The organism is Paraburkholderia panacisoli (assembly GCF_008369935.1).
Lineage (GTDB): Bacteria > Pseudomonadota > Gammaproteobacteria > Burkholderiales > Burkholderiaceae > Paraburkholderia > Paraburkholderia panacisoli.
Genome location: NZ_VTUZ01000029.1, coordinates 1 through 115343 on the forward strand (window position 1 = coordinate 1; position 115343 = coordinate 115343).

Below are 115343 nucleotides of genomic sequence, written 5' to 3' on the forward strand. Positions count from 1 at the left end.
CCACGCTTCCTCCCCACACTCGGTCACCCTCGTGCAGTTGCGCTTCGCTTCGCTCGCTGTGATCAACTCGCGGCGGGACTTGCACCCACAAGAGTGCGCCCATGCTGGGCGCACACGAAAAAACGCCGGGTGCGCTGTCGCGCGACCCGGCGTTCATGACGGTGTCGATGAGCTGAGCCAGTCGGTTACCGCTTCGCCACCTGCTGCGGCGCGGGCGAAGCCGCCGCGGCACCCGAAGCCGCATCCGGCGCGAGCGCTCCGACCGCCGTGTCCGGCGTCTTCGCATCACCCCAGCCGCCGCCCAGCGCGCGAATCAGATTCACCGTCGCGACCGCCTGCGTGCCCGACAGATGACTCGCCTGCAATTGCGAAGTCAGCACCTGCCGCTCGCCGTCGATCACATCCAGATAGCTGACCGCACCCTCCGTGTATTGCGTGCGCGACAGATGCGCCGCCCGTTGCGAGGCCTCGACCGCGTTGTTCTGCTCACGCATCTGATCGTCGAGCAGACGCAGATCGGCCAGGTTGTCCTCGACTTCGCGGAACGCCACCAGCACCTGCTGACGATACTGCGCCACGTCCTCGTCATACTTCGAGCGCGCTTGCGCGAGGTTCGCCTTGCGACGGCCGCCGTCGAACAGAGGAACCGTCAGCGCGGTGCCGGCCAGCGGACCGAGAATGAACGCGCGGCTCGACCACATGAACAGATCGCCGAGCGTCGCCGATTCAAAGCCGAAAGCACCGGTGATATCGAGCTTCGGGAAGAACGCCGACTTCGCGAGACCCACGCGGGCATTCGCGGCCGCCATCGCGCGCTCCGCCGCCGACACATCCGGCCGCCGTTCGAGCAACGCCGAAGGCAGACCGGGCGGCACGCGCACCGTCACCGGGACGAGCGGCGCTTGCGCGAACGAGAAGTCCGCCGGCGGCTTGCCGAGCAGAATCGCGAGACTATGCTCTGAGGCCGCGCGCTGACGCGCGACGCCGACCGCATCGGCCCGCGCGCTCGCGAGTTCGTTGCGTGAGCGCGAAACATCCAGCTCGCCGATATCGCCTTCCCTGAAACGCCGCTCGACCAGCTTCAGCGTGTCTTCGCGCAATTCGACGGTACGGCGGTACAGTTCCTGATCCGTATCGAGTTCGCGCAGCTGGAAGTAGTTCTGCGCGACGTCGGCCTGCAGCGACAGTTGCACCGAACGGAACAGCGCTTCGCTTTGCTGCTCGTCCGCGGTCGACGCGTTCACGTTCGAGCTGACCCGCCCGAACAGATCCGCCTCATACGACGCCCCGACCTGCGCGCGCCAGATCGTGCCGGTCGTGCCGCCCGCGCTGTCCGGCAGGAATTGCGAGGCCGCCGACGCACGTTCGCGTGTCGGGCCGAAGCCCGCGTCGAGTTTCGGGAACCAGTCGGACTTCGCCGCCCGGGTCACCGCGCGCGCTTGCTGCACGCGCGCCGCCGCTGCCTTCAGGTCCTGATTTGCGGCGGCGGCCTGCTCTTCGAGCGCGTTGAGTTGCGCGTCGCCGAAGATCGTCCACCATTCGCCGCGATGCGCGTCGTCGGCGGGCTGGGCCTCCTTCCACGTGCCGGTGTCCTGCGCGGAAGGCGCAGACGTAGCCGACGTTACGGGTGCTTCCTTGAACGCGGCCGGCGTATCCACTTCTGGCCGGTTATACGTGGGCTCGACCGAGCACGCGGCGAGCAGCGCAACCAGCAACCCGCTGACGGCCGCGCGGCCCCACCCGCTCAAAGAGTCAAACCGAGATTCAAAGCGTTTCATTATTGTTTTCTCCTCAGGCGTCCGTCACCGGCGCGCCATAGTGCGGCGAATCCTTCTGCGCGACGTGAATCGTTCCGCCCGCCATCGTGCGCAGCACCACATAGAACACCGGCGTGAGCATCAGACCGAACAGCGTGACGCCGAGCATCCCGAAGAACACTGCGATACCCATCGCGTGACGCATTTCCGACCCGGCACCGCTCGACAGCACCAGCGGCACCACACCCATGATGAACGCAATCGACGTCATCAGAATCGGCCGCAACCGCAGGCGGCTCGCCTCGATCGCCGCCGACAGCGGCGAATGTCCGTCGTGCTCCAGCTCGCGAGCGAACTCGACGATCAGAATCGCGTTCTTCGCCGACAACCCCACCAGCACCATCAACCCGATCTGCGTGAAGATGTTGTTGTCGCCGCCCGTGAGCCACACGCCGGTCAGCGCGGACAGCACGCTCATCGGCACGATCAGGATCACCGCGAGCGGCAGCGTCAGGCTTTCATACAGCGCGGCAAGCACGAGGAACACCAGCAGCACGCTGATCGGGAACACCCACATGCCCGCATTGCCGGCCAGAATCTGCTGATACGTGAGATCGGTCCATTCGAGCTTCACGCCGTGCGGCAACACTTCGGCGGCCACGCGTTCGGCCGCGGCCTGCGCCTGGCCCGACGAGAAGCCCGGCGCCGGTCCGCCGTTTATGTCGGCTGCCGTGTAGCCGTTGTAACGCACCACCATTTCCGGACCATACGTCGGCGTCACCGTCACCAGCGACGACAACGGCACCATGTCGCCCGCCGCATTGCGCGTCTTCAGTTGCAGGATGTCGTCGGCGCGTTGACGGAACGGCGCGTCCGCCTGCACCCGCACCTGATACACGCGGCCGAAGCGGTTGAAGTCGTTCACATACAGCGAGCCCAGATAGATCTGCATCGTGTTGAACACATCCGTGACCGGCACGCCGAGTTGCTTGGCCTTCACGCGATCCAGGTCGACGTTCAGTTGCGGCACGTTGATCTGATAGCTGGAGAAGGTCGGGCCGAGTTCAGGCGTTTGCGCCGCGCGCTTCACGAAAGCTTGCGCCGCCTTGTTCAACTCCGCGTAACCGAGCGCGCCGTGATCTTCCAGTTGCATCTTGAAGCCGCCGAGCGTACCGAGGCCGAGCACGGGTGGCGGCGGAAACACCGCGACGAACGAATCCTTGATCGCGCCGTACTGCTGGTTCAGCGAACCGGCAATCGCACCGGCCGAAAGCTTCCTGTCGCCACGCGCCTTAAAGGGCTTGAGCGTCACGAACACAATGCCCGCGCTCGAACTATTCGTGAAGCCGTTCACCGACAAACCGGGGAACGCCACCGCGCTTTCCACGCCGGGCTGCTTCAACGCAATCGCGCTCATGTCGCGAATGACTTTTTCCGTGCGATCCAGCGACGCGCCGTTCGGCAATTGCGCGAACGCAATCAGATACTCCTTGTCCTGCGCCGGCACGAAGCCGCCCGGCACCACGCGCGAGACCAGTACGGTTGCGCCCAGCAGGATCGCGTACACCGCGAGCATCGCGCCCTTACGGCGCAGCACGCCCTTCACGCCGCGGCCATAAGCGGTCGAGCCACGATGAAAGACCTTGTTGAAGCGCTTGAAGAAGCCGCCCAGCAGACGGTTCATCACACGCGTCAGAAAATCTTCCTTCGCGCCGTGGCTGCGCAACAGCAGCGCGGACAATGCCGGCGACAAAGTCAGCGAGTTGAACGCCGAGATCACCGTCGAGATCGCGATGGTCATCGCGAACTGTTTGTAGAACTGGCCCGTCAGGCCGGTCATGAACGCGAGCGGCACGAACACGGCGACCAGTGTCAGCGCAATCGCGATGATCGGCCCGCTCACTTCCTGCATCGCCTTATACGTCGCATCGCGCGCACTCAGCCCGTTCTCGATGTTCCGTTCGACGTTCTCCACCACCACGATTGCATCATCGACCACGATCCCGATGGCGAGCACCATGCCGAACAACGACAACGCGTTGATCGAAAAGCCGAATGCAAGCAGCAGCGAGAAGGTCCCGACGATCGACACCGGCACCGCGATCAACGGAATGATCGACGCGCGCCACGTCTGCAGGAACACGATCACGACGAGCACCACCAGCGCGATCGCTTCGAGCAGCGTATGCACGACCGCTTCGATACTCGCGCGCACGAACTGCGTCGGGTCGTAGACGATCCGGTACTCGACGCCCGCCGGCATGTCTTCGGCCAGCTCCTTCATCGCCGCCCGAACCTGCTCGGAAATCGCCAGCGAGTTCGCACCCGGCGCCTGATTGATTGCGAGCGCGACGGCCGGCTTGTTGTCGAGCAGCGAACGCAAGCCGTATTCCGACGCCGCCAGTTCGACACGCGCGATGTCACGCAGATAGGTCACGCCGCCATCCGGCGCGGTCTTGACGATGATGTCGCCGAATTCGCCCTCGGTCTTCAAACGGCCACGCGCATTCACCGACAACTGCAACTGCGTGCCCGGCACCGAAGGCGATGCGCCGATCACACCGGCTGCCACCTGGATGTTCTGCTCACGGATCGCGTTGACCACTTCGGTCGCCGTCAAACCGCGCTGCGCGACTTTCTGCGGATCGAGCCACACGCGCATCGCATAGTCGCCCGAACCCCACAACTGCACTTCGCCGACGCCCTGAATCCGCGCGAGCCGGTCCTTGACGTTCAGCAGCGCGTAATTGCGCAGATACGTCATGTCGTAGCGATTGTTCGGCGAGATCAGGTGGACCACCATCGTCAGCGTGGGCGAACTCTTGATGGTCGTGACGCCGAGCCGTTGCACATCTTCCGGCAAACGCGGCAGCGCCTGGTTCACGCGGTTCTGCACCAGTTGTGTCGCGAGGTCCGGATTGGTGCCGAGCTTGAAGGTCACCGTGAGCGTGAGGTTGCCGTCGCTATTGGCTTGCGACTGCATGTACAGCATGTTCTCGACGCCGTTGATCTGCTCTTCGAGCGGCGAAGCGACCGCTTCGGCGATCACCTTCGGATTCGCGCCCGGATATTGCGCGTGCACCACCACCGACGGCGGCACGACTTCCGGGTACTCCGAGATCGGCAGCTTGAAGAGCGAAATGATGCCCCCCAGCAGGATCAATACCGATAGCACGCCGGCAAAGATCGGCCGATCGATGAAGAATTTGGATATGTTCATGGGAAGCTCTTAACGTTGGAGCAAGCGCCGCGCAAATGTGCCGCGGCGCATGGGGCTCACGAATTCTTATCGGCCTTCGCGCGGGCTTGCGCGAGCGGCGTGCTGTTCGGGTCCTGGTCGGTCGTCATCGGCACTACGTGGGCGCGCACCGTGTCGCCGGGACGCACGCGCTGAATGCCGTTGACGACGATGCGGTCGCCCGGCTTCAGCCCGTCCCTGACGACGCGCAGGTTGCCTTGCATGCCGCCCACCGACACTTCGCGATAGACGACGTGATTGCTCTGATCGACCACCAGCACGAACTTCTTGTCCTGGTCGGTGCCGACCGCGGCGTCGTCGATCAGCAGCGCCGGATGCGGCGCGCCGCCGCCCACCTTCACGCGTGCATACAAACCGGGAATCAACGCACCATCCTCGTTATCGAAACGCGCGCGCACGCGGATCGTGCCCGACGACGTGTCGAGCCGGTTGTCGACCGATTCGATCGTGCCGCTGCGCGAGTAGCCGCTTTCGTCCGCGAGACCCAGCTCCACCGGCACCTTGCTGCCGTCTTTCGCGCGGTTCAGGTATTGCAGGTAGGTCTGTTCGTCCGCGTCGAACGATGCGTAGATCGGCGACACCGACACGAGCGTGGTCAACGGCGCCGAGCTTGCGCCCGCCGACACCACGTTGCCCACCGTGATTTCCGCGCGCGACACGCGGCCCGCCACCGGCGCCACGATCTTCGTGTAGCCGAGATTGATGCGCGCGGTTTCGAGCGCGGCTTGCGCGGCCTTCAGGTTGGCGCTGGCTTCGCGCGCGGCGTTCTGCTTCTCGTCGTAGTCGCGCTTGGCGATCGCGTTGTCGCCGATCAGGCGCTGCGCGCGCTCCCAGTCGCTTTGCGTGTAACCGGTGCGCGCCTGCGCGGCGGCGAGCTGCGCTTCGGCGCGATCCACTTCCGCCGCATACGGACGCGGATCGATCACGAACAGCGTGTCGCCCTTCTTCACGAGCGCGCCGTCCTTGAAGTTGACCGACACGATGGTGCCCGGCACCTGCGAACGTACGTCGACTTTTTCGACCGCTTCGAGGCGGCCAGAATAGCTCTGCCAGTCCGTGATCGTTTTTTGCACCACGTTGGCGACATCGACTTCCGGCACGATGGTGGGCGCGGCGGGCGAGCTTGCATCCACGCGAATCGCGCCGAAGGTGCCGAGCCCAGCCACCACGATGACGACTGATGCGGCGATCGCCAGACGGCGACGGGAAAGAGGAAGGATGGTCATGTGAAGCTCCCGGTATCGTTGATTAAATTTCTGTTTATCGATGAGCACGCGCATCGAAGCGCCACTGAAAAAATCGCACCGCTTCCTGCAAAGCGGGCGGATGATCGGCCAGCGCGGCGTGCGAGACGCTCGGATAGCGGACCACCTGGGTCCGCACCCCCGCGTCGATCAGACTGCTCGCGTACTTCTCCGCTTCCACATGCAGCACGTCGTTTTGTGCGGTCGCGATCAGCGTGGCCGGCAGGCCCGCGAGCCGCGACGATTCGAGCGGCGCCGCATACGGATGCATGCGTTGCGACGCTTGCGGCAGATACGCGCGATAACACGCCGCGCACTCTCTTGCCGTGATGTCCGAACCCAAACGCTTTTCGTCGCCCAGACGCGTGAGGCTCGGGTCGAGCATCGGCCCGAACAGCGCCTGCGCCGCGATCTGCACGTCACCGCGGTCCCGCGCGATGAACGCGAGGCAGTTGGCCAACTGCCCGCCCGCATCGTGGCCGGCCACGCCGACCTTTCTGCTATTGCCGCCAAATGCACGCGCCCGCGTCCGCACCCAAAGTGCCGCGCGATGTGCGTCTTCGGGCGCCGCGGGAAACGGAAACCGGGGCGCCAGCGAATAACCCACCGATACGACGAGCGCCGGTAAGTGTTCTGCGAAATAACGCGCGGCGAACTCGGCCTGTTCGATCGAGCCCTTGGTAAAGCCGCCGCCGTGGAAATAAAGCAGTACTGGCAATGCGGTCTTTTTCGATTGCCGGTACAAACGCAACGTGATGTCCTGAGCGTGCCCTTCGATCTGCACGTCAGTGACTTCGAGTGCCGTGCTGTCTGCCTCTGGCGGCCCGCTGTCAAGGGCAAAAAAGGAGTACGGCGGTTTAAATGCATCCATGTCGAGCCGCGCAATGCGCATAGAACTTCAATGGTGCGAATTGTGGGTTCGGCAGAGTCGTAAATAAATGCCTATAATCCGGCAACACAATTCGGCGCCCCTGAACAATCGAATGCGATTGCTCTGCGGATTCGATCCCCGCCTGGTGCGCCCGCCCCTTTCTGGAGGTTTGCAATGGACCGGCTTCAGGCCATGCAAGTGTTCACGCGTGTCGTCGACACCAACAGCTTTACCCGCGCAGCGGAAACGCTCGATCTGCCGCGCGCATCCGTCACCACGATTATTCAGAACCTCGAAGCGTTCCTCGGCACGCGTCTGATGCACCGGACCACGCGGCGCCTGTCGCTCACGCCGGACGGCGCGGCGTACTACGAACGCTGCGTGCGCATTCTCGCGGACGTCGAGGAGACCGAGGCGAGTTTCCAGAGCGGCAACAAGAAGCCGCACGGCAAGCTGCGCATCGACATGCCGGGCTCGATCGGCCGCTTGCTGGTGATTCCTTCGCTGTGTGAATTCCACACGCGCTATCCGGACATCGATCTGCAACTCGGCCTGTCGGACCGGCCTGTCGATCTGCTGCAGGAAGGCGTGGACTGCGTGGTGCGGGTCGGCGCGCTGCAGGACTCATCGCTGGTCGCGCGGCGCATCGGCCTGTTCGAGGGCGTGACCTGCGCGTCCCCGGACTACATCGAGCGGGCAGGCATGCCGGCCTCGCTCGAAGATCTCGACAATCACAAAGCGGTCAACTACTTCTCCAGCCGCACGGGCCGCACACTCGATTGGGCGTTCCTCGTGGAGGGCAAAGAAGTCGAAGTGAAGATGAAGAGCATCGTGTCGGTGAACGACGCGGACGCCTACGTGACCTGCGGACTCGAAGGCTTCGGGCTGATCCAGCCGGCGCTCTTCATGGTGCTGCCGCAATTGCGTTCGGGCCAACTCGTGGAAGTGTTACCGGAGCTGAAACCATTGCCGATGCCGATTTCCGCAGTCTATCCGCACAGTCGTCATCTGTCGCCCAAAGTCCGTGTTTTCGTAGACTGGATTGCGGAGCTGTTCGACCGCTGCCCGTTGCTGAGCGGACGCGGCAGTCTCGACGCAACATGCACGAAGCGCACGCTCGAAGAACGCGAGTCGGCTCCGGCGCTCGAAACACCTGTGATTACCGAATGGGTCGCGTGATCCAGCGCGTGAAATGCGGAAGTTGAAGTACAAAATCTGGAACAGTGAATTCCAACCGCGGCGCTAATGCCGCGGTTGGCTGAGCCAACCCCGCGCTAGCCATGAGTTAGCCACGAGTCAGCCCCCCTCAACGCGATTGTTCTAGTTTCCCGACAATTCATTTCACGAAAGCGCGATTTATCCGCACGGCCTCGAAGACTACATTTCACCCTGTCGCAGCGCCCCTCGTGCTGCAAACGAATCGACAGGAGTGAATCATGAAACGCAATCTGTTGGCAGGTCTGGCTCTTTCGCTGCTCGCAAGCGCGCCGGTGTTTGCGCAAGGCAACGGCGGTGGCGGCATCGGCCGCGCGGGTACTTATCAAACGCAACCCACGCCGACCACGAGCGCGAAGACGCGCGAGGAAGTCAAGGCCGAACTGGTCGCCGCTTATCGTGACGGTTCCCTGCCTGAACTCAATCGCACCAGCTATCCGAACAAAGGCCTGATCGGCCAGACGCAGGCTGCTCGTATCGCGTTGCAGGAAGGCGCGAACGGCGATGCGACACGCGTCGCAAGCGGCCAGTAACTCAGGCGAAGACGCCACGATGATTCGGCTTCCAAAATAAATGATCATCGCGGCGCGACACATGCACTCTTCAAAAATGAGCACATCATGACACCATCCGAACTGGACCAATGGGACACCGATACCCCCGTGTGGACGCCATATCGCGCGCCCCAGCGATAAGCGCCGCGGGCAGTTTTCAGCGGCGGTAGTACCTGTGCCCGCGGCATTCAATGCGCGGGCACACTTCTTTGAACACGATCAGGCGTTACCGCTTCGGCACGCCTTCACGCCACTCGCCCCAATGCGTGGCGATCTCCTGCACCAGCGGATTACCCGTGCGGAACAGGTTCTCGATAGCAATCGTAAAGCCGCCTTGAGCCGCATAGTTGAGCAGGTTGTCCGCGCTTGTCTGCCCATCGTAGGGCCGGTCGAAATCGGAACCCGCGCGCAGTACCGCGACGCGATTCAGATCGACCTTATGCACGGACGCCGCGCGCTTGAGCGCTTCATACGTCGCGTTGTCTTCCTGCTGCGTCGTGCAGTACACGCCCTGGCCGTCCGTCAGAATCTTCGTCCAGTCACGCGCCCGCTGACCGAGCAGCGTGCCTGACCACCACGTGTCCCCAGCCAGCGTATCGCACTGAATCACTGTGGGCGGACGATTAGCGGGCGCATACGCATACTTCGCGCGGGCGGCCTGAGCCTGCGCGTTATCGGACAGCGCAACGTTGCGCGACAATGCAAATGCCGTATCGGCGAGTTGCGTGTTCAACTGGAACACCTCGGTGCGGTAGTCGAGCGGCGGCTTGTCCGCGGGACTCCTCGTGTTGATTCCCAGATAGCCGGTATTCCAGCCAGACGGAATTTCGCGCCCGTCGATCTCCCACTGAATGCCGAAGTCGACCAGATACTTCGCCCACGCGGCCGAGCCGACCGTGCCTTGTTGCGGGTCGATGCCGGCGATCCCGGCGACCATGAAGTAGGTGTGCCGCAGATTGAAGCGCGGCGAGAAAGTCAGCGCCATGATCGATGCCGCGGCGTTGCTGTGCCCCATGCCGGTCGTCATCACGCACACGTCCTGCCGGTTGCAGTGAACGTTCGGGTAATCGGGCGACAAGCCGTCCACCGGGATGTCGCGCCACGGGCCGAGCCGGTCGAGCCACACCTGGCCTTCGGGGCCGAACATCGAGATGATCATCACCTTGACGGGCTGCCGATGCGATCCGCCGTCGCCTTGCGAGAAGCCATCGTTGTCGTCCGCGCTGGCCGGTCCGGCCGACATGGCCGCGCACGCCGCGAGTGCACAGGCGCAGAACGCGCCGAGAGAACGAGTCAGCATCATGACTTTCCTTTTTGCTTACGATGCAGGTTGGGAGAGAGTGCTGCTTTCAGGCCGAAAGAAGTATAGGTGTGAAGAAATTATTTGCCACTCCGTGATGCGTAAATTCTCCTCGGGCTGTGAAAGTAGCGGTGCGGCAGCGTGATTCGGCTCGCCACGTGATCGGCGTCATTTCCCTATAATCGAAAGCCCGGCGCACCGCCTTTGTGCACTTCACAACAGGAGCACCACGATGGATTATGTGAAACTCGGCCGCACCGGCCTCGATGTATCGCGTCTTTGTCTCGGTTGCATGAGCTATGGCGTGCCCTCGCGCGGCACGCATCCGTGGTCGCTCGACGACGAAGCCGCGCGGCCCTTCATCAAGCAGGCGCTCGACCACGGCATCAATTTCTTCGACACCGCCAATGTCTATTCGGACGGCACCAGCGAGGAAATCGTCGGCCGCGCGCTCAAGGACTTTGCGAAGCGCGACGAGATCGTGCTGGCTACCAAGGTGAACAGCCGCATGCATCAGGGCCCGAATGGCGCGGGTCTGTCGCGCAAGGCGATCATGTCGGAAATCGATCACAGCCTGCGGCGCCTCGGCACGGATTACGTCGACCTGTACCAGATCCATCGTTGGGACTACGGCACGCCGATCGAGGAAACCATGGAAGCGCTGCACGACGTCGTGAAGGCCGGCAAGGCCCGCTATATCGGCGCGTCGTCGATGTACGCGTGGCAGTTCGCGAAGGCGCTGCACGTCGCCGAACGCAATGGCTGGACGCGTTTCGTGACGATGCAGAACTACGTGAATCTGCTGTATCGCGAGGAAGAGCGCGAGATGCTGCCGCTGTGCGAAAACGAAGGCATCGGCGTGATTCCATGGAGCCCGCTCGCGCGCGGACGTCTGACGCGCGACTGGAACACCGAAAGCGCGCGCTCCGAGACCGATGAATTCGGCCGCACGCTCTATGCGCAGACGGAAGATGCGGACCGGCGCATCGTCGAACGGGTCAGCAAGATCGCCGCCGAACGCGGCGTGCCGCGCGCGCAGGTCGCGCTAGCGTGGGTATTGCAGAAGAAGCCGATTACCGCGCCGATCGTCGGGGCGACCAAACTGCATCATCTGGATGATGCAGTGGCGGCGCTGTCGTTGAACCTCAGCGCGGACGAAATACAGCAGCTCGAAGAGCTGTATGTGCCGCATGCCGTGACCGGGTTCAAATAACCGGGCGCATTGACGAGGTCGAGGCGGACACCGCAATGATGTCCGCCAGCCTCGCCTCAAGTGCCGCCAGACACGCGCGGCACTTCCGGCTCGAAAAACACCCAGCGCACTTGCGGAAACGTTGCCTGCAAATCGGCTTCGATCACGTTGATCGCATCGACCATCGCGCGGCCGCTCGCGTAGTCGATCATTTCCGCCTGCACCGCAACCACCACGTGGCGTCCCCATTGCAGCGTAATCAGGTTGACGATGCCGCGAATCTCGGCGCGCGCGCGCAGATGCGCCTCGATCGCGCGGCGCACTTCCGGGCTCGCCGATTCGCCGACGATCATCGACTTCACTTCGCGCGCCACCAGCCACGCGATCGCCATCAGCAGGAAGCCGACGCCGACGGAACCCAGCGCGTCATACACCGGATTGCCGGTCACCATCGTGAGCAGCACGGCGACGAACGCTATCGCGAGCCCCGCCAACGCGGCGATATCCTCTCCCGCGACGACCAGCAGTTCGGACTCGCGTGTCTCACGGAACCAGCGCCACATGCTTTTGTCCGGATGCGTCTTGCGAATCTCCTTGACGGCGCCCCACAACGACAGCGCTTCGAGCACCACCGACACACCGAGCACGACCAACGCGACATACGCATGCTGCAGCGGCTCGCGCGCGATCAGACGATGCGCGCCCTCATACACCGAAAACGCGCCACCGACAAAGAACAGCAGCAACGCGACCAGCAGCGAATAGAAATTGATTTCGCGTCCGCCGCCCATCGGGTGCAATGGGCTCGCCGGCCTGCGCGCCTGGCGCAGCCCGAACAGCAGCAGCAGTTGATTGCCGCAGTCGGCGGTCGAGTGAATCGCTTCAGCGAACATCGACCCGGAGCCAGTGAACGACGCAGCGGCGAACTTGCAGATGGCGATGCCCAGGTTGGCGGCGAGCGCATAGAAAATGGCTTTCGGCGATTCTTCTTTCATCGTCGGCAGGACGTCCGTGAGATTGCAGTGAGCTTGCACGCGGCAAGAAGCCGTATTATGGGCATGCCGGGCGGCGTGCGTCCAACGCCGGTGTTGTTCGCACCGCGCTCCTGTTCATCTTCACGGCGTCCCTCTGCGCTCGCGCCGCGTCTCGCTAGACCCTTTCGAGCGCCGCCATCTCACGCACGATCACCAGCAGCATCGACAGACTCGCGCCGCCGGTCGCGCGCAGATCGGCCAGCAGCCGAGCGTAGCGTTCGAGTTGCGCGGCGCGCTTGTCGCGCCATGCCTGCACCAGCGCATCCGGTGTCGATGCTTCGTCCGCACCGGCCAGCGCGCTCGTGGTCAGCGCGCGTTTGAGGCGGGTCAGTTCGGCGAGCGCCGTGGCGCGCGCGAGCATGTCCCAGTGCGTGGGCGCCGCCAACGCGACCGCGCGCTCGCTGATCCAGCCGTAGTTCAGCAGCGTGCCGAGCGCGAAGTACACGCCCGCCACCAGTTCGAGGCTGCGTCCGCAAGTCGATGCCACTTCGGCGATGTCGAGCAGCGATGCCGATATTTCGCCGCTCGCGATCCGCACCGCCAGTTCGCTATCCACACCCGCATCGGTGAGCACGCGCCGCCGCTCGGACAGCGCTTCGAGATCGGCAGCCGGCAACAGCGCGGGCCATTGTGGCGCGAGACGCCCGGCCGCTTCGCGGCACCGCGCGAGCAGGCCGGTCACGTCGGCGTTGCCGCCCGCCTGCAGGTGCCGCAGAAACCATAGCGCCGAATGTTCGACGAGCCTTGCGACTTCGACGAACATACGCGCCTGCACATCGTCGGCGACGCGGTTGTCGAGCGCGTCGATGCTGCGCCACACGTCGTCGAGATCGAATACGTCGCGCGCCATGATGCAGGCGCGCACGATCTCGCCGGGCTGCGCGTCGGTTTCTTCTATCAGCCGATGCACGAACTCGCAGCCGACGCGGTTCACCAACGCATTGGTCAAATGGGTCGCGAGAATTTCGCGGCGCAACGGATGGCGCTGCATCGGCACGCTGAAGCGCTGGCGCAGCGGCTTCGGAAAATATTCGACCAGCATGTCGGCGACGAGCGGGTCTTCCGGCATCGACGATTCGAGCAGCGCGTCGTACAGCCACATCTTGCTATAGGCGAGCAGCACCGCGCGCTCGGGCGTGGTGAGGCCTTGCTTCGCGGCGAGCCGTTCGGCGACTTCCTCGTCGGTCGGCAGGAACTCGATCACGCGATTCAGGCGTCCTGCGCGTTCGAGGTAGCGCATCAGACGCGCCTCGGCGTCGAACAATTCGACGCCATAGCGGCCGGCAATCGACAACGCCTGGGTCTGGTAGTAGTTGTCCCGCAACACCAGCAGCCCGACTTCGTCGGTCATTTCCGCGAGCAGCGCATTGCGCTGCTTGTCGGTCATCTCGCCATCGGCGACGACGAGGCCCAGCAGAATCTTGATGTTGACCTCGTGGTCCGAGCAGTCGACGCCCGCGGAATTATCGATCGCATCGGTATTGAGGCGGCCGCCGCGCTGCGCGAATTCGATGCGCCCGAGTTGCGTCAAACCTAGATTGCCGCCTTCGGCCACGACCTTGCAACGCAGGTCCGCGCCGTTGACGCGGATCGCGTCGTTCGCGCGGTCGCCCACTTGCAGATGCGTTTCGCGGCTCGCCTTCACATAGGTGCCGATGCCGCCGTTATAAAGCAGATCGACCGGCGCCTGCAGAATCGCACGCATCAGTTCAGCCGGCGCGAGCGCCGTCGCGCTGATGCCGAGCACCGACTGCACCGCCGGCGACAACGGAATCGTCTTGGCGGTGCGGGCAAACACGCCGCCGCCCGCCGAGATCAAGGACGGATCGTAATCGGCCCAGCTCGAGCGGTCGAGCGTGAAAAGCCGTGCACGTTCGGCAAGGCTCACAGCCGGATCGGGATTCGGGTCGAGAAAGACATGCCGGTGATCGAACGCGGCCACCAGTTTGATATGCGGCGACAACAGCATGCCGTTGCCGAACACGTCGCCCGACATATCGCCGACGCCGACCACGGTGAAGTCCATTGTCTGCGTATCCACGCCCATTTCGCGGAAGTGCCGTTTGACCGACTCCCATGCGCCACGCGCGGTGATCGCCATCTTCTTGTGGTCGTAGCCGACCGAGCCGCCCGACGCAAACGCGTCGTCGAGCCAGAAGCCGTATTCCTGCGAGATCGCGTTCGCGTAGTCGGAGAACGTGGCCGTGCCCTTGTCGGCGGCGACCACCAGATAGGGATCGTTGGGATCGTGGCGCACCACGTCGGGCGGCGGCACCACGTCCGTGCCGGAAAGGTTATCGGTCAGATCGAGCAGGCCGCGCAAGAACGTCTGATAGCATGCGACGCCTTCGCGCATCCACGCATCGCGCTCGCTCTGCGGCGGCGGATTCTTCACGACGAAGCCGCCCTTCGAGCCGACCGGCACGATCACCACGTTCTTCACCATCTGCGCCTTCATCAGGCCGAGCACTTCCGTGCGGAAGTCCTCGCGCCGGTCCGACCAGCGCAGGCCGCCGCGCGCCACGCGCCCGCCGCGCAGATGCACGCCTTCCACCCGCGGCGAATAGACCCAGATCTCGAACATCGGCTTGGGCTCGGGCAAGCCGGGCACCTGCGCGGGATCGAACTTGAACGACAGATACGGCTTGGGACGGCCCTCTGCATCGAAGCGATAGTAGTTGGTGCGCTTGGTCGCCTTGATGACGCCGAGAAACTGCCGCAGGATCCGGTCTTCGTCGAGATTCGGCACCTGGTCGAGCGCACTGTCGATCTTGCTCAGCCAGCCGTCCACGCGCGCCTCGCGCGTGTCGCCGAACACGGGATTGAAGCGTGCGATGAACAGCTCGACCAGCATTCGCGCGATCGCCGGATTGCCGGTCACCGCGCGCTCGATATACGCGTCGCTGAAGGTCGAACCGACCTGGCGCAAGTACTTCGCATACGCGCGCAGAATCGTCACCTCACGTGCATTCAATTGCGCGCGCAACACGAGGCGGTTGAAGTCATCGCTTTCGATCGCGCCGGTCCACACCTGCTCGAACGCTTCCTCGAAAAGATCCTTCACGCGTTCGATGTCGAACTCCGCGTCGTCCGCGAGTTCGAGCCCGAAGTCGTGAATCCACGCGGGCGTGGCGCCTAGCGCCTCGATCAGATAGGGCCGCTCTTCATCGACGCGCACGCCCAGATGTTCGAGCATCGGCAAGCTGCGCGACAGCGCGATCGGCTGACCCGCGCGATAGACCTTGAAGCGGAAGCTGCGCGGCCCGGCTTCGATCGGACGGTATAGATTCATCGCGAGCCGCTCGCTGCCCTGCACGCGTTCGATCAGTTCGATATCGCGCACCGCCGTACGCGCCGGATAGTCGTCGCGGTAGCCAGCCGGAAACGAATCCGCGTAATGCTGCAGCAGGCGGTTGCCGTGCTCTTCGCCGAATGCGTCGAGCAAGGCGTCGGCAAGATCGTCCTGCCAGCGGCGTGCGACCTGTACGAGCCGCGCCTCCAGTTCGCGCGTGTCGACGTTGGGCATGCCGCCCGGCTTCGCATGCACGACGAAGTGGATGCGCGCGAGCGTGGACTCCGAAAGCAGCGGCGTGAATTCGACGCTCTCGCCGTTGAACGCGGCGGCCAGAAGATTTGCGATGCGCTGCCGCAGATCGGTGTTGTACTTGTCGCGCGGCACGAACACGAGGCACGACACGAAGCGGTCGAAGCGATCGCGCCGCACGAACAGGCGCGTACGCTGATGCTCCTGCAAACGCAGCACGCCGAGCGCGATGTCGTAGAGCTGATCTTCGTCGGCCTGGAACAGTTCGTCGCGCGGATAGGTCTCGAGCACGGTCACCAGCGATTTCGCCAGATGACCTTTTGGCAGGAAACCAGCCCGCCTGACGATATTCGCGCTTTTGCGCCGCACGATCGGAATGTCCGCGGCCGACAGAAAATACGCGGTGGACGTATAGAGGCCGATGAAGCGCCGCTCGCCGGTCACCTTGCCGTCCGCGCCGGTCAGCTTGATGCCGACATAGTCGAGATAGCCCGGCCGGTGCACGGTGGCTCGCGAGTTGGCCTTGGTCAGAAAGATCGGCGACGCGCTCGCGATGATCTCGGCGGCCGCCGGCGGCAACGCCGTCACTTCGGCCGAGCCCGCGGGCCGCAGCGCATCGCGCAGAATGCCGAGCCCCGAGCCGGGCACCGCACGCAGGCCGTAGCCGTTCTCGTGCTGCAGCAGTTCGTAGTCGCGCTGACCGAGGAAGGTGAAATGATCGGCCACCATCCATTCGAGAAACGCGCGCGTTTCGACACCTTCCGGGCCGCCCTCGCCCGGCTTCATACCTTTGATCGTCGCGCGCGCGAGTTCGACGATCTTCGGCCAGTCCTCGACCGCGGCGCGCACGTCGCGCAACACGTGCGCGATGTCGTCGCGCAACGCGTCGAGCTTTGCGGCATCGCCGCAACGGTCGACTTCGAAGTGGATGAACGAGGTCAAATGCGAGCGCGTGTCGGCGGCTTCCTCGGCGCCCTGGCTGACCCGCGCGATGCCGCCGTCCGGACCGCGCCAGATCCGAAACACCGGATGCACGACCGAATGCAGCGCGAGCCCCTGGCGGTTGACCGCCATCGAAACGGAATCGACGAGGAACGGCATGTCGTCGTTGACGATTTCGACCACGGTGTGATCCGAGTGCCAGCCGTGCTGTTCGAGGATCGGGTTGTAGACACGCAGCCGTTCAGCGCCAGGCACGAAGCGCTGCGCGGTTTGCCAGTGCGCGAGCGCCGCGCCGTACAGATCGGCGATCGAGCGGCTTTGCAGATCGTCGGCGTCGACAAAGTCGTAGTAGTGCCGCAGAAAGGGCTCGACGACGTTGAAGGTTGGCTCCGGCAGGCGTCCACGCGCGAATTCGACGACATCGTTCAGCAAGTGCGTGACGGCTTCTTCGTTCTTTGCTTGCATGATCAACTCCCCCGGCTAGCGGCAATGGCGAGTACGGCTTGATTCACATGCATCGTCTGAGGAGGAATTATGCGCCTGCGGACCCGCATCCGATCGACGACCGTTGCCAGGTTATACCCGCTGACGATTGTCATGCTGCAACCGCACAGCCGGTTGTCTAGAGCGCGGGCTTCGGCGCGGCCTGCGCGGCCGCCTGTGGGTGCGCCTGTGTTTGCGCGGGCGACTGCTGCTGTTCGAGCCATGCGCGGACCTGTTCGGCGGTCCATGCGGGATCATCGTGCGGCAGGTCATGGCCGGCCCACGGATGCTCCCGGTGCGGCGCCCCCCATGCCGCCGCGAGCTTCGCCGAACACCGCGGGTCGACCAGCCGGTCGTCGCGCGACGACAGGATCAGCAGCGGACAATGCGGCGCAGCAATCGCGGCGGTAAAGCGCGCGGCGGCCCACAGTTGCCGCAGCGCATTGCCGCGGCTCACCGGCGCGCTGCGGCGAATCGCGCTCCACGCGTCGAGATCCGCGTCCAGCGTGTCGGCGCGATTGCACGTCAGCCGGTGAATGCCGCGCTCGGCGCGTGGCGCATCGCTCCAGTGCGCGGCGACGCCCAGCAAGCCCGGCCATGCCGGCGGCCGCAGCCGCTCGTGCATGCGGCTGAACGGCCGCATGCTGGTATTGATCAGCACGAGCCGCTCGAGTTCGGCGGGATGGCGTTGCGCCCAGGCCGTCGCCACCATGCCGCCGAGCGACATCGCCAGCACGGAATATGGCCCGGGCTCGCCGGTTTGCAAAGCGGCATGCCGGATGAAATCGACCATGCCGGCGACTGCGTTCGGCGCACGCAGGTGCGTGAACTCGCCGTTGCCCGGCAGATCGATCAGCAGCAGGCGGTCAAAGCCGCGCGCGGCGCGCAGCGCGTCGGGCAGACCGCCCCAGTGACGCGTTTCGCGCGTGAGTCCGCGCAGCAGTATCCACGCGCTCATGCAGTTCCCGCTTTGTACCAATGGTCGATTGCGCTTTGCAGCAGTTGCTCGCGACGGCCGCCTTGCGGCAACCAGCGCTGCGCCGAAAACGCGGCGCGCGCGAGGAAGTCGAGCAGGTTCGCATGACGCCGCAACACGCGCTCGGTGCGATGCGCCATCACGGGGTTGAACATCCCCTGACGCGAAAACAGCTGCCGCGGGTTCTTCTTGATCCATAGCCACGAGCCGAGTTCGAGCGTCATCGGCAAGAAGATGTGCGGTGCCGGCGCGCGGTCGTAAGCGTAGTCCCACAGATCGCCATGCAGCAGATACTGGTGGCTCTGCGGTTCGAACGCGTAGCCATGATGCGGATGCGCGCGCTCGAACATCGTTTTCAGCACGTACATCTCCGGCAAATGCGGCATCAGCTTGCGGGTTCGCGCGTAGGGAAACCAGATGCTGTCGCTCCAGCCGTAACCCGAGTGGCAATCCAGCGCGATGCTCAACGGCCGCGTGACCAGTTGCGTTTCGACCACCTGCAACAGCGCGGCGGCCTCCGGCTCCATCGGCGCGCCTTCGCGCCCGCGATACCACGGCAGCCATGCGCCCAGACGCTGACCGCCGGCAAGCAGCGGCACGCGTTCGTCCGCGTTCTGCGGCGCATTGCGCATCAGATCGACGCCGTTCGGATTCGCGCGCGTGGACGCCCACATCCCGCCCGGGTTGACGATCGGCATGAAGATCAGACGAATCGACTGCAATTGCCGCACCAGCAGTTCATCCCATTCGAGCCGTGCGAGCAGCGCGCGCATGTAGTCGAGCACGAGTTGCGAGCCGATCCGTTCGAGCCCATGAATGCCGCCGAAAAACCCGATTGCCGGCGCGAGCGGATCGGTCGAACCGATGCTCGCGGTGTGCACGGCAAACTGCCGCCCGCGCACCGCGGTGTCGCAGACCGTGCGGATTTCGAAGCTGGCGCTGCCCTGGTCGAGGATCGACATGAGGTCTTCGTACTCCGCGAAACTGTCGGGAAGGAAGCTCAAGAAAGGCTGCATGGCGACGTCGCAAGGAATGGCTCGGTTTTTGGGGACGGCACATGGATGACGCAATATAGCCTGGCCGCGCGCCCTCATGCGTGAGCGGCATGCTGGGGTGTGCGAAGCCTGTCATCCGGACGTCATGATTCGGTCAAGTTAGTGACTTCAATCTGCCTTCATAACGACGTAAAAGGGACACGTAAAGATATAGTCGTCTAGACGTTGCAACGCCTTCACTCAACCGTCACAGACGCTTCCTAGAATGAGGCCCACACATGCCGGCAACGCCCGGATGCATCGAGGGGTACTTATGGAAGCAATTCGGGAAGCAATTCGTATCGAACGGCTGAGCAAGACGTTCGGCAACGGCCGCAAAGCGCTCGACGAAATCGATCTGCGCGTCGAGGCCGGCGAAATGGTCGCGCTGATCGGCGCGTCAGGGTCGGGCAAGTCGACGTTGCTGCGGCACATCGCGGGCTTCACGGCGTCCGACCCGCAGCCGTCGCAGATCGCCATTCTCGGCCGGCCGATCCAGCAGAACGGCCGCATTGTCAGGGAAGTGCGCAGCATTCGCCGCGACATCGGCTTTGTGTTCCAGCAATTCAATCTGGTGAACCGGCTCTCCGTCGAAACCAACGTGCTGATCGGCGCGCTCGCGCGCCTGCCGTGGTGGCGCCGCCTGACCGGCCGCTTTCCGGCCGCCGAGCGCGCGTCGTCGCTCGCCGCGCTCAACGAAGTCGGCATCGGCGAACATGCGTACGAGCGCGCCGCCAACCTTTCCGGCGGCCAGCAGCAACGCGCGGCATTGGCGCGGACGCTGGTGCAGCGCGCGCGCATCGTGCTCGCCGACGAGCCGATCGCGTCGCTCGATCCCGAATCGTCACGCCGCGTGATGGACATGCTGCGCGCGCTGAACGTCGAGCATCAGCTGACGGTACTGGTGTCGCTGCATCAGGTGGACATCGCGATGCAATATTGCCCGCGCACGATTGCACTGCGTCGCGGCAAGGTGGTCTATGACGGGCCGTCCGCCGCGCTCACGCCGGTGCTGCTGAAAAAGCTCTACGGCGACGACGCCCGCGAACTGCTCGACGACGCCACTGCGCGCATGGAACACGCTGACGCAGCGCATCGCACTACCGCCGGCGCGCCGGCGCAAGACGAGACTACGCCCGCTGCCACCCGCTACCCATTCGCCCTCAAGCCGGCGCACTCGAACTGAGCGCGCGGCCCCACTCCGCCAATCAACCGGATCTCAATCGATGAAATTCCTGCGTTCACTGATCACGCTGACCATCGGTGCAGCCGCCTTCGCCTGCGCCGCCACCGCCTACGCCGAGGACATCAACCTCGGCATCATTTCGACCGATTCGTCGTCGGTGCTGAAACAGCGCTGGCAACCGCTGATCGACGACATGAACAAAGAGACCGGCCTGAACGTCAAGGCGTTCTTCGCGACCGACTACGCCGGCATTATCGAAGGGATGCGCTTCAACAAGGTTCAGGTCGGCTATTTCGGCAATGCGTCCGCAATCGAAGCGGTAGATCGTTCGGATGGCGAAGTATTCGCGAAGATCCAGTATGCGAACGGCGACGCGGGTTACTACTCGGTGCTGATCACCAACGTGAACAGCCGCTTCAAGACGCTCGACGACGTGTTCAAGAACACGAAAGACGTGACGCTCGGCTTCGGCGATCCGAATTCGACGTCGGGCACGCTGATTCCCGGCTACTACCTGTTCGCGAAGCACAACACGCCGGTGAACACGGCGTTCAAGACCGTGCTGCCGTCGAGTCACGAAGCGAATCTGCTGGCCGTCGTGAACAACAAGATCGACATTGCGACCAACAACACCGAAATGCTCGACACGCTGAAAAAGCAGCATCCGGACAAGTTCGCGCAAGTGCGTGTGCTGTGGACCTCGCCGCTGATTCCGTCGGACCCGCTGGTGTGGCGCAAGGATCTGCCCGAAGCGACCAAGGACAAGCTGCGTAAATTCTTCCTGAACTACGCGAAGACCGATCCGCACGAGAAGGCGGTAATGGCGGCGATCACCGGCTACAGCGGCTTCGCCGCATCGTCGGATGCGCAGTTGCTGCCGATTCGCCAGGTCGCGCTGTTCCAGCAGAAGCAGAAGATCGAGAGCGACGCGCATCTTTCCGCTGACGACCGCAAGACCCAGCTGGCCGCGCTCGACGCGAAGCTGAGCGCGCTCAACGCCACGCAAGCGAAGCAATGAATAGCGCCGACCTGATCGCGCCGCCCAAGCGCGCGAGCGAAGCGGCCGCCAACCAGACGGGCCCGCGTTCAGCACCGGCGGCAGGGCAAGCCGGGGCCGCGGCGGGCAAACGCAGCTGGTGGTCGCTGCTCGGCTGGATTGCGGTGCTGGCGGTGCTGGGCGGCACATGGCATGGCGCCGACATGCGTCCGATGGATCTGCTGAGCGACTCCGGCAACATGGGTCAGTTCGCGAAAGACTTCTTCCCGCCTGACTTCACTGAGTGGCGCAGCTATCTGCACGAGATGGCGGTGACGCTGTCGGTGGCGGTGTGGGGCACGGCGCTGTCGCTCGTGTGCGCGGTGCCGTGCGGACTGATGTCGGCGCACAACATGGCGCCGATGTGGATCGTGCAGCCGATGCGCCGCGTCATGGACGCCTGCCGCGCGATCAACGAAATGGTCTTCGCGATGCTGTTCATTGTCGCGGTCGGGCTCGGTCCGTTCGCCGGCGTGCTGGCGCTGTGGGTGCACACGACTGGCGTGCTCGCCAAGCTCTTCGCCGAAGCGGTCGAGGCCATCGATCCGCGTCCGGCCGAAGGCGTGCGCGCCACCGGCGCAAGCCCCCTCGACGAAATCGTCTATGCGGTGCTGCCGCAAGTGCTGCCGCTGTGGATCTCCTATGCGTTGTATCGCTTCGAATCCAACGTGCGCTCGGCGATGGTGGTCGGCATGGTGGGCGCGGGCGGGATCGGCGTGGTGCTGTACGAGGCGATCCGCTCGTTCGACTACGCGCAGACCGCGGCGGTCATGATCATGGTGGTGGTCGTGGTGACGGTGATCGACCTGGCGTCCGCGTGGTTGCGCGAGCGCGTGACCTGAGCCTGAGGCGCGCTGGGGTTGGCGGCTCGGTCAAGGGCGGTGGCGAAGCACGGCGTTGCGTCGCCACCGCCGTCAATCGAAACCGCGCGCCAGCGTCACGTCAACGCCTCCATCAGCCCCATCATCTCAACCTCACCATCGCCATAAATCACCGCTTTTCTCCACATAAAGCCCCTTCGCTTTAGTCGTCCACTCCTCCATTCCGGCGTTCTGCTGGAATAATCACGGGCTTGCGGCCCGCCCCCCCCGGCCTTTCCCCCTCCTCTTGCTGGTAGTCGATGGAAACCTTTGTCGTCCTGCTGGTGCTGCTCTCCGCACTGCTGCACGCCACCTGGAACGCGTTTCTGCATCTTTCCGAAGACCGCGTCTGGCTGCTCGGCATGATGGCGATTCCGTATATCGCCGTCAGCGCGGTCGGCGTGCTGGTGCTGCCCATGCCCGCGCCCGCGGCCTGGCCGTACATTTTCGCGTCGGTGGTGCTGGAGTTCGGCTACCTGGTCGCGCTGATCCGCGCATATAAAAGCGGCGACTTCGGCCAGATCTATCCGATTGCCCGCGGTCTTTCGCCGATGCTCGTGTTCGCCGGCGCGCTGGTGTTCGCAGGCGAAGCGCTCAAGCCGCTGGCGGCGCTCGGCGTCGCGCTGGTGTCGCTCGGTATCGTGTCGCTCGCGTTTCGGCGCGGCATGCGCTTTTCCGGCGAGAGCGTGCCGTTTGCGCTATTGACCGGCCTGTTCATCTCCGCGTATTCGGTGGTGGACGGGATCGGCGCGCGCGTCGCGGGCAGTGGACTGAGCTACATCATGTGGGTCTATCTGATCTGGAACATCCCGCAGTTTCTGCTCGCCTGGCATTGGCGCGGCGGCGCCAAGGGGCTGTTCATCGGCCGCACGGTGGTGTGCAAGGGCATCGCGTCGGGCGTGCTCGCGCTCGGCGCCTATTGCCTGATCATCGAGGCCTACCGGTATCTGCCGATCGCGATGGTCTCGGCGCTGCGTGAGCTGAGTTCGATCTTCGCCGTGTTGATCGGCTGGCTGTTCATGCGCGAGAAACTCACACCGCGACGCATCGTGGCGTGCGCACTCGTGACGCTGGGCGCTGTGCTGATCCGGATATAGCGCGTCGCGGCGCTGTGCTGGCAAGGGGGAAATTCTGGGGCATGGCGAAGTCGACTGAAGAGGCTACCCCGGAGGCCGCCCCGCCCCGCGCTCACGCAAATTGCGGCAATGTCGCGTCGATCGCATCGGAGAGCGTATTGAACGCCGGTGCGATCGCCTCGTCCGGCACGCACGCATAGCCGATCAACAAGCCCGACGGCGCCAGCGACGGCTGCGCGTAATACCCCGACAACGGCCGCACGATGATATTGCGCTCCAGCGCGGCGGCCGCCACCAGACGGTCGTCGCTGCCTTCGGGCAACTGCATCACCAGATGCAGGCCGGCGTCGCCGCCCACCGCCGGCAGCGCATCGCCGTAACGTTGCGACGCGGCGTCGAGCAAGGTCTGCCGGCGCTGCCCGTAAAGCGTGCGCATTTTGCGGATATGCGACGTGAAGTGCCCCTCGGCGATGAACTCGGCGAGCATCGCCTGTTGCAGCAGTTGGCCTTCGCGATACAACTCGGCGCTCGCGGTGGCGAAGCTCTCCGCCAGTGCTTCCGGCACGACCAGATAGCCGATGCGCAGCCCCGGAAACAGCGTCTTGCCGAAGCTGCCCACGTAAATCACCTGGCCCGACGTATCCAGCCCTTGCAGCGACGCCAGCGGCCGGCTGCCGTAGCGGAATTCGCTGTCGTAGTCGTCCTCGATGATCCAGCACTGGTGCTGACGCGCGTACTCGAGCAACATGCGGCGCCGCGCGAGGCTCATCACCATGCCGAGCGGATACTGATGCGACGGCGTGACGAGCATCAGCTTGGGCGGCTGCGCGAGATCATCGGGCGAGGGGTTGATGCCTTCGGCGTCGACGGCAATCGGCCGCGATTGCAGGCCGGACACGTGCAGCACGCTGCGCACGCCCCAATAACAGGGGTCTTCGGTCCAGATCACATCGCCCGGATCGGATAGCAGACGCACGGCAAGGTCGACCGACTGGTGAATCCCGGTCGTGACGATGATCTGCTCAGGCGTGCAGCGCACCGAGCGCGAGGTGCGCAGGTAGTCGGCCAGCGCGTGGCGCAACGCGGCGAGCCCGCCGCCCGGCGCATACGTGAGCAGGTCCGGGCGCAACCGCCGCCAATACTTGTTGTGCAGGCGGCTCCACACGCGCGCCGGAAACTTCGTGACGTCCGGCACGCCCGGCATGAACGCACCCCATTGACGCTTCGACACGCCCGCACCGGCGATCAACCGCGCGCCGCGCGTGGAGAGCGCGCGCGCCGCCTGCTGCGGTAATGGCGATGATGATGACGGTGACGCCGCCGCTTGCGCCGCCCCTGCGTTGCGCGTGCGCGCCGCATCGGCTGCTTCGGCATCCGGCGCGCCGACAATCTCGTCGGGAGCGCTGTCGGCGACGAACGTGCCGCGCCCGGTCGCCGAACTCACGTAGCCTTCGAGCACCAGCTGCTCGTACACCTGCGTGACGGTATTGCGCCCGATCCCCAACTCCTGCGCGAGCAGGCGCGACGACGGCACCTTGCTGCCCGCGGGCAATTCGCGCGACAGGATCGCCTGCTGCAACAGCCGATGCAGCTGGCGATAGATCGGCTGGCCGTTGCCCCGGTCGAGACGCTGCGCCAGCCAGTCGGACAATACGCTCGCGCGCATGATTGGCTCCTACATTTTTACCAAAATGGCTCTAAAATTAAGAGCCAAATCTCATTATAGTCGCTGCATGTGCCGCGCCGTGGGCGCGGCGTCCGTCAAAAAATCAGGAGCGAAGGCCATGTCGATGAAAAATGCCGAACTGCAGAGCCGCAAGAACGCCGCCACGCCGCGCGGCGTCGGGGTGATGTGCGATTTCTACGCAGAGCGCGCCGAGAACGCGGAGCTGTGGGACATCGAAGGCCGCCGTTTCATCGACTTCGCCGCGGGCATCGCGGTGTGCAATACGGGGCATCGCCATCCGAAGATCGTGGCCGCGATTCGCGACCAGCTCGATCATTTCACCCACACCGCGTATCAGATCGTGCCGTACGCGTCGTACGTCGAGTTGGCCGAGAAGATCAACCAGCGTGCGCCGGGCGACTATCCGAAGAAGACCGCGTTCTTCACGACCGGCGCCGAAGCCGTCGAAAACGCGATCAAGATTGCGCGCGCCGCCACCGGCCGGCCGGGCGTGATCGCGTTCACCGGCGCATTCCACGGCCGCACGCTGATGGGCATGGCGCTGACCGGCAAGGTCGCGCCGTACAAGACCGGCTTCGGCCCGTTCCCGTCGGACGTGTTCCATGCGCCGTTCCCGAATCCGCTGCACGGCGTAAGCACCGCCGATTCGCTGAAGGCGATCGAATTCCTGTTCAAGGCCGACATCGATCCGAAGCGCGTGGCCGCGATCATTTTCGAACCGGTGCAAGGCGAAGGCGGCTTCTATCCGGCGCCGGCCGAGTTCGTGCGCGGGTTGCGCAAGCTGTGCGACGAGCACGGCATCCTGCTGATCGCCGATGAAGTGCAGACGGGCTTCGCGCGCACCGGCAAACTGTTCGCGATGCATCACTACGACGTGGCGCCCGACCTGATGACGATGGCCAAGAGCCTCGCGGGCGGCATGCCGCTGTCGGGGGTGGTCGGCCGCGCCGACGTCATGGATGCCGCCGCGCCGGGCGGCCTCGGAGGCACCTACGCCGGCAATCCGCTCGCGCTCGCCGCCGCCCATGCGGTGCTCGACATCATCGATGAAGAAGGGCTTTGCGAGCGCGCCACCGTGCTCGGCGAGCGCGTCAAGGCGAAGCTGTCCGCGCTGCGACGCGACGTGCCGCAGATCGCGGACGTGCGCGGCCCGGGCGGGATGGTGGCGGTCGAGTTCTGCAAGCCGGGCGGCACGCAAGCCGACGCGGAATTCACGAAGCGCGTGCAGGCGCGCGCCCTCGAACGCGGCTTGCTGCTGCTGGTGTGCGGCGTCTATTCGAACGTGGTGCGCTTCCTGTTCCCGCTGACGATTCAGGACACCGTGTTCGACGAAGCGATGGCGATTCTCGAAGACGTGTTGAAGGAAAGCGTCGCGGTGTCGGTTTAAGGCCTACGCCTTCGCCACCGCCCCACGCGCCGCATGCCTGACCGCTTGCGGCGCGCGCGGGAACGCATGAGCGCATGACCGGATTCGACGACCTCACGGCAAAAACCTGATGACCTCACTGACCCTGAAAGACCCGACCCTTCTGCAAACGCGCGCGTATATCGCGGGCGAATGGCAAGGCGCCGATCACGGCGCGACGTTCCAAGTCACCAACCCGGCCACCGGCGCAAGCATCGCGACGGTGCCGCTGATGGGCGCGGCGGAAACCCGTCGCGCGATCGACGCCGCCAACGCCGCATGGCCCGCCTGGCGAGCCCTCACCGCCAAACAACGCGCGACGATCCTGCGCAAATGGCACGACCTGATGCTGGACAACGCCGACGATCTCGCGCTGATCCTGACCACCGAACAAGGCAAGCCGCTCGCCGAAGCCAAAGGCGAGATCCAGTACGCCGCATCGTTCCTCGAATGGTTCGCGGAAGAAGGCAAACGCGTGAACGGCGACACCATTCCCACGCCCGCCAGCGACAAGCGCATTGTCGTGACCAAGGAACCGGTCGGCGTCTGCGCGGCCATCACGCCGTGGAACTTTCCCGCCGCGATGATCACCCGCAAGGTCGGCCCGGCGCTGGCGGCGGGCTGTCCGATCATCGTCAAACCGGCTGAGGCCACGCCGCTTTCCGCACTCGCGCTCGCCGTGCTGGCCGAACGCGCGGGCGTGCCGCGCGGCGTGTTCAACGTCGTGACCGGCGAGCCGAAAGCGATCGGCGCGGAACTGACCGGCAATCCGGTCGTGCGCAAGCTGTCGTTCACCGGCTCGACGCCGGTCGGCCGTCTGCTGATGGCGCAGTGCGCGCCGACGGTCAAGAAGGTCTCGCTCGAACTGGGCGGCAACGCGCCGTTCATCGTGTTCGACGACGCCGATCTGGACGCCGCGGTGGCCGGCGCGATCGCCTCGAAGTATCGCAACAGCGGTCAGACCTGCGTGTGCACGAACCGCTTCTATGTGCACGATAAGGTCTACGACGCGTTCGCTGAAAAATTGCGCGTCGCGGTCGAGCAGTTGAAGGTGGGCCTCGGCACCGAAGACGGCGTCACGCAAGGTCCGCTGATCAACGAAGCCGCGGTGCTCAAGGTCGAGTCGCATATCGAAGACGCGCTCGCGCAAGGCGCGCGCATCGTCACCGGGGGCCGGCGTCATGCGCTCGGCCACGGCTTCTTCGAGCCGACCGTGCTCACCGGTGTCACGCCGGCCATGAAGGTTTCGCGCGACGAGACCTTCGGCCCCCTCGCGGCGCTCGTGCGCTTCTCGTCGGACGACGAAGTGATCCGCCTCGCCAACGACACCGAGTTCGGCCTCGCGTCGTACTTCTACAGCCGCGATATCGGCCGCGTGTGGCGCGTCGCGGAAGCGCTCGAATACGGGATGGTCGGTATCAACACCGGACTGATCTCGAACGAAGTCGCGCCGTTCGGCGGCGTCAAGCAATCGGGCCTGGGCCGCGAAGGCTCGCACTACGGCATCGACGATTATGTGGTGATCAAGTATCTGTGCGTCGGCGGGATCTGAGCCTTTGCTGTAAAGGCCCGAATTCAGGACTTACGCCGGAAGCTACGCCGATGGAAGTCCTGCTGCGCACAGTCTTGGCGAAATGCCCGTATCGCGCTGATGCACGGGCCAGGTTGCTCGACGCCATCTACGGTGTGATCTGACATTCGCGGAAGCCGGGGTGTGAATGTCGGGAAAGCCAGCAGGAGTTGCCCCACAAACCTGATGCCCGAATGTCTATAAAGGCCAGGATGCTTCCACAAAGCAGCCGACAGGTTTCGGAGGACGGAGCCGCCGTTCGAATGACGGATGTGTGAGATGAGCGCGGCAACCATTGGCCGAACTCTGCCGGGTCATGGACCGATGTCTTGAGCCGCCGCGCCATCCGGCGACTCAGGCGTATCGTCAATTCACGCTGAATGGCGACAGCACCATCATCTTCGTCGCACTGGCCCCGGTCGCGGTCGCGGTCGACGCAGGCGGCGTCCAGCGATACACCACAAGGCTCGAGTCGTTGTAGTTGTCTTTCGTCACCTCATATTCGCCGGTCGAACGCCGATACGCCCGAAGTCCATACATCGAGTCCACGTCGTTGCCCACGTCGACCTTGTTCGGATTGCTATTGACGAGCGTGGTGTCGAGCCGTCCGGTCGTGAGGTTGAAGGCATCGATATTCGGCACGGTATGCACGTAGCCCACAAACAGGTAATTGCCGGCGGCCACGATCGACTTGGGATTCGCGCTAGTGAGATTGATCACCGGGTTCGGCGTGCTCCTGTTGCCCGCCAGCCAGCCGTGATACACCTCGACACGCGATCCGACCGCGGTCCAGTCCGTGCTGCCCGTTGTCCCTTGCGTGAGAATCATCGTGTCGCTTTCCGGCAGGTAGATGATCCGCGTCAGTTGCGAGATGGTGGGCGGGATCGGCATCGTGATCGCGGCACCCCAGACCGGTTTGCCGCTCGCATCGAAACCGGTCAGCGGATAGTGAGAAATGACGTTGGTCTTGTCGAGACCCGCCCAGATATCGCCCTTGCTATCCAGGCAGAAACCATTGCGGACCCTCGCCGTCGTACCGAAGGACGTTCCCGGCAACGTGCTATCGGGAATCGCAATGTAACCGCTCGCCGGGTTGAAGTGGAAAAAGTAGAAGGTGTCGGGGTTCTGGCTCGCAGCGACGAGTATCCGGTGGCCGCCCACGCTGGCGAGCTGAGCGAAATGTTCGCCGCGTTCGTGGTCGGCGAGATTGATCCGCGGATCGGACGGATAGGTGATCGGATCGATTGTGTTGGCTATGAAGGTGCCTCCCACGGTGCCCGAATAGATGTTCGTCCCGCCGTAGAAGATCGCCCCGTCGGTGGCTGGATCCGGTGCCGCATTGCCCTCGAAGTTCACCGACTGGAGTTGCCAGCGCAGTACCCCGCTCCCGTCGTACGCGTGGATGTCGGTGCCGCCGTTGCGGCCGAGGTCCCATGACCCGCCCCATGGGTTGTTCAGGACATAGAGGTTGCGCGCGGAATCCCTGCCGATGCCGGTGACGCGCGTAAAGCGCCGGTCGCCCACCTGCCCCTTGATACCAGTGACCGTATTGAGGAAGCCGCCCTGAACACCAAACGTACCCGCGACATAAGGTGCGCCGGACACGTCATAGATCTTGATGTTCATGTCCGGACCCTCGTCGCCGATCCATAACTGCCCGCTGAACGAATCAAAATACAGCGAAGAAGGTTGCGCTTTGTCCGGCAACTGGATGGTGTTTCGCAGCTCACCGGTCGGGCTGAACTGGATGACAGCGCCCACGCTTTGTTGCGCGACCCAGATGTCGCCGCCCGCGTCCACCGCGAGCGCGCCCGGCCCTGCCACGCTGATATCGCGCAGCCAGACACCGGACGTCGTGAACACGCGCACGCGGTTACCTGGGAAATCACTTGCGTAGAGCAGCGAGCCGGACGTCGCGAGCCCGGTGACGACATCCGCGAGGCGTTCGGTGGTCGTCGCGCTTACCGTGATGAGCAGGTCGCGCGTGCGGCTGGTCCGGTTGTATCGGCCAACCTTGCCGCTTCCATATGTGTCGTTGAACTGTAACGCAGCGAACAGCGAGGTCGAGTTGCCCGTGATAGCGCCCCCCTGAAACTCGTCGTGCGCCCCGATCGAACCCATGTTCTGTCCGTTCTGATAGATCGCGATCCCGCCTTCGCCTTCGTCCCACATCGACGCGGTATAAATCACGCCTTCGGATGCCACCCACATCGAGCGGGCCACGTTGCCCACGCGAGTCGTGTCCGTGCCATGCGTGTTCGCCACCCAGCCGGTGGAGTATTGGGCTTCGCAAACGGACGCAGCCGCTGCGCTGAGCATGACCGCGACGAACGCGGTACAAATTCCTTTGAATAACATAAGGGGTGTTTCTTCGATCGCACGCCGTGCAAAACAGGCGTCCATAGTGCGGTGCTGCCAACCCTGGCAAACTTGCAGTCCGAGCCCTCACGATCCGAACCCGTGCGTCGCGAAGCGTGCGACGTGACACGTCGAATTGGTGTGGAGATGTCGTCCGGGCTAACGGCGGTGCGCCGCGCGAATTGAGCGATTTTTCTACGTGACGTGATTTCGTCAGATTACAATTGACTTCGTTTGCCATCGTCAGGATGTACCCATGGTGCGTCGTGCGGATCATGAGACGCACACGCAGGCTCATCCGATGGTGCCCGATCCGGCAAATGATCAACAGGGCATGGGAAGCGCCGCCGCGGCGCAAAGGATGAACATGCAGATTCCAGCGATGGTTCCAGCGCAAACCGCGCTAGTGGTCATGCACTATCAGACGGACATCCTCGAGTTATTTCCATCCGTCGCGCCCACTTTGCTCGCCAATACCCGCAAGCTGTGTGACGCTGCGCGGGCCAAAAGTGTCAGCGTCTATTTCGCCAAGATCCACTTCAGTGCAGGTTATCCGGAAGTCAGTCCGTTGAACAGGAACGGACAGGGAATCAAGCAACTCGGTCTTTTCGTCGACGACAGGATCGCGCCGGAACTCAGCCGGCAGGCCACTGAACCGCTCATCATCGCGCATCGTGCCAGCGTGTTCTTTGGTACCGACCTGCAGGCGCGACTTTCCGCGCGGGGTATCGATACGCTGCTCATGGTGGGCATAGCGTCGACCGGTGTCGTGCTGTCGTCGGTTGCGTACGCGAGCGATGCGGACTTCCGCCTGTTCACGGTCAAGGATTGCTGCTACGACCCGGATCAGGTCGTGCACGATCATCTTTTTTCAACGGCATTCGATTCGCGCACAACGGTGCTCTCGCTCGCTGATGCCTTGTTGTTGCTTGCATAGCAGAGGCGGCCATTTTGACAGCTTTCGGCGCATAGCAGCCGCTCCACTGCGCGCCGCGCGAGTTGATCATTGACGGCCTCACAATGCCAAAGCAACAGGATCGACCGAAGCATCTGAAATCCTTAGTCTCCGCCAGAATAACGATGGAAGAATTCGTTAGTGGTCTCGATTGAAAGCCCATTCGACAATGCGAGATTCGGCCAGGCGCTATCGCGCCTTCCTTGCTGGCCGCTCCCGCATTCGAAAAGACCATGAGATCCAATCCCCCGCGCCAGCTGCATCTGAACGTCAACATCCTTCACTCGGGTTTTGTCCCGTCAGCATGGCGCACCCCGCATGCCGATCCGAGCGCTTTCGTCGATATCGCCCACTACGTTCGCGTTGCGCAAATCGCCGAGGCGGCAAAGTTCGACGCCGTGTTTCTCGCGGACAACGCGTCGATCGCCGATCAGATCGACTTCCGCCCGATCACCGCGCTGGAACCGACCGTGTTGCTAGCCGGCATTGCGTCGGCTACGACGCATATCGGCGTGATCGGCACGGCATCGACGAGTTACAACGAGCCGTACAACATCGCGCGGCGCTTCGCCACGCTCGATCATCTCAGCGCGGGACGCGCCGGCTGGAACATCGTGACGACCGCCGATCTCGGCTCGGCGCGCAATTTCGGCCGCGACGCGGTGCCGAATCACGCCGAACGCTACGAGCGCGCGGCCGAATTCACAGAAGTGGTCAAAGCGCTTTGGGATAGCTGGGAAGACGACGCTTTCATCGGCGACAAGGCGAGCGGTCGTTTCGTCGATCCGGCGAAGGTGCATCGCATCGACTATCGCGGCAAATACTTCGACGTGGACGGTCCCTTCAATCTGCCGCGCAGCGCCCAGGGTCATCCCGTGCTGATCCAGGCCGGCGGCTCCGCCGACGGTCGCGAGCTGGCTTCGCGGCACGCGGAAGCCGTGTTCTCCGCATCGCAATCGTTCGACGAGGCGGCAGCCTACGCGCGCGAACTCAAATCACGCGCGGCGGCGTTGGGCCGCGGCGACGATGCGATCCGTGTGCTGCCCGGTCTCACCACGATTATCGGCGCGACCGAGAGCGAGGCGTTGCGCCGTCGTGATGAACTGGTCGATCTGATTCCGTGGACCTACAGCCTCACGCGGCTAGCGGGCACACTGGGCGTGAGCGTCGACCGCCTGAAACTGGACGAGCGTCTTCCGGACGATCTCTCTTTGCCCGCCGGCGGCAATGGCAATCACACGTTCTTCAACGCAACGCTCGCGCAAGCGCGAACGAACGGATACACGGCCCGTCAACTGATCCGCGCGCTGGCGGGCGGCGGTGGGCACCGCGTCATCGTCGGCACGCCGGAACAGATCGCCGACGATATCGAACACTGGTTCAAGGGCGGCGCCGCCGACGGCTTCAACCTGATGCCGGACGTTTTGCCGGACGGCTTGCAGGACTTCGCCGATGGCGTGGTCCCGCTTCTGCAAAAGCGCGGCATCTTTCGCACCGGCTACGAAGGGCGCACGCTGCGCGAACACTTCGGATTGCAACGGCCGGTGAGCCGCCATCTCACGACACGGGAAACGGAAACGACCGTGTGAACGGCGGGCTGCAACTCAATATGAACCCGGGCGAACGCGGTGGGCGTCACAGCGACAGCAAAGCCGCCATCAGTTCACGCGTAGAGACATCGCGCGGAGCGCCGAAAAAACGCGTTCGGTTACGACGCGCGATGCGGCTGAGGCTGCGAATCGAAGCAGGCCCGCTCTGTGGTCACGTCCCTCGCGAGTGCGCCGCCGGTCGTGGTTTTCGACGTCCGCGCCGGCAGTTCGGTTTGCGCCGCAACGATCTTGTCACCGCCGCTCAGAATCGAAACGGAGGTCAGCGCCACGAGCCCGGCAAAGGAAAAATGGAGTTCCTTCATCTAACGGCCGACCTCGGCGAGCACAGCCTGGGCGGACCTTGCGGCTGCGCGTTGCGACGGCACGCCAGCGGCGATGCCCTGCCCTTCGGCGTGCGGCAGGCTGAAGCGTTCTTCTGACGGCGTCCCGTTCAGGTAGTAACGCCCGATCGACGCCTCCCTTTGCGCGGCCGGATTGTGCGACGCGATGGTTCGGGCGTTGCGCCAATGCCGGTCGAAGCGCCGCGTTTCGCTCGTGGCCGAGGCGCCGCACACTTCGAACAGCAACGTCGCCGCTTCGAGTGTCTGCTCGATCACGATCTGCTGCGCCTGATACGCTTCGATATCGACCGCGATGTAATCGTCGGCGGTCGAGATTCCCAGCTCGCGCTTCCGATGCACCGCTTCGAGCGAATGGGCGAGCGAATCGACGATGCTGCGCGTCGAGTAGCGAAGACTCGCAAGCCGGCCGACCACGCGCTGCACCAACGGGTTATCGCGCGGACTCGATTGTCCGGCGACTCCGAAGGTGCGCGTACGGCCTTGCGTGAACGCCACGCTGTCGTGCACGATCGCCTCGACGATTCCGGCGAGCGTCGCGAGATGCACAGCCTGGAAGTACGCGGTGAGGAACGAATTGCGGCGCGGCTCGGAAGCCCGGTAGCGCGACAACACCCACTCCTCGGCCACCGCGACGGCGTCCAAACGCGTCGTGCCGCTCGCCGTCAGACGCTGGCCGAAGCCATCCCAGTCGTCGATGCGGGTGACGCCCGGCGCCGTCGCGGGAATCACCACGTTGATGTCGGTGTCGTCGTCGTGCGCGGCCACGCTGATCCAGTCGGCGTACAGCGTGCCGGTGCTGTAGTACTTCTCGCCGTTCAGGCGCAGAACGCCGCTCGCGGCGTCGCGCGTCAAGGTCACTGAATTGTGTGTCGAGCCCGTGCGCTCGGACGTTGCCGCACCCACGGTCTCGCCGTTCGCGACGCGCTCGAGCCAAACGCGGCGTTGGGTTTCGTCCGTGCTTTCCAGGCGGTACTCGATGAAACCGAAATGCGCGCGCAGGATCTGCGGCAGATTCGAATCAGCCGCGCCGAGTCGGCTCAATTGACGAAAGAACTGTGGCAGCGTAATGCCCGCGCCGCCATATGCGCGCGGCACGCGCAGCGCAGTGAAGCCGGACTCCTTGAGCCATTTCACCGCGTCGTGCGCGAGTTCGCGATTCTGTTCGCGTTCGATACTGTCGTCCGCGATGCGTTCGAAGATCGGCGCGTAACGCTCGTCGAGTTGCGCGTCAGTCAAAATATGCCCGGTCATAGGTACGGCATCCTGAAGAGATAATCGTCGAGAATATGTTTCACCTGCCGCGCGAAGCAACGAAGCAAAGTTGCTTTGTATATCTCGACGCGTATGCGGAGAATTCGAAAGCCAGCGGGCTCGCCGCTCGGAACTGCAACTGCGTACAGATGGTGTGCGGCATTCGTCGATTGTCTCGCACGCGATCACACCTTAGCCCTGTGCAGCCGTGCGCGATTCGCGACGCTTTTCGCACGCATCGACGTTTTACTGCTGAATGTACAGATCCGCGAAATTGCCGCGCAGACCTTCGCCGGTCGGTGCGTAGTCCTTCACCTTCTTCGAAACGATGGTGATGTTGGGGTTCGCGCCGAACTCGATCGACGGCACGTCGTCGTGAACGATCTGCTGGAACTGGATGAACAGCTGACGGCGCTTCGCTTCGTCGGTCTCCACCGAAGCCGCTTCGAGCAGACGATCGACCTCCGGATTTGAATAGTGCGCCGCGTTGGAGAACGGCAGGCCGATCTTGAAGTTCTTCGACCAGAACACGCGCTGCACGCCCACCGTCGGATCGAACGCGTTCGAGAGCGCTTCGAGCGTGATGTCGAAAGCGCGATCCGTGTACGCTTTTTTCACATAGGTCGCGAAATCGTAGGTCTCGATCTCGCCGTCGATGCCGATGCGCGCCAGCGACTGCCGCACGAAATCGGCGGCGCGAGCGTCCTGAAACGGATTGAAGAGCAGGCGCAGCGTGAAGCGCTTTCCGTCCGCGCCGCGCTTGAGACCGGCGGCGTCGAGCGCGGCATTGGCCTGCGCGACGTCGTACGGAAAGTAACGAATGCCGGCATCGTGATACTTCGTGTTCGCGGTGCCGATGGCGGCGGCGGAGACCTGACCGTAGCCATACCAGACGATCCGGTTCAAGGCGTTGACGTCGATAGCCTGGGAAATCGCCTTGCGTACTGCCTTGTCCTTGAGGACCGGCGTGTCCAGATTGAAGATCAGTTGCTGGTGGTTGCTGACATACGGCCAGTTGGTCGTATCCACGCTGAAATCCGGCAGCGTCGTGAACCGTTTGACATCCGCGAGAGGAATCGCCTGATCGCCCAGACTGGCCGCGCCCGATTCGAGCGCCGCCGCGCGGGCCGCGCCGTCGGGCAGAAAACGCACGATGATCTTGTCGACATACGGCTTGGGCTTGTCCCAGTAGTCCGGATTGCGCTCGAGCAGAATATAGCTGCCGTGCACGAACGATTTATAAACGAACGGCCCCGTGCCAACCGGCGCACTGTTATACGGATTGGAAACGATGTCCGTGCCTTCGTACAGGTGCTTCGGGATAATCGGCGACTCGGTACCGGCAAGCGCCGTCAGCAGAAAAGGCGCCGGCTTCGACAGTTCGATGATCGCGGTATAGGGGTCCGGCGTCTTCACGTCGGTCACGTTTGCGAACGTGCTGCGCCCACGCGGATGCACCTGTTTGAGCGTCAGAATCGAATAGGCTACGTCGGCGGACGTGAACGGCTTGCCGTCGTGCCATTTCACACCGCGCCGCAACGTGAAGCGATACTGCAGGCCGTCCTTGCTGACTGACCATGCGGTGGCCAGCAGCGGTGCGGGATTGAGGTTCTTGTCGTAAGTCAGCAAGCCTTCGACCACCTTCGGCCCGATCTCCGCATTGCCGCCAGCGGTTGTGGTCAACGGAACGATCGAAGCCGGCTCAGGGGTGACGAGCCATGTGAGCGTTCCACCCTGGGTGGGCGCCGCCCGAGCCGGAAGCGTACCGGTGAAGATCAGCGTGGAGGCGAACAACGCACCGATCATGGTTCCGCGCAACCCGTTGTGCAAGCTCATACGTATCCTCTTTTTCTAAGGGTGGTTGTCGTCATAGTGTCGATTCCGCCAGGAAGTTGGACGGTGAGCGAACAGCTGCATTTGAGTATCGAGGCGCCCCAGCGTCATCCCAAACCAACGAATTTCGCTTTGCTTATTCGCTTTCAGTGTCTGATCCCTTGCCTGGAATCTGATTCGAACTACTGCAGATTTTCTTATCAGCATTCGTTGGTTGGATTCGAGTGCGTACAAATCTAACGTGTAGTGCCGGCTCCTTGCCTTCGAGCACTGACGCTCCGTTGCTCGTTACTCAATCGTTACTCCCTACCGACTGGTATTGCCGCATGCGCTATTTCCGTCTGCTGAAATCTTTCGTTGCCGTCGCGACCCTTTCGCTCGCCGCGGTTCACGCCTACGCCGATAAGCCCGCGGTGATCCGCATCGGCGTCGCGCAGCAGGGCACCGGCGACCCGCCCACCTTTGGCGGCTCACCTGCTGCGACGGTGCAATTGCAGCAGTCGCTGGAAAAAGAATTCGCCGCCAACGGCATCAAGGTCGAATGGATTTTCTTCAAGGGCGCCGGCCCCGCTGTCAATGAAGCGATCGCCGACAAGTCGCTCGACTTCGCCTTTCAGGGCGATCTGCCCTCCGTTCTGGCCCGCGCCAACGGCCTGAAGACGCACCTGTTGCTCATCTCGGGCGCACGCGTCGGCATCAAGGTCGCGGTGCCCGCGGATTCCGACGTACGCTCGCTCAAAGATCTCAAGGGCCGGCGCGTTTCGATCTTTCGCGGCACCAATCTGCAACTGGTCGCCGACAACGCGCTCGCCGCCAATCAGCTCGACGAGCGCGATCTGCACGTGATCAATCTCGACTTCGCCAGCTCGCTCGCCGCGCTCGCGTCCAAGGGGATCGACGCGTCGGTCAACGACTACCACGTGTACAAACTGCGCGACCAGGGGTTAGCGAAAGTCGTGTACGAATCGCAGAACGACGGACCGCAATTCACGCGCCAATCACATCTGCTGGTGATCGACGATTTCGACCAGGCGCATCCGGATATCGTGCAACGCGTCGTCAACGTGTTCGTGCAGGGCGCGCAATGGTCGTCCGACGAGGCGAACCGCGACGCGCTTTTCAAACTATGGGCGAAGAGCGGTGTGCCCTATTCCTCGTGGCAAGCCGAGTTCGCCAATCAAACCCTGAAAAATCGCAACTCGCCGCTGATCGATCCGTTCATCGTCGCGCGCTATAAGGCCGTCGCGGCGGATGCGCTAAAGCTCAAGCTGATCCGCCAGCCGGTTCAGGTCGACGGCTGGTTCGAAACGAAATATCTGGACAACGCGCTGCGCGCACAGCAACTCGACCACTACTGGACGCGCTACGACGCGGCCGGCAAACCGCTCAGCTAAACGGGAGCGATCACGATGAGCGAAACCGCAATCACGGTCGACAGCGATCGGCTCGGTCCCATCGCCACGGCGCCTCGCGCGCCGCTCCATCGCAATGCGCGATTGCGCGCGCTCGCCTGGCGGCTCGCGCCGTGGCTGTTGCCCGCCGTATTGCTCGCCTTGTGGGCGGCCGGCTGCGAGCGCGGCTGGATCGCACCGCAGATCCTGCCGCCGCCCGAGCGCGTGTTCGACACCTTCGTCGAACTGGCGAAGAGCGGCGACCTCCTGCGCAATACGCTGATCAGCCTGCAACGCGTGCTGCTCGGCTTCGGCGCGGGCACGCTGCTCGGCTTCGCGCTCGGCGCGGCACTCGGTCTGTCGCGCACGCTCGAAGCGTATGTGCTGCCGAGCTTCAATGCGCTCGTGCAGATTCCGGTGCTCGGCTGGCTGCCGTTTCTGCTACTGCTCGTCGGCGTCGGCGAGCCGCTCAAATACATTCTGATCGCACATGCCGCGCTCGTTCCCGTGACCTTGAGCACCTTGCAGGGATTTCGTCAGACGCCCGCCGCACTCGATGAAGTCGCGCGCGTCTTCGAATACAGCGGCTGGCAACGGATCTGTTATCTCGTGCTGCCCGCTGCCGTGCCGACACTCGCCACCGGCGTACGGCTCGCGTTCACCAAGGCCTGGCTCGCGCTGGTGGTCGTCGAACTGGTCGCGTCCTCCGAAGGGCTCGGCTATCTGATCGTCTACGGCCGGCAGCTGTTTCAGCTCGATCTGGTGATGGCTTCGGTGGTCGTCGTCGGCGCCATCGGCTATGCGATGAACCGTTCGCTCGATGCGCTCGAAGCGCGTTTGAGACGCGGTCAACCGTCGGCCTTCCGCGAGTGATGGCAGCGGCTGTTGACGCACATTGCCTATGAGGTATCCACGATGAGTTCAGGTCTTCTCAAGCGTTCCAGCGGATCGAAGCAGTCCGCCCACGCGTCCTGCGATTGCGGCAACGTGCCTGCCGCTTTCCAGCGCGCGGCGCGGCCGCGACGGCCGTGGCTCACCCGCATTGACTGGCGCGGCGCTGTCCTGCCCATTGCCGCCATTGCGCTGTGGTGGGCGGTCTCGGAAGCGCACATGATCAAAAGCGGTCTGCTGGTGAGCCCCGCGCAAGTGCTCGCCACGGCCTGGCAGCAGATCGTCAGCGGCGCGCTGTTCAAGGCGCTTTTCGCGTCGCTTGCGCGCGAAGCAAGCGGCTTCATGATCGGCACGCTCGGCGGCCTGCTGCTCGGCAGCGTGCTCGGCTTTTCGCGGCTCGCCGCGCGGACGATCGGCCCGAGCTTCGACACCTTCAAGCAGATCTCGCTGTTCGCGTGGATTCCGCTGATCTCCGTGTGGTTCGGTCTCGGCGATGCGGCGAAAGTCGTGTTCCTGTCTCTCGCCGCGTTGCTGCCGGTCGCCGCCCACACGTGCGACGGCATCCATGCGGTGCCGCGCGCCTATATCGAAGTCGCGCGCGCCTTTCGCTATTCGCGCTGGCAGTTGATCCGCGCCGTGATTCTGCCCGCCGCGCTGCCGTCAATTTTCACGGGCATCTATCTCGCGCTGATCTATTCGTGGCTCGCCACGCTCGGCGCCGAATATCTGCTGGTGGCGGGCAGCGGAATCGGCAATACGCTGATCGACGGCAGCGAGCAGTTCCGCATGGACCTCGTGCTATTCGGCGTGATCGTGGTCGGCTTGACCGGCTGGGCGCTGAATGCGCTCGCGCGGGCAGTGGAACGGGCGGTCTTTGCGCGCCGTTCGCAGGGGGCCGCGCGATGAATCCGCAGACATTCTTCGCTTGCTACACAGCGAACCCGCAGTGACCCCGCAGCGAACCCGCACTGAATCCGCATTGAGTTCGCACCGACCACAGATCAAGGCCCGTTCATGACTTCTTCCACGCTTTCCGAAAGCATCGACATTCTTCACGTCAGCAAGCGCTACGCGCAGCAAGACGGCGCGCCGCTCGCGGTGCTCGACGACATCAGCCTGCGCGTGCGTCCAGGCGAATTCGTCAGCGTGCTCGGTGCGAGCGGTTGCGGCAAGTCGACCCTGCTGCGCTTGATCGCGGGACTGGATAACGACTACAGCGGCGATATCGTCGTCGCGGGAGAAAAGGTCCGCGATACCTCGCTCGAACGCGGCATCGTGTTTCAGGACCACCGCCTGTTTCCGTGGCTCACGGCAGCGCAAAACATTCTCGCCGCGCTGCGCAACGCGCCGCTGTCGGCGCGCGAAAAGCGCGATGCGGTCGCGCAGCACATTGCGCTCGTCGGTTTGAGCGGTTTTGAAAATGCGTATCCGCATCAGCTTTCAGGCGGGATGGCGCAACGCGTGGCGATTGCACGCGGACTCGTGAACCGTCCGCGCGTGCTGCTGCTCGACGAACCGTTCGGCGCGCTCGACGCGTTGACGCGCGGCCGTTTGCAAAACGAACTGCAACGCATCTGGGAACACGAGCGCATCACGATGATCCTGGTCACGCACGATGTCGACGAGGCGCTCTATCTCGGCGACCGCGTCGTCACGATGGCGCCGCGGCCGGGCCGTATCAAACGGATTGTCGATGTTGCGCTGCCGCGTCCACGCGAGCGCAACCATCCCCGCTTCATCCGTTTGCGCGAAGAAGTGCTGGCCGATTTCGCCGAGCAGCACGGCGAGCCGCGCGCACCGCGCGATGGCGGCACGCGCATTCCGGTGACCAGCCCGCCGATCACCGAATGGCGGCTCGCGTGGTGAACCGCGCGACGTCCCCACGCATACCCACAACCCTTACATGGAGCAAACGATGAGCGGTGAAAATCGGCACAAGCGGCAGATCAGGCTGGGCGCTTTCCTGATGGAGACGGGCCACCATATCGCCGCATGGCGGCACCCGGACGCGCACGCGGGCGGCGGCCTCGACTTCGCGCACTACGCGGAGTTGGCGCAGATCGCCGAGCGCGCCAAATTCGACGCGGTGTTTTTCGCCGACAGCGTGAGCGTACGCGACACGAATCTGCCCTCGCTGTCGCGCACCGCGCGCGCCGATCATTTCGAGCCGTTGACGTTGCTCGCGGCGCTGTCCGTCGTGACGAAGCACGTCGGTCTGATCGCGACGGTTTCCACCACCTTTAACGAGCCGTACAACCTCGCGCGCAAATTCGCGTCGCTCGATCATCTGAGCGGCGGACGCTCGGGCTGGAATCTCGTCACGTCGAGCACGGAGTCCGAAGCGCTCAATTTCAGCTTCGAGAGTCATCCGGATCACGCAGTGCGCTATGAGCGCGCACGCGAGTTCTACGACGTGGTGGCCGGCCTGTGGGACAGCTGGGAAGACGACGCGTTCATCCGCGACAAGACGAGCGGTATCTATTTCGACCCCGACAAGCTCCACGTGCTCGGCCACGCCGGCAAGCACTTCAAGGTGCGCGGACCGCTGAACGTCGCACGCTCGCCGCAGGGTTGGCCGGTGGTCGTGCAGGCCGGTGCGTCCGAAGCGGGACGGGAACTCGCCGCGCAAACTGCCGAGGTAATCTTCGTCGCGCATCAAACGCTCGATGAAGCTCGCGCGTTCTATCGCGACGTCAAAGGGCGTCTCGCGAAATACGGACGCGCGCCGGATCATCTGAAGATCATGCCGGGCATCTTTCCGGTGGTCGGCCGCACGCAGGAAGAAGCCGAAGCGAAATTCGCCGCGCTCCAGGATCTGATTCATCCGACCGTCGGACTGTCGCTGCTGTCGAACATGTCGGGCGGCGTGGACCTGTCCCAGTACCCTGTCGACGGACCGCTGCCCGAGCTGCCGGAAACCAACGGCGGCAAGAGCCGGCAGCGCCTGCTGTTCGATCTCGCGCGGCGCGAGAATCTGACGATCCGCGATCTGTATCTGCGCATTGCGGGCGCACGCGGCCATCAGCAGGTGGTCGGCACGCCGCAGAGCATCGCGGACCAGTTGCAGCAGTGGTTCGAGGAAGAAGGCGCGGACGGCTTCAATATCATGTCGCCGTGGCTGCCGGGCGGCCTGACGGAATTCGCCGATCTGGTGGTGCCGGAGCTGCAGCGGCGCGGCCTCTTTCGCACCGAATATGAGGGCAACACGCTGCGCGAGAACCTCGGGCTGCCGCGGCCGGCCAATCGCCATGCCGTTGCGTCGAAGCAGGTGGCCGCCGTAGCCGGACAGTGAGGCGGCAGGAGACGGGCTCGCGAGCCGCTGTCGGATCGAACCAACGAACGACTCGCGGCTCGCGACGCGCGCGCGCGCGTTCGATCCGCGCGCCGTTTCCAACTTCCGCTGCTTTTCTTATGGGCAATGATTGGTTGGTTTCACGCGCCGGCGAATTTAACGTGAGCATCGCCGGCCTTCGAGCCGATCGCCTACGTTCTCTTCGCCAGGAGCTTCGCATGAGCGCAGCCGCATTGCAGGAAGTACAGTCGATTCAGGTCACCCCGCTTTCCGCGCATATCGGCGCCGAAATTCACGGCGTCGATCTCACCCGGAAACTGGACCCGCGTCAGGTCGCGGAGATTCGCGCAGCGCTTCTGAAGTGGCGCGTGGTTTTCTTTCGCGAGCAGTTCCTGACGCACGAGCAGCACATCGCCTTCTCGGCGCAGTTCGGCGAACTCACGCTGGGCCATCCGGTGTTCGGTCACGTAGACGGGCACCCGGAGATCTATTCGATCTCCAAGTACCGCAAGGCCACGCGTTTCGAAGGTCAGGCGCTGCTGCGTCCGTGGACCGGCTGGCATACCGACGTGACGGCCGCGGTCAATCCGCCGTGGGCGTCGATCCTGCGTGGCGTGACGATTCCGCCATACGGCGGCGATACGCAATGGACCAGCCTCGTCGCCGCTTATCAGAAGCTCTCCGAGCCGCTGCGCGCTTTCGTCGACAGCCTGCGCGGACTGCATCGCTTCACGCCGCCGGCCGGCGCGAGCGGCACCGAAGCGTTCGTCAAAGCCGTCGAACAGCGCATTCTCGTTACCGAGCATCCGCTCGTGCGCGTGCATCCGGAAACCGGAGAGCGGGCGCTTTACGTGAGCCCGAGCTTTTTGAAGTCGATCGTCGGTGTGACGCCGCGTGAAAGCCAGGTGCTGCTCGAACTGCTCTGGGAACACGTAACGCGGCCTGAGTTCACGGTGCGCTTCAAATGGGAGGCCGGCAGTGTCGCGTTCTGGGACAACCGCGCGACGGCTCACCTCGCGCCCACCGATATTTTCGATCTCGACTTCGACCGGCAGCTGTATCGCACCACGCTGGTGGGCGATGTGCCCGTCGGGCCGGACGGCAGGCAATCCGTGGCGATCGAGGGCTCGCCCGTGAGCGCCGCCGCAGCGGTCGCATTGAACTGAGCGACAGCCGCTGCTTCTTCGAACCCACCCTCTCGCACGCCTTTGGGCACGGAACCGCACTGTGACTCACTCCGCTCTGGCCGTACCTGCGCCGAAGGCCTCCGCACCACCACCACGTGATGCCTCCGCTTTCGTCCCCGTTCGCTCGCCGGCTTCGTTCGCGGACAGCCCCGTATCGCGCGCGCTGGAGCAGCCTCTTCTGCTCGGTCTGTTCCTGCCGGTCCAGGCGGGCGGCTGGAGCGCGTCGACGCTGCCACGCACCACCGACTGGTCGTTCGACTACAACCTCGCGCTAGTGCAAAAAGCCGAGGCATTAGGCTTCGATCTCGTCTTCGCCCTGTCGCAATGGTTGCCGAAGGGCGGTTACGGCGGCGTGTTCAACGGCGAGGCGCTCGACTCCTTCATGTCGCTCGCGGCGATGACCGCGCGCACCGAACGCATCATCCTGGTGGCGACCAGCCACGTGCTCTATGGTCCATGGCATCCGCTTCATTTCGCCAAATTCAGCGCGACACTCGATCACATCTCGAAGGGCCGCTGGGGTATCAACGTCGTCACCGGTCATCGCGCTGTCGAGCACGAGATGTTCGGCTGGCAGCGCATCGAACATGACCGGCGCTATGAACTGGCCGCCGAGTTTCTCGATGCCGTTCAGCAGCTATGGGCGCAAACAGAGAACTTCAGCTTCGCGCCCGGGTTGTCGTCGTGGAAACTCGACAAGGCGTTCGTGACGCCGAAGCCGCGCTATGGACGCCCATTGCTCGTGAATGCGACCGGCTCCGACGCCGGTATCGACTTCGCCGCGCGCTACTCCGATATCGTGTTCATCACCAGTCCGGCCGGCTCCGAGATCGAAGGCGCGCTGGCCGCGTTGCCGGCACACACGGCGCGCGTCAAAGCGGCGGCAGCGAAGCATGGCCGCAAGATTCGCACGCTGATCAACCCGATGGTGATTTGCCGCGAGACGGCCGCCGAAGCGCGTGCCTATCACGACGCGATTGTCGCGCACGGCGACGAAGGCAGTTTCCATCGCTTCGAAAGCGACGCGCACGCATGGCGGGGCAACGCGCAACAGTGTAACCAGGCCGCGTCACGCGCGGTGGGCGGCAACATCGCTATCACGGGATCGCCGCAACAGATCGCCGACTACATCGTGCGTCTGCATCAGGCCGGGGTCGACGGCGTGCAGTTGAGCTTCTTCGATTTCCAGCCCGACCTCGATTTCTTCGGCGAGCGCGTGTTGCCTTTGTTGCGCGAAGCCGGTTTGCGTTACTGAGTTCGCGTCGCCGAGCGGGACGTGATCGCCATTCCGGCCGGCATCAGGATTGTGCCGCTCGAATCGGCGCAGGCGCCGCGCGTCCTCGCCCGCTGCCATGAACGGAACGGCTGGCTACGCGGCCTGCGCGTCGAAAGTCCGGCCAGGAATCGCATCGAGCAGCATGCGCGTGTACGGGTGCTGCGGCGCGCGCCAGATGTCGCGTTGATGCCCGCTCTCGACAATGCGCCCGGCCTGCATCACGTGCACGCGGTCGGCGATATAGCGCACCACCGAGAGATCGTGCGAGATGAACAGATACGCAAGGCCGAGATCGCGTTTCAGATCGACGAGCAGATTGAGAATCTGCGCCTGAATCGATACGTCGAGCGCGGACACCGGCTCATCGCAGATCAGCAGATCCGGTTCGAGCACCAGCGCGCGCGCAATGCCGATGCGTTGCCGCTGCCCACCCGAAAACTCGTGCGGAAAGCGACCCAGCGCCGAGCTCGGCAGGCCGACCCGGTCGAGCATGGCGGCGATCCGCGAGCGGCGCTGCTGCGCGTTGCCGATGCCGTTGACCACCAGCACCGTATCGAGAATCTCCGCCACCGTGCGGCGCGGATTGAGCGATGCGTACGGGTCCTGGAACACCATCTGCACGTGACGCCGCAGCGGCCGCAGTTCGCGCTCGCGAAGCGGCACGAGGTCGGTGCCGCGCAAACGGATGGCGCCGCCGGCGGTGGGCACGAGCCGCAGAATCGCCTTGGACAGCGTCGATTTTCCGCAGCCGGATTCGCCCACGAGCCCGACCGTCTCGCCGCGCGCGATGCGCAACGAGACGCCGTCCACGGCGCGCAGCGTGCTCTTGCCGTGGCGCTGCGGGTAGTCGATGCGCACGTCCTGCAGTTCGAGCAGCGGCGCATCGCCGGCCGCCTCGTCGCGTGGCGAGGAAGCCGCATCCGCAACGTATTGCCCGGTCCGCACCGAACGCGGCACCACGGCGAAGCTCGCCTTGCCGTCTTCGCCGATACCGTGACGGATTTCCGGCAGCTTCCAGCCGCGATAATGCAGATCGTCCGGGAGATTCAGCGACGCGCCGAGCAGCCCCCGCGTGTACGGATGCTGCGCTTGCGTGAAGAGCCGTGCGACCGGCGCCTCCTCCACCTTCTCGCCCGCCAGCATCACCGCGACGCGATCCGCGTGCTGGGCGACGATGCCGAGGTCGTGCGTGATCAGCAGCAAGGACATCGACAACTCGCGCCGCAAGCCGTCGAGCAGTTCGAGAATATGCGCCTGGATCGTGACGTCGAGCGCGGTGGTCGGTTCGTCCGCGATCAACAGACGCGGCCGGCAAGCCACCGCCATCGCGATCATCACCCGTTGCCGCTGACCGCCGGATAGCTCGTGCGGAAAGTCGAACACGCGCCGCTGCGGCTCGGGAATCTGCACCAGTTCGAGCAGTTCGACCGCGCGTTTGCCTGCCGCCGCTTTGGACAGACTCTCATGCTGCCGCAACGTCTCGACGATCTGCGCGCCGATCGACAGCACGGGATTGAGCGACGTCATCGGCTCCTGAAAGATCATCGAGATCTGTTGCCCGCGAATCTCGCGGATCTCGCGCGCCGATAGATCGAGCAGCTCGCGGCCGTCAAAACGCAGGCTTCCCGTCACGCGTCCCGGCGTGGGCACGAGGCGCATCAGCGAAAGGGCGGTCGCCGATTTTCCGCAACCCGATTCGCCGACCAGCGCCAGCGTCTCGCCTTGCGCGATATCGAAACTGAGGCCGCGCACGGCCTCGTGCGCGCCGAAACTCACGCGCAGGTCGCGTACTTCAAGCAGGTTTGCCACGGTGCATCCTTCGATTCGTTGTCGGCCTGGTTGTCGACCTGGTTGTGCGCCCCGTTGTGGGCCTCGTTATCGGCCTATTCATCGGCTACGCAGAGGTCATGCCCGTTCGCGCAGGCGCGGGTTAAGCGCGTCGTTCAGGCCGTCGCCGAGCAGATTCAGTGCGAGCACCGCGAGCACGATCGCCGCGCCGGGAACGGCGGTCAGATACCAGGCGGTGCGCAGCGAGTCGCGCCCCGCGCCGATCATGCCGCCCCAGCTGACCACGTTGGGGTCGCCCATGCCGAGAAACGACAGCGACGATTCGATCAAAATAGCGCTCGCCACCATCACCGACGCGGTCACGATCACCGGCGGCAACGCGTTCGGCAGAATTTCTCCGACGATGATGCGTGCGTTGCTGAAACCCTGGCTGCGCGCCGCGAGCACGAAGTCGGACTGGCGCAGCGTGCGGAACTCCGCCCGCACGATCCGCGCGACGGTTGGCCATGACGCGATGCCGATCGCGAGCGCGATGATCGTCACGCTCGGCCGGCCGATCGCGACGATCACGATCACCAGCAAAAACGAAGGCACGGTCTGAAAGAGTTCGGTCACGCGCACCAGCAGATCGTCGATCGCGCCACCGAAGAAGCCGCCCGTCGCGCCGACCAGCGTGCCGATCACGAGCCCGATTCCCGCCGACGCCGCGCCGATCAGCAGCGACACGCGCGTGCCGTGCGCGACGCCGGCGGCCACGTCGCGTCCGAGCGAGTCGGTGCCGAGCCGGTATTGCGGGTCCGCGCCCGGCCACTCGAAGGGCGCCGCCACCATGTCGAGCGGATCGCCCGGAAACAGATGCCCCGCGCTCAACGCGAGCGCGATGAAGGCGGCGAGCAGCACGAGCCCGGCAAGCGCGGACGGATTGCGCAGCAGCGCGCGCCAGACTCCGCGCCCCGCTGCACGCGTGCCGGGCGACGCGGCCGGATCGCCGCGACGCAGACCGAGCAGCGCACCGGCCAGCTGACGCCGCCAGGGCGATGCTGCGGGCTCGGGCGTCGTGGAAATCAGATTGGAAGAGTCGGAAGCCATGTCATCCCTCTGGGAAAAAACGGGTGGCGTCGGCGTGATCCGTCACGCGACGCGGGGGTCGAGCCAGGCCTGCAGCAGATCGACCAGAACATTGGCGAGAATCACGAGCAGCGACGACAGCAGCAGCACACCGAGCAGCACGCTGAAATCTCGCGCCATCACGGCGTCGAGCGCGAGACGGCCGAGGCCGGGCCAGCTGAACACCGTCTCCGTGACCGCGGCGCCGCCCAGCAAAGTGCCGAAATGAATCCCGACGATGGTCGTGAGCGGCATCAACGCATTGCGCAGGACATGCCGCACCGTCACGCGCCATGGATGCAAACCCTTCGCCTGCGCGGTGCGCACGAAGTCCTGACGCTGCACTTCCAGCATCGCGGCGCGCGTGAGCCGCGCATAGATCGCGACGAAGAAAGTCGCCAGCGTGGCGGCCGGCAGCACCACGTGTTTCGCCGCATCGGCGAACCAGGCCAGGCCGTGCAGCTGGACGCCGAGCGTGATGTTGCCGCCGCTCGGCAGCCACCCCAGATGCACGGAGAACAGCACGATGGCAAGCAGGCCGATCCAGAAGCCCGGCGTCGAGTAGAACAGCAAGGCCAGAACCGACAGCATGCGGTCCGGCCATTGGCCGGCCCAATGTGCCATCACCGCACCGAGCACGACGCCCGCCACGAGTGCGAACGACAACGCCACGCCCATCAGCAGCAGCGTATTGGGCAGACGCGACAGGATCAGTTGCATCACCGGCATGTCGTAGCGCGGCGAATAGCCGAGGCTGAAATGCGACAGATGCGCGAGGTACGACCCCAACTGATGCAGCACCGGCTGGTCGAGCCCGAACTTCGCGCGCAGCACCTGCATCGTTTCCACGGTTGCCGAACCGGATTCGCCGGCCAGCACGTCGGCGGCGTCGCCCGGCATCAGCTTCAGCAGGAAGAAGTTCAAAATCACGATGCCGATCATCGTCGGCAATGCCTGCCATGCGGTCCGTCGGACAATCGCGGCAAAACGCGAACCTCGGCTCATCGTGTCGCTCCCGTCATGCGCTCAGATAAACATCCGCGAGATTGCCTTCGAGGCCCTGCGCGGACACGGTGTGGTTGTGAACGCGCCGGTTCGCCAGCGTGATCATGCGCGGCGCGACCAGGTTCAGAATCGGCAGCTCGCGATAGACGATCTGCTGAAACTGCTGATACAGCGCGATGCGTTTGCTCTCGTCGGTTTCGACCGCGGCGTTTTCGAGCAGGCTGTCGACCGTGGGATTGCTGTAGTGCGGCGCGTTCGAAAACGGCACGCCAGCGCGGATATTCTTCGACCAGTAGAGCCGCTGAACGCCCACGCTCGGATCGAATAGCGTGTTGACGCCGATGCTCGTGAAATCGAACTGGCGGTCCGCATAGACGCGTTTCAGGAACGCCGGCAGGTCCTGCGAGCGCACCGTGACGTCGATACCGACACGCGCGAGCGCCGATTTGACGTAGTCGGCCTGACGGCGGTACATGTCGCCGTAAGGCAGGAAGTCATGCGTGAGACGAAAACGCACGCCGCCGTCCTTGCGCGGATAGCCAGCCGCGTCGAGCAGCTTTTCCGCGTTGGCGATATCGAACACGTATGGGGTGAGCTGGGCGTCGTGGTATGGCGAGCCCGGCGTGATCGGCGTCGGCGACAGATCGGCGTAGCCGTAGGCCACCGTGCGCTGCACGACCTGCGGATTGATCGCGTGCGCGATCGCCTGGCGCACGCGCAGATCCTTGAGGATCGGGTGTTCGAGATTGAAGTCGATCTCGGAGAGCGGCTCCAGAAAGCGATAGCCGCGCGTTTCCACAGCCAGTTGCGGCAGTTGCGCGAGGCGCGGCAGATCGGTGAGCGGCACCGGATTCTCGCCGCCCAGATCGAGCGCGCCGGTTTCGAAGGCGGCCGAACGCGCTGCGGCGTCGGGAATCACCTTGAATACCAGACCGTCGATGTACGGCTTGCCGGCGTCCCAGTAGTCCGGGTTGCGTTCGTAGACGATATTCGCGCCGCGCGTCCACGACTTGAAACGGAACGGGCCCGTGCCGACCGGCGCGTTGTTGTGCGGATTCGACAGCGGATCGCCGGACGCGTACAGGTGCTTCGGCACGATCGGCGATTCGCCGGCCGACAGCGCCTTCAACAGGTAGGGCGCCGGCTTCGACAATTCGATCACGGCGGTGCGCGCGTCCGGCGTCGCCACCCGAGTGACATTGGCGAACGTGCTGCGGCCGCGTGGATGCACCGCTTTCAGCAGGTCGATCGAAAACGCCACATCGGCCGATGTGAACGGCTGACCGTCGTGCCATCTGACGTTCTGGCGCAGCGTGAACGTGTACCTCAAGCCGTCCGGACTGACTGCCCAGGCGGTGGCCAATTGCGGCTTCGGACGCAAGTCGAAGTCGTAGGCGAGCAGGCCTTCGAGTACCTTGGAACTTGCGACGAGCGCGGGCCCGGTAGTCTGGAAGATCGACACGAGTACCGGTGGCTCCGGATTGATCAGCATGTTCAGCGTGCCGCCGCGCTTTGGTGCGCTCGCCTCGCCTTGTGCACACGCCAGCGCCGGCATGCCGGCGGCCGCGAGCGCTGCGCCCGATGAAATCAGAAAATCGCGTCGATTCAGCCCTGCCATGTGGTTCAGATCCTTTTTGCCGATGGTTCGGCCCGTTCGGGCCGAATGGAATGTCGTCGTGGTGATGTCGGCAATGCCGCTGCCGCAGCGCTCACGATAGAGCGGCTACGGCAGCAAAAGAACCAATCGTTATGTATATGCAAAGCACAGTCGGGACGAAAAGCTTCGCCGCGCTCGGCGTGTTCACGTTCGCTCACTTCAGTCGAGGACGAGGTCGGCCGGTATCAAGCCTCTGTTCTAACGCACGCGCGCCCGATCAGGCTGCAGTTCAGGCGCACGTCGTGAATGCCTCAATGCACTTTCGGAAAACCGTGACGCTGCGCGAGCAGATCCAGAATGCGGCGCGTATCCGTCACGAAGCGCTTTTCGCCTAGCGTCTGAGCGTCGGCGGGCGCCGGCTGCTCGTCGCCGAGAATCAGCACGGGCAGACTCTGATGCTCGGCATCGAGCGCTTCGATCTCCGCGGCGCGCGGTCGCGGGAACGGCAGCCGGCGGACATCGAGGCGCGCGTTGAGCGCGGGATCGCTCGCCAGCAAGCCTTCGATGGGCGCCCCGTCCGGGCAGATGAAGCACTCACCGGGATGCGTCAGATCGGTAAAGCAGGCTCCAGCAGCAATAGCAAATCTCGGCTCATGGTGAGCGATGCTCGAATAAGGTGTGAGTGGATGACTGCGCTGCTTCAGAACACGCGTCCTTCAGTCAGATGCGTGGTCACGCCGTTCAGTTCGTAGTCGCCGATCACGCGCGCTTTGTGCAGCAGCGGGTTGTGGCTGAAGATGGTGCGCAGATTGCGCCAGTGACGATCGAAATTGTGCGCGCGCCCCGTGGCCGAAGCGCCGCCGATTTCGAACAAGCGCTCGCCGGCGAAGAGCGCGAGCTTGCTCACCACGAGTTGGGTCTTGGCCGTGGTCAGCGCCCCTTCCAATACGAGTTCCTCCGCATCGGGCGCGCCGCTGTGAATCGCATTCGCTGAACGGTCGAGCGTGCGCGCATTGTTTGCGACCAGTGCATCGATCGACAGACTATGCGCGGCCAGATCGCCCACCACCTGCTGCACGAAGCCGTCTTCGCGCGCCGAGGGCGCCGGACTATGCAGCACCGGCCGCCCGTATTGCGTCACATAGCGCCGTGCATCCGCGACGATGTTGCGCACGATGCCCGCCGCGACGCTCACCAGATGCAACTGCCGCACCGCGCTGCCATGACGGCCGGCAAGACTCGTATAGCCGCGCGTCGCGATCTCGTCGGCAAAGACCTGCACGTTGTCGAGCACGAGGCTGCCACTCGCCGTCATGCGTTGACCCATGCCGTCCCAGTCGTCGATAACCTGTAGCCCCTCACGGGACACCGGAATGACGATCGACACCTTCTCGTCGTTCTCGTCCTGCACGTTGATGCGTGCGTAGTCGGAGAACGCCGTGCCGGTCGAATAGTATTTCTTGCCCGACACGCGAAAATGCGCGCCGTCTCGCACCAGCTTCGTGACGATTTCGCCCGGTCTCGACGTGCCGAGTTCCGTCGACGCGCCGCCAAAAATCGCCCCTTGCCGCACGCGTTCGATCTGCGTGTCGTTGAACGCGGAGCGCGGCGACAACAACAATTGCTCGGTCAGATCGAAGTGAATCCGCAATGCGTGCGCGACATTCGATTCATGCGCGGCCAGCGTGGCGATCACGTGAAAGAGATCTTCCAGCGAGCCGCCGAGTCCGCCCCATTCGGCCGGAAAGCGGAGCACGCTCAGACCGGATTCGCGAAACAGAGCGAAGCGATCGAACGGCAGCTCGCGCCGCACTTCACGTTGCGCGGCGTCTTCGCCGATCGCCTGCGCCAGCCCCGGCAAAGCGGCGAGCGCAGCCTGGAGCTTCGCGCGCGCGGCGCTGTCCTGAGAAACCTGCATGCGTTGAATCCTTGTAAAAGCGCTCGGATCGGACTGGATCCGACTGTGTGTCGTTGGAGCGTGAATCGGCGCCCGCGTGGCGCGCGTCGATATGACGGACCAGTATAGGGACGCGGCTTCGCCTGCAAAACCAGCGAATCGAGCTATAGATATGCGGGATTCTGAAATGCCAATCGCCGAAAAGGATCGACGAATCCGTTATTGGAGCAATGCAGAGGCTGTTTCTATACTCGATCCCGGTCAGCACTCACCAACGACGAGTGCCATATTTCAATCGCGGAAAGTCGAACATGAGCCTACGGCGAGTATGGCGACCTCGTCGAATCGGGCGTGCTCGATCCGACCAAGGTCACGCGCACGGCGCTGCAGAACGCAGCATCGGTCGCGGGTCTGCTCTTGACGACCGATGCCACCGTGCACGAAGCACCGAAAGATGCGCCGGCAGCGGGTCAGCCGAGCGGTCCGAGCGCGGGCGCGCCGGGACTCGATTTCTGAGCATCCACGTCGAGTCGCAATCACGCACGCGGGCATGCGGTAACGAGCGTGCCTGTGTGCGTTGCTTTCACTCCGCACCTCGCAGCAACGGAACGAACGGTCTGCATCAGCTGGGAAAAAACCGGTTCGCGGGCCGTGGCAAACCTAGATTCTCGCGTAACGTCACACCTTCATACTCGCGTCGGAACAGCCCCCGCCTCTGCAATTCCGGAATCACTTTATCGACGAAATCGTCGAGGCCCACGGGCAGATGCGAGAACATCACGTTGAAACCGTCCGAGCCCTCTTCCAGCAGCCATTGCTCCATCTGATCCGCGATCATCCCGGCCGTGCCGATCATTTCCAGCCCCGAATAGCCGCCGATGCGCTGGGCGAGTTGACGGATCGTCAACCCGTCGCGCTGCGCCCACTCGACCACCCGTTGCCGCGCCGTGCGGCTCGCGTTGGTCTCGGGAATGTCCGGCAGCGGCCCGTCCGGATCGAGACCGGACACGTCGTGCCCCAATGCAATCGACAACGACGCAAGGCCGCTTTCGTAATGAACGAACGTGTCGAGCCGCGCCCGCGTTTCCTGCGCCTGCTCCAGCGTATCGCCCACCACGACGAACGCGGCGGGCAGGATCTTCATGTGATCGTGCTGCCGGCCGAGCCGCTCCATGCGGCTTTTCACATCGGTGTAGAAGCGCTTTCCGTCGGCCAGGCTGCTTTGCGCGGTGAACACCACCTCGGCGGTTTCGGCGGCGATCTGCCGCCCCGCTTCCGACGACCCCGCCTGCACGATAACCGGCCACCCCTGAATGGGACGCGCGATATTCAACGGCCCACGAACCGAAAAATTCTCGCTCCTGTAGTTCAGCGTATGCAGCTTTTGCGGATCGAAGAAGGTGCCGGTCGCCGTATCGCGGATGAATGCGTCGTCGGCCCAGCTATCCCACAGTCCTGTGACCACATCGAAGAACTCGCGGGCGCGCCGATAGCGCTCGTCGTGTACGACGTGCTCGTCCAGACCGAAATTGAGCGCGGCATCCGGATTCGACGTCGTCACGAGATTCCATCCGGCGCGGCCGCCGCTGATGTGATCGAGCGACGCGAATCGCCTCGCCACGTGATAAGGCGCGTCGAACGTGGTGGACGCGGTCGCGACGAGCCCTAGCCGTTCAGTGACCGCGGCGAGCGCGGGGAGCAACGTGAGCGGTTCGAACGACGTGACCGTGTGGCTGTGCTTGAGCGCGTCGAGTGGCATGTTGAGCACCGCAAGGTGGTCGGCCATGAAGAACGCGTCGAAGCGGCCGCGTTCGAGCGTTTGCGCGAAACGCTTGAGATGCGCGAAATTGAAGTTGGCGTCCGGATAGGCGCCGGGATAGCGCCATGCGCCGGTATGAATCGTCGCGGGCCGCATGAAGGCGCCGAGGCGTAGCTGACGTGACATCTGCCGATCTCCGTTGCGAACAGGGTCGCGCCAGTTTAATCCTGCTGTATCGCGGCTGCTTGCAGGCTCGCAGCGCCGCGGATGCACTCACCTCACGCGATGCGCCGGCCGCCGCAACCCCAGGTTCTCGCGCAGCGTACGTCCTTCGTATTCCTCGCGGAACAGGCCGCGCCGCCGCAGTTCCGGCAGCACGAGATCGACGAAATCGTTCAGGCCGTGCGGCAGCACCGGCGGCATCACGTTGAAGCCGTCGGCGCCATGATTCACAAAGCGTTCTTCGAGTTGATCGACGATCTGCGCCGGCGTACCCACGAGCTGCCAGTGACCGCGCGCACCCGCGACCCGCAAATAGAGCTGGCGGATGGTCAGATTTTCGCGGCGGGCCAGTTCGATCGTGAGCACTTGCCGGCTCTTGCTCGCATTCGTTTCCGGCAGCTCGGGAATCGGTCCGTCGAGCGGATACTCCGACAGATCGAAACCGCCGGTCAGCCCGGACACCAGCGCGAGACCCACCTTCGGATCGACGAGCGACTGCAATTGTTCGAACTTCTCCGTCGCCTCGCTCTCGCTGCGGCCGACAATCGGCAACACGCCGGGCATGATCTTGAGATCGTCGGGATGACGGCCATACGCCCGCATGCGGCCCTTCACGTCTGCGTAAAAGTCGATCGCGTCTTGCAGTGTCTGCTGCGCGGTGAAAATCACCTCGGCGGTCTTCGCGGCCAGCTCGCGCCCCGCTTCCGACGACCCCGCCTGCACGACGACCGGATGCCCCTGCGGCGAACGCGCGACATTGAGCGGCCCCTTCACCTGAAAGAAGCGCCCCTTGTGATCCAGCACGTGCCGTTTGCCCGGCTCGAAGAAACGCCCCTGCGCCTTGTCGCGCACGAAGGCGTCGTCCTCCCAGCTGTCCCACAGGGCCGCCGTGACTTCGGCGAATTCGGCGGCACGCTCATAGCGCTCGGCGTGGTCGAAATGTTTGTCGCGATTAAAGTTCTTCGCTTCGTGCTCATTCGACGACGTGACCAGATTCCAGCCCGCGCGGCCGCCGCTGATGTGATCGAGCGACGCGAATTTACGCGCAATGTGATACGGCTCGTTGAAGCTCGTCGACGCTGTGCCTACGAGGCCGATGCGTTCGGTCACCGCTGCCAGCGCCGACAGCAGCGTGATCGGCTCGAACTGCGCCACGTAACTATGCGCGGTGCGGCTCAGAAAGTCGACGTCGTCGCCGCGCGTGCCCACACCGTCGGCGAGAAAGACGAGGTCGAACTTCGCGGCTTCGGCTGTTTGCGCAAGTTGCACGTAGTGGCGGAAATTCACGCCCGCGTCCGCCTGCGCCTCGGGATGACGCCACGCCGCGATGTGATGCCCGGAAGGATAGAGAAAAGCGCCGAGGCGCAGGTGTCCGCTACGTCTGCTCATGGAAGTCCGGGTTTGGGGATTGAAGGCGTGCTCTCGCGCCGGGCAAACGACGCGCGCGATTCATTGGATTCTCGTTGCCTGGGTCCATTCTCGCCACCAACAAATCAGCAGATCCATATTCCGCAATGAACTAACGAAAACCGCTTGAAAGGCGGGTCGGCTTTTCTGGTTTGCTGGTGGTCGCGCGTTGACCGATCCGGCAAGCGATCTTTCTAGTGGCAATACAAATCGTTCTCGGCGTTGAACATATCGAACGCGAGCCTGCTCGCCTGCTCCTGACGCACCGTCGACAACCAGCGCTGACGGCGCCAGTCGCTCACGGTTCGTTCGACGAACGCCGCACTCGCGAGGTCGCCTGCGCGCAACGCAACGAATGCGGGCTTGGGCGCGACCGTGCCCGGCAATTCGCGGTAATAGGCCCAGTCCGGCTGTTTCAGCAACGCACGGATCACGTACTCGTCATCGATGAGCGCCGCGCATTCGCCCGCCTGAAAAGCGAGCAACGCATCGAGCGGACGATCGAAACTGTGCAACGCGGCCCGCAACCGTTGCGCGGCGCGCGCCGCGAATGGGCTTTCTCGCGACGCGCAGATCGCGCGCGTTTGCAGGTCGCGCCAGTCCCGAACGTCGCCGTGGCGCAAAACCAGCGCCGCGCCACGTCCGGACGAGTAGGCAGTCGGCGAGAAGGCAACCGACGCATCGGGAGCAAACGCGAGTCCGGCGATTGCAACATCCGCCTTACCCGATTGCACGGCCGAACGCGCCTCCTGAGGCTGCGCGAGCAGCAGTTCCACTGGAAGTCCGACGCGCCGGCCGAGATCAGCCGCCAGCGCTGCGGAGAAAGCATCGGGTGCGCGCGCCGATCGGTCGACCTTGCCGACGTTCAGCGTCGGCATCGGTTGCGACGGCACCGCGACGATCAGAGAGCCGCGCGCGATGGCGGCGGCGAAAGGCCGTTGCTCGCCGAAAAGGCCCCGCAGCGCACCGCTTACCGGCGCGCCAAGCAACGCTACTGACAGCGCGAGCGCGGCCACGATCGCAAACGGCACCCATCGCGGTCGTCGGTCGACTTGTAGCGCAACCGCATGCCCCGCTCTAGCCATTTTGCGCGAGTCCCACCCGCCAGCGCAGCAAGCGCCGTTCAAGCAGCGAAAGACTCTTGTTGATCAAAAGGCCGAATAACGCCAGCAGCACGATGCCGGCGTACATGTCGGGAATCTGGAACGTCTCCTGCGAATTGAGCGTGTAGAAGCCGAGTCCCGAGCGGGCGCCGATCATCTCCGCCGCGACCAGCGCCGTGATGCTGTACGCGCCCGCGAGCCGGAGACCTGTGAGTATTTCAGGCAGCGCGGCAGGCAACACCACCTTCGCGAAGATGAATCCCTGCGACGCGCCCATCGAACGCGCGCAGTCGATGAAAACACGTTCGACCTGCTTGACGCCCGAAATGGTATTGAGCAACACCGGCCAGAAAGCAGCCCACACGATGATGGCGATCTTCGACGACTCGCCGATCCCGAGGAACAGGATGAACACGGGAAACAGCGCGAAAGCGGACACCTGCCGAAGCAATTGATAGAGCGGATCGACAATGCGTTCGGCGCGGCGAAACCAGCCGAGCGCAAAGCCGCACACCACTCCACCGACGACCGCCAGCAACAGACCGCTGAGCGAGCGGAACGCGCTCGCGCCGAGATGCTTCCACACTTCGCCGTTGTCGAAGAGCCGCACGATCGCGACGGCCACCTGCGACGGCGGGCTCAGATAAGCCGGGCTGACGACGCCAACGCGCGGCAACAATTCCCACAGCAGCACGAAAGCGATGAGCGCGACTGAGCGCTCGAACGCCACCGAAAAGCGCACGCTGCGGCGAGCAACACGCGGGCTGCGCGTTTTGGGTGCGATCAGAACCGGCAGATCGCGGACACTGTTTTGCTCGGCCACTCGATGCCCCTATGCGTCGTTCAGTTCGGTGATGCGCACCGCGGGCGAGCGCTGTTCGCCGAGTTCCTGGCTCAGACTCGTCCATGCACGCTCGCGCAACGCGACGAAGGCGCCGGAGTGGCGAATCGAAGCATGACGCGGGCGCGGCAAATCGATCTCCATGATCTCTTTCACGCGCCCCGGCCCGCGCCCCATGATCGCAACGCGATCCGCGAGAAAAATCGCCTCGTCGATGCTATGCGTGACGAACACGACCGTCTTCGCGCTGTGCTCCCAGATGCCGAGCAATTCCTGCTGCAGCGATTCGCGCGTTTGCGCGTCGAGCGCGCCGAAGGGTTCATCCATCAGCAGGATCTCGGGGCCGTAAGCCAGCACGCGGGCAATCGCCACGCGCTGGCGCATGCCGCCGGAAAGCTGATGCGGATAGTGATCGGCGAAATCGAGCAGGCCGACGAGCCGCAGAAAACGCTCCGCCTCGCTGCGCCGCTGCGCGCCTTTCACGCCGCGAATCTCCAGTCCGGTTTCCACGTTCTTGCGCACCGTGCGCCACGGGAACAACGCATAGCCCTGAAACACGAGGCCGAGCTTCTGACGCGCGGCGCTGACAGGTTCGCCGTCCACGGTGATCTCGCCCGATGTTTGCGGCACCAGTCCGGCCAGCACGCTCAGGAAGGTCGATTTGCCGCAGCCGCTCGGACCCAGCACCGCGAGGAACTCGCCCCCGCGAACGCTCAGATCGAATCCGTCGAGCACGGTATGGCTGGAACCGGTAGCCTCGTTGGTATAGCTAAGCGAGAGGTCGCGCGCGACGATCTTGTCGCGCGGCCGGGTGCCGCCGCTCATGACGACTCCCTGCTTGCGGACGTGGCCGCGTTCGCCTGCGACTGCTTCGTCGCGAACGGGTTGTACTCGTTGGTATAGACATCCTTGACCGAAACCTTGCCCTTCGGAATCTTGCCGGCCTGTTCGAGAATGTCGATGTAGTACTGGATCGGCGGCTCCGTGACGACGAGATCCTTCACATAGGCGTATCGTTCGACCAGCTTCACATCGATGCCGAGCCGTTCGGCCGTGAGCTGACGCGCTTCGTCCGGATGCGCATTGACCCAGTTGCCCGCCTTCGCAATCGCGGCGACGAAATCCTTCACCGCCTGCGGATGCGCGCGCGCAAACGCGCCGTTCGCGCTATACGGCGCCATCCCGCCCAAGCCCCCGTCTTCATCCCAGTCGCTCCACAGCTTGTGCAGTTGCGGATCGGCTTCGGCCGCGCCGGAGAACGGCGGATGAATGATCGCGATATCGACGTTCTTCGTCACCAGCGCCTGCTGCGACTGATTGTCGGGCACCACGATCCAGTTCACCTTCGACACGTCCACGCCGTGCTGCGATAGATACTTCTTCGTCACGAATTCGGCGCAAGCGCCGAAACTGTTGAATGCGACCGTCTTGCCTTCGAAGTCCTTCGGGCCGCGAATGCCCGAATCCGCGCGGGTGAAGTATTTCATGTGCGGCGCGTCGCGCAGCGTCTCGCCGCCGGCCGACACTACCTTGATGTCCGCGCCGCTGGCGATCGCCGAGATGACGAGCGGCACCATGCGGGAGCCGAAGTCGATTTCCCCGGTTCCGACCAGCGGAATGATTTGCGGCGCGGATATCTTGCCCACGTATTTCGGGCGCGTGCTGGTGTTCTCGAAGTAGCCGAGCTTGTCGGCGAGGTAGACGAGATCGAACGCCGGATTATCCGGATATTTGAAGTACGTGATCTCCTGCTTCACCGGTTTCTCAGCCGATGCCGGCGAGGAAGCCGCGGACGTTTGCGCGCGATCTTCCTGCGGTTTGCAGCCGCTCTGCAGGATGAGTGCCGCAGCCGCGCAAGCCGCAACGAGCCATTTTCCGGCGAAAGGTGGCCGAGGATGCGAAAAAGACGCCTTCATGAGATCAACCCGGGAGAGCAGCGTGAAGTGGGAGCGGCAATCGACAATTGCCGTTACGGTGCGCGAAAATTATCGCCGGGAGGGTGCGGCAATCAAACCAACAAAACGTGCTTAGGTTAGCTTGCGGTGTTCGATTGGCATTGCCGGAATGTTTGCTGAAACAGACGGTTTGCGGGGTGCCGTCTGAACGAACACCGTCTTGACGGCGTGCGACAACCTGGACGCCGGAAACGGAGAGACTTCACCCACCTTCCCAAAGCTTTCATAGCCAAACATCTCGCGCCCTGACAGGTATTGTCTGTTGAGTCGTCGCATTGACGGCGTTCGAATAGGGACTGGAAGATGAAATCTGGACTCATAGCGCTCACGCTGGCCGGCTGGGCAGTCAGCCTGTCTCTGACGGCGCACGCGCAAGCGAATTCCGTCTACACCGACGATCGGCCACCTCCGCCATGCCACGATCATCCGCCCGGGCCGCCTCCCTCAAACTCGGACGGCCCTCCTGTGCCGCCTCCGCACGACAACGGCGATGGAAGCCCTCCCAAAGGGCCTGCGCCTGATTGCAGCCGACCGCCTAACTGAGCGAAGCACGACTGCAACGGGGCGCGCCTGATCCCAGAGAACTGGTGCGTGAATGCGAGCGGACATGGCCGGACGGCGCAGCACAAGCGCGCCGAAGGGGTCCGCCTGGCGCCCGTCGACCGGCAGCCAGGCCTGATTGACCAGTAGCTCCTGCGGCACCGAGATCCCGGTGTGCGGAGTCACGACCAGGACGGGAGAGTCACCCCGGACAAGCCGGCCGTAAGGCAGGTTCTGCATGTTAGTACCCTCAGGTTCGCATCGACGCGCATTGCGTGCGCGTTGTTCGCGCGCGTGCTTATCTGGACCGCAAGCGGGACGTGACGCGCGCTCACTGACGGTACCCGAACAGAAATCGGTGGGAGTCTCCGTAAGCCGTGGTTTATCTGTTTATAAGCGGCTCTTACGAAGATTTCTTTGCTCTCGGGCTACATCGTGTGCAGGCAAGCTCCAGCTGCCGTGGTCACCGCAGCAGAGCTGCAGGATGGCTCAGGCGCGCATACCCAGACAACGAGGACTACCACGTGTCCCCCTGCAGCTAGTCTCCGACTTTCAGAAGAACTTTTCCACCTCGCTCCTGATGGGAGATTGCGGCGCCGATTTCCTCCAGCCGATAGGTCGCGGCTACTGGAATTGCAACTTCGCCCGCGGCCACCATCTTTGACGCCTGCATGATGGCGCCGGGAATCTGTCCGGCAAAGTCAGGATTGCCTAAAGAAAAGCCACGAATGGTCAGGTCATTGAAGATGACCTCGAAAGGGCTCACTGCGATGGCCGCAAAGCTCGGGGCAGCGTACGACACGAGTGTGCCACGAGGACCCAGCAGCTTGGCCAGACGGCCAGCAGCCTCGCCGCTGACAGCATCCAGCGCAAGCTGCACGCGCTTTGCGCCCAGCGCCTCTGTCATCTTCGTCGGCGCGTCATCATCGTCCAGCAAGACCAGATCGCATCCCGCTTCTCGCGCGGCATTCATCGCCTCGGCGCGGCGCACCAGTCCGAGCGTCTTGACACCTTTTTGCCTGGCGAAGCCGACTATCCAGCGCGCTATGGCCGAGTTGGCCGCGTTGATTGCAATCCAGTCATCCGGCTGAAGGTGCACGTATGTCTCGAGCAGCAGATGCGCGGTGGGCGGATTGATAGTCAGCATCGCCAACTGATCAGGGTCCGCATGGGCGGGAAGCACGACTATGCCGTCTACGTCGGCGACCATCCGCTCGCGCCAGATAAAGCTGCCAATCGGGAGAGTGACGCGATCGCCGACCCTGACGTTATCGACTCCTGTACCGACCTCCAGCACACGCCCCATACCCTCGTTGCCGATAACGGATGGCAATTCGGGATGCAGCGGGTACATGCCGCGCGCGACGAGAATGTCGCTGAAGTTGATTGGGGCATACTCGGCAGCGACCCTCACCTGGCCCGCGCCCGGACCGGCGAGTTCGGGCAACTCACGGAATTCAACTCCCGTTGCAGGGTCGCCATATGCCGTGAGCACGATACCTTTCATGATGCAACTCCTCTTCGATGGATTCCCAAGTAGACACGGCGTCCGGGCATGCCTTATGGGGCATCGGGTTGGGGAATGTCGTGTATTGCCACTGCATGCCGGGACCCGCCAGATGCGGAAACTCGACAACGCTATCTTCAGCGAACAAGGCAGCAGCGTGCTTCGTAGCGAATCGATTGACGGTCAGATCTGCGCTCTGCCCCCGTCCACGAAGAGTTCAATGCCCGTGACGAAACTCGAATCATCCGATGCGAGAAACAGGGCAGCTTTGGCAACTTCGTCGGCTTCCCCCATGCGTCCCATCGGGATGGTAGATAAAACCCTCGCAATAGCATCCTGAGGCTGCTGACCAATGATCGGGGTATCAATTGGGCCCGGGCTGAGGACGTTTGAACGGATGCGACGGTCCTTCAACTCCACAGTCCATCCACGTACGAAATTGCGGATGGCGGCCTTGGTCGCGCCGTACACCCAGAAGGCGGGTGTCCCTTTGGCGCTCGCGACGGAGCCCGTGAGAATGATCGATCCGCCGTCATTCAAGAGCGGCAGAGCCTTCTGGACGGTGAAGAGCACTCCCTTCACGTTGGTATTGAACAGTTTGTCGAAATGCGCTTCCGTAATATCGCCCAAGGCGGCGAACTCAGCGATGCCAGCGTTGGCGAAGACGATGTCGATTCTTCGCCCTGTCGCGTCGACGTTCTCATAGAGACGATCAAGATCATCCAGATTGGCGACGTCTCCATGAATGCCAGTCACATTGCCCCCGATGGCCCTCACGGCTTCGTCGAGCTCCTTCTGGCGACGGCCGGTGATAAAGACGTAGGCGCCCTCGGCCACGAAGAGCTTCGCGGCGGCGAGGCCTATCCCCGACGAGCCGCCGGTGATGACGGCCACCTTTCCCTGCAACTTATCCATAGCGACGACTCCGTTGATTGCTAATCCCGATTGGCAGCGCCTCTGGTAGCGCCCATGCCCGGCTGCATTCGAGGGTGGATTGCGCGTACCAACTAACGCCGGCCGGTCAGTCGATCATCTCGTTGGCCGTCCGGCGGCTAGACCTCGAACCGGAACGCCGCCCCGTCGCGCCTCACATGTCCAGCTGTCGGCGCGGCATAGTGAGTGCCGATGACGAGGATCGGCTGGTCGGCCCATTCGGCGAACATCTTCGCGCGGGTGATCGTCGCGGCGCGGGTGTCGCTGTCGAGGCTTGTGGCCCAATCGGGGTGCGCCATCTGGCAGGGATGGTGCGCAATGTCGCCGGTGATCACCGCGCTCTGCCCTTCCGATTCGATCACCACGCTGACATGGCCCGGCGTGTGGCCAGGGGTTGGCCTCAGGCGCACCTCAGGCGAGACGCGGTGGTCCATCTCCACCAGTTCGGCCAGGCCGGCGTCGAAGATCGGCCGCACGCTGTCGCCCATGATCGCCTGCTGCTCCTCGTCGCCCCCGTTGCTCCAATGCTCGAATTCGCGCTTGCCAATCAGGTAGCGTGCCGTGGGGAAGGTCGGGACCCACTTGCCGTCCACCAGCATGGTGTTCCAGCCCACATGGTCTACATGCAGGTGAGTGCAGACCACGGCGTCGACACTGTCGCGGCTCCAGCCGGCATCCGCCAGGTGTTGCAGGAACGGCGTCGCGAGCGGGTTTCCGCCCACCAGATGGCGTGGCTTGTCGTTGCCGATGCACGTGTCGACCATCAGCCTCAGCCCCGGCGCCTCCACTAGCAGGGCGTGGACGGACACGTTGAGCGAACCATCCTCGTTGACGAAGTGCGGATAGAGCCAGGGGCTGGTCTTCAGCGCCTCCGGCGTCGCGTCCCGCAGGAAGAAGCCGTCCGGATCGTGGGGCAAGGAAAACAGCATCTCGACCACGCATGTGATATTCACCGAGCCCACCTGCCAATTCAACATAACGGCCTCCTTATGGTTGCAGCGCGTCGAGGAAACCTCGTCCGCTCGCCTAAACTGCTTCGGCCAGGGCACAGGATGGAACAGGCGCGCGTGGGCGCTGTGAAGATCCGCTTGTCATGTCGGTCACATCGTCAAAATGACTTTGCCAAACGGCCGATCCTCTATCAGGTGACGCAGGGCTTCGCCTGCTTCGGCAAGGGGGTAGATGCTCTCGACGATCGGCTTGACTGATCCGCTTACGATTAACGGAATGATGTCCTGCCACGCAGTGGCGATCGTGGCCGGTGACTGGGCGAACAGGGAGAAGCCAGCCATCCGCGCGCGCTTCCAGATCAGGTCGGTGACATCGATGGTGGTTCTGCGGCCAGCGGAGTAGCCCAACGTGATCAGGACACCGCCGTGACCCAGGCTGCTCAACGCCTCACTCGTGACAGCGTTGCCGATGCTCTCGATGACGATATCGACGCCCTTGCCATCCGTGATTCGACGAACGCCGTCGGCGAGACCTTCCGCGGTGAGGTCGATCACGTCTTCGAAGCCAAGTTCGCGCGCTCTCGCGGCTTTCGCCGCGCTGCCAGCGGTAGAGATCACCTTGCCGGCGCCCTGCGCCCGCGCGAGCTGATAGGTCGCGTTGCCGACCGACCCGCCGATTCCCGGCGCCAGCACCGTCATGCCCGGCTTGAACCCGGCGTCGGTGAGGCTGATCTGTGCCGTCAGATAGGCCACCGGAATGCTGGCCGCGACGACGTCCCCGATCGCGTCGGGCGACACCAGATGTTCCGGCCTCACCAGCAGCCATTCCTGCCACGTTCCGTTCTCACCAACGCCGTAGGGTCCGGTGAACATCACGCGGCTTCCCACCGCGAGCCCGGAGTCGCCTGCGTCCTCGACGACACCGACACCCTCATTGCCGGGCACCAGCGGCGCCCTGGCTCGAGGATGTCCACCCGACAGGACCGTGTATTCGAGCGGCGTGACGCCGGCCGCCGTCACGCGAACCAGCACCCGGTCCTTCGCCCGTTGCGGCTTGGGTAATTCGATCTGCCGCAAGCCGTCATAGCCCGAAAAGGTTTCCGCTTCGATTGCACGCATGGGTATATCCTGTAAAGTAACAGACCTGTACGTCACTTTCATAGTAGGTACTGGTCTGTTACTTTGTCAACCATAAAATTCGAATCAAAGGAGTTTGCGCATATGAAGACAGGAGCCCGACCCCGACGGGGAGCGCCGCCCAAGGGCGAAGTGAGCGCGCGCGAACGTATCCTCGCGACGGCAAGCGACCTGTTCTACCGCGAGGGCATCCGTGCCATTGGCGTCGACACGGTCGTCGAGCAATCCGGGGTGTCGAAGACGAGTCTCTATCGCGTATTCGATTCCAAGGACGCGTTGATCTCTGCTTTCGTCGCCGAGAAAAACCGGTTGTTCTGGGCGTGGTGGGATGACATTGAAGAGAAGCATGCTGAGGACCCGCGCGCTTTGCTGGACGCGCTGCTATCTGGAATCGCGAAGCGGATCGCGCACCCCGCCTTTCGTGGCTGCCCCTTTCTCAACCTGATGACGGAGTTTCCCGACGACAACCATCCTGGCCGGGTGATCGCCCGAGACAACAAGGAGGAAATGCGGGCGAGGCTCGCAACGATCGTTGCCAGGCTCGGCGTCGGTGATCCCAACCGTACCGCGTCTCAGATAGCGCTGCTCATCAACGGCGCGTATGTCACCGGCCTGATGGCAGAATCGGCCGATCTGAAGGACGAGCTCGTCGATGCCGCCATGAAATTGTTGGCTTAGTGGTTCGGCGAAACACCGCGCCAACGTGAAAGTGCCGAGCGCTGGTGGCGCGGAGTTGAAAGATTGCGCACCAGGCAGGTCGATTGGCTCATCGGGTATCAGGCTTAGGAGCACTGCCGCCCAGCCCGGCGCTGTCATGGCAAATATCAAGGAGTACGAACGCGATCATCTGCCGGAATCGGTTCTTGCCTCGAGTGCCTGGACGACAGCCGCGATGTCGGACTGTCCATGCCCCAACGCCTGCGCCTCATCGAAAAGCGCATAGCAGACGTCCAATAGCGGCGACGCGACCCCGGCTTCCCTGGCCGCTTCCGCAATCAATCGATTGACCTTCAGCACATTGGTGATCGACCCCTGGACATCGAAGTCACGCATCACCAGTTTGAGAATTTTCACGCGTGAGATGTCGCTTGCCATCTGACCGGCGTCCACGATGGCGCGGAACTGCTGCATGTCCAGACCATGCCGCTCGGCAAAATGGGCCGCTTCCGCGAGGCCCGTGACCGTGGTCATCAGAAACAGGTTCACCGCGAGCTTCATGAGAAGCCCACGCGGAACCGGGCCGCACACAATCGTCTGATGGCACATTGGCGCGAGCAGAGGGCGGACGCTTTCGACGGCCGCGTCTTCGCCCGCCAGCATCGCCACGAGCTGGCCGGCCTCGGCGGGCTTGCGCGAGCCCGAGACGGGCGCTTCCACGTAGCCGCCACCGGCGTTGCGGATGTCGGCTTCGAGTCCCCGCGAGTAGTCGGGCGAGGTCGTCCCCATGTGGACGATCGTGTGATGCGCAACGTTCGCGCTGAATTGCGATGTGCCGCGGCCGAGAACGGCGTCGACTGCGTCGCCATCGACCAGCATCAGGAATACCACGCGGGTCCGTTTAAATATCTCGGCAGGATTCGTCGCGACGGTTGCACCCGCCGCTCGCAAAGACTCACTCCTGTCAGCGGAGCGATTCCAGACAATGAGCTGTGTACCCGTGCGGGCCAGATTGAGCGCCATGGGTTGTCCCATGACACCTAAGCCGATGAAACCGATGTCCATACTGACCTCCATCCCAAGGCGGTTGGCGCTTGTAGCGACACGCTCGGATAAGTTGCCGCGAATACCAGGAGCGGGTTTCGAATGCGGAGCATGCGGACATGAAGACATGTATATGATTGGCTTTTCCTGCGGGACCGCGCCCTGGATGACATCCCGTTGCTCGCCTGCTGCGGCGAGTAGATGACATTGCAGGGCGACCAGCGCGCTTTCGCCGCGTCCCGCGCGACGAAGGCACGTAGCGCGCCCGAAATCCTTTCGGGGTCCGTAATTTCCATCATGAGCATGCTTCACCTGCAATCCCGCTTTGCGGAGTCAACACGAATGTTGCTGCCGGCGCGGCACGACCATGTTCACGACATGCACCAGCACGGCCTCATCGTCCTGGTTCAGCGTCGTCGTTCGGAGCTTGATCAGGCCCTGCTCCGGACGGGACTTTGACGGCCGCACCTCGATCACCTCGCACTCGACGCGCAACTCATCACCGGGCCGCACTGGCCGGGGCCAGCGGCACTCGTCGAGCCCGGCGCCGACGAAGCCGCCAGCCGGCTTGAGTTCGGTCTCGATCATCAACCGCATCGTCACGGCAGCGGTGTGCCAGCCGCTGGCGGCCAGTCCACCGAAAATCGAGCGGCGCGCCGCCGCCTCATCGAGATGAAAGGGCTGTGGATCGAACTCGGCAGCGAACGCAAGGACCCGCTCCTTGTCGATGCGCAGCCGCCGTGAGCCGAACGTCTGCCCCACTGCAAAATCTTCCAGATAGCGCTCGTTCAATTGATTCATGATCCCGTCCCAGCCTTATGCAATGGTTTGGAGCACGAGCCCAATGACTTCCCCGCCGCCGATGCACAAGGTGACGAGGCTCCGTTCGAAACCATCACGGCGCTTCGAATGAATAAGGCGGGCGGTGAGCACGGTCTCTGTTGCCCCGATCGGGTGGCCACGGGCGATGGCGCCGCCTTCGACCATGACGATGGCTTGCGACGACCTGAGAAAGCCTCTGCTTCTGTCACCGCATGGCGTGCCGATCATAAAGTGACTAACCTGTAACTAATTTTAATAGTACGGACAGGTCTGTTACTTTGTCAAGCGAGAAATCGGAACGGGAGAAGCAGGCTCCTGGTGGCTAGCTTGCCACTGGTCTTCGGGATAAACGCTCTTCTGATAGGGTCCAGCCGGTAGCTCTCCTGCCTGAGCGCAAGCGCCAACTCGCCGAGCCACTTCTGTGCCCCAAATGCTTCGACTTCCGCGAAGTCCTCCTTCGGCTGCTCCTGTTGCGGTGCGGAATCCGAAGGAGTCGATCAGGTGCCGGGTCCCGCCGCGCTACATGGCCGGAAGACCCAGCATTGAGCGCGCTTTAGCGGCACTTGCCACCGGTCGGCCATATTCGCCGCACAATGAGGCCACCCGCGCAACCAGTTGCGCATTGCTCTTTGCCAGTGTGTCCTTGTCCCAGCGCACGTTGTCCTCCAGACCGGTGCGACAGTGCCCGCCCAGTTGGAGCGTCCAGTGATTGACCTCCAACTGATGCCGTCCGATACCAGCGGCCGTCCACGTCGCATCCGGCAGCAGCGCCTTGAGTTGTTGGACCTCGAACTCGAGAATCTCGCGACGCGCCGGCAGCGCGTTTTTTACACCCATCACGAACTGAACGTGCACAGGAGATTTCAGCAGCCCTTGCTGCACGAGATCCCCTGTGCTGTACAACATCGCCAGATCAAAGATCTCGATTTCTGGTTTGACGTCGTGGTCGAGCATCATTTGCGCAAGCGCACGCACGAAGTCCGGCGGGTTCTCATAGACGGTAGTCGGAAAATTGACAGAACCCGTTGCGAGCGATGCCATATCGGGGCGCAAATCCAGCATCGCGCCGCGTTGCTCGAACGAACGGCCACGACCGCCTGTCGAGAACTGAATGATGATGTCAGGGCAGTGCTTGCGGATGCCCTCCTGGAGAGCGGCGAAACTCGACCGGTCAGAACTGGAGTTCTCCTGTTCGTCACGCACGTGCAAGTGAACCAGCGATGCCCCGGCTTCGTACGCTTCGTGCGTGCTATCAATCTGCTCGGAGATCGTGATCGGCACAGCCGGGTTGTCCTTCTTGCGCGGAACTGAGCCAGTGATGGCAACGGAGATAATGCACGGTTCACTCATGGCTAATGCTCCAGTTCGAGGTTTCCGTCCCGCCTATATGGCGAGCGATCATGAACGTGTGCCCGGCGCAACGCCCGCACACCACGTTGTCCAAGTCTAGTTCAACCGCGCGCGATGAGCATCGCTCGATCTAGCCGCCGCTCACAGCCGCACGCCGGCGGCGCTCGACTGATCCGCCGTCGGCAGTTCGAAGCAGAAGGTCGTACCCGCTCCCGCGCGATCGACCAGACGTATCTGACTGTGATGCAATTGCAGCATGCGCTGCACGATCAGCAAGCCGAGTCCGCCGCCACGATGCGGCCCACTCGGGTTGAACGGGCGCTCGAACAGACCCGCTCTTTGTTCAGGGGGAATGCCGGGGCCGGTATCGCTCACCGTCACCGACACCTTGCCGCCCTGATACGCGAGGTCCACGTCGATCGCCCCTTCCGCGGGCGTGTGGCGGATCGCGTTGTCGAGCAGATTCGTCAGCACACGCTCGATCATCCCCAGATCGGCGCACACGTTCGGCAGGCGCGGCGGAATGCCCGCCCGCAAGCGGATGTGCCGCGCCTCGGCCGGCAACTCGAATTTCTGAAAGACGTCCTGCACCAGATCGACCAGCGAGAACGGTTCGAGCATCGGCTGCACGTTGCCGTGTTCGAGCCGCGCCAGTTCGAATAGCGACTGCGCGAGCCGCCCCACCTTGACGCTTTGCGCGAGCGCGATGGCCAGATAGCGGGCGCGCTCCACTTCGCCGATGCTGTCGGCCTTCAGCGAAAGCGTCTCCAGATAGCCGTGCAGCGAGGTCAACGGCGTGCGCAGGTCGTGCGAGATGTTGGCGATCAACTCGCGCCGTTGCTGGTCCTGCCGTGTCAGCGCGCGCCACTGGTCGCCGATGCGCTTGGCCATCTGCGCGAACGTCGCTTCGAGTACGGCGATTTCGTCGCGCTGTCCGGCGGGCGCCGAGCGCGGCACGCTGGGTTGCGTGTCCGGTTCGCCTTCCGCGTCGAAACGGCGCATCGCGTCGGTGAGACGGCGCAGCGGCCGCGTGATCAGCCCGAATGCCATCAAACCCGCAAGCAAGCCCAGCAGCGCAACCAGCGCCATCGACCACAACGTGGTGCGCAGCACCGAGCTGGCCGCCACGCGCGCGGCGAGCGCGTCGTGCTCTTCGCCGAGCAGCACCACGTAGATATAGCCGGACGGCGGCTGGCCGTTCAGTTGCAACGGCGCGGCGCTGAACACCTTTTCGCCGGCGACGCTGCGCGGGTCGTCGCCGAGGATCGGCAACGCGTCGCCCGCGATGAAGCGCCGGATCGGCGCGAGGTCCACCTGTTGGCGCTTGACGTGACCCGCCGGGGCATCGTCGCCCTGGATGCGCCCCTGGTTGTCGAGCAGGTAGACCTCGACGCTCGGATTCACCATCATCAACTGCCCGAACAGCTGGCGTACCGCGTCGGGGCGCAAGCCGTTCGCGTCCATCAGCGTGGTGCGGTGCGCGATATGGTCGGCGAGGTTCTTCGACAGGCTCTGCACCACTTCCTTTTCGTGCAGATCACTCGAACGGATTTGCAGCCACGCCGACGCGCCGCAACACGCGAGCAATAGCGCGGAGAAAACGAGCGAGAGCCGCTGGGTGAGCGTCAGATTCACGGCGCGTCCTTATGAGTGCCGCCCGTGGGCGGCGCCTCGCCGCTGGCCACGGCCAGCTTGTAGCCGCGTCCCCAGACGGTGAGGATGCGCTCGGGCTGGGCCGGATCGGCTTCGATCTTCGCGCGCAGCCGGTTGATGTGGGTGTTGACGGTGTGCTCGTAGCCCTCGTGCTGATAGCCCCACACGGCATTGAGCAGGTCCATCCGCGAGAACACCTTGCCGGGATGCTGCGCGAAGAAATACAGCAGGTCGAATTCGCGCGGCGTCAGTTCGATCGGCGTGCCGTCGACGGCGGCCTCGCGTGTCAGCGGGTCGATCGTCAGTCCGGCGATACGCAGGCTGCCCGCGTCGATGCGCGAGTCCTTCGCCAGCGCCTCGACGCGCCGCAGCAGCGCCTTCACGCGCGCCACCAGTTCGAGCACCGAGAACGGCTTGGCCAGATAGTCGTCGGCGCCCAGTTCGAGGCCGAGAATGCGGTGCACTTCGCTCGACCGCGCGCTGGTGATGATGATCGGCGTATAGCGCGTCATCGCCCGCGCGCGCCGGCAGATTTCCAGCCCGTCGACGCCGGGCAGCATCAGATCGAGGATCAGCGCGTCCCAGCCGCCTTGCTCCAGCAGGCGCAGCCCTTCGTTGCCGTCGGCGCTGTGCACGACTTCGTAACGTTCATCGCGCAGATGAAGGCTCAGCACGTTGGCGATGTCGACGTCGTCTTCGACGATCAGGATGCGCTTCGGTTGGTCCATGGAGGGCTTCGGGTGCCTGAAGGAACGTGAAGGGAACGTGATTCGGCGCGCTGGCGGACGACCCCTCAGCCGACGCGGGCCGTGGCGTCATTGTGCAAAATTTTCGGGCGGCGAGTTATCACATTTAATTTAACTTTTCGTGAGGACTTCGACATCGGCGGTGTCCTACGATGACGCCACTTTTCGTCACTTCGCGCAACTACGCACGAACACTCATCAAGGGGCTCATCATGCAATGCAGAAGGCGCTTCCTTTTTTCAGGCGCGGCGGCGCTCGCCGCGCTGGCCGCCGCAAGCCGCTGGCGGCCGGTGACCGCCGCCGCGGCACAGTCCGGCGCGCCATCCGAAAGCTTCGAAGTCACCCGCACGGACGCGCAATGGCGCCAGTCGCTGACGCCGGCTCAGTATGCCGTACTCCGCCACGAAGGCACCGAGCGGCCATACAGCAGTCCGCTGAACGACGAGCATCGCGCGGGCGTATTTGCCTGCGCGGGATGCCGGCTCGATCTGTTCGCGTCGCACACGAAATTCGACAGCCATACCGGCTGGCCGAGTTTCTGGGCGCCGCTCGATCATGCCGTGGCGACCCGCGAGGACCGCTCGTTCGGCGTATCGCGCACGGAAGTGCATTGCCGGCGCTGCGGCGGCCATCTCGGTCACGTGTTCGACGACGGCCCGCCGCCGACCGGCCTGCGCTACTGCATGAACGGCGTCGCACTGATGTTTACCCCGGCTGCCGCCTGAGCCGGCCCACTCCCGCTGAACGACCCGCACTCCCACGCCCGGAATCGCCATGCTACTCATCGTTCTCGCCTATCTCGGCGGCGCCCTCACGATCCTCAGCCCCTGCATCCTGCCAGTGCTGCCGTTCGTTTTCGCGCGCGCCGATCAACCGTTCGTCCGCAGCGGCCTGCCCTTGCTCGCCGGCATGGCGCTGACGTTCGCTCTCGTCGCGACGCTGGCCGCCGTCGGCGGCGGCTGGGTCACGCAGGCCAACCAGTATGGCCGCTGGCTCGCGATCGCGTTGCTCGCCATCTTTGGCCTGACGCTGCTGCTGCCGCGTTTCGCCGATCATCTGATGCGCCCGTTCGTGAGCGCCGGCAACCGGCTGTCGAACTTCGCGCAAGCCGACGGTCAGCAGGCTCGCGCGGGCTCGTCGTTTCTGCTGGGCATCGCGACCGGCCTGCTGTGGGCGCCGTGCGCCGGCCCGATTCTCGGGCTGGTGCTGACCGGCGCGGCGCTGCGCGGCGCGAGCGTCGGCACCACGCTGTTGCTCGCGGCCTATGCGGCCGGCGCCGCGACTTCGCTCGCGGTGGCGCTGCTGATCGGCGGCCGGGTGTTCACGGCGATGAAGCGCTCGCTCGGCGCGGGTGAATGGATTCGCCGTGGAATCGGCGCGGCGATGCTGCTCGGCGTCGTGGCGATCTCGCTCGGTCTCGACACCGGCGTGCTGGCGCGCGTGTCGACGATCGCCACCGGCGGTCTCGAACAGAAGCTGGTCGATAGGCTCTCGCCCGCCGCGCAGCCGGTGAAGCCGGCCGTGGCGGACAACGGCGGCGCGATGACGGCCGGCAACACGCCGGCCATCGCGGCTGCCGATGCCAAAGCCAACGGCAATGCCGATGCCAACGCGAGCACACCCACCGCCGGCGCATCCGCTTCGATGATGCGCGCGACGCACGCCATTTCTGGCGACGCTGCGCCGCTGCCCGTCGAAGGCGTGCTGCCGTCGCTGGACGGCGCGGTTCAGTGGCTGAATTCGCCGCCGCTGACCACTCGGGACTTACGCGGCAAGGTCGTGCTGGTCGACTTCTGGACTTACTCGTGCATCAACTGCCTGCGTTCGCTGCCATATGTGAAAGCGTGGGCGCAGAAGTACAAGGACCAGGGGCTCGTCGTGATCGGCGTGCACGCGCCGGAGTTCGCGTTCGAACGCAATATCGACAACGTGAAGAAGGCCACGCACGACCTCGGCGTCGACTACCCCGTGGCGATCGACAATAACTACGCGATCTGGCGCGCGCTGAACAACCAGTACTGGCCGGCGCACTATTTCGTCGACGCGCAAGGTCAGATCCGCTACCACCATTTCGGTGAAGGCGACTACGCGGAATCGGAGAAGGTGATCCAGCAACTGCTCGCCGAAGCAGGGCATACGAGTGCGACGAAGGTCTCGCTCGGCATCGCGGGCACGAGCGCGCAAGGCGTGCAGGCAGCGGCCGATAACGCCGATCTGCAATCGACCGAAACCTACATCGGCTATCAGCGCGCGGAGAACTTCGCGTCGCCCGGCGGCCAGGCGCAGGACAAGGTGCGCACGTACACAGCGCCGTCGCAGCCCGGCGTCAACGATTGGGGATTGGCCGGCGCATGGAAGGTCGGCGCCGAGCAAGCAAGCCTCGCGGCGGCGAACGGGCGCATCGTGTATCGCTTTCATGCGCGCGATCTGCATCTGGTGCTCGGCCCGGGCAAGGACGGCAAGCCGGTGCGCTTCCGCGTGAGCGTGGATGGCGCGGCGCCCGGCGCAGCACACGGCGCCGACAGCGCCGCCGACGGCAGCGGCACGGTGACCGAACAGCGCCTCTACCAGCTCGTGCGGCAAAGCGGAGATGTGACGGACCACACGTTCTCGATCGAGTTTCTCGATCCGGGCGTGCAGGCGTATGCATTCACGTTCGGCTGATCTGAACCGGACGGCATCAATCAACCACGATCTATGACTATTTGAGGAACCGACATCATGAACACGACATCTGCCATCAAGGCTTCCTTGCGCAAGCGCTCGACCCTCGCCCGGGTCGCGGGTTGTGTCGCGATTGCGGCAAGCGTGCTGGCCGCGCAACGCATCGCCAATTCAGCCGAAGCGGCGACGAAGATTCCACCGCCCGTTCAGGACGAACAGGTCGGCGCCACGCATAGCGAAACCGCGGTGCTGGCGGGCGGCTGCTTCTGGGGCGTGCAAGGCGTATTCGAACACGTGCGGGGCGTAAAGCAGGTTGCATCGGGCTATTCCGGCGGCGCGGCCGGCACCGCGCAATATGAAACCGTCAGTGGAGGCGATACCGGACACGCGGAGTCGGTGCAGATCACATACGACCCGACGCAGATTACCTATGGGCGTCTGCTGCAAATCTTCTTCTCGGTCGCGCACGACCCGACGGAGTTGAACTACCAAGGTCCCGACCACGGCACGCAATACCGGTCGGCGATTTTCCCCGCCAATGCGGAGCAGCGCAGCGTCGCGAAGTCGTATATCGCGCAGCTCGATAACGCGCATGTGTTCTCCCGGCCGATCGTCACGCGCGTGGAGGAGTTCAAGGGCTTTTATCCGGCGGAGAGCTACCACCAGAACTTCCTCGCGCTTCATCCGGACTACCCGTATATCGCCATCAACGATCTGCCGAAGGTGAGCGGATTGAAGCGGATGTTTCCCGAGTTGCATCGCAACGATCCGGTGTTGCTGAAAACGGGTGCTTCATCGTGAGCGGTTGGGCGCTGCCTCGCGTAGGGATTTTCTCCTTGTGACGGCGCAGCGCCCCCTTTCCGGATCGACATAGGTGTGTCGCCGGTACGATCGTCGAGTCTGATCTCGACGACGACCGGCGACACGAACGTCCATCAGAAACGATGCCGGATACCCGCCTGAACCAGCGTCTGCGAATGGCTGCTCGACGCCGTGGTGGTGTAGATCTGCGCAAACGCACCAGGGCCGCTCGCGCGCTGGTAAATGCCCGTGAGGAACAGATCGGTGCGCTTCGACAGCAGATAGTCCGTGGCCAGCGTCACCTGGTTGTAGTGCGGTGAACGGCCGCCGGAGTAATCGCCCGCCGTGTACACATACGACACGCCGACGAGCCATGCAGGCGTAAAGCGCTTATACACGCCCAGTTCGCCGTTTTGCAGCCTGAGCCCCGACGAATCCGAGTAGTTGAACAGCACGTTCGTATAGCTCGCGAGCACGTTGACGAAGCCGAAGTCATAGTTCGCGCCCACGCCGAAGAAGCGCTGCTGGTCGGTGCCCGCGCCCGTCGGGCTCGTCACGAACGGCGAGCTGAAACCCCAGCCCGTGAAAGGCGGCGACATGTACCCCGAACCGAGTTGTTGAACCGGTTGGTGAAGAACATGTTGTCGTTGTCGCCGATGTGCGCGCCGAAGCCTGCGAAGAGATTGGCGGTTCGGCCCGCCGCATTCGGACGATTGGCGGCGGTGCCGACCAGCATCAATTTTTTCATAAGGTCTCCAAATGAATTATTCGTCGAGGGCCGGTGCACGACTCAGATCGGATCAACGGCATGACCCGCTGGACCTCGGTAGCGACCGGCTCTCAACAGGAGTTCGGAATGCAGTGTAAGTGCCGCCGGCTACGCTTTGTTATTCAAAATCTGCGGGGGCAATAGAAATTTGCTGAGTCGCTGGAAAGGCCGTCCACACGGGCCGAAAAGCGCGCGATCAACGTGCTCGGGAGCTAGTGATTACCCGGAGAGAAGGTGTTTCAGGGGGGAATGAACGGACAGGCGCAGGCCGATGGCCTGCTGTTCGGACTGCATGAACGCGCCATGAGCGACGATGCGCTAGCGCGCAGCTAGCCGTGCGGCCGCCTCGACGAAACGGTGGAGATACACGGCTAGCGGTTCGGTACGAAGAGTGGAGTTTGACGTCTGGTTACAGGTGCGCACAGGCGCGTGATGAAAAGCGGCTTTTCTCAAGCGAGTGACCGGGCCGCTTCCGCATGCCTGGAACGCACCCAGTAATTGAGCCCAGCGCAGCCCACCAGCAGCAAGCCGGTGACAAAAAACACCGGCTGCAACCCGAGATGCGCGCCAATCTGTCCGCCGATCAACGGCCCGACCACCTGCCCGCTGAACTGCGCGGACTGCAGATAACCCAAGGTCGTTCCCGACTGGCTTTCATCGACCGACTGACGCACCAGTTTCGCGATCGACGGCAACAACCCGGCGATCGTCATCCCCATCACGCCGCGCAGCAACGCGAGCTGCCACCAGTGCGTAACGAAAGCCTGCGGCAGCATGACCAGCGCCGTCGCAATCAGGCAGCCGATGATGACGTTCCAGCCGCCGACGCGGTCCGCGAGCGCCCCCAGCCGCGGCGCGGTCAGCATGCTGCCGAACGCGGACGCGGCCATCACGACGCCCGCCACGCGCGCAAGCTGTGCGTGCGGCACGCCCAACTGGCCGATGTACACCGTGATGATTGGCTCGATCGACATGTTGGCGAGCAGCACCATCATCGCCGTGACGAGCAGCGCCGGGATTACCGCGCGATTGACGCTCACGCGGGTCGACGCTTTCGCGGCGAGCCGGTGCTGCGCGTCGACGGCCTTGTCGAAGTCTTCGCGCACCAGCAGCAGGGTCGCCACCGCGGCCACCGCGATCATCGCGCCGCCGACGAAGAACGTGCCGCGAATCCCGACCCAGCCAGGCAGAAAGCCGCCCACCAGCGGGCCGATCAGATTGCCCGCCAATGCGCCGACCGACAGCACGCCGAGCGCCCAGCCGGCGCGTTCGCGCGGCGCCTGCGTGCCGATCATCACGATCGACGCCGATGCATAGCCGCCGATCAATCCGGCCACCAGCCGCAGCGTGACGAGGTCGGTCACGTTGCGCGCGACGCCGATCAAGGACATCACCACCGCCATGCCGATCGCCGCGCGCACGAGCATCGGCTTGCGTCCATAGCGATTGGCGAGGCGCCCCCACAGCGGCGCGGTCACGGCGGTGCCGAAGAAGGTCGCGCCGAACGCGACGCCTGACCATTGAACCACCGCGGCCGGCGAGCTGGCGCCGAGCTGCTCGACGTACAACGGCAGAAAAGGCAGCAGCATGCTCAGGCTCACCAGGGTGGTGAACGAGCCGAACACGCAGACCGCGAGATTGCGTTGCCAGTACGCCGTGTTGCGTTCCGCGTAGCTGGATTGACTGGGCCGAGTCGCCGATGCGTCGAGCCGATTCGCCGGAGAGTTCATGGGGTCGCTCAAGATGGTGGGACCGCGCCCGTGACGGCGCTGACCGCTTCCGAATGGATGGGATCTGAACATCGGGCAACCCAAGCCGAATCCGTCGACGCCCCGCTGTTGCAGCCTCGTTCATAGCTGAAGACTACGCAGGATCATCCATCTTGAAAAATGAATTTATCTGATCGGATCGATCTTATTTACTGATTTCAGTGGCGAAGTGAGGGCGTGCGCCGCGCGGGCCATAGCGCCGGCTCACGACGCTGTGTGGATCAGGACTGAACCGGCCACGCCTGCTCGATCGCATGCAGCGCGCTCAGCACGATCGAGCGATTCAACGCGGCGGCGAGCGTGCCATCGCGTTCCGCATACGCCTCGCACAGCCGTTGATGGTCCGCGCACGAGCGTTGCAGGCGGCCCGGCAGCGTCGTGCTGAGGTGCCGCAGACGATTGGTGCGCATCCGCATCGAGTCGAGCACTTCCTTGAAGATGCCGTTGCGGCACACGCGCAATTCTTCGTCGCGGAACGCGACGTTGGCCCAGAAATAACCGTCGACGTCCCCTTGCGCGGCGACCTCGGCCAGACGCTGATGCGCGCGCCACAGCGACGCGATGTCGTCGTCGGTGGCGTGCTCGACGATCGCGAGCGAGACCTGCGCGTAGAGAATCGCGCGAAGCTGATAGATCTCCCGCACGTCCTTCAGATTGACCGCCGACACACGAGGCCGCCGGCGCGGCGACCAGTCGACCAGTCCTTCGCGGCTCAGCACGAACAGCGCCTCGCGCGCCGGCGTGCGGCTCACGCCGAAACGTCTGGCGAGATCGACCGAGTTCAGATCGTCGCCCGCCGCCAGCCTGCCTTCGATGATCGCGCGCGCCACCCAGTCGACGATCTCCGCCACCGGCGACGCTTCGCCGTCGTCCGCGGGCGCGCTTTTGTCGACATCCTGGTCCATCGCGTGTCCTCTCGTGAAAGCGTGCCGGGGCGGGCACAGCAGCGGATTCTAGCAAACCGCCGTGCTCGCCAGCGCCGCTGGTCCGACGCACCAAGCCGAATCAAGTGTATACATTTCTGCTCTCCACCTCTTGAATTTATCGAAGACATCGCATTATCATGCGTCAAGTGTCGACACTAAAGACAAAAAGCCGACACGCTGATTCCATACAGACCAGGAGACGTCATGTACATGGAAAAGGAAGTCGCCGGGACCGCGCATGCCGCGCCCAGCGTGTCGGCGCGGCTCGACCGCTTGCCGCCTACGCGGTATTTCAGCGGCCTCGTGGTGCGCATTGCGATCGGCGGATGGTTCGAGTTCTACGAAATGTTCATGGCCGCCTATATCTCGCTGGGCCTGATCGGCAGCGGCCTCTACCGTGCCACCACGGCGGGTCTGTTCGACGTGAACGGCTTCGCGAGCTTTCTCGGCTCGTTCTTCGCGGGCATGTTCGTCGGCACGGTCGCGCTGGGCGGCTTCACCGACCGCTTCGGACGGCGCGCAGTGTTCACCGGCGCGATGCTGATCTACTCGGTGGCGACCTTCGTCGCGGCGTTTCAGACCTCGCCGGAAGCCATGGACCTGTGGCGCTTTTTCGCGGGCATCGGCATCGGCGTGCAACTGATTACCGTCGATACCTACATATCCGAACTCACGCCGTATCGCGCGCGCGGACGTTATTCGGCCTTCAGCATTCTCGTCATTCTGACTTCCGTGCCGGTCGTCGCGGTGCTGTCGTATCTGCTGGTGCCGCACACGGTGCTCGGACTCGACGGCTGGCGCTGGGTGATGATCATCGGCTCGGCCGGCGCGATCCTGATCTGGTTCATGCGGCGCGGTCTGCCCGAGTCGCCGCGCTGGCTCGAAAGCAAGGGCCGCGAGGCCGAGGCGCACGCGATCGTCGATGCGATCGAGGCGCGCGTGATTGCGGAGACCGGGCGCACGCTCGCACCGCCGGGACTGGACGCGCCCGCGTCGTCCCGTGGCGAGCGAGGCTCGTGGGCGGAAATGTGGCAGGGCCGCTATCTCAAACGCACCGTGATGTTGTCGATGTTCAACTTCTTCCAGACCTTCGGCGTGTACGGCTTCGGCGCATGGGTGCCGGTGCTGCTGTACTCGAAGGGGATCACGATCACGCACTCGCTGCTCTATACGATGGTGATCGCGTTCACGACGCCGCTCGGCGCGTTCGGCGCGATGCTCTGCGCCGAACGCGTGCAGCGCAAATGGCAACTGGTGGGCTCCGCGATCGCAGTGGCGGTGGCCGGCGTGCTGTTCGGCATGGTGCGCGAGCCGGTGCTGATCGTGCTGTTCGGCGGCATCGTGACGATCGCGAACAACTGGATGATCGGCATCTTTCACACCTATCAGGCGGAGCTGTATCCGACCCGCATCCGGGCTCGCGCGGTCGGTTTCGTATTCAGCTGGAGCCGGGTCAGTTCGATCTTCGTGGGTTTCTGGGTGGCGGCGCTGCTCAAGCATTCGGGCGTGCCTGCCGTATTCGTGCTGATTTCGTCAGCCATGCTTGTGATCGTCGTGATGGTCGGCCTGTTCGGGCCGCGCACCAACGGCGTTCGTCTCGAGGAGTTGTCTCAATGAGTTCCATTGCCGCCGCGTTCGCGCAGGGCCTTCACCAACTGGCGCAGCGTCCGTTGCCGGATCACGTCGCGCGCGAAGCCGGGCGCTCGCTCATCAACGTGATCGGAACGTCGATCGGCGCGTGCAAGCATCCGGGCGTCGCTGCGATTGTCGCGGCCGCCCGCGAACTGGGCGTCGCCGAAACGGCACCGGTGCCGGGACGCGCCGAACGTGTCGACAGCCATTTCTCCGCGCTGGCGACCGGCTTCGCGGGCCACCTCGACGATTTCGACGACACCCATCTCGTCACCGTGATCCACCCGGCCGCGTCGGTGTTCGCGGTGCTGACCGCGCTCGCGCCCGACACGCGTCCGAGCGGCGCGCTGGCGCTGCGCGCGTTCGCGCTCGGCTGCGAGGCGCAGTTGCGGGTCGGCGTATCGATCTCACCGGAACACTATGACCGGGGCTGGCATATCACCGGCACGTGCGGTGTGATCGGCTGCGCGGTGACCGCGGCGCTGCTGCTCGGCTTCGATCAAGCGACTCTGGCCCAAGCCGTTTCGATTGCCGCTTCGATGTTCGTCGGGCAACGCGAGGCGTTCGGCACGATGACCAAGCCTTATCACCCGGGCAAGGCCGCCGCGAACGGCATTGCCGCCGCGCGGCTCGCGCAGCGGGGCGCGCGCGCGGCGGCGGATATCTTCGAAGCGCCGGGCGGTTACTCGCACTCGCTGTCGACCCGGGTCGACTTCGCGCAGATGAACGGCGAGTTCGGCGAGCGTTGGGAGTTGCTCTTCAATACCTACAAGCCATATCCGTGCGGGATCGTCGCGCATCCGGCCATCGACGGCGGTCTCGCGCTCGCCACGCGAATCGACGACGTGGCTTCGATCGAGACCATCACGCTGCGCTGCCATCCGCTCGTGCCCGAACTGATGGGCAACCCGCAGCCGAAGGACGGTCTGCAGGCACGCTTCAGTGCGATTCACGGCGTCGCGGCGGCGCTCTGCGACCGGCAGGTGGGCCTCGCGCAATACGAGGATCAGCGCGTGGTGCGCGACGACGTCCGCGCGCTGCGCGCGAAAACGACGCTCGCACCGGATGCGTCGGTGCAGCGCGACGAAGTGTTCATCGAGGTGCGGCTCCATGACGGCTCGACTTTCGCGCATCACGTCGAGCATGCGCGCGGCAGCCTCGCGCGCCCGCTCACCGACGATGAACTGATGGACAAGGTCCGCCTGCTGGTGGACCCGCACTTGGGCAATCACGCCGCCGCGCGGCTCGCGGCCATCGTCGAAGGACTCGATGCCGCGACCAATCTCGACGCGCTGTTCTCGCTCTGTACTTCGAACAAGGAATTGAATCATGCATAACCCCGCCGCTCAGTCCGCCGTGTCCGATGCGCTTGTCGGATTCGCCGCCATCCCGTTGATGGATCAGCGCGCGCAGTTCATTGCCAGACAGACTGTGCGCGAAGCACGGGAGCGCAGCGCCACTGCCGGCGATGCCGGGCGCGAACTCACCGCGCTGCTGCAATCGCAAGGCCATGTGCCGAACGACACGCGCGTGCGCGCGTGGGTGCTCGGCGCGACCCTCGCCAGGCGTGCGCCGGCTTCGACGGCGACGCCCGTTCTGGCGGCGGTGATCGCGATGGGCGACGAGCTCGCGGCCTCCGATGACGAGATCGCAGCGGCGGCCGCCGTCGGTATCGAAGCGGCGGCGCGGATTCTTGCCGCCGTCGATAGCGACGAGTTCCGCGCGCGCTGGAACGTGGCGTCCGCCGTCGGCATTCTCGGCGCGGCGCTGGCGCTCGCACGTCTGCACAAGCTCGATCAGACGCGCACGCGTCACGCGCTCGGCATTGCGGCGACCCAGGCGGCGGGACTCGCGCGCAACCAGGGTGAGGCGCTGGCCGCGATCGAAACCGGCAAGGCCGCCGCCGATGCGATCGAAGCCACGCTGCTCGCCAAACATGGCTTCACCAGCGCGCCCGCGTCGATCGATGGCCGCCGGGGGTTCGCGGCCTTGATGGCTTACCGGTTCGATGTGGCGTCGATCACCGACGGGCTCGGCACGCGCTGGGTGTCGATGAACTTTTGATTGAACCGACGGCGCGCGTAATGAGTCGACGGAATGCGCCGCGACCCATACGCGCGCCGCCTCGCCCGTCCAACTGATTATCCAGAACAACAAGGAATCTGCATGTCCGAGTGTCACATGCTGGCGCGCCGCCGCGTGCTTCAATCGGTCGGCGCCATCGCCGCCCTGACGCTGTCTCCTACCCGCCTCTTCGCCGCCGACAGTGTCGACGTGACCGGCCAGCTCGCGCGCTACATGGTATCGGCACGCAGCAACCCGCTCCCCGACCCGGTCGTGCTCGCGTGCAAGCATCGCATTCTCGACACCTTCGGCGCGATGGTGTCCGGTTCCCGCATGAAACCGGGCACGATGGCGGTGAACTACGTTCGCGGACTCGGCGGCGAGCCGCAAGCCTCGGTGGTCGGCGCGCCGTTTCGCACCACGGCGATCAACGCCGCGCTCGCCAACGCGATGTGCGCGCACTCCGACGAAACCGACGACTTCGAGCCCGTCACCAAGGCCCATCCTGGCAGCTCGGTCGTGCCGGCCGCGCTGGCGCTGGCCGAACGCGAAGGCAGCAGCGGCGAAGCGCTGATTCGCGCGGTCACGCTCGGCTACGACATGGCCTGCCGTCTGCTAATGGCGCTCGGGCCGGATCTGGTGCGCGGCACGCATCGCAGCGCCGAGGGCACCGCGTCCACTTTCGGCGCGCTCGGCGCCGCGGCGTCGCTCGCGCAACTGGATGAACTGCGGATGCGCTACGCGATCTCCTATTCCGCGCAGCAGGTATCGGGCTTGTGGAGCTGGGTGAAGGACAAGGACCACATCGAAAAGGCATTCGACTTCGCGGGCATGGGCGCGCGCAACGGCGTGACGGCGGTCGACATGGTGCAGGCCGGTCTCACCGGCGTCTACGATGTGCTCGACGGCACCAACAATCTGTTCATCGCGTTATCGACCAGTCCGAAGCCGCAAGCAATGCTCGACGGACTCGGCAGCCGCTTCTACGTCACCGAGACGGCGATCAAGACGTACTCCGTCGGCTATCCGATCCAGTCGCCGCTCGACGCGTTGCTGACACTGCGCAAGCAATACGGACTCACCCCGGACAACGTGCGCAGCATCGTCGTGAAAATTCCCACCGACGCCGAGGGCATAGTCGGCGACAGCGCGATGCCCGACGTCAATTGCCAGCATCTCGTGGCGCTCGCGCTCGTCAAAGGAGCGGTGTCGTTCGCCGACAGTCACGATGTCGCGCTGATGCACGACCCGCGCATTGTCGCGCAGCGCGCGAAGGTCACCGTGACGCCGGACGCCGCGTTGATGGACCCGGCCGCACCGCGTGGCGCGATTGTCGAAGTCACGCTGACCGATGGCCGCAAGGTCGATCACTTCACTAAATTCCCGCCGGGTACGAAAGAAAACCCGTTGAATACCGAAGCGGTCAATGCGAAGGCGCGCGACTTGATGGCGCCGGTGCTTGGCGCGCGAAAGACCGATCAGCTTATCGATCGGATCAACACACTGGAGAGCGTGGACAACGTTCGGCAGTTGCGTCCGTTGTTCACGATTTGATTCGCCAGCGCGCGATGCGCAGCGGTGAGCCGGCGCGTGTGGCGAGAAGATCGCAACGAATCTTGCCACCGCTGCCGCGCCCTGAATGCGCGAATGGCCTGCTTCACCATGCGGCGAAAACAGGCCATTCGTGTTCGATGCGAATTGATCCGGCGCGAGCCGAGGGCTCGCGCCGCGCCCGATTAGCGAGCGTAGCTGACGACCGGAGCCGAGTACGAACTCGACGCGGAATCCGCACGGCCTCCTGCCTGCGACGAACCATTGGCGGCCGACCCATAGCCGCTGGTTTGCGCAACGTTGTTTTGAGCCGCGACACGCGCTTCGGCCGCTTGAATGTCTGCCGGGTAGTTGTAGTTGTCCCCGGTGGCCGGGTTATAGCCGGCCTTTTCCAGTTGCACCAGCTCCGATCGCACTTGAGCGCGCGTCACCGGTTGGCTGGATTGAGCAAACGCGGCGAGCGGGGCGGTAATGAGAGCGGCGATAACGGCGGCTTCGATCAGCGACTTCATGGTTACAACCTCCATAGATTGCTTTGCACGGTGCTGGAGACTTGTTGTGTCCCGCAGCGAATGAAAACAGTCTAGGAGTCCGAGTATCTAGGGTAAACCCCTAATTCACGAATTAACTCTTGCGTTATCCGTGCTTAATCCCGTTTCGATATGAACGATCGTGCTTTAATTGCATCATTTCATGCAGATATCGCCGCCGATGTCGTGGGCTAAACTCGTAGCGCACGCCGAGGCATCGCCCGCGCAATGCGCCACGGCCCCGCAGTTCAACCGACGAGACCACCGCCCATGCCCCAGCCTGCCGTTCTGCCCTCGTACCAGGACACCGTGCGCGCTGAATGGGTCGACTACAACGGTCACTTGCGCGACGCGTTCTATATGCTGATTTTCAGCTTCGCGACCGATGTGCTGATCGACCTGATCGGTTTGCCCGACGCGGTGCGCACGGCGCGCCGCCGCTCTATCTACACGCTCGAAGCGCATCTCAACTATCTGCACGAGATCAAGGAAGGCGCACAGGTTCGCGTCGACATGCGCGTGCTCGGGCACGATGCGAAGCGCCTGCATCTGTATCTCGAGATGTTCAGCGGGCATCACGGCGAGCCCGTGGCCGCCGGCGAGCAGATGTTGCTGCATGTCGATACCAGCGGCCCGCGCGCCGTCGCATTCGACCACGACGTCGCGGCTCGGGTGCGCGAATTCGCCGACGCGCATGCCGCGCTGCCGCCGGCAAGATTCGCGGGGCGCGTGATCGGTCTGCGCGCCGCAACGTAACGCAATCGGAGTGGACATGCTTGAAGCGGAAATTGCCGCATTCGTCGAAAAGGCCACCGCGATCTATCCCGCGCATACCACGCCATTGACGCCGCCTGAACAGCGCGCACTGTACGACCGCTACGCGGCGATGCTGACTCCGCCGCTGCCGGATGAAATCACGGTGCAGGACGCCGGGCTGCGGTCCGGTGCGGGTCATGAGATCGCGCTGCGGCTTTACCGGTCTCGTGCAAAGACACGCGAAGACGTGCGCGGCACCGTGCTGTATTTTCACGGCGGCGGCTTCGTACTCGGATCGCTGAACAGTCATCAGATGGTGACCGCGCGCCTTGCCGCCGACACCGGGCTCGACGTGGTCGCGGTCGACTACCGTCTGGCGCCCGAACACCGCGCGCCGGCTGCGCATGACGATTGCCTGGAAGTGACGCGCGCCGCGTTGAACGGACGCTTGCCGTTCGACCTGCTCGACAACGCCGCGCTGCAACTGGCCGGCGACAGTGCCGGCGGCACGCTGGCGGCCAGCGTCGCGATGCGGCTGCGTGACGAAGGCATTCAACGCGTGCGCGGATTGGCGCTGGTGTATCCGATGCTCGGCACCGATCCTCAACCGCCGGCACGCGACACCGAAGCGCATGCACCGATGCTGACACTCGTCGACGTGCATACGTTCCGCGATCTGTATTGGGGCAAGGGCGACTCCGCGTCGTACCCCTTATGGACGATCCCGCTCGACGCGGCGCGCTTCGACGGCCTGCCGCCGACGCTGGCGATCGGCGCGGAGCACGATCCGTTGAGGGACGATGCGCGCGTGTTCGTCGAGCGTATCAACGCAGCCGGTGGACACGCGCAATTGCGGATCGGCACCGGACTCGTGCATGGATGTTGGCGCGCGCTTGAATCGAGTCCCGGCGTGCAGGCAATGCATCGGCAAGTGTGCGATTTTCTGGCCGCGCAGGCTCGGGGCTAGGCTGCGTCAGCACGTGGTCGGTCTGAAGCTGGAGAGCCTGAAGGAACGCTTTTGCGTACGCCTTTTTTGCGCGTTCCTATTCCCCGCATGGACTTCGAACCGCATGCCCGTCAACATCGAACGGCCGCCCCCGCCTCGGGCTTCAAGACCGACGCGCAAAACGCGTCGGCGTTCTGGGGTGCGCGCGGTCGGCCGGGGTGCCGGGTTTCGGCAGCCGTATCGTGAAGGTGGTATGCGCGCCGCGCATCGAACTGCATTTGATACTGCCGCCCAACAGCACCGCCGCGCGACGGCCGAACGTCAGTCCCACGCCCGTGCAGCTTACATGCCGCCTGGTCGAAAAGAACGCGTCGAAAATAAACGTGACGAGCACGTACAGGCCGAACACCACGAACAGCGCCGACACGAAAACAGCTGGAATGGCGTACATGTGGCCCTAAGCGTCAGCCAGCTTCAGCGATTGCGCTCGTTCCGCCATTGCGAAAAGGCCACGAGATCCAGACCCACCTCGTCCGGGTCGATACGGGTCCAGCCATAGAACGCGTCGTCCCAGCCTGGGATGCCGCGCGGCGTCAGCTTCCTGACCTCCATCCCGCCACGGTAGGCGAGGTCCGGCCAGAACAGCGGCATCACCTCGCGCACGGCCAGTTGCCTCAACAATTCGGCCGGGCCGCCCTCGTCGGCCACGATCTCGCCCTGCGAAATCCAGTCGTTCTCGGCCCACGCGACGAACACGCTCGGCTTGCCGTCGCGGTCGAACATCAGAATCGCGTTCTGCTCCGGACGCCAGTAGTACTCGACGATGTCTTCTGCGGCCACCACCTCGTCGATCACCTTGCGCGTGCGCGGATCACAATACGTCATGCCGTTTTCGCCGAGCGCCAGCCAGCCTGATTCCGAACAATGCCGGTTCTTGGCGTCCTTCAGAAAGTGGACCAGCCGGTTGGCCGAATCCGCTTCCGTCTTCCTCAGATACAGATCGACGATGCCGGCATTGAAGGCCTTGACCGCGACGGTCTCGTTCGCGACCCCGGTCAACAGCACTTTCGCGCAGCGCAGGTGCGCAATCGAAGAGAGGAATTCGACGCCGCTCATGCCCGGCATGTCGTAATCCACGACGACCGCGGCGACTTCTTCGAAGCGGGAAGGCCGCGCGACGATATCGCGCTCGGCCGAGGTTTCGACGAACCGCTCGACGCCCGGCTCGCTCAGGCAAACCGACGCCGACGCGAACTCCAGCGAATTCTCGCGCGCATGCTGGCGGATATAGCCGAGCGCAGTTTGCGGCCGCGTGAAGAACAGATTGGTAAAAGTGTCCGGAAAGAAGCGGCGCAGCGCATTCAGGTAACTTTCGTTGTCGTCGACGAAAACAACGGTTGCCGGATAAAAAACAGGTGGTCGAATAAAGTTGTTCATATTTTCACGTGGATCTTCACGCCGCCGCTGTGGCACCCCCAAGGCAGCAGGCAAACCAGCGAAAAGGCGTGACCGCGCAACATACCTCGGCGCGACAGCCCCCGGGCTTACGGCACGAGCGAATCTTCGCCGTGAGCCGCATTGTCAGCGCGTTGTGGTTGGCATTGCCGGCCACTGCCTGTTCTTATGGGGACACGCCGGCACGCCGCGTGCTGTTTTTATGCGCCGCCTCGTCGAACGCTGGCTGCCTGGCCGAACTCCCGCTGAAACGTATAGTACAGGCTATAAGCAACAACAGCACAAACTGGCGTTGCATTGCAACACCGCGTGCGAATCAGACGTGGCAGATTAAATTGGGGCGAATTGAAGAAGAATCGCCGCGCATGCAACGAACGGCGATCGACACGGCGGTGCGCGCGACCTGGCCCGTTCAAGGTGCATTCAGATATCAGACATCGTTAGCGCACGGCGCGGGCGGCTCGCATGGGAGCTGTCGGTTTATCATAGATTTATTGCAGCTTTCAACGATTCGTTGGTTTAAATATGACGAATACCGGCAAGGTATTGATAATCGGCCTGCTCGTGGTTGACCTGGGCATCGCCGGTTATTTACTTTTTCCGAAAGACGAGCGGCCACCGGCCGCCACCGGCGCGGTGACTGGCATCGCCGACGCCATGACGGCGGCCAAGGTTGATTCGCGAGCCGGCGAGTCTCATGTGGTGGCCGGCACTGTGGTTCCAACCACGCCGTCTGCCGGCTCGGAGCAGCTCGCAATGGCGCCGCCGCCGCGGCCGATTACCATTGCGCCAGTCGCACCTCCTGCGCCGGCTGCACCGGTTGCGCAACCTGCGCCAGTCGCCCCCGCTGCGCCAGTTGCACCGGTTGCGCAACCTGCGCCGGTCGCCCCTGCCGCCCCTGCCGCCCCTGCCGCCCCCGCAGTACCGGCCGCGCCAGCCGTGACGGTCGCGGGTCCTACAGCGGCGCCCGTCGCGCCTGCCGCGAATAAAGCGGGAGCGCGCCCCGCGAACAACACGTTCGCGTCAGGCAAAATCAAAGTCCAACAACAAACCGCTCAGGCAAAGCCGAAACCAGTGCTGCGGACCGCGCAGACTCGCGGGCAGAAGCGGGACGAATCGCACCGCAACGGCGCGAATTCGCTATCGGCGGCGATGACCGCGCAACTCGTCAGGGAATCCGCCAAGCCCGACCCGTCGCTGCCGATGCCGCCGATGAGCCGCAGCGGCCCGAGCGGCCGGGGCTCGAATCCGGTCGCTGCGGCGATGACCGATCAGCTGGTCAGGGAGTCCTCGAAAGTGACTCCCCCGCAATACGACAAGCACTAAACACTGACGAGGCGCGCGAACGCGGCTCGCATTTCAGGCGCATGCTTCACGCGCATTCATGCCGGGCAGTCACGGACGCGACGCCACCTCATCCAGGTGTTCGAGCAGGTCGGCCGGATCGTCGTAGACCCGCAACGCGCCCGCCCGTTCGAGTTCCTCCGTACCGTACCCTCCGGACAGCAGACCGACGCCCAGCGAACGGCAGCGCCGCGCCGCAAGCATGTCCCAGATGCTGTCCCCGACCACGACCGTATGCTCGATCGGGACGCCAAGGCGCTGCGCGGCCGCCATGAAGAGGTCCGGGTCCGGCTTCGCATATTTGACGTCGTCGCGCGTCACGACGACAGATTTCGCCGGATCGACCCCGAGCGCCTCGAGATTGAGCGCGGCGGTTTCCATCCGGCCGCTGGTCGCCACCGCCCACGGCGTTCCGGCCTGCGTCAGCGCATCGAGCAGTTCGCGCGCGCCCGGCAGCGGACACACCTGCGCGCGCAAGCGCTGATACGCGGCGGCGTGTGCGCGACGCAACCGCTCGCCGCGCTCGACGCTGATTTCACCATGCGTCTCGCGCAGCAGTTGATTGGTGAACAAGCCGCCGCTCATGCCGATCTTGCGATGAATGCGCCACACCGACAGCGGAATGCCTTCGCTATCCAGCGCTTCTTTCCAGGCCAGCACGTGCTGATACACGCTATCGACGAGCGTGCCGTCGAGATCGAATAGAAACGATGTCTGGATTCGCATGGTGGGCTCCGGTAATGACGGGTTCCGCCAATATGCCATGTATCGGCGATCAAGCAGGCCAGTGATCGCACAGCGCGGCGGTGAGCTGTTCTCGTGATCGCGAACGCGGATCTGAATGCCATCGAATAGCGGACACGCGGATTTGCGCACAGTTTCACACACGCTATTACATCGGCCTTTCCCTTCTATTTCAAGGAAACAAAAAGTCATATATGCCCATGTGACGGATTGCCGCTGCGCCGGGACCTTCGTGTTGTGAACCGCATCGCGCCACTCCCGGCGCGCGCCGGAAACCGGTATGCTTTGCCCCCTCCTTGTTCTTTCAATGTCACGCTGCTCTTTCAATGTCACGCGAATTTATTTTTTGACACCACTTTTATTTTCGCCGCCATATCATTGCTGCGCAGTTTTCGCCGTTCCGCTCTGGACTCGCGCAGCGCGCTAGATCCGGCAAACCCGCACGCCAATGCAAAGCCATTGCGAAGCCATTGGCATCGCGTGACGCGCAATCAACACCAATTAAATAACCTGACTTACCGCACTTCTCGCAACAACGGGTAACAAATGCATTGCATGCGCGCTCGCGGCGTTGGTGGAAATAGTGGCGTTGTTGAACAGAGCAATTGTTTCCCTCACTCGCTGTTTAATCACGGATCCAATAACCATGAAAAAGTCTTTGCTCGCCGCCGCGTTGTGCGGCGCCTTCACCATGTCCGCGCATGCGCAAAGCAGCGTGACGCTTTACGGTCTCATCGATACGGGACTGGTGTACACGAATAATCAGCTCGGACACAGCAACTGGCAGCTCGGAAGCAGCTCGACGCAGAACACGGTGTTCGGGCTCAAGGGTTCGGAAGATCTGGGCGCGGGCTTGCACGCGATCTTCAAACTGGAGCAGGGCTTCCTGCTGAACAACGGCGCGCAGGCTTTCTCGGGTAGCGCATTCGGCTCGCAGGCCTGGGTGGGGCTGCAAAGCGACCCGTACGGCACGTTGACGTTCGGCCGCCAGTTCGACGTGATGAACGACCTCGTCGGACCGATCTCGTCCAGCTTCAACACATGGGGCGGCAGCATTGCCGCGCATCCGTTCGAGAACGACAACCTGGCTGCGAATTCGGTCGTCATCAACAACTCGGTCAAGTACGCGAGCCCGCTCTACCACGGCGTCACGTTCGAAACGATGTACTCGTTCAGCAACAAGGCCGGCGACTTCGCGAATAACCGCTCGTACGGCTTCGGTCTTTCTTATGCACAAGGCCCGCTGAATCTCGCCGCCGGCTACCTGCAACTGAACAACGCGGGCAACGGCACCGGCGCGGTGACCACCGGCGATACGAGCGCGAACTTCATCGCGGAACGCCAGCGTATCTGGTCGCTCGGCGGCAACTACACGTTCGGGGCGGCCACCGTCGGCCTGCTGTGGAGCCACACGCAGATCGACAACGTGGCGGGCGTGTTCTCGTTCGGCACGGGCAGCTACCTCGGCGCGACCGACAGCTCGGCCGGCACCCTCGCCGGTTCGCTGCGCCTCGACAATTACGAAGTGAACGCGAAGTACGCGCTCACGCCGGCGTTGAGCGTGTCGGGTGCATACACGTTCACGCACGGCGCGTATAACGGCTCGTCGCCGGGCTGGAACACGGCCATGCTGCAAACCGACTACGCGGTGAGCAAGCGGACCGACTTCTATCTCGAAGGCGTGTACCAGAACGTGCACGGCGCGCCTGCGGATTCCGTGCTGTCGCATGCGATGATCAACACGCTGTCGCCGTCGTCGACGAATACGCAGGTGGCCGTCACGGTGGGCATGCGTCACGCGTTCTGAGCGGCTTTTTTAACGCGTAGTTGATCAAGACGTATGGCCGGCTTTGGTCGGCCATACGTTGAGTTTTCTCTGTGCTGACGGGCTTGCATGCGTGCGCATGCGAGACCGATGGGTTATTGCGCGCACAGCGCTCGAACCGGCTTCCGTATGAAGCTGCCCTGGCACACTTGCGTCGTCCATATTCAGCTTTCTGCGTGTCCTGGGAGTCGACGCTGCCATCCACGCGCACGCTCACTTCGTTTTTTCCGAAGCTTCGCTCCCTGATTAGCAGGTTTATCCGATCCCTCTGTCAACGCAGACTAAGGCTCCTCACCACTGCGGACAGCCTCCGCGAAAAGGAACCCTATCATGCGAACCTATCCGCGCAACAGTCCTCAAGCCGCTGCACGCATCGTGGCGCTGGCCCTGACTTCCGACGGGCACGTATGCAGCTCCGAGGAGAACGCGCTCGAAAGTATGGGCATCGCCGGCGAACTCGGTCTCGCACCGGCACAATTCGCGCAGATCGTGCAGACGCTGTGCGAGGATCGCTCAGTCGCGCAGGTGTCGCGCGAGCTGACGGTGGGCCATCTCGACGCGGCGCTGCTTGCCACGCTGATCGACGAGATCGACGACCCCGGGTTGCGTCGCAAGATCATGCGCCTGTGCATGGCCGCGACGATCGCGGACGGGCATCTGGCGGATGGCGAGATCGCTTTGCTCGCAACGGTGTTCAACGCATGGGGCGTCCAACTCCGCGAATGACCGTCCGCCTGACCGCGACGCAAACCGCCGCGCAACTATGAGCGCGCGGCGGCCAGCACCTGCGACGCGAGCGCATGATGCTGCCCGCGCCGCGACCGGATCGCGTGAATCTCTTCGACCACGCCTTCTGCGCGCCCCAACCAGCGCAGGCCGCGCAGCAACGACAAGTCTTCGGCGCCCAGTTCCGCGAGCGGAAACACGCCGAGGCCGCGCGCGGCGAACACCGCCATCAGCGCGCTGTCCTCGAACTCGCCGACGATTCGCGGCCGGATGCCTTCAGCCTCGAACCACCGGTCGAGCCGCGCGCGCAACGCGCCGTGCCGGGTCGGCAGAAGCACGGGTATGTCAGCGAGACAGTGCGGAAAACCGGCGCGGGAGGACTTGCGGACCCTCTCCGCGGGCCCGTACCAGTCCACCGGCGAGCCCACGAGACGCTGGCTCAGCACGCGCAGATCCGCGTTGTGCGGCGCCGGCTGGCAGGCGAGCACGAGATCGAGCCGATGCAGCGCGAGTTCCGACAACAGGTGCGCAGGTTCGCCCTCGTGACAGAGCAGCCTGAGCGACGGCGTATTCAGCACTGGCGCAAGCAGCGCGTGCGCGGCAAGCTTTGAAATGCCGTCCGACAGACCGACTGCGAGCCGCGCGACACCTTCCTCGCCTGCGTCACGCATCTCGTCGAGCAGTGCCTCGCCGAGCTGAAAAATCTGCTCCGCGCGATTGAAGGCCATCTCGCCGGCCTCGGTCATCGTGACGCCGCGCCCCGCGGGTTTCAGCAGCTGCCGCCCGATCGACTTCTCCAGCTCGCGCACCTGCGCGCTAATGGTCTGGACGGCCATATCGAGCCGTTCGGCCGCGCGCGCAAAGCCGCCTTCCTTCACGACGATCCAGAAGTAGTACAGATGGCGGTAGTTGAGCATGCGCTGGACAGTTCGAAATAAACGATATGTTCTTCAGCTTATCACTGATTTATCCGAATCTCGAACAGCGCGAAGATGGCGACATCGCGATTCTCATCGCATTGATTTTTCACGGCGCCCTATGGATTCCCTGCTCGCACTCATAGCCGACCCTGCCGCGTGGGCAGCGCTTCTGACGCTCGTCGTGATGGAAATCGTGCTCGGCATCGACAACCTGATCTTCATTTCGATCCTCAGCAACAAGCTGCCCGAAGCCCAACGCGCGCGCACGCAGCGCATCGGCATCCTGCTCGCGCTGGTCATGCGGCTGGCGCTGCTCGGCACGGTCGCGTGGATCGCGCAACTGACCGAAGCCGCGTTCACGCTTTTCGGCCACGAATTTTCGTGGCGCGATCTGATCCTGCTCGGCGGCGGCCTGTTCCTCGTGTGGAAGGCGACCAGTGAAATCCACCACCACGTGACTCATGCGGACGAAGCCAGCGACAAGGCCAGCACGACCGTCCAGTTGACGGTGGCGGCCGCGATCGGCCAGATCCTCTTACTCGACATCGTGTTCTCGATCGACAGCATCATCACCGCGGTGGGGATGACCGAGCATCTGCCGATCATGTTTGCCGCGGTGATCGCGGCAGTCATGGCGATGCTGTTCGCTGCGCGTCCGCTGTCGCGCTTCATCGACCGCAATCCGACGGTCGTCATGCTTGCGCTGAGCTTCCTGCTGGTGATCGGCATGGCGCTGATCGCCGAGGGCTTCGGCTCGCATGTGCCGAAGGCGTATATCTATGCGGCGATGGCGTTCTCCGCCTTTGTCGAGGCAATGAACATGCTGGTGCGCCGCGCGAAATCGAAACGCGCGGTGACCGGCACGTAACCGGTCCCACTCAAGGAGCGACATGATGAAGTGCCCCGTTTGCAAGACGATCGACCTGCTGATGACCGAGCGCCGCTCGATCGAGATCGACTACTGCCCGCAATGCCGGGGCGTATGGCTCGATCGCGGCGAACTCGACAAACTGATTGCGCAGGACGTGGGAGAGGCCGACGCGCCCTCTGCCGCGCGCGCCGGTCGCGAGGAGCGCCGGGACCGGGAACCTGCGCACGACAGCGAACGAAGTCACGGCTACGACGAGCATCGGACGGAGTATCGAACGCATAAAAAGAAGCGCTCGATCTTCGATATGTTCGACTTCGACTGAACGCGCCGGGTTTAGCGTGCTTTACCGCGCGAGCCTTTACCGCCGGCTGCGGCGCGCGGCGTGTCTTTATTCGTGGGCGCGCCGCCGTTCATCTGCTCGAGCCACGACAAGGTGTCGACGTAAGACAGAAACTGCTTCAGATACCCCGGCGACAACTCGCGCATCAACGAGAGCGACCGGTGCACGAGGCTGCTCGAATTGAGCGGGCCGGCGTTGCCGGGCACCTGCGCGAGTGACTGGCGCAACTGCTTTTCGGTGCGGACTTTGGACCAGACTTCCCTGAAGTAGTCGAGTGCGGGCAGGTCGGGATACGAAGCAGTGCCGTCGTGCCGTGCTGACGCATGCCGGGCGATGCGGTCGATCACCCCGGCAAGTGTTTCTCGATCTGCCTCGCTTGAGGCCGATGTTCGCGCCGCGGCGGCATCCGCTTGCGCCGTTGCGGCCGCGGCGCGTTCCAGATCGATCGCATACGCATCGAGCAAGCCTCGCAGCCGTTCGTCGAGGATGCGTCGCGCGTCGCCGTTGTGGCTGGCCGCGCGCCGCTCCAGCGCCGCGATGAATTGAAAGCGCACAGGGTTCAGACGATCCGCTCCGCGCTCGCGCCACGCGTCGAGCGTCGCGCGCGCTTCACTCGTCACGCCTTGATCACTGCGATCGCCGTTGCCGTCGCTACGCACCTGGCTTCACCGTTGCAGTCGACGGCCTCGGCACAGGCGCAATTTCCACGCGACGGTTTTTCGCCCGCCCCTGCTCGTCGGTATTCGAGCTCACCGGCTGTCCGGAGCCGAACGCGGCGGCGAACACCGACGACGCCGGCACGCCTGCGTCGATCAACGCACGCGTCACCGTCAACGCGCGCTGCGCCGACAGCTCCCAGTTGTCCGCGAATCGGCGATTGCCTTCGCGCAAGCGCTGGTCGTCGGTAAAGCCGCTCACCATCAGGATCTGCTCGTTGGCCTGCAAATAGGCCGCCAGCGGTCCGGCCAGGCTCTTCAGCAGATCGCGGCCTTGCGGCTGCAACTGATCGGAATTCAGCGCGAACAGCACGTTGCCGCTAATGCCGATGCGTCCGTTGACGAGCGTCACGCGCCCTGCGGCCAGCGGCCCGGCGAGCGCCTGCTCCAGCGTCTTGCGGCGCTGCGTTTCCGCCTGGCGCTGCTTGACCTCCTGCTCCAGCTTGCTCGACAGTTCGAGCTGCACGCCGATCACGCCGACCAGAATCAGCACGAACGCGCCGAGCAGCACCGACATCAGATCGCCGAACACCGGCCAGATCGGCGCGACCGGCTCCACGCCGCCGTCGATTTCGTCGCTCATACGGCGTCGGCTCCGACGGACGCGCGCTGGCTTGCGAGCAGTTGCAGGTCTTCGACGATCTGCTTCTGCGACATCACGCTCAGGTCGACGACTTCACGCGCCTGCGCGACGTAATAGGCGAGTTGTTCGTCGCTGCGCGCGAGCGACTTGTCGAGCGCGGTTTCGATACGTTGCAGATGCGTCACCAGCTTGTCGTTCGATTCGCCGAACATCTGCACGGCCGCGCCGAACGCTTCGCCCAGGCTCGCCACCTCGACGGCGCTGCCGGTCACCTGCGCGGCGACCGCGCCGAGCTTGCCGGTTTGCAGTTCGACGTGATCGGTGAAGCGCGTGCCGACGCGCTCCAGCAGATCCGCCGACGTGGAGACCAGCGCGTCGACGGCCGTGCGCTGCTCGGTGGATGCGTGGTTCACTGCATCGAGCAGCGTCTCCAGCGTTTCCAGCAGACGGCTGCGCTCCTGCAGCATCGCGGTATCGCGGACCATGCTGTCGGAGAGTTTCTGGCGCAGTTCGGCAACGACTTCGGCTGCGGCCTTCGGTGCTTCCGAGGCCGCCTGCACGAGCCGGCCAATTTCGCCGATCGTCTCGCTGGCATGCGCCTGCGTTTGCGCCGAGATATCGCGCGCGGTCTGCGCGAGCGTTTCGCAGATTTCCTGCTGACGGCTTGCGGTGCGCGCGCCTGTTTGTTCCCACTCTTCGCTCAACTTGCGCGCCATCGCGCCGAGCGAGTCGGTCCACGTGGCCAGCCGTTGCTGATCTTGCGCGGCCAATTCCGCTTGCAGATTCGCAGCAGCCTTCGGCGCTTGCTCCGCCGCTTGCACGAGCCGATCGATCTCGCCGATCGTTTCGCTGGCGTGCGCCTGCGTTTGCGCCGCGATATCGCGCGCGGTTTGCGCGAGCGTTTCACAGATTTGCTGCTGATGGTTTGCGGTGCGTGCGCCTGCCTGCTCCCATTGCTCGCTCAAGTTGCTTGCTATCGAGCCGAGCGTCTCGGTCCACGCGGCCAGCCGTTGCTGATCTTGCGCGGCCAATTCCGCTTGCAGATTCGCAGCAGCCTTCGGCGCTTGCTCCGCGGCTTGCACGAGCCGATCGATTTCGCCAATCGTCTCGCTGGCATGCGCCTGCGTTTGTGCCGCGATATCGCGCGCGGTTTGCGCGAGCGTTTCGCAGATTTGCTGCTGATGGTTTGCGGTACGTGCGCCTGCCTGCTCCCATTGCTCGCTCAAGTTGCTTGCCATCGAGCCGAGCGTCTCGGTCCACGCGGTCAGCCGTTGCTGATCTCGCGCGGCCAATTCCGCTTGCAGATTCGCAGCAGCCTTCGGCGCTTGCTCCGCGGCTTGCACGAGCCGATCGATTTCGCCAATCGTCTCGCTTGCATGCGCGCGCGTCTGCGCGGCGATATCGCGCGCGGTTTGCGCCAACGTCTCGCAGATTTCCTGTTGACGGCTCGCGGTGTGCGCGCCCGCCTGCTCCCACTGTTCGCTCAACTTCCCTGCCATCGACCCGAGCGTCCCGGTCCAGACAGTCAGCCGCTGTTCGTCACGCGACGCCAATTCCGTCTGCAAGTCCGCATGCGACTGACCCACCGTGCTCAACAGCGACGCCGCATGCTGCTCGAAGCTCGCCGAGGCCATAGCCAACGCTTGCTGATTGTGCGCCGCCAGCTTCTCGCCGACACGCTCCTGGCGCGACAGCGCATCCTGCCACGCTTGCGACACGCTGCCCGCCGTCGTCTCCAGCCGCGCGGACACGCCGTCCAGCAGCGCGGCCGAGCGTTGCTCGAAGGTCTCGGCCACGTTCGCGAGCGAGCTGCGCAACTGTGCGGCCAGTTCGTCGTTCGATTGCCGATGTCCGGCTAGCGCGCTGTTCCAGATGTCCGCGACGTTCGTGGCCGTCGCCGCGAAACCGCTCGACAGCCCGTCGAGTTGCCGCTGCACCGCCTGCGAAACCGTCTCGTGCAACGCGGCCGTTTCGCGCGACAGACCGGCCAGCGTCGCCTCCATGACCGGCTGCAGCGCCGCGCCCGCGGCGCGCGCACTGTCGGCGACGCTGTCCTTCAACGACTGCTCGACCGCGCCTGCCAGACGCAGGTACGCGGTCTCGGTGTTGCGATGAAACGCGTGCTGGCTCGCGATCTGCCGCTCGCTCGACGCGGCGCTCTGTTGCTCGAGAGCCGCCATCATCGTTTGCAGACGATCGACCAGCGTCGGCATCACTTCGGCCTGGCGCTGCAAAAGTTTGAAGCTTTCTTCGCGCTGATGACTCTGCGAGTACACGCGCAAGCTCGTCGCGATCTTCACATCGAGCATCTGCGCCGCTTCGAGCCGCTCGCGCCGATACAACGCGGACAGCAGCCCGAGCATCGCGGAAGTCGCGACGCCCGCAATCGAGGTGCCGAACGCGAAGCCCAGCCCCTTGACCGGCGCCGCCAGCGACGCACGTATTGCTTGCAGGTCGGTGGCGCTCTCCAGCGCGATGCCGGTGCCGCGCAGCGTCGCCACCATGCCGAGCAGCGTGCCCAGCATGCCCAGCAACACCAGCAGGCCGACGAGATAAGGGGTCAGCGCCGGCCCCGGCAAGGCCACACGCTCGCCTTCGACGCGCAGCCGCGCCGCGTTGCGCAGGCTCGGATGCAGCGGCTCCAGCCACGCGGCAAGACTCGGCGGCGGCCCGGACAGCCCCGCGACCGCACGCGTCAACGTGGCGGTCGCGTGGCTGTAGCGGCGCAACTCGAGCGCGCCCGTCACGTAGCACGCGACGATCAATAACGTGACGGCCAGCGCCAGCAGGTTCGAACCGACATAGCTGGCGGCGATCCAGCACGCAGCGGCCAGACCTGCCAGAAACACAACGAGATCAATACGATATCTGGACATAGTGTCCCAGTTAGCGGGTGCGAAGGGCCGCGAGCAACCCTTCGACCGGTTGAAAACGAACCTCCAGTTCGGCCAGCAAGACGCTCCGCATGTCTTTGCGGAATACGTCGAGCCATGCGCCGGGGATGACGGGCGCGGCGTCTTCGGAGGCTTCCGGGGCTTCGGTGGTGTCGCAGTCGGCGCGCCTGGCGGAGTCGGCCATGGCGGCGGCGAGCGCTTGCTGCTCGGCCTCCCGCAACCGCTCGAAGTGCCCGGCCAGCATGCCGGGCACGGCGCCCAGCAGATTCCGCTCACGCTCGCCGAGCGCGCGTTCCATCACGGCATCCACCACCGCGAGCCGGGCCAGCGCCGGCGTCCTGGCCGCAAGCATGCCGCGCAGCCGGCCGCGCAGATTGGCAATAGCCGTTTCCATCGACTGCTGGATGGCCTGGTAGCGTTGGCGGAACACCGCGTAATCGACCGGCGCGTCCACCGCGCCTTGCTTTGGCGCGTGCATTTGCCTTTGCATTTGCATTGGCGCGCGTCCATCCCGCCGCGCGGTCGCGAGCACGCTGTCGCCGACGACGGCCTTGGTCAGCGAACTGCGCAGGCGCACGCACTCGGCTTCTTCGGCGCTGCCGAAAACGCGCGCCCCGGCGGCGACGGCGGGCGGACTGCCGTTCAGCGCCGACGACAACGCAATCGCGTCGGTCCAGCCGAGCCATTGACTCAGCCGGTCCGACAGCGATTGCCTGGATTCGGGAACTTCGACATCCGCCAGACGCGCCAGTAAGCGAACGAGCGCGGGGCCGCTGAGCGTTGTGCGCTGGGGGGCTTGCAACATACCACCGGAGGCAAAAAGTCAGCAGTTTACACGCTGGCGAGCCGGGCGCCGATGTCGGTGGCTCCGTGGGTGGTCGGAGAGCGGGTTCGAACTTGGCTGACGCGCGCTTGCGCAAGCCCTTCAGCGGGTTGGTCGTTGGCCGGTCAGGCGTGCTCGTGCGCTCTTACAGCGTGTCTACCTTGACCCTTCAGCAGACTTCCCGCATTCGACGCGCTGCACGATCGTTCCTTGTCACCGATGCCGCTCACAAAGCCGCTGGAGCCGCGAACGGATCACTGTAAGATGAAACCCCGCTCGGGACCGCCCGCCGACTGCGCGCCGCACGGACCAAACCGACGCCCCGCTCGTGAAACGAAAAGGGCCGTCACGCGAGCGCGGCGACGCGCTCGTGACGCACCTGACGCACGTAAAGCGCACGCTCGTCGACTGGATCGCAGCGCTCTTTGAACCCACCCACTTCAAGCGAGGCAAACAGGCAGCATGAAATTCGATACCGTTGTGCTCGGCGCGGGCATCGTGGGCGTGTGCGTCGCCGTGCATCTGCAGAAACGCGGCCGTCAGGTCGCGCTCGTCGACCGCAAACTGCCCGGCAACGAAACGTCGTTCGGCAATGCCGGGCTGATTCAGCGCGAGGGCGTTTATCCCTACGCCTTTCCGCGTGACTTCGGCACCTTGCTGCGCTACGCGCGCAACCAGTCGCCGGACGTTCGCTACCATGCCGACGCGATGCTCAAGACCGCGCCGTTCCTCTGGCAGTACTGGCGCAACTCCCATCCGGCAAAGCACGCCGAAATCGCGAAGTCGTACTCGACGCTGATCGAACATTGCGTGAGCGAACACCGCGCGCTCGCTGACGCCGCCGGCGCGCGTGCGCTATTGCGCCCGATCGGCTGGATCAAGGTGTTTCGCAGCGGCGCGGCACGGGATGCGGAGAACCGGCTCGTCGAACTATGGCATCGCGAGTATGGCGTCGCGTTCGAAACACTCGACGCAGCACGCCTGCAGCAGATGGAGCCCGACCTCGACAAGCACTTGCTCGGCGGCCTGCGCTACCCCGAATCCGACTCGGTGAGCGATCCGAATGCGCTCGTTACCGCCTACGCGAACTATTTCGAAGCACTGGGCGGACGGTTCTTTATCGGCGACGCGGACACGCTACGCGAAGGCTGGGAAGTTGATACGGATGCCGAAACGATCAAGGCCGAGTCGGTGGTGCTCGCGCTGGGACCGTGGTCGGATCGCGTGAGTTCGCGGCTCGGCTATCGCGTGCCGTTGGCCGTCAAACGCGGCTACCACATGCACTACGCGCCGCAACCGTCAGCGCGGCTGAATCATCCGGTGCTGGACGTCGAGAACGGCTATCTGCTCGCGCCGATGGCACGAGGCATCCGCCTCACCACCGGCGCGGAAATCGCGCGGCGCGACGCGGCGAAAACGCCGACACAACTCGAAGCGGTCGAGCCGATCGCGCGCACGCTGTTCCCCTTGGGCGAGCGCCTCGACGCCGAACCGTGGATGGGTGGCCGCCCCTGCACGCCGGACATGATGCCGGTCATCGGGCCCGCGAAAAATCACCGGGGTTTGTGGTTCGCATTCGGCCACGCGCATCACGGACTGACGCTAGGGCCGGTGACGGGCCGGCTGATCGCCGAGATGATGACCGGTGAGCCGACCATCGTAGACCCGCAGCCGTTTCGGGTGGAGCGGTTCTAGCGTTCCAGCGGCACGCGTTCGGCTTGCAATGATGGGGCGCAGCCGAACGCGTGCTGAAAAAGATCCGTCCGCGCATCGATTCCCGAATCGCGAAGCACCGGCGGCTTGTTATTAACTTGAAAGAAACTGGTTGAGCCAAGCTCCCAAACTGGCTCATCGAGCGGGTGATCTTCGTCGTTTCCGCGCGGTTCGAAACGCGCACTACCCGCCCGCCACACTCCGTCGTTCCGCTCAGATGCGTCCGCGCCACATCACTCATAAAACCCCGCACGGCCATAAAGAGCCCGTCTAAATCGCTCAATTTCGCGCATCTTCGTCGAATCACACAGACCAACTCCGACCGGAATTAAGCGTTCTCTAAAAATTTTTGTTGAGAACGCTTCTCAATTACACTCCGATTGCATAGAATCCACGCCGAAACCACTCTGTAATAAACATGGAATCCCGGAGTAAGGATCACCACGCCTGCTCCGGTCTCAGGAATTTGATGACGGGGATGAAAATGAAGTTGCGGTCCGACGAACCAAAGCTCGGCAAAATCAGCACGACGCTGTGCGGCATGTTGGCTGCCGGTCCTGCCCTCGCACAGGGCACCACGGGCACGGCACCGCCTGACAAGGAAGCGCAGCTCGCGCCGATTTCCGTGCAAGGCCAGAGGGACGACGGCTTCAAAACGGACCATTCGGCATCGGTCAAATTCACCGCGCCGCTGCTCGACACCCCGAGGTCAGTCACCGTGATTCCGCAGGAACTGATCCAGAGCACCGGCGCTTCCACGCTGACCGAAGCGCTGCGCACCGTGCCCGGCATCACCTTCGGCGCGGGCGAAGGCGGCAACCCGCTCGGCGACCGGCCGTTCATCCGCGGCTATGACGCGCAAGGCAGCACCTTCGTCGACGGCATGCGCGACGTCGGCGCGACCACCCGCGAAGTGTTCAACATCCAAAGCATCGAAGTGACCAAGGGATCGGACGGCGCGTTCGGCGGCCGCGGCGGCGCGGGCGGCAGCATCAACCTGATCACCAAGACCCCGCATCTGGGCACGTCCGCCGACGGCAGCGTGGGTCTGGGCACCGACCGCTACCGCCGCTTCACCGCCGACGGCAACTGGCAAGTGGCCGATCACGCGGCGTTCCGCCTGAACATGATGAGCCACAACAACGACGTGGCCGGCCGCGACGCGGTCAACAATGAACGCTGGGGCGTGGCGCCGTCGTTCACGTATGGCCTCGGCACGCCGACCCGCGTGACGGCGAGCTACTACCACCTCACGACCGACGACCTCCCCGACAGCGGCATTCCGTACTTCTACACGACCACCAACAAGCCGGCGAACGTCAGCACGATCTATCCGGCTCCTGTTGACCGCCACAACTTCTACGGCCTGATCGACCGCGATTTCCGCAAGACCTCGTCGGATATCGGCACGGTGCGCGTCGAGCACGACATCAACAGCAACCTGACGATCCGCAACACGACGCGCTACACGAAGTCGAGCCAGGACTACATCTGGACCCAGCCTGACGACAGCCAGGGCAACGTCGTGAACGGCATGGTGTGGCGCCGCGCGAACACGCGTGCGAGCAACGTCTACAGCCTCGCGAACCAGACCGAACTGTTCGGCGAGTTCAAGACGGGCTTACTGAAGCACAGCTTCACCACCGGCCTCGAAGTGTCGCGCGAAACCAGCGTGAACGACTCGTACACGGTAGCCGCCGCTTCCGGCGCGATCTGCAAGACCAACGGCATCGGCGTCGCGTCGGGCTATAACTGCACGAGCCTGTGGTCGCCGAATCCGAACGACCCGTGGGCCGGTTCGGTCAAGCAGACCAACGACCCGAGCGAGCAGCGCACCACCACCAAATCGCTGTACGCGTTCGACACGATCGAGCTGACCAAACGCTGGCAAGCCAACGTCGGCCTGCGTGTGGACGACTACTCGACCGACTTCCGCAACACCGTCGCCAACGGCGCCGGCCGCGTGTCGCGCGACGATACGCTGTTCAACTACCAGTTCGGCCTCGTCTTCAAGCCGGCATCGAACGGCAGCATCTATACGTCGATCTCGACCTCGTCGACGCCGGCGGGCGCGCTGCTCGGCCAGGGCAGCGAAACGCAGTCGCTGACACCGGGCCGGGGTGGCATCGGCAGCAACGCCGCTCAGCTCGCGCCGGAAAAGAACCGCAGCGTCGAAGTCGGCACCAAGTGGAACGTGCTGAACAACAAGCTCTCGCTGACCAGCGCGATCTTCCAGATCGACACGACCAATGCGCGCGTCACGCTGCCGGACAACACCTACGCGATGGTCGGCAATAAGCGCGTGCAAGGTTTCGAATTCGGCGTGGCCGGCCAGTTGACGAACAAGTGGCAAGTATTCGGCGGCTACACGTACCTGAAGAGCGAGTTGCGCGACAACGGCAAGACCAAGTCGGATAACGGCCACCAGTTCCCGAACACGCCAAAGAACAGCATCAGCCTGTGGACCACCTACGACGTGCTGCCGAAGTTCACGATCGGCGGCGGCGCGTTCTACATGTCGCAGGTCTACGGCGACACGGCGAATCTGCGCGCGGTGCCCTCTTACTGGCGCTTCGACGGCGTGGCGACGTACCGGATCAACAAGAAGGTCGATCTGCAGCTGAACGTGCAGAACATCTTCAACCGCACGTACTACGACCAGGCCTATGCGGCTCACTATGCGTCGATCGCGCCGGGACGCTCCGCGTTCCTGACGCTCAACGCGCACTACTAAACCCTAGCCCGATGGAACAGGTGACGTTGCAGGCGTTGGCGAACGTGTCGCACGACCGGTTCGCCGCGATTCTGTCGGGGCCGGCCGACCGGGCCGCCGCATGGGTGGCGGCGGCCGCGCAAAACGGCATCGTCGAAGCGCAGGCCGTGTACGGCCAGTATCTGCTCGACGGCCACGGCGTCGAGCGCAATGCCGAAGCAGCGTTCACCTGGTTCAGGCACGCGGCGCGGCGCGATCATCCGATGGCGATGAACATGCTCGGCCGCTGCTATGAACACGGCTGGGGCACGGCTGCGTGCGCGCCGGTCGCGGTGTACTGGTACCGGCTCGCGGCGCGCGCCGGACTCGACTGGGGCATGTACAACTACGCGTCGGCATTGGCACTCGGCCATGGCATCAGTTGCGACCGCGTGGAGGCGTTGCAATGGTTCCAGCGCGCCGCCGAACTGGGGCACGCGAAATCGCTGAACTTCGTCGGCAGCTTTTACGAAGACGGCTGGGAAGTCGAAGCCGACACGAACATCGCACTCTACTATTACCAGCGCGCGGCGGAAGGTGGCGATTTCCGCGGCCAATTCAACTACGCACGGCTGCTGGCCGAACGCGGGGACATCGACGGCGCACTGCACTGGTTGCAGCGCGTGCCGCACACGGCAACCGCGGCGTTCGTCACGAAGATGCAGCGCTGGTTGTCTGTGTCGCCGATCGGCGCGTTTCGGGCGCTGGGTGAGAACATCAATGTGAACATAAGCTCGAACCTCAGCGCCACGATGCATCCCGCGCAGGAGTCGCACGCATGATGCTGCTTCTGCAACGCGTACTCAGCAAACAGCAGGTCGCGCAATGCCGCGAAGTGCTCGACGCGGCGCAATGGATCGATGGCAACGCGACTTCCGGCACGCAGTCGGCGCAAGCCAAGCGCAACCAGCAGCTGCCTGAAGGCTCACCTGCCGCGCGCGCGGTCGGCGATGCGATTCAGGACGCGCTCGGCGTCAATTCACGCTTCTTTTCCGCGGCACTCCCGCTGAAAGTGTTCCCGCCGCTGTTTAACCGCTACTCGGGCGGCGACGGTTTCGGCACGCACGTGGACAACGCAATCCGCCTGCTGCGCGGCACGGATTTCCGCGTTCGCAGCGATCTGTCGGCCACGCTCTTTCTGGCCGAGCCGGACACCTACGACGGCGGCGAACTCTGCGTGGAGGACACCTATGGCGTGCATCGCGCGAAACTGCCCGCCGGCGACATGGTGCTCTACCCGGCTTCGAGTCTGCATCACGTGAGCCCGGTCACGCGTGGCGTACGGGTCGCGTCGTTCTTCTGGATTCAGAGCATGGTGCGCGACGACGGCGAGCGCACCATGCTGTTTCAACTCGACAACGACGTGCAGCGTCTTGCCGCCGAGAAAGGCACGAACGACCCCACGGTAGTCAGCCTCACCGGCATCTATCACAATCTGCTACGCCGCTGGGCCGACGCCTGAGCCGAACGTACCGGCCGCGCAATAAAAAGCGCCGCGAAGCAACTGCTCCGCGGCGTTCTCTTTAGACAAACACGACGATCAGGCTGTGACCGCCACTCTGCGCGGCGACATCACCGAAACGCCAAAGCTCACGACGATATTGACGGCCAACGCAATCAGGCCGATATACAGCGGATAAGCCGCATCGCCGAAATGCAGCGCGTACACCGGCTTGAGCCCTTGCGAGATCGCGAGCCCGGTGCCGATCACAATGCCCGCCAGCCAGCCGAGGAACAGACCCGGCGTGTTCAGACGGCGCGTGTACAGCGAGAACACGATAGCCGGGAAAATCTGCAGGATCCACACGCCGCCGAGCAATTGCAGATCGATCGCATACTGCGTCGGCAGGAACACGATGAACAGCAGCGCGCCGAACTTCACGACCAGCGAAACGATCTTCGCGGTGGAAGCCTCGCTCTCCGGCGAGATATCCGGCGACACCAGCGGACGCCACAGATTGCGCGTGAACAGATTCGCTGCGCCAATCGACATGATCGCGGCAGGCACCAGCGCGCTGATCGCAATCGCCGCAGCCGCGAAACCGACGAACCACGCCGGGAAGATCGTGCCGAACAACGCCGGCACCACGTCCGAGGCCGACTTGACGTTCACGTCGGCGGCAATCGCCATGTAACCCAGCAACGCGATCAGACCCAGCAGCAACGTGTACGCCGGCAGGAAAATCGCATTCTTGCGCACCGTCTTCGCCGACGCGGACGACAATACCGCCGTCATCGTATGCGGATACATGAACGCCGCCAACGCCGAACCCAGCGCGAGGGAGGCGAACGCGGTGAACTGCGTCGGCTTCAGAATGATGCCGGTCGCGCCGCCCTTGGCCTTGAAGTGCGCATCGGCCGCGTCGAACACGTGCGCGTAGCCGCCCAGCTTCGCCGGAATCAGCCACACCGCCGCGATCACGACGATATAGATCATGATGTCCTTCACGAACGCGATCATCGCCGGCGCGCGCAGGCCGCTTGCATACGTATAGAGCGCGAGAATCACGAAGGCGACGATCAACGGCATTTCCCCGCTCACGCCGAGTCCTTTGATCACCACCTGCATGCCCACCAGTTGCAGCGCGATATACGGCATCGTCGCGACGATGCCGGTCAGCGCGACCGCCGCCGGAAACCACTTGCCGCCGTATTCGCCCTGCACGTAGTCGGCCGCCGTGATGTGGTTCTTCGCGTGCGCGACCTTCCACAACTTCGGCATCACCGCGAACACGAACGGATAGACGATGATCGTGTATGGCAACGCGAAGAAGCCATACGCGCCCACCGAATACACCAGCGCGGGCACCGCGATCACCGTGTAGGCGGTATAGAAGTCGCCGCCCACGAGGAACCACGAAATGACCGTGCCGAACTGCCGGCCGCCCAGACCCCATTCATGCAATTGCGTCAGGTCGCCCCGCTTCCAGCGCGCGGCGAAAAAGCCGATCACGGTGACGAGCACGAAGAACGCGATGAATACGGTCATCGCAACCGGGTTGACGGGATTCAGATCATTCATTTGACACCTCGATACACGATGTAAATCAGCAGCGAGGTCAACGGCACCCACAGAAACTGATACCAGTAGAAGAACGGAAAGCCGAACAACGGCGGATGCGTGTCGTTATAGAACGGCAGCCACAACAGCGCGATATAAGGGATCAGCAGAATGAGCCAGAGCCATGAACGGCTGGCGGATGGGGAGGTCTCCACGAACTTCTCCTAAGTCTATTATCGACACCGCGCGCCTGGCTCGTGGCCTGGCGTGCGGAAAACCGGTTGACTGATTTGAGGCAATCAACCGTGTACAGGCGTCTCCCGCCTGCTTGAAAGTACCGGGGCGGCCCGGCATCATGCGACGGCGCGAGCCACCACGCGCAACGAGCCGCCGCGCGCGGTATGCCGCGGGGATGTAGTATTCGCCTTCGTGAGACTCCTCACAAGCGCGCAACTACGTAAGCCGGCTACGTAATACTACGTAGCCAGTCGGCAGTTTTTCCAACGATGAAACTCAAAGCCAAGATTGTCCTGCTGGCGATCGTGCCCTTTCTGGCGGCGATCGCGAGCATCGAAACCGGCGTGCGCCGGGAAGCCACGGCGCTCGCCGAAACGCAGCACGCGACCACCCAGACCGCGTACATGGCGAGCAAGGAAATCGAACTCCAGCATTACGTCGAGCTTGCCACCACGGCGATCGCGCCGCTCTACGACGCCGGCCGGGACAATGCGCGCGACGACGCGCTGCTGCGCACCCGCGCGCTCGACGTGCTGGAGAAGATGGATTTCGGCAAGGACGGCTACTTCTTCGTCTACGACATGCACGGCCGCTCGCTGATGCATCCGCGCGAACCCGATCTGGTCGGCCGCGATCTGTGGGCGCTGCGCGACAGTCAGGGCGTCCCGACGATCCAGCAACTGATCGCCGCGGCCGCGCACGGCGGTGGCTATGTGCGCTATTTGTGGCATCGTCCGTCGACCGGCAAGATCGCGTCGAAACTCGGCTACGTGGTGCCGCTCGAACGCTGGGGCTGGATGATCGGCACCGGCATCTATCTCGACGATGTCGACACGACGCTCGCGCATATCGACGCTGGCGCGGCGGCCAACATCGATCGCACGATGAAGTGGATCGATGCGATCGCAGTGGCCGGGCTCGCGGTGATCGCGCTGTGCGCGCTGGTGCTCAACGTCACCGAGTACCGCAGCGCCGACGCGAAACTGAAGCGGCTCGCGCAGCAGGTGGTCGAGTCGCAGGAAAACGAACGAGCGCGCCTGTCGCGTGAATTGCACGACGGCATCAGCCAGATGATGGTCTCCGTGAAGCTGTTGCTCGAATCCGCGCTGGCGCGCTTCGAGCGCAGCGAAGCGCGGGTGCCCGCCGCCGAAGCCGCGCTCGCCACCAGTCTCGCGCGGCTCGGCGATACCTTGCGCGAAGTGCGGCGCATTTCTCACGCGCTGCGGCCCTCGATGCTCGACGATCTCGGCGTGGCCGCCGCGCTGGAACAACTGACGCGTGAACTCAGCGAGGAGTCCGGCATCGAGATCGGCTTCACGCAGATCACGCACACGCACGCGGCGACGCTGCCCGATGCGGTCAATACCGTGCTGTTTCGTATCGCCCAGGAAGCGCTGACCAATATCGTGCGCCACGCGCGAGCGTCGAGCGCGGCACTGGCGCTCGAAATCTCACACGACACGATCACGCTGACGATCGCGGACAATGGCCGCGGATTCGACGTGACGCACGCTTTCGTCGGCAGGCGCTCGGGCGTGGGTCTGCGCAATATGCGCGAGCGGCTTGAAGCGCTCGGCGGCACGTTGTCGCTCGCTTCACAAGCGGGCCATACCGTCGTCACCGCGCACGTGCCGCTTCAAACATCCGACGCACCGCTGTCGCCCTTGCAGGACATCCGACCATGACCGACACTTCTCACGCCATCGCGCGCCTGCTTCTCGTCGACGATCACCCGCTCGTGCGCGACGGTTTGCGCGCGCGTCTCGAAGCGGTGCGCCACTTCGAAGTCGTTGGCGAAGCGGGTAATGCGCAGGAAGCGCTCGCGCTCGCGGCGAGCGAAACGCCTCATCTGGTGCTGATGGATGTCGGCATGAACGGGATGAACGGCATTGCGCTGGCGGGCCTCTTTCATGAACGCTATCCCGCGATTCGCGTGCTGATGCTGTCGATGCACGACAACCTCGAATACGTGACCCAGGCGGTTCGTGCGGGCGCGAGCGGCTATGTGCTGAAGGACTCGCCCGCTACGGAAATCATTCAGGCGATCGGCGCGGTGCTCGACGGCAAGACGTTTTTCAGCGCGGGACTGGGCGCGCGCCTGATTCAGGCGTCGGCGACGCAATCACCCGTCGAACGTCTGACGCCGCGGGAGCGCGACATTCTCGATGCGTTGGCCGAAGGCTTATCGAGCAAACAGATCGCCCAACGCAACGACCTGTCGGTCCGCACGGTGGAAACGCATCGGCTGAATCTGAAGCGCAAGCTCGATATTGAGGGCCAGGCGGAGTTGATCAAGTTCGCGGTGGAGAACCGGCGCGCGAAGCGCTGACCGGCATAACGCGCGATACCGGCTGCGCATCGCGCGATATTGAACATACGGCGACGGGCGTTCCAGTCATGGCCGGTGTTGCGCCAGATCCCATCACAACTTAAGTCTGAATCCATACACTTGCAGCCCCTGCTGGGAGAAGTCGAGGTCTTCGGAGCGCACGAAACCAAGCTTCTCATACATGCCCCAGGCGAGTTGCATTGCCTTGGTCGTGTGGAGAATCACTTGCGAATGCCCGCTTTCGCGGGCGAGCTCGATACACGCAAGCGTCAGCGCCTTGCCTACCCCCATGCCGCGAAACGCGGGGTCAACGCCTAGCAAGCGAATCCCGGAAGCGTCCTGCACCGAAGTTGCGAGGCCGCCCGATCCATATTGGCTCATATCGCCGAAGTAGACGACGCCACCCGCAAGTTCGTTGTGTTCGGAGAGAGCCACCAGAACGCGTGCGCCGGGTTTCTCCGCGAATCGGGCGATGTTGGCGAGCATCTCGTAGTAGCCCGGGTGCTCGTCCGGGGTCGGAAAACCGGGCAGCGCGGCATAGATCTTCACCAGCAATCGACCCAACTGCGACAGTTCATCGGAACTGCCATCGCGGACGGAAAGGCTCGTGCTCATAAAATCTCCCTCAATGCTTGACAGTGTTCATAGGGGGCATCAGCCCCGTGCGGTAACTGAAGAATAATAGATGTTGTCGAATCGCACCCGCAATGGACGAGCTATGGTTCAAGTCTCAAAGCCCAGACTTCGATGGCATGATTGGGAATGACGCGGCGGAGTCCGGCATAGCCTGTCCGGCGACCAGTCTCTGCGCGAAGTGCAAGAATACGGCTGCTGTTCCATTCTCCCGTTTGAGTGCCCAACAACCGGAGCGATTGACAGATGAATCGCCTGATCAAACTGCGGCTCGCCAGTCTGCTGATCGCCATCGGCGTCATCCACGTGCATGCCGAACCAGCGCGCATCAATCGCGGCCACGACCCGTTCTTTCAGATCTCCAAAGCAATCGCCGCATGCCCCGCCCCGCTCGGTCCGCTCGAAACGGAAAAGGAATGGCTCGACGACAGCCATTACCGGATCGAACGCGGCAATAGCTGCTGGATCGAGGGCCGCTGCCGTCTGCCGAACGCGTATCTGTACGACGCGGAAATTGCCGATGCGGTACAGCGGCGTCTCGCCAATCTGAACGTCGCCACGCACTGGCGCGAACAGTCGACCCTGTGGCTCACGCTGCAACGCCGCTTCATCTATGTGGAAGGCTGCGTCGCGCCCGGCTTCGACAAGCACACCTTCCTCACCGAGCTGGCAAAAACGGCGGACGTCGAACGCGTGATCGACAACACGACGACCGATCCGCACGCCGCGCGACTGCCCTATCGGACACTTGCAGACCCCGACAAGCCGGTGCTCGATCCTGGCAACTAGCGCGTGCAGTTAGCGGCGCAAAACAGCACGCCACAACTCCGCGATCAAGCCGCCACGGCTATATCGGCAATCGTCCATAGCAACGCAGAAATCAATCTTTAGGCCCGCGCGACGTCATTGCTAACATCTGCCACCCGACATATCCGGTCAGCACAACAATGACAACACAGAGATTGCCTCGCTCCGCATTTCGCCTCGGCCTCATCGGCGCCGCCGTCGCCAGCCTCGTCACGCTCGCCTCGTGCGGCGACGACAATCTGCCCAGCAGCGCGGCGCCGGCACCCGTCGTCGCGCAGAAGCGGCCCAACATTCTCTACATCATGGCCGACGACCTCGGCTATTCCGACATCCACGCGTTTGGCGGCGAAATCAACACGCCCAACCTCGACGCGCTGGTGCAATCGGGCCGCATCCTGACGAATCACCACACCGGCACGGTCTGCGCGATCACGCGCTCGATGCTGATCTCCGGCACCGATCACCACCTGGTCGGCGAAGGCACGATGGGCGTGCCGACCGACGAACGAAAGGGCCTGCCCGGCTACGAGGGATACCTGAACGACCGCGCGTTGTCGGTCGCGCAATTGCTGAAGGACGGCGGCTATCACACGTACATGGCCGGCAAATGGCACATCGGCTCCGGTATCGTCGGCAGCACGACGGGCGGCGGGCAGACGCCGGACCAATGGGGCTTCGAGCAAAGCTACGCGCTGCTCGGCGGCGCCGCGACCAATCACTTCGCGCACGAACTGGCGGGCTCGCAGAACTACACCGAAGACGGCAAGTACGCGCAGCCCGGCCAACCGGGACAACCGGGCGGCACCGGCGGCAGCCCCGCCGTGTTCTACTCGACCGACTTCTACACGCAGCGCCTGATCTCGTACATCGATTCGAACAAGGGCGACGGCAAGCCGTTTTTCGCCTACGCCGCGTATACGTCGCCGCACTGGCCGCTGCAGGTGCCGGAACCCTATCTGCACAACTACGCCGGCAAATACGACGCCGGCTACGACGCGATCCGCAACGCGCGCATCGCGCGGCAAAAGGCGCTCGGCATCATTCCGAACGACTTCGTGCCGTACGGCGGCGCATCGGAGACGCTCGTCGCGAGTCCCGCCACCGCGAACAACGGCACCGCGAACGCGAAGTACGTGAGCGCCGTTCATAGCGCGGTGCAGGGCTACACCGACTACGGCCCGGGCACCGTAAACAAGACGTGGGACAGCCTGTCGCCCGCGGAGAAGAAAGCGCAGGCGCGCTACATGGAAATCTACGCGGGCATGGTCGAGAATCTCGATCACAACATCGGCTTGCTGATCCAGCATCTGAAGGACATCGGCGAATACGACAACACGTTCATCATGTTCCAGTCGGACAACGGCGCGGAAGGCTGGCCGATCGACTCGGGCGCCGACCCGACCGCAACCGACACCGCCAATGCCGCCGACCCGGTCTACTCGACGCTCGGCACGGACAACGGCAAGCAGAACGCGCAACGTCTGCAATACGGTTTGCGCTGGGCCGAAGTGAGCGCGACGCCGTTCCGTCTGACCAAGGGTTATTCGGGCGAAGGCGGCGTGTCCACACCGTTGATCGTGCACCTGCCGGGTCAGACTTCGCAGAAGCCGACGTTGCGCGACTTCACGCACGTGACCGACAACACCGCCACGTTCCTCGCCGTCGCGCAGATCTCGCCGCCTACCCAGGCCGCGCCCGCGTTGATCAATACGCTCACCGGCGTCGATCAGAACAAGGGCAAGGTGGTCTACAACAATCGCTACGTGTATCCAATCACCGGGAAGTCGCTGCTGCCGTTGCTCAACGATCAGGCCACGACCACGGTGCACACCGCATCGTTCGGCGACGAAGCCTATGGCCGCGGCTATCTGCGCAGCGCCGACGGCCGCTGGAAAGCGTTGTGGACGGAACCACCGCTCGGTCCCGTGGACGGCCACTGGCAACTGTTCGACATGAGTTCGGATCGCGGCGAAACGCAGGACGTGTCGACCCAGAATCCGTCGGTGATCGATGGTCTCGTGCAGCAGTGGAACAACTACATGAGCAGCGTCGGCGGTGTCGAGCCGTTGCGCCCACGCGGTTACTACTGAGCACGCAATGACGCTTCGATTCAAGCCCAAGAGCGGCGCGGCGCTGTACGGCGTCTACGCCGCGATCGCGGCGGCCGCGTTCGCCGCCGCGTTCGGGGCCGCGACGGCCGCTTCGGCAGCATTCAGCGGGGGCAAACAAGGCGCGTTCGACGATTTGAACCGCTCGCGCCCGCTGGCGGCGCTCGGCTCCGAGCAGCAATGCGAGCGCTATAGCGGTTTGCCCGCGCGTTGGCGCGACGATCCGCAAGCGGGCATGGTGCATCTGCATGGCGGCGACTTCGTGTTCGGCAGCAAGCTCGGCTACGAAGACGAGCGCCCCGCCGGCGACGGCAGGACGCGCGTCGCCGGCTTCTGGATCGATCAGACCGACGTGACGAATGCGCAGTTCGCGGCCTTCGTCAAAGCGACCGGTTATGTCAGCGATTCCGAACGCCAGGGCGGCGCCGTGGTGTTCCACTCGCCGACGCGCGACGAGATGAACGCGCGCGATCTGGCGTGGTGGACCTGGGTGAAAGGCGCCGCGTGGAATCATCCGACCGGTCCGGGCAGCAACCTCGACGGCCGCATGAATCAACCGGTGACGATGGTCACGCAAGCCGACGCGCTCGCGTACGCGCGCTGGCTTGGCCGCGATCTGCCGACCGAAGCCGAGTGGGAATACGCGGGCAAAGCCGGCCACGAAGGCGCGGACCTCGACACCGCGCCGCGCGACGAACACGGCAAGCCGAGTGCGAACTATTGGCAGGGCGTGTTTCCCGTGTTGAACACCGACGAGGACGGTCACGTCGGGCTCGCTCCAGTCGGTTGCTATGCCGCCAACGACTTCAGGCTGTACGACATGATCGGCAATGCGTGGGAATGGACCAAAGATGTGTACAGCGGTCCGCATCAATCGCACACCAATGGGGATACGGCGGCGGTCGCGCCACTCAGCCGCCGGCACGACACGCCGATGGTCATCAAGGGCGGCTCGTTTCTCTGCTCGCGCGACTACTGCGTGCGTTATCGCGCGGCGTCGCGCGAACAGCAGCAAGCGGATTTGCCGGCCGCGCATATCGGTTTTCGCACGGTGTTGAGGGACGCTTCATGAAGCCACGTGCCGTCATGGCGGCGGCGCTGCTGGTCGGGGCCGCGCTGCTTCAACCCGCACTGGCCACCGCCGCCGCAAGCCAGGTCATCAAGGTCGGCGTGAGCGCGGGCGTGCACGCCGAAATCATGGACCAGGTGCGCCGCGTCGCGGCCACGCGGGGACTCGCGCTCGATGTCATCGTGTTCGGCAAACCCGCGGCCATCGACGCCGCACTCGCCGCCAAACAGATCGACGCCGCGAGTTTCGAGGACGAGCCGAGCTTCGACGCACAGCGCAAACAGCACGGCTACGCGTTGACGAGCGTCGCCACGACGGTGACGTTTCCGATCGCGCTGTACTCGCGCAAGCTGAAGAATCTCGGCGAGCTGCAACGCGGCGCGACAATCGCGATTCCCGCCGATCGCGAAGGCGCCGCGCGCGCGCTGATCCTGCTGCAGAACTTCACACTGCTGACGTTCAAGGACAGCGCGGGCTTGCACGCAACGCCCGCCGACATCACGAGTAACCGGCTGAATCTGAAGATCCGCCAGGTGCCGCGCGCGCATCTGTTCGACTCGTTGAACAGCGTGGCCTTCGCAGTGATCGACAGCGGCGACGCGGCGCGCGCGGGCCTCTACCCCGCGCGCGACAGCCTCGGTCTGGAAGACGCGCGCTCGCCCTATGCCAACGTGCTGACCGTACGCGACAGCGACCGCACTCAGGCGTGGGTCGCGCAACTGGTCGCCGCTTATCAGTCCAACGACGTTGCGCATTTCATCCTCACGCGCTATCAGGACTCGGTGCGCCGGCCATGGTGAACGCGTTTTCGTTCGCGTGCTCGGCGTGCGGCAAATGCTGCAACAGCCCGCCGGCGATGACATTGGCGGAGCTATTCCGGCATCGTGATCTGTTCATCGGCTACATTGCGATCGGGCGCATGCCGCGCAAGCGCACCGGCGAGCGGCTGCGCGTCGGGCCATATGAAAGCGTGCTCGACGCAGCGGACGTCGCCGCGTTCGATACGCTCGCCGACACGTTGCTGTATCGCGTCGGCGACACCTTCAGCATCACCGCGCAAGGCTACGATTACCCTTCCGTCGCGCGCTGCCCCGCGCTGGAAGACGACGGACGCTGCGCGATTCATCTGCATGGCAAGCCGCTCACGTGCGAAGTGGTCCCGCTCGATCCGCTGGTGCCGGACACGCTGCAACACCTGGTATTGGCCGCGCGCAATCAGAGCGCCGCCTACCTCGGCGCCGACTGCATTCACGAAGGCGAACGTGACGGCGCTGCGTTGCTGGTCAGGCAGGGGCGCGTCGTCGACGCGAACGCGAAGGACGCGCTCGAGCGCCGTCGCAAAGCACTCGCAAAGGAACGCGAGGTGTGGGGACAAGCCGTATTCGAAGCGCTGCGCAAAGAGTTGTTCGACTCGCCCGCCGCGCTGGCGCGCATTCCTGCCGGTGGCTTTCGGACGATCTCGATCGTGCCCGCGCTCCTGACCATAGTGGCGGCTTCCGCGCGCTGCCGCCAGTTGTGTGTCGACTATATCGATAGCCAGATCGCGTTGATCGACCGTTGCATCGCGCACGCGCTATTGCGACGCCGGCTGGACGACCGGCCGATCACCCACGAGTTGCGCGGCTTCGGCGACGCTTATCGGCGTGCCAAAGCAGTGCTTGCGGTTCCCTTGGCCGCCGCAACCGGTAGCGCGGCTGGTTCGACGCCTTGTGCCGTCGAAGCCTATCTGAGCGGCGCGATCTGCTTGTGAGCCGCACCGGGCGCGCTATCTGAAGCGGGCTCCTTCATGGCCTCGCCGTGCTTTTTTCAGAGTTGCGTGTCCAGCATCCAAACGAACTTTTCAATCAGCTTCTCCCTGAGAGGACGGTGCAGCCAAGCGTCGAGTGTGATGCGCTGCGACTTCTTGATGTCGTCCGCGAAGGTAGCGGTTTGCTGCTTCGCGAAATCGCGGTCGTAGATATTCAGGTTCGCTTCATCGTTCAGTTTGAATGAACGGTTATCGAAATTGGTCGACCCGACCGAAACCAGATACTCGTCCACGATCAGCAATTTGCAATGGAACATGGTCGGCTGGTACTCGTATATTTCGACCCCGGCTTTGAGCAGATCGCCCCAGCAGGCGCGCGACGCCTCGCGCACCGTGTGCGTGTCGATGCGTTTGCCCGGCGTGATGATCTGCACTTTCACGCCGCGTTTCGCAGCCTCGACGATTGCGTTGATGGTCAGCTTGTCAGGCACGAAGTACGCGCTCGCGAGATGAATGCTGTGCGTGGCCGCCGTAATCGCCATCAGGTACATCAACTGCATGTCGTCGCTGCCGCCCGACGGCGAGCTGCTGAACATGTGCGCGAGACCGTCGCCTGCCGCTTCGACGTGCGGAAAATAGTCGGGGCCGTGCAGTACATTGCCGGTCGC

General features: G+C 64.0%; 96 protein-coding genes and 3 pseudogenes (1 of these 99 running past the window's edge). 46 read left to right on the top strand and 53 right to left on the bottom strand.

Translation table 11 applies throughout. From position 1 onward, the window contains the following. Nucleotides 1-185: 185 nt before the first annotated feature. From FVF58_RS32795 to FVF58_RS32810, 4 genes are read right to left on the bottom strand one after another with little or no spacing between them, the layout of a single operon-like run. Nucleotides 186-1778: an efflux transporter outer membrane subunit gene (locus tag FVF58_RS32795; protein WP_149673911.1), complete on the bottom strand. Its 1593-nt coding sequence runs from the start codon at nucleotides 1776-1778 to the stop codon at nucleotides 186-188. Between the two features lie 13 nt (nucleotides 1779-1791). Beyond that, nucleotides 1792-4977 carry an efflux RND transporter permease subunit gene (locus FVF58_RS32800; RefSeq protein ID WP_149673912.1) on the bottom strand — a complete coding sequence of 1062 codons (3186 nt, stop codon included), beginning with the start codon at nucleotides 4975-4977 and terminating at the stop codon, nucleotides 1792-1794. Nucleotides 4978-5033: 56 nt separating this feature from the next. Next, nucleotides 5034-6242: an efflux RND transporter periplasmic adaptor subunit gene (locus FVF58_RS32805; protein WP_149673913.1), complete on the bottom strand. Its 1209-nt coding sequence runs from the start codon at nucleotides 6240-6242 to the stop codon at nucleotides 5034-5036. Nucleotides 6243-6276: 34 nt separating this feature from the next. Next, the gene (locus FVF58_RS32810; RefSeq protein WP_149673914.1) at nucleotides 6277-7131 is read right to left on the bottom strand and encodes an alpha/beta hydrolase; all 855 of its coding nucleotides are present in this window, start codon (nucleotides 7129-7131) and stop codon (nucleotides 6277-6279) included. A 174-nt stretch (nucleotides 7132-7305) separates the two neighbouring features. On the opposite strand from FVF58_RS32810, the gene FVF58_RS32815 reads away from it, so the two are divergent. Together FVF58_RS32815 and FVF58_RS32820 are read left to right on the top strand one after the other, a co-directional pair. Next, nucleotides 7306-8310 (top strand): LysR family transcriptional regulator, encoded by a 1005-nt coding sequence (locus FVF58_RS32815; RefSeq protein ID WP_149673915.1) that lies wholly within the window; start codon nucleotides 7306-7308, stop codon nucleotides 8308-8310. A gap of 257 nt (nucleotides 8311-8567) precedes the next feature. After that, nucleotides 8568-8879, top strand: a complete 312-nt coding sequence (locus FVF58_RS32820; RefSeq protein WP_149673916.1) for a DUF4148 domain-containing protein — start codon at nucleotides 8568-8570, stop codon at nucleotides 8877-8879. A gap of 247 nt (nucleotides 8880-9126) precedes the next feature. Here FVF58_RS32820 and FVF58_RS32825 read toward each other — a convergent pair whose 3' ends face one another. Further along, nucleotides 9127-10200, bottom strand: coding sequence for a purine-nucleoside phosphorylase (locus FVF58_RS32825; RefSeq protein ID WP_149673917.1), 1074 nt, complete (start codon nucleotides 10198-10200; stop codon nucleotides 9127-9129). 232 nt (nucleotides 10201-10432) lie between these two features. On the opposite strand from FVF58_RS32825, the gene FVF58_RS32830 reads away from it, so the two are divergent. Beyond that, nucleotides 10433-11413, top strand: a complete 981-nt coding sequence (locus FVF58_RS32830; protein WP_149673918.1) for an aldo/keto reductase — start codon at nucleotides 10433-10435, stop codon at nucleotides 11411-11413. A gap of 56 nt (nucleotides 11414-11469) precedes the next feature. Here the strand turns inward: FVF58_RS32830 and FVF58_RS32835 are convergent, their stop codons facing one another. The 4 genes from FVF58_RS32835 to FVF58_RS32850 all read right to left on the bottom strand — a co-directional run bounded on the left by FVF58_RS32835 (nucleotide 11470) and on the right by FVF58_RS32850 (nucleotide 19387). Further along, complete coding sequence (locus FVF58_RS32835) at nucleotides 11470-12387, bottom strand: cation diffusion facilitator family transporter (RefSeq protein WP_149673919.1); 918 nt, start codon at nucleotides 12385-12387, stop codon at nucleotides 11470-11472. A 154-nt stretch (nucleotides 12388-12541) separates the two neighbouring features. Further along, nucleotides 12542-17377: an NAD-glutamate dehydrogenase gene (locus FVF58_RS32840; RefSeq protein ID WP_149673920.1), complete on the bottom strand. Its 4836-nt coding sequence runs from the start codon at nucleotides 17375-17377 to the stop codon at nucleotides 12542-12544. A gap of 157 nt (nucleotides 17378-17534) precedes the next feature. Beyond that, nucleotides 17535-18353: an alpha/beta fold hydrolase gene (locus FVF58_RS32845; RefSeq protein WP_149673921.1), complete on the bottom strand. Its 819-nt coding sequence runs from the start codon at nucleotides 18351-18353 to the stop codon at nucleotides 17535-17537. Then, entirely contained in the window at nucleotides 18350-19387 is a 1038-nt protein-coding gene (locus FVF58_RS32850; protein WP_149673922.1) for a M14 family zinc carboxypeptidase, read from the bottom strand. Before FVF58_RS32850 ends, FVF58_RS32845 begins: the two co-directional genes overlap by 4 nt. Nucleotides 19388-19679: 292 nt before the next feature. On the opposite strand from FVF58_RS32850, the gene phnC reads away from it, so the two are divergent. From phnC to FVF58_RS32870, 4 genes are all read left to right on the top strand, one after another. Next, the gene (phnC, locus tag FVF58_RS32855) at nucleotides 19680-20591 is read left to right on the top strand and encodes a phosphonate ABC transporter ATP-binding protein (protein WP_149673923.1); all 912 of its coding nucleotides are present in this window, start codon (nucleotides 19680-19682) and stop codon (nucleotides 20589-20591) included. A gap of 40 nt (nucleotides 20592-20631) precedes the next feature. Next, on the top strand, nucleotides 20632-21609 hold the full coding sequence (gene phnD / locus FVF58_RS32860; protein ID WP_149673924.1) for a phosphonate ABC transporter substrate-binding protein: 978 nt from the start codon (nucleotides 20632-20634) through the stop codon (nucleotides 21607-21609). Next, nucleotides 21606-22469: a phosphonate ABC transporter, permease protein PhnE gene (gene phnE, locus FVF58_RS32865; protein WP_149673925.1), complete on the top strand. Its 864-nt coding sequence runs from the start codon at nucleotides 21606-21608 to the stop codon at nucleotides 22467-22469. Before phnD ends, phnE begins: the two co-directional genes overlap by 4 nt. A gap of 278 nt (nucleotides 22470-22747) precedes the next feature. Then, a complete protein-coding gene (locus FVF58_RS32870; RefSeq protein ID WP_149673926.1) occupies nucleotides 22748-23584 on the top strand; it encodes a DMT family transporter in 837 nt (278 codons plus the stop codon). A 91-nt stretch (nucleotides 23585-23675) separates the two neighbouring features. On the opposite strand, the gene pdxR is transcribed toward FVF58_RS32870, so the two are convergent. Then, nucleotides 23676-25229, bottom strand: a complete 1554-nt coding sequence (pdxR, locus tag FVF58_RS32875) for a MocR-like pyridoxine biosynthesis transcription factor PdxR (protein ID WP_149673927.1) — start codon at nucleotides 25227-25229, stop codon at nucleotides 23676-23678. A gap of 124 nt (nucleotides 25230-25353) precedes the next feature. On the opposite strand from pdxR, the gene FVF58_RS32880 reads away from it, so the two are divergent. Both FVF58_RS32880 and FVF58_RS32885 read left to right on the top strand, forming a co-directional pair. Next, nucleotides 25354-26637, top strand: a complete 1284-nt coding sequence (locus FVF58_RS32880) for a 4-aminobutyrate--2-oxoglutarate transaminase (protein ID WP_188130991.1) — start codon at nucleotides 25354-25356, stop codon at nucleotides 26635-26637. A gap of 109 nt (nucleotides 26638-26746) precedes the next feature. Continuing rightward, nucleotides 26747-28207 (top strand): NAD-dependent succinate-semialdehyde dehydrogenase, encoded by a 1461-nt coding sequence (locus FVF58_RS32885; protein ID WP_149673929.1) that lies wholly within the window; start codon nucleotides 26747-26749, stop codon nucleotides 28205-28207. A gap of 384 nt (nucleotides 28208-28591) precedes the next feature. Here FVF58_RS32885 and FVF58_RS32890 read toward each other — a convergent pair whose 3' ends face one another. Next, nucleotides 28592-30583 carry an SMP-30/gluconolactonase/LRE family protein gene (locus FVF58_RS32890; protein ID WP_149673930.1) on the bottom strand — a complete coding sequence of 664 codons (1992 nt, stop codon included), beginning with the start codon at nucleotides 30581-30583 and terminating at the stop codon, nucleotides 28592-28594. A gap of 334 nt (nucleotides 30584-30917) precedes the next feature. Between FVF58_RS32890 and FVF58_RS32895 the strand changes: the two genes are divergently transcribed. Next, nucleotides 30918-31520, top strand: a complete 603-nt coding sequence (locus FVF58_RS32895; protein WP_149674012.1) for a cysteine hydrolase family protein — start codon at nucleotides 30918-30920, stop codon at nucleotides 31518-31520. Between the two features lie 251 nt (nucleotides 31521-31771). After that, nucleotides 31772-33127 carry an LLM class flavin-dependent oxidoreductase gene (locus FVF58_RS32900; protein ID WP_149673931.1) on the top strand — a complete coding sequence of 452 codons (1356 nt, stop codon included), beginning with the start codon at nucleotides 31772-31774 and terminating at the stop codon, nucleotides 33125-33127. A gap of 119 nt (nucleotides 33128-33246) precedes the next feature. Here the strand turns inward: FVF58_RS32900 and FVF58_RS32905 are convergent, their stop codons facing one another. From FVF58_RS32905 to FVF58_RS32915, 3 genes are all read right to left on the bottom strand, one after another. After that, the gene (locus FVF58_RS32905; RefSeq protein ID WP_149673932.1) at nucleotides 33247-33450 is read right to left on the bottom strand and encodes a hypothetical protein; all 204 of its coding nucleotides are present in this window, start codon (nucleotides 33448-33450) and stop codon (nucleotides 33247-33249) included. Further along, a complete protein-coding gene (locus tag FVF58_RS32910) occupies nucleotides 33451-34740 on the bottom strand; it encodes an acyl-CoA dehydrogenase family protein (protein WP_149673933.1) in 1290 nt (429 codons plus the stop codon). It lies immediately after the preceding gene. Nucleotides 34741-34986: 246 nt separating this feature from the next. Next, nucleotides 34987-36576, bottom strand: a complete 1590-nt coding sequence (locus tag FVF58_RS32915; protein ID WP_149673934.1) for an ABC transporter substrate-binding protein — start codon at nucleotides 36574-36576, stop codon at nucleotides 34987-34989. A 323-nt stretch (nucleotides 36577-36899) separates the two neighbouring features. Here FVF58_RS32915 and FVF58_RS32920 point away from each other — a divergent pair, with 323 nt between their 5' ends. The 7 genes from FVF58_RS32920 to FVF58_RS32950 all read left to right on the top strand — a co-directional run bounded on the left by FVF58_RS32920 (nucleotide 36900) and on the right by FVF58_RS32950 (nucleotide 44589). Further along, nucleotides 36900-37967 (top strand): ABC transporter substrate-binding protein, encoded by a 1068-nt coding sequence (locus tag FVF58_RS32920; RefSeq protein ID WP_149673935.1) that lies wholly within the window; start codon nucleotides 36900-36902, stop codon nucleotides 37965-37967. A 15-nt stretch (nucleotides 37968-37982) separates the two neighbouring features. Continuing rightward, nucleotides 37983-38837, top strand: a complete 855-nt coding sequence (locus tag FVF58_RS32925) for an ABC transporter permease (RefSeq protein ID WP_149673936.1) — start codon at nucleotides 37983-37985, stop codon at nucleotides 38835-38837. Between the two features lie 42 nt (nucleotides 38838-38879). Then, nucleotides 38880-39761, top strand: coding sequence for an ABC transporter permease (locus FVF58_RS32930; protein ID WP_149673937.1), 882 nt, complete (start codon nucleotides 38880-38882; stop codon nucleotides 39759-39761). A gap of 108 nt (nucleotides 39762-39869) precedes the next feature. Next, nucleotides 39870-40721, top strand: a complete 852-nt coding sequence (locus FVF58_RS32935) for an ABC transporter ATP-binding protein (protein WP_149673938.1) — start codon at nucleotides 39870-39872, stop codon at nucleotides 40719-40721. A gap of 49 nt (nucleotides 40722-40770) precedes the next feature. Next, nucleotides 40771-42147, top strand: a complete 1377-nt coding sequence (locus FVF58_RS32940; protein ID WP_149673939.1) for an LLM class flavin-dependent oxidoreductase — start codon at nucleotides 40771-40773, stop codon at nucleotides 42145-42147. A gap of 218 nt (nucleotides 42148-42365) precedes the next feature. Further along, entirely contained in the window at nucleotides 42366-43313 is a 948-nt protein-coding gene (locus FVF58_RS32945) for a TauD/TfdA dioxygenase family protein (protein WP_149673940.1), read from the top strand. Nucleotides 43314-43374: 61 nt separating this feature from the next. Next, nucleotides 43375-44589, top strand: coding sequence for an LLM class flavin-dependent oxidoreductase (locus FVF58_RS32950; protein ID WP_149673941.1), 1215 nt, complete (start codon nucleotides 43375-43377; stop codon nucleotides 44587-44589). Between the two features lie 114 nt (nucleotides 44590-44703). On the opposite strand, the gene FVF58_RS32960 is transcribed toward FVF58_RS32950, so the two are convergent. The 6 genes and pseudogenes from FVF58_RS32960 to FVF58_RS32985 form a co-directional block, all read right to left on the bottom strand. Next, the gene (locus FVF58_RS32960; RefSeq protein WP_149673942.1) at nucleotides 44704-46419 is read right to left on the bottom strand and encodes an ABC transporter ATP-binding protein; all 1716 of its coding nucleotides are present in this window, start codon (nucleotides 46417-46419) and stop codon (nucleotides 44704-44706) included. A 96-nt stretch (nucleotides 46420-46515) separates the two neighbouring features. Continuing rightward, complete coding sequence (locus tag FVF58_RS32965) at nucleotides 46516-47487, bottom strand: ABC transporter permease (RefSeq protein WP_149673943.1); 972 nt, start codon at nucleotides 47485-47487, stop codon at nucleotides 46516-46518. A 42-nt stretch (nucleotides 47488-47529) separates the two neighbouring features. Then, nucleotides 47530-48510, bottom strand: a complete 981-nt coding sequence (locus tag FVF58_RS32970; RefSeq protein ID WP_149673944.1) for an ABC transporter permease — start codon at nucleotides 48508-48510, stop codon at nucleotides 47530-47532. 13 nt (nucleotides 48511-48523) lie between these two features. After that, the gene (locus FVF58_RS32975) at nucleotides 48524-50128 is read right to left on the bottom strand and encodes an ABC transporter substrate-binding protein (RefSeq protein ID WP_149673945.1); all 1605 of its coding nucleotides are present in this window, start codon (nucleotides 50126-50128) and stop codon (nucleotides 48524-48526) included. Nucleotides 50129-50418: 290 nt separating this feature from the next. Next, a pseudogene (locus FVF58_RS32980) lies at nucleotides 50419-50762 on the bottom strand (DUF3088 domain-containing protein). 45 nt (nucleotides 50763-50807) lie between these two features. Then, nucleotides 50808-52025: an acyl-CoA dehydrogenase family protein gene (locus FVF58_RS32985; protein ID WP_149673946.1), complete on the bottom strand. Its 1218-nt coding sequence runs from the start codon at nucleotides 52023-52025 to the stop codon at nucleotides 50808-50810. 300 nt (nucleotides 52026-52325) lie between these two features. Here FVF58_RS32985 and groEL point away from each other — a divergent pair. Beyond that, a pseudogene (gene groEL / locus FVF58_RS32990) lies at nucleotides 52326-52520 on the top strand (chaperonin GroEL); the annotation flags it as partial. A gap of 106 nt (nucleotides 52521-52626) precedes the next feature. Here groEL and FVF58_RS32995 read toward each other — a convergent pair. From FVF58_RS32995 to FVF58_RS33040, 10 genes are all read right to left on the bottom strand, one after another. Further along, nucleotides 52627-53949, bottom strand: coding sequence for an LLM class flavin-dependent oxidoreductase (locus FVF58_RS32995; RefSeq protein ID WP_149673947.1), 1323 nt, complete (start codon nucleotides 53947-53949; stop codon nucleotides 52627-52629). 87 nt (nucleotides 53950-54036) lie between these two features. Further along, nucleotides 54037-55374 (bottom strand): LLM class flavin-dependent oxidoreductase, encoded by a 1338-nt coding sequence (locus FVF58_RS33000; protein ID WP_149673948.1) that lies wholly within the window; start codon nucleotides 55372-55374, stop codon nucleotides 54037-54039. A 212-nt stretch (nucleotides 55375-55586) separates the two neighbouring features. Further along, nucleotides 55587-56423 (bottom strand): type 2 periplasmic-binding domain-containing protein, encoded by an 837-nt coding sequence (locus FVF58_RS33005; RefSeq protein WP_246217264.1) that lies wholly within the window; start codon nucleotides 56421-56423, stop codon nucleotides 55587-55589. Between the two features lie 46 nt (nucleotides 56424-56469). Further along, nucleotides 56470-57237, bottom strand: a complete 768-nt coding sequence (locus tag FVF58_RS33010; protein WP_149674013.1) for an ABC transporter permease — start codon at nucleotides 57235-57237, stop codon at nucleotides 56470-56472. Nucleotides 57238-57327: 90 nt separating this feature from the next. Further along, nucleotides 57328-58161 (bottom strand): ABC transporter ATP-binding protein, encoded by an 834-nt coding sequence (locus FVF58_RS33015; RefSeq protein ID WP_149673950.1) that lies wholly within the window; start codon nucleotides 58159-58161, stop codon nucleotides 57328-57330. Then, nucleotides 58158-59252 (bottom strand): ABC transporter substrate-binding protein, encoded by a 1095-nt coding sequence (locus FVF58_RS33020; RefSeq protein ID WP_149673951.1) that lies wholly within the window; start codon nucleotides 59250-59252, stop codon nucleotides 58158-58160. The genes FVF58_RS33015 and FVF58_RS33020 overlap by 4 nt, the downstream gene beginning before the upstream one ends. Nucleotides 59253-60369: 1117 nt before the next feature. Then, entirely contained in the window at nucleotides 60370-61338 is a 969-nt protein-coding gene (locus FVF58_RS33025; protein WP_149673952.1) for a zinc-dependent alcohol dehydrogenase family protein, read from the bottom strand. 183 nt (nucleotides 61339-61521) lie between these two features. Next, nucleotides 61522-62253, bottom strand: coding sequence for an SDR family NAD(P)-dependent oxidoreductase (locus tag FVF58_RS33030; RefSeq protein ID WP_149673953.1), 732 nt, complete (start codon nucleotides 62251-62253; stop codon nucleotides 61522-61524). Nucleotides 62254-62390: 137 nt separating this feature from the next. Continuing rightward, nucleotides 62391-63248, bottom strand: a complete 858-nt coding sequence (locus tag FVF58_RS33035) for an MBL fold metallo-hydrolase (protein WP_149673954.1) — start codon at nucleotides 63246-63248, stop codon at nucleotides 62391-62393. 123 nt (nucleotides 63249-63371) lie between these two features. Further along, entirely contained in the window at nucleotides 63372-64340 is a 969-nt protein-coding gene (locus FVF58_RS33040) for a quinone oxidoreductase family protein (RefSeq protein WP_149673955.1), read from the bottom strand. A 102-nt stretch (nucleotides 64341-64442) separates the two neighbouring features. Between FVF58_RS33040 and FVF58_RS33045 the strand changes: the two genes are divergently transcribed. Further along, on the top strand, nucleotides 64443-65036 hold the full coding sequence (locus FVF58_RS33045) for a TetR/AcrR family transcriptional regulator (RefSeq protein WP_149673956.1): 594 nt from the start codon (nucleotides 64443-64445) through the stop codon (nucleotides 65034-65036). Between the two features lie 165 nt (nucleotides 65037-65201). Here FVF58_RS33045 and FVF58_RS33050 read toward each other — a convergent pair whose 3' ends face one another. The 6 genes and pseudogenes from FVF58_RS33050 to FVF58_RS33080 all read right to left on the bottom strand — a co-directional run bounded on the left by FVF58_RS33050 (nucleotide 65202) and on the right by FVF58_RS33080 (nucleotide 70612). Then, entirely contained in the window at nucleotides 65202-66092 is an 891-nt protein-coding gene (locus FVF58_RS33050; protein ID WP_223191184.1) for an NAD(P)-dependent oxidoreductase, read from the bottom strand. A gap of 300 nt (nucleotides 66093-66392) precedes the next feature. Continuing rightward, complete coding sequence (locus FVF58_RS33055; protein WP_188130986.1) at nucleotides 66393-66851, bottom strand: MaoC family dehydratase; 459 nt, start codon at nucleotides 66849-66851, stop codon at nucleotides 66393-66395. 24 nt (nucleotides 66852-66875) lie between these two features. Continuing rightward, nucleotides 66876-67052, bottom strand: a pseudogene (locus tag FVF58_RS33060) (acetyl-CoA C-acyltransferase); the annotation flags it as partial. A gap of 348 nt (nucleotides 67053-67400) precedes the next feature. Next, nucleotides 67401-68231, bottom strand: a complete 831-nt coding sequence (locus tag FVF58_RS33070; protein WP_149673960.1) for a 3-oxoadipate:acetyl-CoA acetyltransferase — start codon at nucleotides 68229-68231, stop codon at nucleotides 67401-67403. A gap of 141 nt (nucleotides 68232-68372) precedes the next feature. After that, a complete protein-coding gene (locus FVF58_RS33075; RefSeq protein ID WP_149673961.1) occupies nucleotides 68373-69866 on the bottom strand; it encodes a sensor histidine kinase in 1494 nt (497 codons plus the stop codon). Further along, entirely contained in the window at nucleotides 69863-70612 is a 750-nt protein-coding gene (locus FVF58_RS33080; protein ID WP_149673962.1) for a response regulator transcription factor, read from the bottom strand. The genes FVF58_RS33075 and FVF58_RS33080 overlap by 4 nt, the downstream gene beginning before the upstream one ends. Before the next feature lie 230 nt (nucleotides 70613-70842). Here FVF58_RS33080 and msrB point away from each other — a divergent pair, with 230 nt between their 5' ends. Genes msrB through msrA form a run of 3 tightly spaced genes read left to right on the top strand, consistent with a single transcriptional unit; the run spans nucleotide 70843 to nucleotide 74095 of the window. Beyond that, a complete protein-coding gene (msrB, locus tag FVF58_RS33085; RefSeq protein WP_149674014.1) occupies nucleotides 70843-71355 on the top strand; it encodes a peptide-methionine (R)-S-oxide reductase MsrB in 513 nt (170 codons plus the stop codon). A 49-nt stretch (nucleotides 71356-71404) separates the two neighbouring features. Then, nucleotides 71405-73294, top strand: coding sequence for a cytochrome c biogenesis protein DipZ (locus FVF58_RS33090; RefSeq protein WP_149673963.1), 1890 nt, complete (start codon nucleotides 71405-71407; stop codon nucleotides 73292-73294). Nucleotides 73295-73351: 57 nt separating this feature from the next. Beyond that, a complete protein-coding gene (gene msrA, locus FVF58_RS33095) occupies nucleotides 73352-74095 on the top strand; it encodes a peptide-methionine (S)-S-oxide reductase MsrA (RefSeq protein ID WP_149673964.1) in 744 nt (247 codons plus the stop codon). Nucleotides 74096-74229: 134 nt separating this feature from the next. Here the strand turns inward: msrA and FVF58_RS33100 are convergent, their stop codons facing one another. The 4 genes from FVF58_RS33100 to FVF58_RS33110 form a co-directional block, all read right to left on the bottom strand. Further along, on the bottom strand, nucleotides 74230-74694 hold the full coding sequence (locus FVF58_RS33100; RefSeq protein WP_246217266.1) for a porin: 465 nt from the start codon (nucleotides 74692-74694) through the stop codon (nucleotides 74230-74232). Then, a complete protein-coding gene (locus FVF58_RS53195; protein WP_246217267.1) occupies nucleotides 74649-74843 on the bottom strand; it encodes a hypothetical protein in 195 nt (64 codons plus the stop codon). Before FVF58_RS53195 ends, FVF58_RS33100 begins: the two co-directional genes overlap by 46 nt. Before the next feature lie 470 nt (nucleotides 74844-75313). Further along, complete coding sequence (locus FVF58_RS33105) at nucleotides 75314-76594, bottom strand: MFS transporter (RefSeq protein WP_149673965.1); 1281 nt, start codon at nucleotides 76592-76594, stop codon at nucleotides 75314-75316. Nucleotides 76595-76854: 260 nt separating this feature from the next. Continuing rightward, nucleotides 76855-77538 carry a GntR family transcriptional regulator gene (locus tag FVF58_RS33110; protein WP_149673966.1) on the bottom strand — a complete coding sequence of 228 codons (684 nt, stop codon included), beginning with the start codon at nucleotides 77536-77538 and terminating at the stop codon, nucleotides 76855-76857. A 225-nt stretch (nucleotides 77539-77763) separates the two neighbouring features. Between FVF58_RS33110 and FVF58_RS33115 the strand changes: the two genes are divergently transcribed. From FVF58_RS33115 to FVF58_RS33130, 4 genes are all read left to right on the top strand, one after another. After that, nucleotides 77764-79176, top strand: a complete 1413-nt coding sequence (locus tag FVF58_RS33115) for an MFS transporter (RefSeq protein WP_149673967.1) — start codon at nucleotides 77764-77766, stop codon at nucleotides 79174-79176. Then, a complete protein-coding gene (locus FVF58_RS33120; protein ID WP_149673968.1) occupies nucleotides 79173-80528 on the top strand; it encodes an MmgE/PrpD family protein in 1356 nt (451 codons plus the stop codon). The genes FVF58_RS33115 and FVF58_RS33120 overlap by 4 nt, the downstream gene beginning before the upstream one ends. Then, complete coding sequence (locus tag FVF58_RS33125; RefSeq protein WP_149673969.1) at nucleotides 80521-81255, top strand: MmgE/PrpD family protein; 735 nt, start codon at nucleotides 80521-80523, stop codon at nucleotides 81253-81255. Before FVF58_RS33120 ends, FVF58_RS33125 begins: the two co-directional genes overlap by 8 nt. 102 nt (nucleotides 81256-81357) lie before the next feature. Next, the gene (locus FVF58_RS33130; protein ID WP_223191181.1) at nucleotides 81358-82809 is read left to right on the top strand and encodes an MmgE/PrpD family protein; all 1452 of its coding nucleotides are present in this window, start codon (nucleotides 81358-81360) and stop codon (nucleotides 82807-82809) included. A gap of 182 nt (nucleotides 82810-82991) precedes the next feature. Here the strand turns inward: FVF58_RS33130 and FVF58_RS33135 are convergent, their stop codons facing one another. Then, a complete protein-coding gene (locus tag FVF58_RS33135) occupies nucleotides 82992-83318 on the bottom strand; it encodes a DUF4148 domain-containing protein (RefSeq protein ID WP_149673970.1) in 327 nt (108 codons plus the stop codon). Between the two features lie 288 nt (nucleotides 83319-83606). On the opposite strand from FVF58_RS33135, the gene FVF58_RS33140 reads away from it, so the two are divergent. Then, complete coding sequence (locus tag FVF58_RS33140; protein WP_149673971.1) at nucleotides 83607-84092, top strand: thioesterase family protein; 486 nt, start codon at nucleotides 83607-83609, stop codon at nucleotides 84090-84092. 16 nt (nucleotides 84093-84108) lie between these two features. After that, a complete protein-coding gene (locus tag FVF58_RS33145) occupies nucleotides 84109-85059 on the top strand; it encodes an alpha/beta hydrolase (protein WP_149673972.1) in 951 nt (316 codons plus the stop codon). A gap of 142 nt (nucleotides 85060-85201) precedes the next feature. Here FVF58_RS33145 and FVF58_RS33150 read toward each other — a convergent pair whose 3' ends face one another. Together FVF58_RS33150 and FVF58_RS33155 are read right to left on the bottom strand one after the other, a co-directional pair. Further along, nucleotides 85202-85489, bottom strand: a complete 288-nt coding sequence (locus FVF58_RS33150) for an ATP-binding protein (protein ID WP_149673973.1) — start codon at nucleotides 85487-85489, stop codon at nucleotides 85202-85204. Between the two features lie 23 nt (nucleotides 85490-85512). Beyond that, nucleotides 85513-86475 carry a response regulator gene (locus FVF58_RS33155; protein ID WP_149673974.1) on the bottom strand — a complete coding sequence of 321 codons (963 nt, stop codon included), beginning with the start codon at nucleotides 86473-86475 and terminating at the stop codon, nucleotides 85513-85515. Between the two features lie 131 nt (nucleotides 86476-86606). On the opposite strand from FVF58_RS33155, the gene FVF58_RS33160 reads away from it, so the two are divergent. Both FVF58_RS33160 and FVF58_RS51670 read left to right on the top strand, forming a co-directional pair. Beyond that, nucleotides 86607-87065, top strand: coding sequence for a hypothetical protein (locus FVF58_RS33160; RefSeq protein ID WP_149673975.1), 459 nt, complete (start codon nucleotides 86607-86609; stop codon nucleotides 87063-87065). Continuing rightward, nucleotides 87019-87819 carry a hypothetical protein gene (locus FVF58_RS51670; protein WP_188130987.1) on the top strand — a complete coding sequence of 267 codons (801 nt, stop codon included), beginning with the start codon at nucleotides 87019-87021 and terminating at the stop codon, nucleotides 87817-87819. The genes FVF58_RS33160 and FVF58_RS51670 overlap by 47 nt, the downstream gene beginning before the upstream one ends. A gap of 69 nt (nucleotides 87820-87888) precedes the next feature. Here FVF58_RS51670 and FVF58_RS33175 read toward each other — a convergent pair whose 3' ends face one another. Next, the gene (locus FVF58_RS33175; RefSeq protein WP_149673977.1) at nucleotides 87889-88563 is read right to left on the bottom strand and encodes an HAD family hydrolase; all 675 of its coding nucleotides are present in this window, start codon (nucleotides 88561-88563) and stop codon (nucleotides 87889-87891) included. Nucleotides 88564-89227: 664 nt separating this feature from the next. Between FVF58_RS33175 and FVF58_RS33180 the strand changes: the two genes are divergently transcribed. Beyond that, complete coding sequence (locus tag FVF58_RS33180; RefSeq protein WP_149673978.1) at nucleotides 89228-90388, top strand: porin; 1161 nt, start codon at nucleotides 89228-89230, stop codon at nucleotides 90386-90388. 348 nt (nucleotides 90389-90736) lie between these two features. After that, a complete protein-coding gene (locus tag FVF58_RS33185; protein ID WP_149673979.1) occupies nucleotides 90737-91132 on the top strand; it encodes a TerB family tellurite resistance protein in 396 nt (131 codons plus the stop codon). A 35-nt stretch (nucleotides 91133-91167) separates the two neighbouring features. Here the strand turns inward: FVF58_RS33185 and FVF58_RS33190 are convergent, their stop codons facing one another. Further along, nucleotides 91168-92049 carry a LysR family transcriptional regulator gene (locus tag FVF58_RS33190; protein ID WP_149673980.1) on the bottom strand — a complete coding sequence of 294 codons (882 nt, stop codon included), beginning with the start codon at nucleotides 92047-92049 and terminating at the stop codon, nucleotides 91168-91170. A gap of 121 nt (nucleotides 92050-92170) precedes the next feature. Between FVF58_RS33190 and FVF58_RS33195 the strand changes: the two genes are divergently transcribed. Continuing rightward, nucleotides 92171-92920, top strand: a complete 750-nt coding sequence (locus tag FVF58_RS33195; protein ID WP_149673981.1) for a TerC family protein — start codon at nucleotides 92171-92173, stop codon at nucleotides 92918-92920. A 25-nt stretch (nucleotides 92921-92945) separates the two neighbouring features. Next, nucleotides 92946-93245, top strand: coding sequence for a TFIIB-type zinc ribbon-containing protein (locus FVF58_RS33200; RefSeq protein ID WP_149673982.1), 300 nt, complete (start codon nucleotides 92946-92948; stop codon nucleotides 93243-93245). An 11-nt stretch (nucleotides 93246-93256) separates the two neighbouring features. Here FVF58_RS33200 and FVF58_RS33205 read toward each other — a convergent pair whose 3' ends face one another. Genes FVF58_RS33205 through FVF58_RS33220 form a run of 4 tightly spaced genes read right to left on the bottom strand, consistent with a single transcriptional unit; the run spans nucleotide 93257 to nucleotide 98261 of the window. Then, nucleotides 93257-93922 (bottom strand): DUF2894 domain-containing protein, encoded by a 666-nt coding sequence (locus FVF58_RS33205; protein ID WP_246217268.1) that lies wholly within the window; start codon nucleotides 93920-93922, stop codon nucleotides 93257-93259. Next, nucleotides 93915-94562 carry an OmpA family protein gene (locus tag FVF58_RS33210; protein WP_149673983.1) on the bottom strand — a complete coding sequence of 216 codons (648 nt, stop codon included), beginning with the start codon at nucleotides 94560-94562 and terminating at the stop codon, nucleotides 93915-93917. Before FVF58_RS33210 ends, FVF58_RS33205 begins: the two co-directional genes overlap by 8 nt. Then, nucleotides 94559-97438 (bottom strand): DUF802 domain-containing protein, encoded by a 2880-nt coding sequence (locus tag FVF58_RS33215; RefSeq protein WP_149673984.1) that lies wholly within the window; start codon nucleotides 97436-97438, stop codon nucleotides 94559-94561. Before FVF58_RS33215 ends, FVF58_RS33210 begins: the two co-directional genes overlap by 4 nt. Before the next feature lie 10 nt (nucleotides 97439-97448). Beyond that, complete coding sequence (locus FVF58_RS33220) at nucleotides 97449-98261, bottom strand: DUF3348 domain-containing protein (protein WP_149673985.1); 813 nt, start codon at nucleotides 98259-98261, stop codon at nucleotides 97449-97451. Between the two features lie 480 nt (nucleotides 98262-98741). Here FVF58_RS33220 and FVF58_RS33225 point away from each other — a divergent pair, with 480 nt between their 5' ends. From FVF58_RS33225 to FVF58_RS33240, 4 genes are all read left to right on the top strand, one after another. Continuing rightward, on the top strand, nucleotides 98742-99974 hold the full coding sequence (locus tag FVF58_RS33225) for an NAD(P)/FAD-dependent oxidoreductase (protein WP_149673986.1): 1233 nt from the start codon (nucleotides 98742-98744) through the stop codon (nucleotides 99972-99974). Nucleotides 99975-100476: 502 nt separating this feature from the next. After that, nucleotides 100477-102726, top strand: a complete 2250-nt coding sequence (locus FVF58_RS33230) for a TonB-dependent receptor (protein ID WP_149673987.1) — start codon at nucleotides 100477-100479, stop codon at nucleotides 102724-102726. An 11-nt stretch (nucleotides 102727-102737) separates the two neighbouring features. After that, complete coding sequence (locus FVF58_RS33235) at nucleotides 102738-103526, top strand: tetratricopeptide repeat protein (RefSeq protein ID WP_149673988.1); 789 nt, start codon at nucleotides 102738-102740, stop codon at nucleotides 103524-103526. Next, nucleotides 103523-104206 carry a Fe2+-dependent dioxygenase gene (locus tag FVF58_RS33240; protein ID WP_149673989.1) on the top strand — a complete coding sequence of 228 codons (684 nt, stop codon included), beginning with the start codon at nucleotides 103523-103525 and terminating at the stop codon, nucleotides 104204-104206. Before FVF58_RS33235 ends, FVF58_RS33240 begins: the two co-directional genes overlap by 4 nt. Before the next feature lie 78 nt (nucleotides 104207-104284). Here FVF58_RS33240 and mctP read toward each other — a convergent pair whose 3' ends face one another. Then, nucleotides 104285-105766, bottom strand: coding sequence for a monocarboxylate uptake permease MctP (mctP, locus tag FVF58_RS33245; protein ID WP_149673990.1), 1482 nt, complete (start codon nucleotides 105764-105766; stop codon nucleotides 104285-104287). Continuing rightward, nucleotides 105763-105960: a DUF3311 domain-containing protein gene (locus FVF58_RS33250; RefSeq protein ID WP_149673991.1), complete on the bottom strand. Its 198-nt coding sequence runs from the start codon at nucleotides 105958-105960 to the stop codon at nucleotides 105763-105765. Before FVF58_RS33250 ends, mctP begins: the two co-directional genes overlap by 4 nt. Before the next feature lie 291 nt (nucleotides 105961-106251). Here FVF58_RS33250 and FVF58_RS33255 point away from each other — a divergent pair, with 291 nt between their 5' ends. Together FVF58_RS33255 and FVF58_RS33260 are read left to right on the top strand one after the other, a co-directional pair. Beyond that, the gene (locus tag FVF58_RS33255) at nucleotides 106252-107667 is read left to right on the top strand and encodes a cache domain-containing protein (RefSeq protein WP_149673992.1); all 1416 of its coding nucleotides are present in this window, start codon (nucleotides 106252-106254) and stop codon (nucleotides 107665-107667) included. Next, nucleotides 107664-108311 (top strand): response regulator, encoded by a 648-nt coding sequence (locus FVF58_RS33260; protein ID WP_149673993.1) that lies wholly within the window; start codon nucleotides 107664-107666, stop codon nucleotides 108309-108311. Before FVF58_RS33255 ends, FVF58_RS33260 begins: the two co-directional genes overlap by 4 nt. A 93-nt stretch (nucleotides 108312-108404) precedes the next feature. On the opposite strand, the gene FVF58_RS33265 is transcribed toward FVF58_RS33260, so the two are convergent. Beyond that, nucleotides 108405-108926 carry a GNAT family N-acetyltransferase gene (locus tag FVF58_RS33265; RefSeq protein ID WP_188130988.1) on the bottom strand — a complete coding sequence of 174 codons (522 nt, stop codon included), beginning with the start codon at nucleotides 108924-108926 and terminating at the stop codon, nucleotides 108405-108407. Between the two features lie 264 nt (nucleotides 108927-109190). Here FVF58_RS33265 and FVF58_RS33270 point away from each other — a divergent pair, with 264 nt between their 5' ends. The 5 genes from FVF58_RS33270 (at nucleotide 109191) to FVF58_RS33290 (ending at nucleotide 114678) form a co-directional block, all read left to right on the top strand. Next, entirely contained in the window at nucleotides 109191-109733 is a 543-nt protein-coding gene (locus FVF58_RS33270; RefSeq protein ID WP_149673994.1) for a hypothetical protein, read from the top strand. Between the two features lie 158 nt (nucleotides 109734-109891). Further along, nucleotides 109892-111841: an arylsulfatase gene (locus FVF58_RS33275; protein WP_149673995.1), complete on the top strand. Its 1950-nt coding sequence runs from the start codon at nucleotides 109892-109894 to the stop codon at nucleotides 111839-111841. A gap of 7 nt (nucleotides 111842-111848) precedes the next feature. Then, a complete protein-coding gene (locus FVF58_RS33280; protein WP_149673996.1) occupies nucleotides 111849-112931 on the top strand; it encodes a formylglycine-generating enzyme family protein in 1083 nt (360 codons plus the stop codon). Continuing rightward, complete coding sequence (locus FVF58_RS33285) at nucleotides 112928-113728, top strand: MetQ/NlpA family lipoprotein (protein WP_149673997.1); 801 nt, start codon at nucleotides 112928-112930, stop codon at nucleotides 113726-113728. Before FVF58_RS33280 ends, FVF58_RS33285 begins: the two co-directional genes overlap by 4 nt. After that, nucleotides 113722-114678, top strand: coding sequence for a hypothetical protein (locus FVF58_RS33290; RefSeq protein ID WP_149673998.1), 957 nt, complete (start codon nucleotides 113722-113724; stop codon nucleotides 114676-114678). The genes FVF58_RS33285 and FVF58_RS33290 overlap by 7 nt, the downstream gene beginning before the upstream one ends. 56 nt (nucleotides 114679-114734) lie before the next feature. On the opposite strand, the gene cls is transcribed toward FVF58_RS33290, so the two are convergent. Continuing rightward, on the bottom strand, nucleotides 114735-115343 hold the end of the coding sequence (gene cls / locus FVF58_RS33295; RefSeq protein WP_149673999.1) for a cardiolipin synthase. It continues 654 nt past the right edge of the window; the window shows 609 of its 1263 coding nt (coding positions 655-1263); the start codon falls outside the window, past its right edge; its stop codon occupies nucleotides 114735-114737.

What these genes read in the sequence shown, in the direction of transcription:
- FVF58_RS33140 (WP_149673971.1), top strand. Translation starts at nt 83,607, where the DNA reads ATGCCCCAGCCTGCCGTTCTGCCCTCGTACCAGGACACCGTGCGCGCT.
- FVF58_RS33100 (WP_246217266.1), bottom strand. Translation starts at nt 74,694, where the DNA reads ATGTCGCCGCCTTTCACGGGCTGGGGTTTCAGCTCGCCGTTCGTGACG.
- FVF58_RS33150 (WP_149673973.1), bottom strand. Translation starts at nt 85,489, where the DNA reads ATGTACGCCATTCCAGCTGTTTTCGTGTCGGCGCTGTTCGTGGTGTTC.
- FVF58_RS32985 (WP_149673946.1), bottom strand. Translation starts at nt 52,025, where the DNA reads ATGCAGGTTTCTCAGGACAGCGCCGCGCGCGCGAAGCTCCAGGCTGCG.
- FVF58_RS33105 (WP_149673965.1), bottom strand. Translation starts at nt 76,594, where the DNA reads ATGAACTCTCCGGCGAATCGGCTCGACGCATCGGCGACTCGGCCCAGT.
- FVF58_RS32975 (WP_149673945.1), bottom strand. Translation starts at nt 50,128, where the DNA reads ATGGCAGGGCTGAATCGACGCGATTTTCTGATTTCATCGGGCGCAGCG.
- FVF58_RS33255 (WP_149673992.1), top strand. Translation starts at nt 106,252, where the DNA reads ATGAAACTCAAAGCCAAGATTGTCCTGCTGGCGATCGTGCCCTTTCTG.
- FVF58_RS33000 (WP_149673948.1), bottom strand. Translation starts at nt 55,374, where the DNA reads ATGAGCAGACGTAGCGGACACCTGCGCCTCGGCGCTTTTCTCTATCCT.
- FVF58_RS33240 (WP_149673989.1), top strand. Translation starts at nt 103,523, where the DNA reads ATGATGCTGCTTCTGCAACGCGTACTCAGCAAACAGCAGGTCGCGCAA.
- phnE (WP_149673925.1), top strand. Translation starts at nt 21,606, where the DNA reads ATGAATAGCGCCGACCTGATCGCGCCGCCCAAGCGCGCGAGCGAAGCG.
- FVF58_RS32835 (WP_149673919.1), bottom strand. Translation starts at nt 12,387, where the DNA reads ATGAAAGAAGAATCGCCGAAAGCCATTTTCTATGCGCTCGCCGCCAAC.
- FVF58_RS32845 (WP_149673921.1), bottom strand. Translation starts at nt 18,353, where the DNA reads ATGAGCGCGTGGATACTGCTGCGCGGACTCACGCGCGAAACGCGTCAC.
- FVF58_RS32870 (WP_149673926.1), top strand. Translation starts at nt 22,748, where the DNA reads ATGGAAACCTTTGTCGTCCTGCTGGTGCTGCTCTCCGCACTGCTGCAC.
- FVF58_RS32905 (WP_149673932.1), bottom strand. Translation starts at nt 33,450, where the DNA reads ATGAAGGAACTCCATTTTTCCTTTGCCGGGCTCGTGGCGCTGACCTCC.
- FVF58_RS32935 (WP_149673938.1), top strand. Translation starts at nt 39,870, where the DNA reads ATGACTTCTTCCACGCTTTCCGAAAGCATCGACATTCTTCACGTCAGC.
- msrB (WP_149674014.1), top strand. Translation starts at nt 70,843, where the DNA reads ATGCAATGCAGAAGGCGCTTCCTTTTTTCAGGCGCGGCGGCGCTCGCC.
- FVF58_RS32940 (WP_149673939.1), top strand. Translation starts at nt 40,771, where the DNA reads ATGAGCGGTGAAAATCGGCACAAGCGGCAGATCAGGCTGGGCGCTTTC.
- FVF58_RS33020 (WP_149673951.1), bottom strand. Translation starts at nt 59,252, where the DNA reads ATGAAGGCGTCTTTTTCGCATCCTCGGCCACCTTTCGCCGGAAAATGG.
- FVF58_RS33015 (WP_149673950.1), bottom strand. Translation starts at nt 58,161, where the DNA reads ATGAGCGGCGGCACCCGGCCGCGCGACAAGATCGTCGCGCGCGACCTC.
- FVF58_RS32850 (WP_149673922.1), bottom strand. Translation starts at nt 19,387, where the DNA reads ATGCAGCCTTTCTTGAGCTTCCTTCCCGACAGTTTCGCGGAGTACGAA.
- FVF58_RS53195 (WP_246217267.1), bottom strand. Translation starts at nt 74,843, where the DNA reads ATGAAAAAATTGATGCTGGTCGGCACCGCCGCCAATCGTCCGAATGCG.
- FVF58_RS33080 (WP_149673962.1), bottom strand. Translation starts at nt 70,612, where the DNA reads ATGGACCAACCGAAGCGCATCCTGATCGTCGAAGACGACGTCGACATC.
- FVF58_RS32805 (WP_149673913.1), bottom strand. Translation starts at nt 6,242, where the DNA reads ATGACCATCCTTCCTCTTTCCCGTCGCCGTCTGGCGATCGCCGCATCA.
- pdxR (WP_149673927.1), bottom strand. Translation starts at nt 25,229, where the DNA reads ATGCGCGCGAGCGTATTGTCCGACTGGCTGGCGCAGCGTCTCGACCGG.
- FVF58_RS32820 (WP_149673916.1), top strand. Translation starts at nt 8,568, where the DNA reads ATGAAACGCAATCTGTTGGCAGGTCTGGCTCTTTCGCTGCTCGCAAGC.
- FVF58_RS32945 (WP_149673940.1), top strand. Translation starts at nt 42,366, where the DNA reads ATGAGCGCAGCCGCATTGCAGGAAGTACAGTCGATTCAGGTCACCCCG.
- FVF58_RS32800 (WP_149673912.1), bottom strand. Translation starts at nt 4,977, where the DNA reads ATGAACATATCCAAATTCTTCATCGATCGGCCGATCTTTGCCGGCGTG.
- phnC (WP_149673923.1), top strand. Translation starts at nt 19,680, where the DNA reads ATGGAAGCAATTCGGGAAGCAATTCGTATCGAACGGCTGAGCAAGACG.
- FVF58_RS32890 (WP_149673930.1), bottom strand. Translation starts at nt 30,583, where the DNA reads ATGTTATTCAAAGGAATTTGTACCGCGTTCGTCGCGGTCATGCTCAGC.
- msrA (WP_149673964.1), top strand. Translation starts at nt 73,352, where the DNA reads ATGAACACGACATCTGCCATCAAGGCTTCCTTGCGCAAGCGCTCGACC.
- FVF58_RS33155 (WP_149673974.1), bottom strand. Translation starts at nt 86,475, where the DNA reads ATGAACAACTTTATTCGACCACCTGTTTTTTATCCGGCAACCGTTGTT.
- FVF58_RS33115 (WP_149673967.1), top strand. Translation starts at nt 77,764, where the DNA reads ATGTACATGGAAAAGGAAGTCGCCGGGACCGCGCATGCCGCGCCCAGC.
- FVF58_RS32900 (WP_149673931.1), top strand. Translation starts at nt 31,772, where the DNA reads ATGAGATCCAATCCCCCGCGCCAGCTGCATCTGAACGTCAACATCCTT.
- FVF58_RS32925 (WP_149673936.1), top strand. Translation starts at nt 37,983, where the DNA reads ATGAGCGAAACCGCAATCACGGTCGACAGCGATCGGCTCGGTCCCATC.
- FVF58_RS33045 (WP_149673956.1), top strand. Translation starts at nt 64,443, where the DNA reads ATGAAGACAGGAGCCCGACCCCGACGGGGAGCGCCGCCCAAGGGCGAA.
- FVF58_RS33185 (WP_149673979.1), top strand. Translation starts at nt 90,737, where the DNA reads ATGCGAACCTATCCGCGCAACAGTCCTCAAGCCGCTGCACGCATCGTG.
- FVF58_RS32930 (WP_149673937.1), top strand. Translation starts at nt 38,880, where the DNA reads ATGAGTTCAGGTCTTCTCAAGCGTTCCAGCGGATCGAAGCAGTCCGCC.
- FVF58_RS33110 (WP_149673966.1), bottom strand. Translation starts at nt 77,538, where the DNA reads ATGGACCAGGATGTCGACAAAAGCGCGCCCGCGGACGACGGCGAAGCG.
- FVF58_RS33200 (WP_149673982.1), top strand. Translation starts at nt 92,946, where the DNA reads ATGAAGTGCCCCGTTTGCAAGACGATCGACCTGCTGATGACCGAGCGC.
- FVF58_RS33070 (WP_149673960.1), bottom strand. Translation starts at nt 68,231, where the DNA reads ATGAGTGAACCGTGCATTATCTCCGTTGCCATCACTGGCTCAGTTCCG.
- FVF58_RS32815 (WP_149673915.1), top strand. Translation starts at nt 7,306, where the DNA reads ATGGACCGGCTTCAGGCCATGCAAGTGTTCACGCGTGTCGTCGACACC.
- FVF58_RS33275 (WP_149673995.1), top strand. Translation starts at nt 109,892, where the DNA reads ATGACAACACAGAGATTGCCTCGCTCCGCATTTCGCCTCGGCCTCATC.
- FVF58_RS33190 (WP_149673980.1), bottom strand. Translation starts at nt 92,049, where the DNA reads ATGCTCAACTACCGCCATCTGTACTACTTCTGGATCGTCGTGAAGGAA.
- FVF58_RS33145 (WP_149673972.1), top strand. Translation starts at nt 84,109, where the DNA reads ATGCTTGAAGCGGAAATTGCCGCATTCGTCGAAAAGGCCACCGCGATC.
- FVF58_RS33130 (WP_223191181.1), top strand. Translation starts at nt 81,358, where the DNA reads ATGTCCGAGTGTCACATGCTGGCGCGCCGCCGCGTGCTTCAATCGGTC.
- FVF58_RS32880 (WP_188130991.1), top strand. Translation starts at nt 25,354, where the DNA reads ATGAAAAATGCCGAACTGCAGAGCCGCAAGAACGCCGCCACGCCGCGC.
- FVF58_RS33175 (WP_149673977.1), bottom strand. Translation starts at nt 88,563, where the DNA reads ATGCGAATCCAGACATCGTTTCTATTCGATCTCGACGGCACGCTCGTC.
- FVF58_RS33230 (WP_149673987.1), top strand. Translation starts at nt 100,477, where the DNA reads ATGAAGTTGCGGTCCGACGAACCAAAGCTCGGCAAAATCAGCACGACG.
- FVF58_RS32970 (WP_149673944.1), bottom strand. Translation starts at nt 48,510, where the DNA reads ATGAGCCGAGGTTCGCGTTTTGCCGCGATTGTCCGACGGACCGCATGG.
- FVF58_RS32810 (WP_149673914.1), bottom strand. Translation starts at nt 7,131, where the DNA reads ATGGATGCATTTAAACCGCCGTACTCCTTTTTTGCCCTTGACAGCGGG.
- FVF58_RS33280 (WP_149673996.1), top strand. Translation starts at nt 111,849, where the DNA reads ATGACGCTTCGATTCAAGCCCAAGAGCGGCGCGGCGCTGTACGGCGTC.
- FVF58_RS32795 (WP_149673911.1), bottom strand. Translation starts at nt 1,778, where the DNA reads ATGAAACGCTTTGAATCTCGGTTTGACTCTTTGAGCGGGTGGGGCCGC.
- FVF58_RS33290 (WP_149673998.1), top strand. Translation starts at nt 113,722, where the DNA reads ATGGTGAACGCGTTTTCGTTCGCGTGCTCGGCGTGCGGCAAATGCTGC.
- FVF58_RS51670 (WP_188130987.1), top strand. Translation starts at nt 87,019, where the DNA reads ATGACGAATACCGGCAAGGTATTGATAATCGGCCTGCTCGTGGTTGAC.
- FVF58_RS32965 (WP_149673943.1), bottom strand. Translation starts at nt 47,487, where the DNA reads ATGGCTTCCGACTCTTCCAATCTGATTTCCACGACGCCCGAGCCCGCA.
- FVF58_RS33030 (WP_149673953.1), bottom strand. Translation starts at nt 62,253, where the DNA reads ATGGATAAGTTGCAGGGAAAGGTGGCCGTCATCACCGGCGGCTCGTCG.
- FVF58_RS33180 (WP_149673978.1), top strand. Translation starts at nt 89,228, where the DNA reads ATGAAAAAGTCTTTGCTCGCCGCCGCGTTGTGCGGCGCCTTCACCATG.
- FVF58_RS33220 (WP_149673985.1), bottom strand. Translation starts at nt 98,261, where the DNA reads ATGTTGCAAGCCCCCCAGCGCACAACGCTCAGCGGCCCCGCGCTCGTT.
- FVF58_RS33120 (WP_149673968.1), top strand. Translation starts at nt 79,173, where the DNA reads ATGAGTTCCATTGCCGCCGCGTTCGCGCAGGGCCTTCACCAACTGGCG.
- FVF58_RS33235 (WP_149673988.1), top strand. Translation starts at nt 102,738, where the DNA reads ATGGAACAGGTGACGTTGCAGGCGTTGGCGAACGTGTCGCACGACCGG.
- FVF58_RS33050 (WP_223191184.1), bottom strand. Translation starts at nt 66,092, where the DNA reads ATGGAGGTCAGTATGGACATCGGTTTCATCGGCTTAGGTGTCATGGGA.
- FVF58_RS32995 (WP_149673947.1), bottom strand. Translation starts at nt 53,949, where the DNA reads ATGTCACGTCAGCTACGCCTCGGCGCCTTCATGCGGCCCGCGACGATT.
- FVF58_RS33285 (WP_149673997.1), top strand. Translation starts at nt 112,928, where the DNA reads ATGAAGCCACGTGCCGTCATGGCGGCGGCGCTGCTGGTCGGGGCCGCG.
- FVF58_RS33195 (WP_149673981.1), top strand. Translation starts at nt 92,171, where the DNA reads ATGGATTCCCTGCTCGCACTCATAGCCGACCCTGCCGCGTGGGCAGCG.
- FVF58_RS32915 (WP_149673934.1), bottom strand. Translation starts at nt 36,576, where the DNA reads ATGAGCTTGCACAACGGGTTGCGCGGAACCATGATCGGTGCGTTGTTC.
- FVF58_RS33225 (WP_149673986.1), top strand. Translation starts at nt 98,742, where the DNA reads ATGAAATTCGATACCGTTGTGCTCGGCGCGGGCATCGTGGGCGTGTGC.
- FVF58_RS33270 (WP_149673994.1), top strand. Translation starts at nt 109,191, where the DNA reads ATGAATCGCCTGATCAAACTGCGGCTCGCCAGTCTGCTGATCGCCATC.
- FVF58_RS32920 (WP_149673935.1), top strand. Translation starts at nt 36,900, where the DNA reads ATGCGCTATTTCCGTCTGCTGAAATCTTTCGTTGCCGTCGCGACCCTT.
- FVF58_RS32895 (WP_149674012.1), top strand. Translation starts at nt 30,918, where the DNA reads ATGGGAAGCGCCGCCGCGGCGCAAAGGATGAACATGCAGATTCCAGCG.
- FVF58_RS32885 (WP_149673929.1), top strand. Translation starts at nt 26,747, where the DNA reads ATGACCTCACTGACCCTGAAAGACCCGACCCTTCTGCAAACGCGCGCG.
- FVF58_RS32840 (WP_149673920.1), bottom strand. Translation starts at nt 17,377, where the DNA reads ATGCAAGCAAAGAACGAAGAAGCCGTCACGCACTTGCTGAACGATGTC.
- FVF58_RS33135 (WP_149673970.1), bottom strand. Translation starts at nt 83,318, where the DNA reads ATGAAGTCGCTGATCGAAGCCGCCGTTATCGCCGCTCTCATTACCGCC.
- FVF58_RS32830 (WP_149673918.1), top strand. Translation starts at nt 10,433, where the DNA reads ATGGATTATGTGAAACTCGGCCGCACCGGCCTCGATGTATCGCGTCTT.
- FVF58_RS33125 (WP_149673969.1), top strand. Translation starts at nt 80,521, where the DNA reads ATGCATAACCCCGCCGCTCAGTCCGCCGTGTCCGATGCGCTTGTCGGA.
- FVF58_RS33090 (WP_149673963.1), top strand. Translation starts at nt 71,405, where the DNA reads ATGCTACTCATCGTTCTCGCCTATCTCGGCGGCGCCCTCACGATCCTC.
- FVF58_RS33265 (WP_188130988.1), bottom strand. Translation starts at nt 108,926, where the DNA reads ATGAGCACGAGCCTTTCCGTCCGCGATGGCAGTTCCGATGAACTGTCG.
- FVF58_RS33215 (WP_149673984.1), bottom strand. Translation starts at nt 97,438, where the DNA reads ATGTCCAGATATCGTATTGATCTCGTTGTGTTTCTGGCAGGTCTGGCC.
- FVF58_RS32910 (WP_149673933.1), bottom strand. Translation starts at nt 34,740, where the DNA reads ATGACCGGGCATATTTTGACTGACGCGCAACTCGACGAGCGTTACGCG.
- phnD (WP_149673924.1), top strand. Translation starts at nt 20,632, where the DNA reads ATGAAATTCCTGCGTTCACTGATCACGCTGACCATCGGTGCAGCCGCC.
- FVF58_RS33025 (WP_149673952.1), bottom strand. Translation starts at nt 61,338, where the DNA reads ATGAAAGGTATCGTGCTCACGGCATATGGCGACCCTGCAACGGGAGTT.
- FVF58_RS33210 (WP_149673983.1), bottom strand. Translation starts at nt 94,562, where the DNA reads ATGAGCGACGAAATCGACGGCGGCGTGGAGCCGGTCGCGCCGATCTGG.
- mctP (WP_149673990.1), bottom strand. Translation starts at nt 105,766, where the DNA reads ATGAATGATCTGAATCCCGTCAACCCGGTTGCGATGACCGTATTCATC.
- FVF58_RS33035 (WP_149673954.1), bottom strand. Translation starts at nt 63,248, where the DNA reads ATGTTGAATTGGCAGGTGGGCTCGGTGAATATCACATGCGTGGTCGAG.
- FVF58_RS33260 (WP_149673993.1), top strand. Translation starts at nt 107,664, where the DNA reads ATGACCGACACTTCTCACGCCATCGCGCGCCTGCTTCTCGTCGACGAT.
- FVF58_RS33040 (WP_149673955.1), bottom strand. Translation starts at nt 64,340, where the DNA reads ATGCGTGCAATCGAAGCGGAAACCTTTTCGGGCTATGACGGCTTGCGG.
- FVF58_RS32825 (WP_149673917.1), bottom strand. Translation starts at nt 10,200, where the DNA reads ATGCTGACTCGTTCTCTCGGCGCGTTCTGCGCCTGTGCACTCGCGGCG.